The 114856-nt window shown below is 73.4% G+C and carries 98 protein-coding genes, 1 tRNA gene and 4 pseudogenes (1 of these 103 cut by a window edge); 60 read left to right on the top strand and 43 right to left on the bottom strand.

Going from position 1 to position 114856, the window contains the following annotated elements; all coding sequences use genetic code 11:
* The 5 genes from ACIRFL_RS00515 to fdh all read left to right on the top strand — a co-directional run.
* On the top strand, nt 1–167 hold the end of the coding sequence (locus ACIRFL_RS00515; protein ID WP_404022728.1) for a catalase. The gene continues 2044 nt to the left of window position 1, outside the view; only the last 167 of its 2211 coding nucleotides appear in the window; its start codon lies off the left edge, out of view; its stop codon occupies nt 165–167.
* A 109-nt stretch (nt 168–276) separates the two neighbouring features.
* Nucleotides 277–1323 (top strand): 4Fe-4S dicluster domain-containing protein, encoded by a 1047-nt coding sequence (locus tag ACIRFL_RS00510; protein WP_404022726.1) that lies wholly within the window; start codon nt 277–279, stop codon nt 1321–1323.
* Entirely contained in the window at nt 1320–2339 is a 1020-nt protein-coding gene (gene nrfD / locus ACIRFL_RS00505) for an NrfD/PsrC family molybdoenzyme membrane anchor subunit (RefSeq protein WP_404022725.1), read from the top strand. The genes ACIRFL_RS00510 and nrfD overlap by 4 nt, the downstream gene beginning before the upstream one ends.
* Nucleotides 2340–2352: 13 nt before the next feature.
* Nucleotides 2353–2526 carry a hypothetical protein gene (locus ACIRFL_RS00500; RefSeq protein ID WP_404022724.1) on the top strand — a complete coding sequence of 58 codons (174 nt, stop codon included), beginning with the start codon at nt 2353–2355 and terminating at the stop codon, nt 2524–2526.
* 3 nt (nt 2527–2529) lie between these two features.
* Nucleotides 2530–5790, top strand: coding sequence for a formate dehydrogenase (gene fdh, locus ACIRFL_RS00495; RefSeq protein ID WP_404022723.1), 3261 nt, complete (start codon nt 2530–2532; stop codon nt 5788–5790).
* Between the two features lie 22 nt (nt 5791–5812).
* Here the strand turns inward: fdh and selD are convergent, their stop codons facing one another.
* Nucleotides 5813–6838, bottom strand: a complete 1026-nt coding sequence (gene selD, locus ACIRFL_RS00490; RefSeq protein WP_404022721.1) for a selenide, water dikinase SelD — start codon at nt 6836–6838, stop codon at nt 5813–5815.
* Nucleotides 6839–6873: 35 nt separating this feature from the next.
* Between selD and ACIRFL_RS00485 the strand changes: the two genes are divergently transcribed.
* Nucleotides 6874–6967: transfer RNA gene (locus ACIRFL_RS00485), tRNA-Sec, on the top strand.
* A gap of 34 nt (nt 6968–7001) precedes the next feature.
* On the opposite strand, the pseudogene ACIRFL_RS00480 reads toward ACIRFL_RS00485, so the two are convergent.
* The 3 genes and pseudogenes from ACIRFL_RS00480 to ACIRFL_RS00470 all read right to left on the bottom strand — a co-directional run.
* Nucleotides 7002–8750 (bottom strand): annotated as a pseudogene (locus ACIRFL_RS00480) (SelB C-terminal domain-containing protein); the annotation flags it as partial.
* 5 nt (nt 8751–8755) lie between these two features.
* On the bottom strand, nt 8756–10189 hold the full coding sequence (gene selA / locus ACIRFL_RS00475) for an L-seryl-tRNA(Sec) selenium transferase (protein WP_404022719.1): 1434 nt from the start codon (nt 10187–10189) through the stop codon (nt 8756–8758).
* 89 nt (nt 10190–10278) lie between these two features.
* Nucleotides 10279–10782, bottom strand: a complete 504-nt coding sequence (locus ACIRFL_RS00470; RefSeq protein WP_404022717.1) for a DUF5709 domain-containing protein — start codon at nt 10780–10782, stop codon at nt 10279–10281.
* 185 nt (nt 10783–10967) lie between these two features.
* Here ACIRFL_RS00470 and ACIRFL_RS00465 point away from each other — a divergent pair, with 185 nt between their 5' ends.
* Nucleotides 10968–11639 carry an endonuclease gene (locus ACIRFL_RS00465; protein WP_404022716.1) on the top strand — a complete coding sequence of 224 codons (672 nt, stop codon included), beginning with the start codon at nt 10968–10970 and terminating at the stop codon, nt 11637–11639.
* Between the two features lie 43 nt (nt 11640–11682).
* A complete protein-coding gene (locus tag ACIRFL_RS00460) occupies nt 11683–12009 on the top strand; it encodes a DUF6480 family protein (RefSeq protein WP_404022714.1) in 327 nt (108 codons plus the stop codon).
* 579 nt (nt 12010–12588) lie between these two features.
* Here the strand turns inward: ACIRFL_RS00460 and ACIRFL_RS00455 are convergent.
* Nucleotides 12589–13398: a class I SAM-dependent methyltransferase gene (locus ACIRFL_RS00455; protein ID WP_404022713.1), complete on the bottom strand. Its 810-nt coding sequence runs from the start codon at nt 13396–13398 to the stop codon at nt 12589–12591.
* A gap of 38 nt (nt 13399–13436) precedes the next feature.
* Here ACIRFL_RS00455 and ACIRFL_RS00450 point away from each other — a divergent pair, with 38 nt between their 5' ends.
* The 3 genes and pseudogenes from ACIRFL_RS00450 to ACIRFL_RS00440 all read left to right on the top strand — a co-directional run bounded on the left by ACIRFL_RS00450 (nt 13437) and on the right by ACIRFL_RS00440 (nt 14756).
* Nucleotides 13437–13853, top strand: coding sequence for a hypothetical protein (locus ACIRFL_RS00450; protein WP_404022712.1), 417 nt, complete (start codon nt 13437–13439; stop codon nt 13851–13853).
* An 89-nt stretch (nt 13854–13942) separates the two neighbouring features.
* A pseudogene (locus ACIRFL_RS00445) lies at nt 13943–14369 on the top strand (CBS domain-containing protein).
* Between the two features lie 51 nt (nt 14370–14420).
* Nucleotides 14421–14756: a DUF6343 family protein gene (locus ACIRFL_RS00440; protein WP_404022711.1), complete on the top strand. Its 336-nt coding sequence runs from the start codon at nt 14421–14423 to the stop codon at nt 14754–14756.
* 50 nt (nt 14757–14806) lie between these two features.
* Here ACIRFL_RS00440 and ACIRFL_RS00435 read toward each other — a convergent pair whose 3' ends face one another.
* The 3 genes from ACIRFL_RS00435 to ACIRFL_RS00425 form a co-directional block, all read right to left on the bottom strand.
* On the bottom strand, nt 14807–15103 hold the full coding sequence (locus ACIRFL_RS00435; RefSeq protein ID WP_404022710.1) for a hypothetical protein: 297 nt from the start codon (nt 15101–15103) through the stop codon (nt 14807–14809).
* A gap of 49 nt (nt 15104–15152) precedes the next feature.
* The gene (ligD, locus tag ACIRFL_RS00430; protein WP_404022708.1) at nt 15153–16094 is read right to left on the bottom strand and encodes a non-homologous end-joining DNA ligase; all 942 of its coding nucleotides are present in this window, start codon (nt 16092–16094) and stop codon (nt 15153–15155) included.
* 146 nt (nt 16095–16240) lie between these two features.
* Entirely contained in the window at nt 16241–16804 is a 564-nt protein-coding gene (locus tag ACIRFL_RS00425; protein ID WP_404022707.1) for a Dps family protein, read from the bottom strand.
* A gap of 300 nt (nt 16805–17104) precedes the next feature.
* Between ACIRFL_RS00425 and ACIRFL_RS00420 the strand changes: the two genes are divergently transcribed.
* The 12 genes from ACIRFL_RS00420 to ACIRFL_RS00365 all read left to right on the top strand — a co-directional run bounded on the left by ACIRFL_RS00420 (nt 17105) and on the right by ACIRFL_RS00365 (nt 23503).
* Nucleotides 17105–17350, top strand: coding sequence for a gas vesicle protein (locus tag ACIRFL_RS00420; RefSeq protein ID WP_404022706.1), 246 nt, complete (start codon nt 17105–17107; stop codon nt 17348–17350).
* Between the two features lie 65 nt (nt 17351–17415).
* The gene (gene gvpJ / locus ACIRFL_RS00415; RefSeq protein ID WP_404022705.1) at nt 17416–17856 is read left to right on the top strand and encodes a gas vesicle protein GvpJ; all 441 of its coding nucleotides are present in this window, start codon (nt 17416–17418) and stop codon (nt 17854–17856) included.
* The gene (locus ACIRFL_RS00410) at nt 17853–18578 is read left to right on the top strand and encodes a GvpL/GvpF family gas vesicle protein (RefSeq protein WP_404022704.1); all 726 of its coding nucleotides are present in this window, start codon (nt 17853–17855) and stop codon (nt 18576–18578) included. The genes gvpJ and ACIRFL_RS00410 overlap by 4 nt, the downstream gene beginning before the upstream one ends.
* Nucleotides 18579–18618: 40 nt before the next feature.
* Nucleotides 18619–18882, top strand: a complete 264-nt coding sequence (locus ACIRFL_RS00405) for a gas vesicle protein GvpG (protein WP_404022703.1) — start codon at nt 18619–18621, stop codon at nt 18880–18882.
* Between the two features lie 28 nt (nt 18883–18910).
* Nucleotides 18911–19510 (top strand): ABC transporter substrate-binding protein, encoded by a 600-nt coding sequence (locus ACIRFL_RS00400; RefSeq protein ID WP_404022701.1) that lies wholly within the window; start codon nt 18911–18913, stop codon nt 19508–19510.
* Nucleotides 19503–20630 carry an SRPBCC family protein gene (locus ACIRFL_RS00395; protein WP_404022700.1) on the top strand — a complete coding sequence of 376 codons (1128 nt, stop codon included), beginning with the start codon at nt 19503–19505 and terminating at the stop codon, nt 20628–20630. Before ACIRFL_RS00400 ends, ACIRFL_RS00395 begins: the two co-directional genes overlap by 8 nt.
* Nucleotides 20627–21154 carry a gas vesicle protein gene (locus ACIRFL_RS00390; protein ID WP_404022699.1) on the top strand — a complete coding sequence of 176 codons (528 nt, stop codon included), beginning with the start codon at nt 20627–20629 and terminating at the stop codon, nt 21152–21154. Before ACIRFL_RS00395 ends, ACIRFL_RS00390 begins: the two co-directional genes overlap by 4 nt.
* A 5-nt stretch (nt 21155–21159) precedes the next feature.
* Entirely contained in the window at nt 21160–21972 is an 813-nt protein-coding gene (locus tag ACIRFL_RS00385; RefSeq protein ID WP_404022698.1) for a GvpL/GvpF family gas vesicle protein, read from the top strand.
* Nucleotides 21969–22232: a gas vesicle protein gene (locus tag ACIRFL_RS00380; RefSeq protein WP_404022696.1), complete on the top strand. Its 264-nt coding sequence runs from the start codon at nt 21969–21971 to the stop codon at nt 22230–22232. Before ACIRFL_RS00385 ends, ACIRFL_RS00380 begins: the two co-directional genes overlap by 4 nt.
* Nucleotides 22233–22260: 28 nt before the next feature.
* Nucleotides 22261–22641, top strand: coding sequence for a gas vesicle protein K (locus ACIRFL_RS00375; RefSeq protein ID WP_404022695.1), 381 nt, complete (start codon nt 22261–22263; stop codon nt 22639–22641).
* A gap of 65 nt (nt 22642–22706) precedes the next feature.
* Nucleotides 22707–23051, top strand: a complete 345-nt coding sequence (locus tag ACIRFL_RS00370) for a DUF3147 family protein (protein WP_404022694.1) — start codon at nt 22707–22709, stop codon at nt 23049–23051.
* Nucleotides 23048–23503: a DUF3147 family protein gene (locus ACIRFL_RS00365; RefSeq protein ID WP_404022693.1), complete on the top strand. Its 456-nt coding sequence runs from the start codon at nt 23048–23050 to the stop codon at nt 23501–23503. Before ACIRFL_RS00370 ends, ACIRFL_RS00365 begins: the two co-directional genes overlap by 4 nt.
* 44 nt (nt 23504–23547) lie before the next feature.
* On the opposite strand, the gene ACIRFL_RS00360 is transcribed toward ACIRFL_RS00365, so the two are convergent.
* Nucleotides 23548–24249: a GPR1/FUN34/YaaH family transporter gene (locus ACIRFL_RS00360; protein WP_404022692.1), complete on the bottom strand. Its 702-nt coding sequence runs from the start codon at nt 24247–24249 to the stop codon at nt 23548–23550.
* A gap of 209 nt (nt 24250–24458) precedes the next feature.
* Here ACIRFL_RS00360 and ACIRFL_RS00355 point away from each other — a divergent pair, with 209 nt between their 5' ends.
* Nucleotides 24459–24878, top strand: a complete 420-nt coding sequence (locus tag ACIRFL_RS00355) for a CBS domain-containing protein (RefSeq protein WP_404022690.1) — start codon at nt 24459–24461, stop codon at nt 24876–24878.
* A 243-nt stretch (nt 24879–25121) separates the two neighbouring features.
* Here ACIRFL_RS00355 and ACIRFL_RS00350 read toward each other — a convergent pair whose 3' ends face one another.
* The 5 genes from ACIRFL_RS00350 to ACIRFL_RS00330 all read right to left on the bottom strand — a co-directional run bounded on the left by ACIRFL_RS00350 (nt 25122) and on the right by ACIRFL_RS00330 (nt 28178).
* A complete protein-coding gene (locus tag ACIRFL_RS00350; protein ID WP_404022689.1) occupies nt 25122–25454 on the bottom strand; it encodes a DUF3040 domain-containing protein in 333 nt (110 codons plus the stop codon).
* A gap of 75 nt (nt 25455–25529) precedes the next feature.
* Nucleotides 25530–26453, bottom strand: coding sequence for a Rieske 2Fe-2S domain-containing protein (locus ACIRFL_RS00345; protein WP_404022688.1), 924 nt, complete (start codon nt 26451–26453; stop codon nt 25530–25532).
* 101 nt (nt 26454–26554) lie between these two features.
* Nucleotides 26555–26788, bottom strand: a complete 234-nt coding sequence (locus tag ACIRFL_RS00340; RefSeq protein WP_351746275.1) for a hypothetical protein — start codon at nt 26786–26788, stop codon at nt 26555–26557.
* 430 nt (nt 26789–27218) lie between these two features.
* Nucleotides 27219–27398 (bottom strand): hypothetical protein, encoded by a 180-nt coding sequence (locus ACIRFL_RS00335; RefSeq protein WP_404022686.1) that lies wholly within the window; start codon nt 27396–27398, stop codon nt 27219–27221.
* Between the two features lie 243 nt (nt 27399–27641).
* Nucleotides 27642–28178 (bottom strand): D-glycero-alpha-D-manno-heptose-1,7-bisphosphate 7-phosphatase, encoded by a 537-nt coding sequence (locus ACIRFL_RS00330; RefSeq protein ID WP_404022685.1) that lies wholly within the window; start codon nt 28176–28178, stop codon nt 27642–27644.
* A gap of 327 nt (nt 28179–28505) precedes the next feature.
* Between ACIRFL_RS00330 and ACIRFL_RS00325 the strand changes: the two genes are divergently transcribed.
* Nucleotides 28506–29069, top strand: coding sequence for a hemerythrin domain-containing protein (locus tag ACIRFL_RS00325; RefSeq protein WP_404022683.1), 564 nt, complete (start codon nt 28506–28508; stop codon nt 29067–29069).
* 112 nt (nt 29070–29181) lie between these two features.
* Here ACIRFL_RS00325 and ACIRFL_RS00320 read toward each other — a convergent pair whose 3' ends face one another.
* The 12 genes from ACIRFL_RS00320 to ACIRFL_RS00265 all read right to left on the bottom strand — a co-directional run bounded on the left by ACIRFL_RS00320 (nt 29182) and on the right by ACIRFL_RS00265 (nt 42281).
* Nucleotides 29182–29712 carry a hypothetical protein gene (locus tag ACIRFL_RS00320; protein WP_404022681.1) on the bottom strand — a complete coding sequence of 177 codons (531 nt, stop codon included), beginning with the start codon at nt 29710–29712 and terminating at the stop codon, nt 29182–29184.
* 206 nt (nt 29713–29918) lie between these two features.
* Entirely contained in the window at nt 29919–30833 is a 915-nt protein-coding gene (locus ACIRFL_RS00315; RefSeq protein WP_404022679.1) for a glycosyltransferase family 2 protein, read from the bottom strand.
* Nucleotides 30830–31771 carry a glycosyltransferase family 2 protein gene (locus ACIRFL_RS00310; protein WP_404022678.1) on the bottom strand — a complete coding sequence of 314 codons (942 nt, stop codon included), beginning with the start codon at nt 31769–31771 and terminating at the stop codon, nt 30830–30832. Before ACIRFL_RS00310 ends, ACIRFL_RS00315 begins: the two co-directional genes overlap by 4 nt.
* Complete coding sequence (locus ACIRFL_RS00305) at nt 31749–32786, bottom strand: glycosyltransferase family 9 protein (RefSeq protein WP_404022676.1); 1038 nt, start codon at nt 32784–32786, stop codon at nt 31749–31751. Before ACIRFL_RS00305 ends, ACIRFL_RS00310 begins: the two co-directional genes overlap by 23 nt.
* On the bottom strand, nt 32783–34234 hold the full coding sequence (locus tag ACIRFL_RS00300) for a PfkB family carbohydrate kinase (RefSeq protein WP_404022675.1): 1452 nt from the start codon (nt 34232–34234) through the stop codon (nt 32783–32785). Before ACIRFL_RS00300 ends, ACIRFL_RS00305 begins: the two co-directional genes overlap by 4 nt.
* Entirely contained in the window at nt 34231–34863 is a 633-nt protein-coding gene (locus ACIRFL_RS00295; RefSeq protein ID WP_404022673.1) for an SIS domain-containing protein, read from the bottom strand. Before ACIRFL_RS00295 ends, ACIRFL_RS00300 begins: the two co-directional genes overlap by 4 nt.
* Nucleotides 34860–36098, bottom strand: a complete 1239-nt coding sequence (locus tag ACIRFL_RS00290; protein ID WP_404022671.1) for a glycosyltransferase — start codon at nt 36096–36098, stop codon at nt 34860–34862. The genes ACIRFL_RS00295 and ACIRFL_RS00290 overlap by 4 nt, the downstream gene beginning before the upstream one ends.
* A complete protein-coding gene (locus ACIRFL_RS00285; RefSeq protein WP_404022670.1) occupies nt 36095–37057 on the bottom strand; it encodes a glycosyltransferase in 963 nt (320 codons plus the stop codon). Before ACIRFL_RS00285 ends, ACIRFL_RS00290 begins: the two co-directional genes overlap by 4 nt.
* The gene (locus ACIRFL_RS00280) at nt 37054–38061 is read right to left on the bottom strand and encodes a glycosyltransferase family 9 protein (RefSeq protein WP_404022668.1); all 1008 of its coding nucleotides are present in this window, start codon (nt 38059–38061) and stop codon (nt 37054–37056) included. Before ACIRFL_RS00280 ends, ACIRFL_RS00285 begins: the two co-directional genes overlap by 4 nt.
* 484 nt (nt 38062–38545) lie before the next feature.
* On the bottom strand, nt 38546–39625 hold the full coding sequence (locus ACIRFL_RS00275) for a glycosyltransferase family 2 protein (protein ID WP_404023151.1): 1080 nt from the start codon (nt 39623–39625) through the stop codon (nt 38546–38548).
* Nucleotides 39625–41259, bottom strand: coding sequence for a carbamoyltransferase (locus ACIRFL_RS00270; protein ID WP_404022667.1), 1635 nt, complete (start codon nt 41257–41259; stop codon nt 39625–39627). The genes ACIRFL_RS00275 and ACIRFL_RS00270 overlap by 1 nt, the downstream gene beginning before the upstream one ends.
* Nucleotides 41260–41288: 29 nt before the next feature.
* Entirely contained in the window at nt 41289–42281 is a 993-nt protein-coding gene (locus ACIRFL_RS00265; protein ID WP_404022665.1) for an NAD-dependent epimerase/dehydratase family protein, read from the bottom strand.
* 832 nt (nt 42282–43113) lie between these two features.
* On the opposite strand from ACIRFL_RS00265, the gene ACIRFL_RS00260 reads away from it, so the two are divergent.
* From ACIRFL_RS00260 to ACIRFL_RS00230, 7 genes and pseudogenes are all read left to right on the top strand, one after another.
* Nucleotides 43114–44385, top strand: coding sequence for an MFS transporter (locus ACIRFL_RS00260; protein ID WP_404022664.1), 1272 nt, complete (start codon nt 43114–43116; stop codon nt 44383–44385).
* 224 nt (nt 44386–44609) lie between these two features.
* Nucleotides 44610–45158 carry a type 1 glutamine amidotransferase domain-containing protein gene (locus tag ACIRFL_RS00255; protein WP_404022662.1) on the top strand — a complete coding sequence of 183 codons (549 nt, stop codon included), beginning with the start codon at nt 44610–44612 and terminating at the stop codon, nt 45156–45158.
* Nucleotides 45159–45238: 80 nt separating this feature from the next.
* Nucleotides 45239–46351: a Vms1/Ankzf1 family peptidyl-tRNA hydrolase gene (locus ACIRFL_RS00250; RefSeq protein ID WP_404022661.1), complete on the top strand. Its 1113-nt coding sequence runs from the start codon at nt 45239–45241 to the stop codon at nt 46349–46351.
* 328 nt (nt 46352–46679) lie between these two features.
* Nucleotides 46680–46994: pseudogene (locus ACIRFL_RS00245) on the top strand (ABC transporter substrate-binding protein); the annotation flags it as partial.
* A gap of 41 nt (nt 46995–47035) precedes the next feature.
* Nucleotides 47036–47407, top strand: a pseudogene (locus tag ACIRFL_RS00240) (ATP-binding cassette domain-containing protein); the annotation flags it as partial.
* A 66-nt stretch (nt 47408–47473) separates the two neighbouring features.
* Nucleotides 47474–48082: an ATP-binding cassette domain-containing protein gene (locus tag ACIRFL_RS00235; RefSeq protein ID WP_404023149.1), complete on the top strand. Its 609-nt coding sequence runs from the start codon at nt 47474–47476 to the stop codon at nt 48080–48082.
* Nucleotides 48079–49023, top strand: a complete 945-nt coding sequence (locus ACIRFL_RS00230; protein WP_404022660.1) for an alpha/beta hydrolase — start codon at nt 48079–48081, stop codon at nt 49021–49023. Before ACIRFL_RS00235 ends, ACIRFL_RS00230 begins: the two co-directional genes overlap by 4 nt.
* Before the next feature lie 49 nt (nt 49024–49072).
* Here the strand turns inward: ACIRFL_RS00230 and ACIRFL_RS00225 are convergent, their stop codons facing one another.
* Nucleotides 49073–51187: a helix-turn-helix domain-containing protein gene (locus tag ACIRFL_RS00225; protein WP_404022659.1), complete on the bottom strand. Its 2115-nt coding sequence runs from the start codon at nt 51185–51187 to the stop codon at nt 49073–49075.
* A gap of 562 nt (nt 51188–51749) precedes the next feature.
* Between ACIRFL_RS00225 and ACIRFL_RS00220 the strand changes: the two genes are divergently transcribed.
* The gene (locus ACIRFL_RS00220; RefSeq protein WP_404022658.1) at nt 51750–53222 is read left to right on the top strand and encodes a PHB depolymerase family esterase; all 1473 of its coding nucleotides are present in this window, start codon (nt 51750–51752) and stop codon (nt 53220–53222) included.
* Nucleotides 53223–53351: 129 nt separating this feature from the next.
* On the opposite strand, the gene ACIRFL_RS00215 is transcribed toward ACIRFL_RS00220, so the two are convergent.
* Nucleotides 53352–53972: a TetR/AcrR family transcriptional regulator gene (locus ACIRFL_RS00215; RefSeq protein ID WP_404022657.1), complete on the bottom strand. Its 621-nt coding sequence runs from the start codon at nt 53970–53972 to the stop codon at nt 53352–53354.
* Nucleotides 53973–54091: 119 nt separating this feature from the next.
* On the opposite strand from ACIRFL_RS00215, the gene ACIRFL_RS00210 reads away from it, so the two are divergent.
* From ACIRFL_RS00210 to ACIRFL_RS00190, 5 genes are all read left to right on the top strand, one after another.
* Entirely contained in the window at nt 54092–56434 is a 2343-nt protein-coding gene (locus ACIRFL_RS00210; protein ID WP_404022656.1) for a glycoside hydrolase family 3 N-terminal domain-containing protein, read from the top strand.
* Nucleotides 56435–56612: 178 nt separating this feature from the next.
* Nucleotides 56613–57569 (top strand): ABC transporter ATP-binding protein, encoded by a 957-nt coding sequence (locus ACIRFL_RS00205; RefSeq protein ID WP_404022655.1) that lies wholly within the window; start codon nt 56613–56615, stop codon nt 57567–57569.
* Nucleotides 57566–58951 carry an ABC transporter permease gene (locus ACIRFL_RS00200; protein WP_404022653.1) on the top strand — a complete coding sequence of 462 codons (1386 nt, stop codon included), beginning with the start codon at nt 57566–57568 and terminating at the stop codon, nt 58949–58951. The genes ACIRFL_RS00205 and ACIRFL_RS00200 overlap by 4 nt, the downstream gene beginning before the upstream one ends.
* Nucleotides 58932–61682, top strand: coding sequence for an alkaline phosphatase family protein (locus ACIRFL_RS00195; protein ID WP_404022652.1), 2751 nt, complete (start codon nt 58932–58934; stop codon nt 61680–61682). The genes ACIRFL_RS00200 and ACIRFL_RS00195 overlap by 20 nt, the downstream gene beginning before the upstream one ends.
* A gap of 157 nt (nt 61683–61839) precedes the next feature.
* Nucleotides 61840–62463 carry a hypothetical protein gene (locus tag ACIRFL_RS00190; protein ID WP_404022651.1) on the top strand — a complete coding sequence of 208 codons (624 nt, stop codon included), beginning with the start codon at nt 61840–61842 and terminating at the stop codon, nt 62461–62463.
* 13 nt (nt 62464–62476) lie between these two features.
* Here ACIRFL_RS00190 and ACIRFL_RS00185 read toward each other — a convergent pair whose 3' ends face one another.
* The 4 genes from ACIRFL_RS00185 to ACIRFL_RS00170 form a co-directional block, all read right to left on the bottom strand.
* Nucleotides 62477–63439: a zinc-binding dehydrogenase gene (locus ACIRFL_RS00185; protein WP_404022650.1), complete on the bottom strand. Its 963-nt coding sequence runs from the start codon at nt 63437–63439 to the stop codon at nt 62477–62479.
* A 137-nt stretch (nt 63440–63576) separates the two neighbouring features.
* Nucleotides 63577–64203 carry a glyoxalase gene (locus tag ACIRFL_RS00180; RefSeq protein ID WP_404022649.1) on the bottom strand — a complete coding sequence of 209 codons (627 nt, stop codon included), beginning with the start codon at nt 64201–64203 and terminating at the stop codon, nt 63577–63579.
* A gap of 84 nt (nt 64204–64287) precedes the next feature.
* A complete protein-coding gene (locus tag ACIRFL_RS00175; protein ID WP_404022647.1) occupies nt 64288–64791 on the bottom strand; it encodes a hypothetical protein in 504 nt (167 codons plus the stop codon).
* Nucleotides 64792–64904: 113 nt separating this feature from the next.
* Nucleotides 64905–65774, bottom strand: coding sequence for an alpha/beta fold hydrolase (locus tag ACIRFL_RS00170; RefSeq protein WP_404022646.1), 870 nt, complete (start codon nt 65772–65774; stop codon nt 64905–64907).
* Between the two features lie 149 nt (nt 65775–65923).
* On the opposite strand from ACIRFL_RS00170, the gene ACIRFL_RS00165 reads away from it, so the two are divergent.
* The 5 genes from ACIRFL_RS00165 to ACIRFL_RS00145 all read left to right on the top strand — a co-directional run bounded on the left by ACIRFL_RS00165 (nt 65924) and on the right by ACIRFL_RS00145 (nt 72555).
* Nucleotides 65924–66439, top strand: a complete 516-nt coding sequence (locus tag ACIRFL_RS00165; RefSeq protein ID WP_404022645.1) for a CGNR zinc finger domain-containing protein — start codon at nt 65924–65926, stop codon at nt 66437–66439.
* A 268-nt stretch (nt 66440–66707) separates the two neighbouring features.
* Nucleotides 66708–67808 (top strand): LLM class flavin-dependent oxidoreductase, encoded by a 1101-nt coding sequence (locus ACIRFL_RS00160; protein WP_404022643.1) that lies wholly within the window; start codon nt 66708–66710, stop codon nt 67806–67808.
* Entirely contained in the window at nt 67805–69205 is a 1401-nt protein-coding gene (locus ACIRFL_RS00155; protein ID WP_404022641.1) for an NtaA/DmoA family FMN-dependent monooxygenase, read from the top strand. Before ACIRFL_RS00160 ends, ACIRFL_RS00155 begins: the two co-directional genes overlap by 4 nt.
* An 89-nt stretch (nt 69206–69294) precedes the next feature.
* Nucleotides 69295–70581, top strand: coding sequence for an ATP-binding protein (locus ACIRFL_RS00150; RefSeq protein ID WP_404022639.1), 1287 nt, complete (start codon nt 69295–69297; stop codon nt 70579–70581).
* 798 nt (nt 70582–71379) lie between these two features.
* Nucleotides 71380–72555 carry a cysteine desulfurase family protein gene (locus ACIRFL_RS00145; protein WP_404022638.1) on the top strand — a complete coding sequence of 392 codons (1176 nt, stop codon included), beginning with the start codon at nt 71380–71382 and terminating at the stop codon, nt 72553–72555.
* Nucleotides 72556–72694: 139 nt separating this feature from the next.
* Here ACIRFL_RS00145 and ACIRFL_RS00140 read toward each other — a convergent pair whose 3' ends face one another.
* Nucleotides 72695–73045, bottom strand: coding sequence for a winged helix-turn-helix transcriptional regulator (locus ACIRFL_RS00140; protein WP_404022636.1), 351 nt, complete (start codon nt 73043–73045; stop codon nt 72695–72697).
* 61 nt (nt 73046–73106) lie between these two features.
* On the opposite strand from ACIRFL_RS00140, the gene ACIRFL_RS00135 reads away from it, so the two are divergent.
* Complete coding sequence (locus tag ACIRFL_RS00135; RefSeq protein WP_404022635.1) at nt 73107–73994, top strand: NAD(P)-dependent oxidoreductase; 888 nt, start codon at nt 73107–73109, stop codon at nt 73992–73994.
* Between the two features lie 79 nt (nt 73995–74073).
* Here the strand turns inward: ACIRFL_RS00135 and ACIRFL_RS00130 are convergent, their stop codons facing one another.
* Nucleotides 74074–74706, bottom strand: a complete 633-nt coding sequence (locus tag ACIRFL_RS00130) for a TetR/AcrR family transcriptional regulator (RefSeq protein ID WP_404022633.1) — start codon at nt 74704–74706, stop codon at nt 74074–74076.
* A 128-nt stretch (nt 74707–74834) separates the two neighbouring features.
* On the opposite strand from ACIRFL_RS00130, the gene ACIRFL_RS00125 reads away from it, so the two are divergent.
* The gene (locus ACIRFL_RS00125) at nt 74835–76097 is read left to right on the top strand and encodes an MFS transporter (RefSeq protein ID WP_404022631.1); all 1263 of its coding nucleotides are present in this window, start codon (nt 74835–74837) and stop codon (nt 76095–76097) included.
* Between the two features lie 961 nt (nt 76098–77058).
* Nucleotides 77059–78264 (top strand): cytochrome P450, encoded by a 1206-nt coding sequence (locus ACIRFL_RS00120; protein ID WP_404022629.1) that lies wholly within the window; start codon nt 77059–77061, stop codon nt 78262–78264.
* A gap of 115 nt (nt 78265–78379) precedes the next feature.
* Here the strand turns inward: ACIRFL_RS00120 and ACIRFL_RS00115 are convergent, their stop codons facing one another.
* Together ACIRFL_RS00115 and ACIRFL_RS00110 are read right to left on the bottom strand one after the other, a co-directional pair.
* Nucleotides 78380–81808, bottom strand: coding sequence for a S8 family serine peptidase (locus ACIRFL_RS00115; RefSeq protein ID WP_404022627.1), 3429 nt, complete (start codon nt 81806–81808; stop codon nt 78380–78382).
* 156 nt (nt 81809–81964) lie between these two features.
* On the bottom strand, nt 81965–82756 hold the full coding sequence (locus tag ACIRFL_RS00110) for a DUF3152 domain-containing protein (protein WP_404023148.1): 792 nt from the start codon (nt 82754–82756) through the stop codon (nt 81965–81967).
* Nucleotides 82757–83019: 263 nt separating this feature from the next.
* Between ACIRFL_RS00110 and ACIRFL_RS00105 the strand changes: the two genes are divergently transcribed.
* From ACIRFL_RS00105 to ACIRFL_RS00095, 3 genes are read left to right on the top strand one after another with little or no spacing between them, the layout of a single operon-like run.
* Nucleotides 83020–83712: a response regulator gene (locus ACIRFL_RS00105; RefSeq protein WP_404022625.1), complete on the top strand. Its 693-nt coding sequence runs from the start codon at nt 83020–83022 to the stop codon at nt 83710–83712.
* Nucleotides 83713–83747: 35 nt separating this feature from the next.
* Nucleotides 83748–85184, top strand: a complete 1437-nt coding sequence (locus ACIRFL_RS00100; protein ID WP_404022623.1) for a sensor histidine kinase — start codon at nt 83748–83750, stop codon at nt 85182–85184.
* Nucleotides 85181–85765 (top strand): hypothetical protein, encoded by a 585-nt coding sequence (locus tag ACIRFL_RS00095; RefSeq protein WP_404022622.1) that lies wholly within the window; start codon nt 85181–85183, stop codon nt 85763–85765. Before ACIRFL_RS00100 ends, ACIRFL_RS00095 begins: the two co-directional genes overlap by 4 nt.
* Nucleotides 85766–85835: 70 nt before the next feature.
* Here the strand turns inward: ACIRFL_RS00095 and ACIRFL_RS00090 are convergent, their stop codons facing one another.
* The 3 genes from ACIRFL_RS00090 to ACIRFL_RS00080 form a co-directional block, all read right to left on the bottom strand.
* On the bottom strand, nt 85836–87068 hold the full coding sequence (locus ACIRFL_RS00090) for a glutamate--cysteine ligase (RefSeq protein ID WP_404022620.1): 1233 nt from the start codon (nt 87066–87068) through the stop codon (nt 85836–85838).
* Nucleotides 87069–87184: 116 nt separating this feature from the next.
* Nucleotides 87185–88369 (bottom strand): HupE/UreJ family protein, encoded by a 1185-nt coding sequence (locus ACIRFL_RS00085; RefSeq protein WP_404022619.1) that lies wholly within the window; start codon nt 88367–88369, stop codon nt 87185–87187.
* Nucleotides 88370–88519: 150 nt separating this feature from the next.
* Entirely contained in the window at nt 88520–92503 is a 3984-nt protein-coding gene (locus tag ACIRFL_RS00080; RefSeq protein ID WP_404022618.1) for a metallophosphoesterase, read from the bottom strand.
* A gap of 407 nt (nt 92504–92910) precedes the next feature.
* On the opposite strand from ACIRFL_RS00080, the gene ACIRFL_RS00075 reads away from it, so the two are divergent.
* From ACIRFL_RS00075 to ACIRFL_RS00060, 4 genes are all read left to right on the top strand, one after another.
* Nucleotides 92911–93072 (top strand): hypothetical protein, encoded by a 162-nt coding sequence (locus ACIRFL_RS00075; RefSeq protein WP_404022616.1) that lies wholly within the window; start codon nt 92911–92913, stop codon nt 93070–93072.
* A 272-nt stretch (nt 93073–93344) separates the two neighbouring features.
* A complete protein-coding gene (locus tag ACIRFL_RS00070; protein WP_404022615.1) occupies nt 93345–94493 on the top strand; it encodes a serine hydrolase domain-containing protein in 1149 nt (382 codons plus the stop codon).
* Between the two features lie 241 nt (nt 94494–94734).
* Nucleotides 94735–95931, top strand: a complete 1197-nt coding sequence (locus ACIRFL_RS00065) for a serine hydrolase domain-containing protein (RefSeq protein ID WP_404022613.1) — start codon at nt 94735–94737, stop codon at nt 95929–95931.
* Nucleotides 95932–96021: 90 nt separating this feature from the next.
* A complete protein-coding gene (locus tag ACIRFL_RS00060) occupies nt 96022–99489 on the top strand; it encodes a phosphodiester glycosidase family protein (protein ID WP_404022611.1) in 3468 nt (1155 codons plus the stop codon).
* Nucleotides 99490–99618: 129 nt separating this feature from the next.
* Here the strand turns inward: ACIRFL_RS00060 and ACIRFL_RS00055 are convergent, their stop codons facing one another.
* Complete coding sequence (locus ACIRFL_RS00055) at nt 99619–102063, bottom strand: zinc-dependent metalloprotease (protein WP_404022610.1); 2445 nt, start codon at nt 102061–102063, stop codon at nt 99619–99621.
* Nucleotides 102064–102442: 379 nt separating this feature from the next.
* Complete coding sequence (locus ACIRFL_RS00050; RefSeq protein ID WP_404022608.1) at nt 102443–103234, bottom strand: GntR family transcriptional regulator; 792 nt, start codon at nt 103232–103234, stop codon at nt 102443–102445.
* Between the two features lie 457 nt (nt 103235–103691).
* Between ACIRFL_RS00050 and ACIRFL_RS00045 the strand changes: the two genes are divergently transcribed.
* The 7 genes from ACIRFL_RS00045 (at nt 103692) to ACIRFL_RS00015 (ending at nt 112141) form a co-directional block, all read left to right on the top strand.
* Nucleotides 103692–104837 (top strand): peroxidase-related enzyme, encoded by a 1146-nt coding sequence (locus tag ACIRFL_RS00045; protein ID WP_404022607.1) that lies wholly within the window; start codon nt 103692–103694, stop codon nt 104835–104837.
* A gap of 99 nt (nt 104838–104936) precedes the next feature.
* On the top strand, nt 104937–106025 hold the full coding sequence (locus ACIRFL_RS00040) for an ABC transporter substrate-binding protein (protein WP_404022606.1): 1089 nt from the start codon (nt 104937–104939) through the stop codon (nt 106023–106025).
* Entirely contained in the window at nt 106018–107265 is a 1248-nt protein-coding gene (locus tag ACIRFL_RS00035; RefSeq protein ID WP_404022604.1) for an ABC transporter ATP-binding protein, read from the top strand. Before ACIRFL_RS00040 ends, ACIRFL_RS00035 begins: the two co-directional genes overlap by 8 nt.
* Nucleotides 107262–108239: an ABC transporter permease gene (locus ACIRFL_RS00030; protein ID WP_404022603.1), complete on the top strand. Its 978-nt coding sequence runs from the start codon at nt 107262–107264 to the stop codon at nt 108237–108239. The genes ACIRFL_RS00035 and ACIRFL_RS00030 overlap by 4 nt, the downstream gene beginning before the upstream one ends.
* Complete coding sequence (locus tag ACIRFL_RS00025; protein WP_404022602.1) at nt 108236–109033, top strand: ABC transporter permease; 798 nt, start codon at nt 108236–108238, stop codon at nt 109031–109033. The genes ACIRFL_RS00030 and ACIRFL_RS00025 overlap by 4 nt, the downstream gene beginning before the upstream one ends.
* Before the next feature lie 94 nt (nt 109034–109127).
* On the top strand, nt 109128–110168 hold the full coding sequence (locus ACIRFL_RS00020) for a dipeptidase (RefSeq protein ID WP_404022601.1): 1041 nt from the start codon (nt 109128–109130) through the stop codon (nt 110166–110168).
* A complete protein-coding gene (locus ACIRFL_RS00015) occupies nt 110165–112141 on the top strand; it encodes an FAD/NAD(P)-binding protein (protein WP_404022600.1) in 1977 nt (658 codons plus the stop codon). The genes ACIRFL_RS00020 and ACIRFL_RS00015 overlap by 4 nt, the downstream gene beginning before the upstream one ends.
* Here the strand turns inward: ACIRFL_RS00015 and ACIRFL_RS00010 are convergent.
* Nucleotides 112101–112730 (bottom strand): GNAT family N-acetyltransferase, encoded by a 630-nt coding sequence (locus tag ACIRFL_RS00010; RefSeq protein ID WP_404022599.1) that lies wholly within the window; start codon nt 112728–112730, stop codon nt 112101–112103. The two genes, ACIRFL_RS00015 and ACIRFL_RS00010, sit on opposite strands and share 41 nt — an antisense overlap.
* Before the next feature lie 77 nt (nt 112731–112807).
* Nucleotides 112808–114709: a molecular chaperone HtpG gene (htpG, locus tag ACIRFL_RS00005; protein WP_404022598.1), complete on the bottom strand. Its 1902-nt coding sequence runs from the start codon at nt 114707–114709 to the stop codon at nt 112808–112810.
* Between the last annotated feature and the right edge of the window lie 147 nt (nt 114710–114856).

Below are 114856 nucleotides of genomic sequence, written 5' to 3'. Positions count from 1 at the left end.
AGGCCATCGGTGGCTGGAACGGCGCCCAGCAGGTCTACGACGCCCTCGGCATCGTCCCCGACGCGCCGGGCGTGGTGAGCGGGGACGACGGCACGTCCGTGCTGGGCCTCGTCACCGGACTGCTGGCCCAGCACCGGGTGTGGGACCGCTTCCCGGCGAGGCTGTGACCCGGTTTCGGGCGCGCGCGTCGCGGCCGGCCGTGCCAGGCTCGAAGCAGAGCCGCAGCGACGGCGGGACAGGCCGAAGAACGGGTGCCCTGATCGAGGAGGGCGAGCCATGACCCACAGCGACATCGGCGGGACACATCGGCCGGAGCAGGACGCGGTGCACGGCAACCAGTTGTTCGGTCCCCAGCCGGACGTGGCGGGCGCCTCCGGGTACCCCGACGCCCCGCCGCGCATGGGCTTCTTCACGGACACCTCCGTGTGCATCGGCTGCAAGGCGTGCGAAGTGGCCTGCAAGGAGTGGAACGCCGTACCGGAGGACGGCCTGGAGCTGACGGGCATGTCCTACGACAACACCCAGGGGCTCGGCGCCGACACCTGGCGCCATGTGGCCTTCATCGAGCAGCGGACACCGGTGCGCGCCGGCCCCGGGGACGGGCACGAGGACATGGATGCCGCCGGTGTCTTCGATGTCTTCGACGCCGCCCGCGGCCTCGGCGCCTTCCCCGGCGCGACGGCCTCGGCGGCCGGCACCGCGGCCGAGGACGGCCCGGCCGGGCAGATCTCACCGGTGGCCCCCGACGGCCGCACCGAGTTGCGCTGGCTGATGTCCTCGGACGTGTGCAAGCACTGCACCCATGCCGCCTGCCTGGACGTGTGCCCCACCGGATCGCTGTTCCGTACCGAGTTCGGCACGGTCGTCGTCCAGGAGGACATCTGCAACGGCTGCGGCTACTGCATACCCGCATGCCCCTACGGGGTCATCGACCAGCGCCGGGGCGACGGGCGCGCCTGGAAGTGCACCCTGTGCTACGACCGGCTCGGGACCGGCCTGGAACCGGCCTGCGCCAAGGCCTGCCCGACCGAGTCGATCCAGTTCGGCCCCCTGGACGAGCTGCGCGAACGGGCCGCGGACCGGGTGGCGCAGCTGCACGCGTCCGGGGTCACCGAGGCCCGGTTGTACGGAGAGAGCCCCGACGACGGAGTGGGCGGCGACGGCGCGTTCTTCCTGCTGCTGGACGAGCCGGAGGTCTACGGCCTGCCGCCCGACCCGGTCGTCACCACCCGGGACCTTACGGACATGTGGCGGCACGCGGCCGTCGCCGCCGTCTCGCTCGCCGCGCTCGCCGTCGCCAGTTTCACCAGGAGGCCACGATGACCGGATCCGATGGGCCGCGCCCTGGGAAGCGGGACGCCAAGGCCGGCCTGACGGCCGCCGCCACGGCGCCCACGGGGCGCCGCCGACGCCGCCGCGGACGCGGCGAGCAGGCCATGGTGCCCGAGGCGCGGTTCTCCTCGTACTACGGCAGGCCGGTGGTGAAGAAACCGGTCTGGGCGCCGCTCGACATCGCCGGATACCTGTACCTCGGCGGGCTCTCCGGTGCCTCGTCGCTGCTGGCCGCAGGCGGGCAGGCCACCGGGCGTCCCGCGCTCGCCAGGTCGGCGAAGCTGGCCGCGGCGGGCGCCATCTCGCTGTCCCTGGTCGCGCTGGTCCACGACCTGGGCCGGCCGGAGCGTTTCCTCAACATGCTGCGCGTCTTCAAGCCGACCTCGCCGATGAGCCTCGGGTCCTGGCTGCTGGCCGGATACGTCCCGCTGACGATGGCCGCGGCGGCGACCGACGTCGCGGGCCGCTGCCGGCTCGTCGGCTCCGCCGCCACGGGGGCCGCGGCGCTGCTCGGCCCGGCGGTCACGACGTACACCGCCGTGCTGATCTCGGACACGGCGGTGCCGTCCTGGCACGAGGGCCATCGCGAGATGCCGTTCGTCTTCGCCGGTTCCGGCGCCACCGCGGCGGCCGGGCTCGCACTGGCCGCGGCCCCCGTCGCGCAGACCGGCCCCGCGCGCCGGCTGGCGCTGCTCGGGGCGGCCCTGGAACTGGGCGCGTTCCAGGCGATGAAGCGGCGCATGGGCCTTGCGGCCGAACCCTACGAGCAGGGCGGGCCGCGCGCGCTGATGCGGTCGGCGGAGATCCTCACGGCGGGCGGCGCGGCGCTCGCCGGGTGCGCGGGCCGGCGGCGCAGCCGGCCGCTGGCCGCGGTGGCCGGGGCCGCTCTGCTGACCGGCTCGGCCGCCCTGCGCCTCGGCGTGTTCCACGCCGGGGTGGCCTCCGCCGAGGACCCGAAGTACACGGTCGTGCCCCAGCGCGAGCGCCTTCGGGCCCGCACCGGCTGACGGAGGCCCACGCATGGTCGGGACAGACACGGTCAGGGGAGACAGGGCACGGCACGGGTACCCGCTGATCGAAGATGCCGTCACCGCCGTACCGCGGGACAATCGACGCGGAAACAGCCGGGAGCGGCCGCAGGACGCCGGGGCCGCGCGGGTCACCGACCGCGCGGCAGGCGGGCGGGAGGTCTGACTCATGGGTGTGCGCACCTGGATCGACTCGTGGCCGGTCTACCGCCAGCTCAGGGGCACCGACCCGCTGGGCCGCGGAGCCGCCGCCAAGAGCGAGGGCAGCGCGCGGCTCGCCCCGCGCACCGCGAGCGCGGAGCGGGTGGTGAAGTCGGTGTGCCCGTACTGCGCGGTGGGCTGCGGCCAGAACGTCTACGTCGAGGGCGGGCGGGTCACCCAGATCGAGGGCGACCCCGACTCCCCCGTCTCCCGCGGCCGGCTGTGCCCCAAGGGCTCGGCGAGTCTCCAGCTGACCACCGGTGACGCCCGCGAGCACTATGTGCTGTACCGGCGTCCGCACGGCACCGGGTGGGAACGGCTCGGCCTCGACCGGGCGATGGACATGATCGCCGACCGGGTGATCGAGGCACGGCGGGCCGGCTGGCAGTGGGAGGTCGAGCAGACCCGCACGCGGCGCACCCTCGGCTTCGCGAGCCTGGGCGGCGCCACGCTCGACAACGAAGAGAACTACCTGATCAAGAAGTTGTTCACCGCGCTCGGCGCCATCCAGATCGAGAACCAGGCGCGTGTTTGACACTCCTCCACCGTTCCCAGTCTGGGAACCTCGTTCGGACGCGGCGGCGCGACCACCTTCCAGCAGGATCTGCAGAACTCGGACTGCATCGTCATCCAGGGCTCGAACATGGCCGAGTGCCATCCGGTCGGCTTCCAGTGGGTGATGGAGGCCAAGGCCCGCGGTGCGAAGGTGATCCACGTCGACCCGCGCTTCACCCGCACCAGCGCGCTGGCCGACCTGCATGTGCCGCTGCGCGCGGGCACGGACATCGTCTTCCTCGGTGGGATCATCAACTACGTCCTGCAGAACGACAAGTACTTCCGTGACTATGTGGTGGCGTACACCAACGCGCCCACCGTGCTGCGGGAGGACTTCAGGGACACGGAGGACCTGGACGGCGTCTTCTCCGGCCTGGATCCGGACAACCGCCAATATGACAACAGCAGTTGGCAGTACGAAGGCATGCAGGTGCAGGCGGCGTCCGGCCAGCGCGACCGCTGGTACGACGAGCGCACCAGGGGCGGCAGGTCGCTGACCGAGGCCGCGCGCGGCGAGGTCCACGGCTCCGGCGGTGCGGACATCGGCGTGGGCGAGCCGGAGCGGGACGAGACGCTGAGCCACCCGCGCTGCGTCTTCCAGGTGCTCAAGCGGCACTACGCCCGCTACACACCGCGGATGGTGGAACAGATCTGCGGGGTGCCGCAGGACCTGTTCCGGCAGGTGTGCGACCTGGTCACGGACAACTCGGGCCGGGACCGCACGACGGCCTTCGCCTACGCGGTCGGCTGGACCCAGCACACGGTGGGCGTGCAGTACATCCGCGCGGCCTCCATCCTCCAGCAGCTCCTCGGCAACATCGGCCGGCCCGGCGGCGGCATCCTCGCCCTGCGCGGCCACGCCTCCATCCAGGGGTCGACGGACATCCCCACCCTGTTCGACCTGCTGCCCGGCTACATCCCGATGCCGCACGCGCACCTGAACCAGGATCTGGACGCCTTCGTCGAGGCGGACTCGGCACGCAAGGGCTACTGGGGCGACATGCGCTCCTATCTGGTGAGCCTGCTCAAGGCGTACTGGGGCGAGGCCGCGCGGGCCGAGAACGACTTCTGCTTCGACTACCTGCCGCGCCTGACCGGCTCCCACTCCACCTACGATACGACCATGGCCCAGCTGGAGGGCACCTGCAAGGGCTACTTCCTGTACGGCGAGAACCCGACGGTCGGCAGCGCCAACGCCAAACTGCAGCGCCTGGGCATGGCCAACCTGGACTGGCTGGTGGTCCGGGACTTCTCGCTGATCGAGTCGGCCACCTGGTGGAAGGACGGCCCGGAGATCGAGACGGGTGAGCTGCGCACCGAGGACATCCGCACCGAGGTGTTCTTCCTGCCGGCCGCCGCGCACACCGAGAAGGACGGCAGCTTCACCAACACCCAGCGCATGCTGCAGTGGCACCACCAGGCCGTCGAGCCGCCCGGCGAGGCCCGCAGCGACCTGTGGTTCACGTACCACCTGGGGCGGCTGATCCGGCGCAAGCTCGCCGGCTCCACCGACCCGATGGACCGTCCCGTGGTGGATCTGGCCTGGGACTACCCCACGAAGGGCCCGCTCGCCGAACCGGACGCGGAGGCCGTCCTCGCCGAGATCAACGGCCGCGACGCCGACGGCCACCCGCTCTCCTCCTACCAGCAGCTCAAGGACGACGGCTCCACCCAGTGCGGCTGCTGGATCTACTGCGGGGTGTACGCCGACGGGATCAACCAGGCGGCCCGTCGCAAGCCGGGCGCGGAGCAGAACTGGGTGGCGGGCGAGTGGGCGTGGGCCTGGCCGGCCAACCGCCGCATCCTGTACAACCGGGCCTCGGCCGACCCGGACGGCAGGCCGTGGAGCGAGCGCAAGGCGCTGGTGTGGTGGGACGCGGAGCAGGGCCGGTGGGTGGGCCACGACGTCCCCGACTTCCCGCAGGGCAGGTCCCCGCACTACCAGGCGCCGCCGGACGCGACCGGCGCCGACGCCCTGTCGGGCACCGACCCGTTCATCATGCAGGCCGACGGCAAGGCGTGGCTGTACGCGCCCTCGGGGCTCACCGACGGTCCCCTGCCCGTGCACTACGAGCCGCAGGACTCCCCGTTCCGGAACCTGCTGTACGGCCGGCAGCGCAATCCGGTACGGCAGCTGATGCCGTCGCTGCCGGACAACCGCTACCAGCCGAGCGCCGGCGAACCGGGCACGCAGGTGTTCCCGTACGTCGCCACCACCTACCGGCTCACCGAGCACCACACGGCGGGCGGCATGTCCCGCTGGCTGCCCTATCTGGCGGAGCTGCAACCGGAGTTCTTCTGCGAGGTCTCGCCGCAGCTGGCCGCGGAGCGCGGGCTCGCCCACACCGGCTGGGCGACGATCGTCAGCGCCCGCAATGTCATCGAGGCCCGTGTGCTGGTCACCGACCGGATCCCGCCGCTGACCGTGCAGGGGCGGACCCTGCATCAGATCGGGCTGCCCTACCACTGGGGTCCCAACGGCTACAGCACGGGCGACGCCGCCAACGAACTGCTGCATCTGTCCCTCGACCCCAACACCCACATCCAGGAGGCCAAGGCGATCGCCGTCGACATCCGGCCCGGACGGCGCCCCCGGGGCCCGGCGGCCGTCGAGCTGGTGCGCGCCTACCGGGCTCGGGCCGGCATCGACGACCGGACCGGCACGCAGATGTGAGGGGACCGCGCTCCCCCCGTGGTCACCGGAGCACGAGGGAGTGCGGTCCGCAGGGCACGAGTTCCCCGATCACCGGCGCCCCGGGCACCTCGCCGGCGACCAGGAGCCCGCCGGAGGTCTGGGCGTCGGCCAGCAGGATCCGTGTGTCCTCGTCGGTCGTGCCGAAGTCCGTGACGGGAGTCACCCACTGGAGGTTGCGCCGGGTGCCGCCGCTGACGTACCCCTCCCGTACGGCCTGACGTGCGCCGTCGAGGTAGGGCACGGCGGCCGTGTCGATCACCGCGGTCACCCGCGAGGCCCGGGCCAGCTTGTGCAGATGGCCGAGCAGCCCGAAGCCGGTGATGTCGGTGGCGCAGACCGCCCCGGCCGCCAGGGCCGCGGCCGACGCGTCCCGGTTGAGGGCCGCCATCGTGGCGACGGCCTGCTCGAACCGTTCGCCGGTGGCCTTGTGCCGGTTGTTGAGCACGCCGAGGCCGAGGGGTTTGGTCAGCGACAGCGGCATGCCGGGCCGGCCGGTGTCGTTGCGCAGCAGCCGTGCCGGGTCGGCCAGTCCGGTGACGGCCATGCCGTACTTGGGTTCGGGGTCGTCGACGCTGTGACCGCCGCCGACGTGGCAGCCGGCCTCGGTGGCGACCTGGAGCCCGCCGCGCAGCACCTCGCGGGCCAGCTCGAACGGCAGCACGTCCCGCGGCCAGGCCAGGAGGTTGACGGCGACGACGGGCCGGCCGCCCATCGCGTACACGTCGGACAGGGCGTTGGCCGCGGCGATGCGTCCCCAGTCGTAGGGGTCGTCGACGACCGGCGTGAAGAAGTCCGCGGTGGACACCACGGCCTGTGCGGGGCCGCTCTGCGCGGGCAGCGCGACGACGGCGGCGTCGTCCCCGGTGGCGAGGCCGACCAGGAGGGGCGTGTCCACGGCCGAGGCCGGCAGCGGTGCCGCAAGGGCGCCGAGGACGTCCTCCAGCTCACCGGGCGGGATCTTGCAGGCGCAGCCGCCGCCGTGGGCGTACTGCGTGAGTCGTACGGACGCTTGGCGGGTCGTGGTCATCGCGGTCTCCTGCGCGCGTAGCCTTGGGGGTCGGTGGAGGCGTGTGGGTGCCTGGTGGCCCTCCCGGTCTTCAAAACCGAGGTGCCCGAGGATCTCGGGCAGGCGGGTTCGATTCCCGTCCGCCTCCGCTTGCGGTGCCGGTCCGGCAGCGCCGCCGCCGGTCGTCGATACGCTCCGTGTACCCCTGTGCGTCCAGGTGCTCCAGCAGCGGCACGGCGACCCGCCGGGTGGTGCCGAGGGCCTGCCGGGCCTCGCTCAGCGTGAACGGCTGGGGCAGCCGGGCGAGCACGGCGGCGGCCCGCGCGTCCGCGCCGGGCAGCAGCACGATCCCGTCGGCGACCCGCAGCAGCGCGCCCGCGGCGACCGCGGCGGCCACCGCCTTGCGGGTCAGGCCCAGTTCGGTGAGGCGGTCGGCCTCGGGCGCGCGAAACGGTGCCGCCGTAAGCTCCCGCCCCACGGCGTCGACGGCCGCGCGGACGGCGGGAGGCAGCGTGGGCCCCGGGGTTTCGCAGGGGTAGAGCCTGCCCTGACGGCGGGTGAGCGGCCGGCCGCCGGGCGCGTCGGCCAGGGCGTCCACCAGTGACCGGTCGGGCAGGCCGAGCAGATGCCGGGCCGCCTGTGTGGGCAGGCCCGGTTCCAGGGGGTGCTCTCGCGCGTACCGGTCCACCGCGGCGGTCAGACGTTCACGCAGCGCGGCCCAGTGCGCCGGGTCGGCGAGCCAGTCCCCGGCGACCGGCAAGGCCGGGGCCGGCACGCCCATGGCGAGCAGTTCCGGGCGGCGGATCAGCCCGCGGCGGCGCAGTTCGGCCGGCCCGTCCGGTACGCCGGTCATGGCGGCCAGTTGCTCCGCTCGGGCCCGGCCCGCGCCCCGCCGGGTCAGCGGCGGCGGGCGGACGTCCAGGACGGTCACCGCGCACGGCACGCGGCGGCCTCCCGGTTCGCGCAGCACGGCACGGTCGCCGACGCGCAGCGGCAGGCCACGGTCCAGGGTGAGCCGTGCCGTGTCGGGGCCGAGCGGGCGGACGGCGACCGGGACGGCGGCGGTGCCGATGTGCAGGGTGACCCTCATCGGCAGGTCGTCGACCGGTTCGCCGGTGACCCGCACGTCGGTGAGGCGCGTGAGCAGCCAGCGCTCCGGTGCCAGCAGCACCTGACCGCGGCGCAGCGCTCCGGCCGCCAGGCCGTGCACGTTGACCGCGATGCGGGCCACCCCGCTGACGGCGGAGCGTTCCTCGTTCAGCGTCTGCAGGCCGCGCACGCGGAGCGTGGCGCCCTCGTCGCCGGTCACCAGCCGGTCGCCCACCCTCAGGGTGCCGGCCCCGAGCGTGCCGGTCACCACCGTGCCGTGCCCGCGCACCGTGAAGGCCCGGTCCAGCCACAGCCGTACGTCCGCGTCGGCGGGCGGGACCGGGAGCGCGGCAACCGACCGGGCCAGTACCGCACGCAGTTCGTCGAGTCCGGCGCCGGTGACCGAGCTGACCGCGACGGACGGTACGGCGCCCAGCGAGGTGGCCGCCATCCGCTCCAGCGCGGCGGCGCGGGCCGGGCCGGGGTCGGCCAGGTCGCTGCGGGTCACGGCGAGGACCGCGTGCCGCACGCCGAGCGCGTCGAGGATCGCCAGATGCTCCTCGGACTGGGCCTGCCAGCCCTGGTCTGCGGCCACCACGAACAGCACCGCGGGCACCGGCCCGGCCCCGGCGAGCATGGTCGGCACGAACTTCTCGTGACCGGGCACGTCCACGAAGGCGACCTGCTCCCCGTCCGGGCCGAGCCGCGTCCACACGAACCCGAGGTCGAGGGTCAGCCCTCGGCGCCGCTCCTCCTCGAAGCGGTCGGGTTCCATGCCGGTCAGCGCCCGCACCAGGGCGGACTTGCCGTGGTCGACATGGCCGGCGGTGGCCAGGACGCGCATGCCGGCTACCTTTCCGCGGCCGACCGGACCGCCGCGGCCAGCCGGTCGTCGTCCTCGGGCGGCACCGCGCGCAGATCGAGCAGGCAGCGACCCGCCTCCAGCCGCCCGACGACCGCAGTGGGTCCGGTGCGCAGCACGGCGGCGAACGGCTCCGGCAGGGACAGCGCGGCACTGGGCAGGGTCACCCCGGGCGCGCCGCCGCCGCCGACCGTCGCGGCGCTCTGCACGGACCGTACGTCGATGCCGTGTGCGCCGAGGAGGCGGGCGAGCCGGTCGGCGCGGGCGCACAGCGCGGCCGGGTCGGCCGTCAGCGCCTCCGCGGTCGGGGTCGGCGGTCCGGTGAGGGTGGCCTGCAGGGCGGCCAGCGTCAGTTTGTCCACGCGCAGGGCGCGGGCCAGCGGGTGCCGGGACAGGGTGCGGACCAGGCCCGCCTCGCCGAGGACGAGCCCGCACTGGGGTCCGCCGAGCAGTTTGTCCCCGCTGGCGGTCACCAGCGAGGCCCCGGCCCGCAGTTGCGTCTCGGCGTCCGGTTCGTCGGGCAGCAGCGGGTGGGGGGCCAGCAGCCCGGAGCCGATGTCGACGACCACCGGCACGCCCAGCGCGGCCAGTTCCCGGGCGCCGGCGCCGCTCGTGAAGCCGGTGATGCGGAAGTTCGAGGGGTGCACCTTGAGCACGAAGCCCGTGCCGGGTCCGATCGCCGCGGCGTAGTCGGCGGCGGTCGTGCGGTTGGTGGTGCCGACCTCGTGCAGCCGGGCCCCGGTGGACTCCAGGAGGTCCGGGAGCCGGAAACCGTCCCCGATCTCCACCATCTCGCCGCGGCTGATGACGATCTCCTTCCCGGCGGCGAGCGCGGTGGCGGCCAGCACCAGGGCGGCGGCGCCGTTGTTGACGACGTGCGCCGCCGCGGCGGACGGCACCCGCTCGCGCAGCGCTCCGAGCGCCGTGCGCCCGCGCCGGGCCCGTGCGCCGGTGGCCAGGTCGAGTTCCACGTCGGTGGGGCCCGACGCCTCCGCCACGGCCCGGCGTGCCGCCGCCGACAGGCTCGCCCGGCCGAGGTTGGTGTGCAGCAGGACCCCGGTGGCGTTGATCACCGTGCGCAGTCCGCCCGCCGTCCCCGGCAGCAGCGCGACGGCCGTGTCGGCGGTCCGTTCCGGCGGGACGCGGCCGGTGCGGGCGCGCTCCTGTGCCTCGCGGACCGCGGCCTTGACGACGGACACGCCCAGCCGACGGGCCGCCTCGGTCAGCCGCGGCTCCCGCAGGAGCGCGTCGGTGCGGGGGATCCTGCGCCGTACGTCCGCCTGCGGGCGGCCGGTCCCCCCTTCGGGCGCGGGCGCCGCGGCCCGTGCCGTCCCGGCTTCCTCCGATGCGACCTGCGGCTCCACCCGGTCCTGCCTCTCCGCCCGCCTCCGACCGTCCGAGATGTCCTGCGCGACGTCCATCGTCTCCCAGTGCCCCGGGCCGTGCGCCCGACACGCCGCGGCGGGCCGCATCCGCGTCGGCGCCGGTGCGGCCCGCCCGCCGGCGCGGGTCAGGCGGGCGGCGGCCCGTTCCCGTCCTCGCCGGCTTGCGCGGACTCGTCCACCACGTGCACGGCGGCCTCCTCGGCGGATGCCGCGCCGCCTGCGACACCGGTCTCCTCCGCCACGGTGTCGTCCGTCGCCCCGGACGCTTCTTCGGCCGCCGTCAACCGTCCGGCGCGCCTGTCACCGGCCTCGGTGTCGACGCGCTCGCCGCTGCCGCCCGGAAGGTCCCCGATCCCGTCGCCCGGCGGCGGCGCCACATCGGGTCGCTCGGCCCGCAGGCGCTCGTCCAGGGAGTCCCGCTCGCGCTGCTCCGCGGCCGTGGTACCGCGGCTGTGTGCCGCGAGCGGCTTCTCGGGCGGCGAGTACCCCTCGTCGATCGCGGGGTTGACGCCGCGCTCGTCCAGGCTGTCCTCCGGGTCCAGCACCCCGGCGTCGTCCTGGACCTCGGACCGGTCCGGCTGGTACACCTCGTCGCCCATGTGCTCGTACTCGCCCTGTTCGTTGGACATGCGTGCTCCTCGCGCAGTCGGATCGGGTCCGGCGCGTGACCGCGGCACGCGCCGGGCGGTGCCGCGGTCATCGGCGTGGCCCCGGAAGTCCTCGCGCCCGGGTTTCCGGGTGCCGAACCCGTGAAACCCGTCCAGCACGGGAGCCCGGGGGCCGCGGTCCGACTTCGTCCATGTTGCGAGGCGTCATGAGTTCCACGACGACCAGGAAGAACTCCCGCGACCGCACGGAGAAGGCGGTCGTACGGGCCCTGCTCGACCGGCAGGGATCGACCTACCTCGGCCAGGCGGGCATCCGGTTGCGGAACACGCCCGGTCCGCTCTACCAGGCGCTCGTCCTCGCCGTGCTGCTGAGCGCCCGCATCAAGGCGGACATCGCGGTGGCCGCCGCCCGGGCGCTCTTCGAGGCGGGCATGCGCACCCCGCGCGCGATGGCGAAGGCGTCGTGGCAGCAGCGTGTCGACGCGCTCGGCGAGGGCGGATACCGGCGCTACGACGAGCGCACGGCCACCATGCTGGGCGACGGCGCGGACCTGCTGCTGGAGCGGTACGGCGGTGATCTGCGCGGACTGCGTGAGCGTGACGACCCGAGAGACGCGCTCCAGGAGGTTCCCGGCCTCGGGCCCACGGGTGCCGACATCTTCCTGCGTGCCGTGCAGACGGTGTGGCCCGAGTTCGCGCCCTATGTCGACAAGAAGGCGTTGGACGGCGCCAGGCGGCTGGGGCTGCCCGCGTCGCCCGAACACCTCGCGAGCCTGGTGAGCAGGCGCGAACTGGCTCGCTTCACCGACGGACTGGTCCACGCGGCGCTGGACAAGCCGCTCGCCGACGATGTCCTCGCCGAGGCGAAGGCCGCGTAGCGGCACCGGGCGGTCCGTCCCGAGGAGACGAAGGACCGAGGTCATGAACGCCAAGCACGCGCACCGCGCCGGCACCTCGCACGGCGTCCGCAGGCTCGCGCCGAAGACCGGGGCGGCCCCGGCGGGGCCGGCCGGCCGGAACGACGGGTCGGCGGCCCACCCGGTGGAGGGCATCGCCGTACCGGAAGACACCGCCATGGCGCCCGGTGCGACGCCTCCCGCCGAGTCCGGGGTGTCCGGGCTCGCCGCGCCGGAACGCGAGGCGCTGCGCCGGGGATGGTCGCTCGCGCCGCTCGCCGTCATCGGGATCGTCGTGCTGCTCGTGGCCATCGGCCTGGTGGCCATGGCGGTCGTGCTGGCGACGACCTGACGCGTCGTACGCCGCCGGGAACCCGGAGCCCCGAGTCCCGTGCCCGGCGTCTTGAGCCCGGAGCCCTGAGCCTGGCCCGACGCCTTGGGCCCGGAGCCCTGGGCCCGGAGCCCGCAGAGGTGACGCCGGTGGATGTGAACGCTGTTGCCGATGAGCTGTACGGGCTTCGGCCGGAGGACTTCACCGAGGTCCGTGACCGACGCGCCGCGCAGGCCCGCGCAGCGGGTGACGGGCGACTGGCGCGGACGATCGGCGGAATGCGCCGGCCCAGCCTGTCGGCCTGGGCCGGCAATCTCCTGGTGCGCGAGCGGTCCGACGAGGTCCAGCGGCTGCTCGGGCTCGGCCGTGAACTGCGAGGCGCACCGGGAACTCGACGGCCCGCGGCTGCGCCTGCTGGTCCAGGGGCAACGGACCCTGATCGACGCGCTGTCCCGACGGGCCCGGCAGCTGGCGGCCGCCCCTGACCCTGACAGCTCGGGACATTGGTCCGTGCACAGATGAGAGCGGCCGGAACTTCATCTGGGCGCCCCGCCGGCTCGGACTCCTGTCTGACCGCTGCCTGACAGCAGCCGACCTGGGTCAGCGACGCGCACGCGCGAGCAAGGCCGCATGCGGCAACCTCAGTAGACCGTCCTCGCCAGCAAACTCGGCGCTGAATAGATCGAAGTGACGCTTGATCTCGGCCCGGATCCCAGGCGTCTGGCTCTGCACCAACTGCCCGCCGAAGGCCACTCCACTCGCAGGTCCGCTCCACCACTCGTCGGCGCTCGCGCGGTGATCCCAGCGCAAGGTCTGGCACACCGCCTCGCGCAGCCCTGCCGCATCCATCAGCCCCGTCAGGCCGCTCTCGTCGCGGGGAAAATCATCGTCGGGGGCCAGCCCTGCGGGCAGGTGTGGTGGACGCACCGCACCCGCGGCTTGGATCGCGCGACCGATCAGAGTCTGTCCTGCGGCCGGCGGCACCGCCCATATCGTCAACGCGATCCAACCGTTGGGCCTCACGACACGGCGCAGTTCGGCCAAGGCAATCTTGGGCTGACCCACGTGGTTCAGCACGAAATTGGCCACGACGGCGTCGAACTCTCCGTCGGTGAAGGGCAGCCGAGGAAGAGCGGCCACGCGCACGTCAGCCGCGGGTGCGGCCTGCTTGGCCAACTCGACCATGGTCGGCTCCGCATCCACGGCCGTCACCGTCGCGCCCCGGGCACATGCGGCAGCAGCGACCGTTCCCGGCCCAGTCCCTACATCCAGTATCCGCGAGCCTGGCCCTACCTCGGCGGCATCGAGCAACTGCGGCACCGGATAGGCGCACAGCTTGGCGAAGCTTCCGGCATAAGCGGCACCCTGACCCGCCCAGATGAGCCGCTCACTCTTGTCGAACCCCGTCATCGGCACCGGAACCCTCCCGGACTTCAGTCAAGATCGGCATGTTGTCACGACCCTACTCACTGTCTGACCAGCGCGGACAGCTCGAGCCTCCCGAGGCGACCGATGTCGTCGACCTCACCGAGGTGCTGCGCCGCAGCGTGGAGCAGGCCACCGGCAGGTCCGCGGGAAGGACCGAAGGCAAGCGGGCGGTCAGCCGGCGGCCGGCCCGCGGCACCCGGGCAGGCGACACACGCCGCGGACAGGGCCGCACCGGACGGACCAGACGGTCGAAGGCCGAGGCGCTGTCCTCGCTGTCCTCGCTGTCCTCGCTGTCCTCGCTGTCCTCGCTGTCCTCGCTGTCCTCGCTGTCCAAGGATCAGCTCTACCAGCGGGCCACGAAGGCGCGGGTCCCCGGCCGCTCGAAGATGAACCGGGACCAGCTCATAGCGGCCCTCCGGCGCGGCGCCGCCGCCTGACCCGGCATGCCCCGCACCGGTTTGGTCCCGCCCGTGCTGGCTACGCGGCAGGGGACAGCACACGGCCCAGCCGCAGGACGGGAGTCGACATGACACGGCCAATTCGCGAGGTGATGACCCCCGACCCGGTCACCGTGGAGCCGATGACCTCGCTGGAGCGGGCCGCCGCGGCGATGCGCGAACGCGATGTCGGCGACGTCCTGGTGGCCTACGACTGCGATCTGTTCGGTGTCCTCACCGACCGCGACATCGTGGTCCGGGCCCTTGCGGACGGCCTCGACCCGCACACCGCGACCGTCGGCGACCTGTGCACCCGGCCCGCCCCTGGCCACCGTGACCCCCGAGGACACCACCGGCCACGCGGCCGAGCTGATGCGCGAGCACGCCGTGCGCCGGCTGCCCGTCGTGGAACGCGGCGGCTGCCCGGTCGGCATGGTCACCCTGGGCGACCTGGCCGCCGGCGACGACCCGCGGTCCGCGCTCGCGGACATCAGCAGGGCCCGGCCGAACCGCTGAACAGGCAGCAGGAGCACGAGCCGTGAGCACCGTCCACCGAGGAGGACGACCATGAGCCCCGAACCTCCCGGGCACCCCGAACCGCCGACGCCGCGGTCGCGCTCCGGCACCCTGGGCCGGCACGCTCCGCGCACCGGCGACGAGCCGGTCACCGCGCAGAGCCCCCTGCGGCTGCGGCGGCTGCTGAGCGGGATCTTCCTGCCGGTGTTCGTGGCGGCGGCCGTCCTGTTCGCGCTGTGGGCGCGGGTCTCCGGCCCCGGGAACAGCCCTCACCGGGCCGTGCTGATCACGATCGCCGCCCTCTGCGCGATCATCGCCTTCCTCGCCGTCCTGGACCTCGTGGTGGTGGTCCGCCGGCTGCGCCGCGAGCGGGGCGCCGGTCGCTGACGACGCCGGTGGGGGCCGGTCGGTGGAGCCGCCCGGTTGGGGCGGGTGCGTCAGCCGGTCATCGGGCCGGGCGTGGTGGTGCGTGGCCCGCGGGTCCGGTGCAGACGTGCCGTCCTGCGCCGGTGGTGGGTGGCTCCGCCGGCCACGATGGCCAGGCCCAGGCAGAACAGCAGGGCCAGTGCAAGGCCGGAGCAGAAGATGCCGAGCGGGCCGAGCGTGGCGATGTGCTGGCCGAGTACCGACACCGCGTAGTCCGGACCGCCCGACAGATTGCCGGCGATCGCCAGGGCGGTGAAGGCGCCCGTCGCCACGAGGAGGAGCAGTCCGAGGAACACCATCTGATTCATCTCCTCAAAAAGTCGTTCTGAGGAGGCGAGTACCTGCAATACGGCGGATCTACACAAGGGCGTCCAGACGCCGTTGCGCGGTGCCCAGCGAGCGCCGGCAGCGGCCGAGCCCCTTCCAGGGGTCGCCGTACTTGTCCAGGCGCTCGGGGAGTGTGCGCAGGGTCCAGCGCCGCGGGCCGAGTCCGGGATCGTCGAGTTCGTCCCAGTGCAACGGGGTCGCGACCGGGGCGTGCGGGCGGGCGCGTACGGCGTAGGGGGCGACCGAGGTCTGTGCGTAGGCGTTGCGCTGGGTGTCCAGGTAGAGCCGGCCGCGGCGCTTGTTCTTGCGTGCCTCGGTGGTCAGCCGGTCGGCATGGCGCTCCGCCAGCACATCGGCGACCCGCCTGGCGAAGCGCCGGGCGGTGTCGAAGTCGGTGCGCCCATCGAGCAGGACGACCAGGTGGATGCCCCGCGATCCGGTGGTCATCAGCGCCGGACGCAGCCCTAGTTCGGTGAGCAGGTCCCCCACCGTGCGGGCGCTCCAGCGCACGGCCGCGAAGCCGTCCTCGTCGTCCGCGCCGTCATCGGGGGGGTCGAGATCGAAGACCAGCCGGTCCGGGCAGTCCAGGCGGTCCGCCGTGCTCAGCCAGGGGTGCGGTGTGATGCACGCCTGGTTGGCGAGGTAGGCCAGGGTGGCCGTGTCGTCGCAGACGGCCATGGTGAGGCTGCCGCCCTCCTTGGGCACCCGGACGGTGCGGATCCACTCCGGGAAGTAGCCGGGTACGTCCTTGTGATAGAAGGACTTGCCCCGGTATCCGTCCGGGTAGCGTTCCATCACCAGGGGCCTCTCCCGCAGATGCGTGAGCATCGGGCGGGCCACGGTCCGGTAGTAGTCGATCAGCTCGGCCTTGGTGATCCCGTCGTCCGGGAAGAGTTCCTTGTCGAGATGGGTCACCGGTACCCGCCGATCGCCCACCCGGATCTCGTCCTTCGCCGCTGCCCTGGCACTCATCGGCTTCTCCTCGCCTTCTGCCCGTGCCGCCGTCTTTCGGCCCTCCACCCGGGGGACGGTCGCGACCGCCGAGTGCCCGCCGGGCGCGCCGGCATGCGGGCCTGCTCACCCGACGTGACCGCCGACCGGCCGTGGTGCGCGCCGGCTCAGCTCACCTCGGCCCCCTTCTCGGCGGCCTCGGCCTCCGTCCTCGCCCGGCCGGTGGCCAGCGTGCCGCCCGCGCTCTCCAGGTGGGCCCGCACGAACCACTGGAACTGTTCCAGATCCCGCAGCTGCTCGATCAGCAGGTCCTCCGTGGCGACGTCGACCCGGCCGGCCTCCTTGATCGCGGCACGCACAGCTTCGATCACTCCGGTGTACACGAGGTCGAGCGCGCCGAGATGGGCGATGGCGTCGGCCCGGCCGATGGAGTAGTCGTCCCAGGTGCGCTCCGCGACCAGGGCCCCCGGCGTGCCCTGGGCGACGCCGCCGAGCGCGGCGATCCGCTCGGCCACGTCGTCGGCCATCTCCCGCACCCGGTCCACCTGCGGGTCGAGCATTTCGTGGACCGCGATGAAGTGGGGTCCGACGACGTTCCAGTGCACGTGCTTGAGCGTCAGATGCAGATCGTTGAGCGTGTGCAGCCGGAGCCGGAGCAGACCGATCAGCCGGCCGGCCGCCTCGCGTCCGATGCCGGGGACCGTGTACTTCGGGGTCGGTTCCTGCGTCATGGTTCACCTCGGTTCTCTTCGGCGGCGTGGTGGTACGCACCGACTCTGGTGCCCCGGTTCCGCCGTGTCAGACCCGCGGATCCTGGGCCAGGACCGATGCCGGCAGGACCGCGTGGCGGCCGCGCGGCGGGCCGGGTGCCTCGCTCCCGGCCCTCGTCAGGACTGGCACGGCCCGGCAAGAAGGTCGATGATTGACACAGAGATAGAAGGTGACTGATCACGAACGACCGTGAGCGGAAACAGGCGCCCGCCCCGTCGTCCGGGGAATCCGCCCCGGACCGGGTGTCGGCTCCCGACGCCATGAAAGGCGCGACCGAGCAACTGGCACAGCTGCTGGGGCGGGCCCCGGTGTCGGTTTCGGCGCTGAGGCCGACCGATGCGGGCTGGGAGGCCCAGGTCGAGGTCGTGGAGCTGGAGCGCGTGCCGGACACGAGCAGCGTGATGGCCAGCTATCAGGTCGTTCTCGACCCCGCGGGCAGGCTGATGGCGTACGAGCGCACCCGCCGCTACACCCGCGCACAGGTCGACAGAGAAGGCCGTCGCTAGGGATGTCTTGAGACGACAGGACATCCCCTGGGCGCGGTATCCCCTTCGTGTGAAGGGAACAGACTGTGACTGTTGTGCCGCAGGGCAACGCCGGCGCGGCTGCCGGGCCGTCCGGAGGTTCGGGAAACCTGTACGACGTGCTGGAACTGGTCCTCGACCGGGGCCTGGTCATCGACGCGTTCGCCCGGGTGTCCCTCGTGGGCATCGAAATCGTCAAGGTCGACGCACGGGTGGTCGTGGCCAGCGTCGACACGTATCTGCGCTTCGCCGAGGCCGCCAACCGGCTGGATCTGGAGGCGGGCCGCAAGGCCCCCGCCCAGCTGACCGACGTCGTCGAGAGCGCTTCCGAGGGCGGCGCCCGCGGCAAGAGCAAGGGGGCGCTGACCGGTGCCGTCGAGGCGTTCACCGAGTCGTTCCAGAAGGGCCGCTCGGACGAGGGCGAGGAGCGGCACGAGCATGCCGAGCGCGGCTCGGGCCGCCGTTCTTCCAGGGAGCGGGAGGAGTGAGCGAGCCGATGTCCGTGTATGTGTACGGGATTACCAAGGACTCGCATCCGCTGGACCTGAACAGCCTCAAGGGCGTGGGCGAATCACCCGGTGAGCTGCACGTGGTGAGCGGCGGGTCGTTGCGCGCGGTCGTCAGTGAGACCCCCGGGGAACTGGCGGTCTCCCGCCGGGACCTGGCGGCGCACTACGAAGTCCTCGACCGTCTGTGGGAGGACGGCACGGTCCTGCCGCTGAGCTTCGGGTTCGTCGCCCAGGACGAGGACGCCGTACGCACCGTGCTGGAAGAGGGTGCCGAGCGGTACGCGCAGCGTCTCGACGAGTTCGCCGGTCGGGCGGAGTTCAACGTCAAGGGCGTCCAGGACGAGGATTCGCTGCTGCGTGACATCCTCGCTACGTCCGAGCAGGCCCGTGCGCTGAACGAGGCGACCCGCGAGGGCGGCGGGACCTACGAGGACCGGGTGGCGCTCGGGGAGTTGGTGGCCCAGGAGGTGCAGCGGCGGCAGGACGCGCTCGCCGCCGAGGTGCTTGAAGCGCTGCGGCCGCTCGCGTCGTCCGAAAGGCTCGCGGAGCCGTCCCAGCAGTACTTCGTGAGCGTGTCCTACCTGGTGGACCACGAGCGGTCCGAGGAGTTCACGCGCATTGCCGGGGAGTTGGCCGAACGGTACGGAGAGGGCGTCGAACTGCGGGTACGCGGGCCGCTGCCGCCGTACAGCTTCGCCTGACCCCGCTGTCCTGGTCCGTTCTGATCCTTGAGGAGTCGGTATGGGACTGGTCACCGAGATCCTGGTGCTGCCCGCCGCGCCCGTGCGGGGCATCTGGTGGGTGCTGGACAAGGTCGTCCGTGCCGCCGAGGACGAGTACTACGACCCCGCTCCGGTGCAGGAGGAACTGGTGAAGTTGGAGCAGGCGCGCACCGAGGGCCGTATCGACGAGGAGGACTTCGCGCGGCGCGAGGGGGAACTGATGCGCCGCCTGGAGGAGATCAGGGCCTTCCAGCTGCGCAGCGGCGGGCAGGGCGGTCTGTGAGGCGTGGGCAAGGAAAGAAGACACCATCATGAACAACGCCAAGATCGGAGCGGCTGTCCTCGGCGGGTATGTGCTGGGCCGCACCAAGAAGGCCAAACTCGCCCTGAGCCTCGGGGCGCTGATGGCCGGGTCACGGATCAAGCCGGGGCAGGTCGTGAAGGCCGTCCAGGACTCCCCCTTCCTCGGCCATCTCACCCAGCAGGTGCGCACCGAGCTGACGGGCGCGGGAAAGGCGGCGGCCACGTCGGTGCTGACCGCGAAGGCCGACAGCCTGGCCGACACCATCCACCAGCGCACCACGGCTCTGCACGAACGAGCGCATCCGCACGCCGAGGACGCCGGGACGGACGAGACGGACACGGAGGACACGGCGGACACGGAGGACGAGGACGAGCCACGCGCCGGACGTGAGGAGGACGATGAGCGCGAGGCCGGGCGCGGGCGGAGCGAGCGCCGCGGGGGCGAGTCGGACCGGAGCGAGGGGCGCGCGAAGAAGGCGCAGCACCGCGGGCCGGACGAGGACGAGGGCGAGTCGCGCGGCAGGAGGCCGGCGGGCAGGTCGGCGGACGCCGAGGGGCGTTCCAGGAGCGGCTCCGCGGCACGAGCGAGGAGGCCGGACGATGGCTGAGGGCAGGTCGGCGGAACGCGGCTCGGGCGGCGGTACCGGGACCCTCGACAAGGTTCGTGCACAGGCGTCGCAGAATCCTGGCGCGAACCGGCTGAAGGATGAGCTGGAGCACTACCTGGAGGCGCGGCTCGAATTGATGTTGGAGGGCGTGGGCCACCGGCTCGGCGAGGGGGCGCGCAAGCTGACCGAGACACACCTCGGCCCCCGCGCGCTCACCGGCGTCGCGGCCAAGGGCGGCCGGCAGCTCCTCAAGCACGCGTTGCCGGGCGAGGCACTGACCTCGACGGCGTCCCATGCCAAGGACGCGTTGCTGGACAAGGCCAAGGACCTCACGGGGAAGCGGCACGAGAAGGCCCCGCAAGCCACGGGAACGGGCAGGGGCTTGACGATCATCGAGGACATCGACATCGGCGTGCCCGTGCGTGAGGCGTACAACCAATGGACGCAGTTCACGGAGTTCGAACGGTTCGCCAAGGGTGTCGTCAGCGTCGAGCAGAAGGACGAGGTCACCACCCAGTGGGAGGTGAAGGTCGCCAAGGCGGGCCGTCGCTGGCGCGGCGTCATCACGGAGCAGATACCCGACGAGCGGATCGCCTGGACGTCCGAGGGGGACAAGGCGACCACCAAGGGCGTCGTCACCTTCCATCCGCTCGGGGACAACCTCACCAAGGTGCTCCTCGTCCTGGAGTACTTCCCGAAGGGCGTGGTGGAGAGGACCGGCGGTCTGGTCCGGGCCCAGGGCCGGCGCGCACGGCTGGATCTGAAGCTCTTCCGCACGTTCGTGATGATGCGCGGCAAGGCAACCGGCGGCTGGCGCGGGGAGATCCGCGAGGGCGAGGTGGTGAGCGGTCCGGAGGACACCGAGAAGGCCGAGCAGGAACACGAGGCGGAAGAGGAAGGCCCGGACGAGGACGAGGAACGGGACGAGGACGAGGAAGAGGAAGAGGAAGAGGAAGAGGAAGAGGAACGGGACGAGGACGAGGACAGGGACGAGAACGAGTACGACGGTGAGAAGGAGAGCCCGGAGGAGGAGAGCCCGGAGGAGGACGAGGACGAGGACGCGCACGCAGGCAAGGGCCACAAGGGCAACGAGGACGAGGACGAGGACGAGGCGCCGTGACCGAGCCCGCCCCCAGGTCGTCGCGAGCCCTGTCCCCGTACGGACAGGGGCAGTCCGCGAACCTCGCCGACATTCTTGAACGCGTCCTCGACAAGGGGATCGTCATCGTCGGCGACATCAAGATCAACCTCCTCGACATCGAGCTGCTGACCATCAAGCTCCGGCTTCTGGTGGCGTCCGTCGACAAGGCCAAGGAGATCGGCATCGACTGGTGGGAGCACGACCCCGCCCTGTCGTCCCGCGCCGATCACCGACGCGACCTGCGGGAGCAGAACGAGCGGTTGCGCGCCGAAGTGGAGTCGCTGCGCAGAGAGCTCGGCGAGGTCGCTCCGGAGCTGACCGAGGGCGGATCCGGCGGCCGTCGCCGCTCGCGTGACACCGAGCAGGGGCGCCGCGAGCGGCGTGCCGAGCCGCGCCGCGAACGCCGTGGATCCGACAACGACGGTGCCGACGAGTACGACGAGTACGACGAGTACGACGAGTACGACCACGACGAGGACGAGGACGACGAGGACCGGAGCTGACAGCGGTGGACGAGGGGCTGTGCTACGCCTACGCGGTGGTGAGATCCGCCGAGTCGGAGCGGATCGCGCTCGCGGATGTCCGCGGTGTCGCGGACGCCCCGGTGGGCCTGGTCGCTTCGGGCCAGGTGGCCGCCGTGGTGAGCGAGGTGCCCCGGGACGAGTTCTCGGAGGCGGCGCTGAAGGACGCTCTGGAGGACATGCGCTGGCTGGAGGCGACGGCCCGCGCCCACCACCGGGTCATCGAGGCCCTGGCCGCGCGGACCACGGTGCTGCCGCTGCGGCTGGCCACCGTGTATCTCGACGAGGACCGGGTGCGGGACATCCTGCACGAGCGTCAGGCGGCGTTCGCCGCGCTGCTGGACCGGCTGGCCGGCCATGTGGAATGGGGCGTGAAGGTGTACGTCGAGGCGGCGCCCGCCTCCGCGCCGGCCCCGGAGGCGGCCGGCGGCCCGGCCGACGAGGCGAACCCGGGACGCGCGTATCTGCGCAGCCGCAGGCACCAGCGACAGGAGCGGCAGGACGCGTGGCGGCTCGCCGAGGAGGCCGTCCGGCGCACCGAGGAACAGGCCCGCGGTCTGGCGGCCGAACGCGCCCGGCACCGGCCGCAGGAGGGCAGCCTTGCCCAGGTGCCCGGGGAGAACGTCGCCAATGACGCCTATCTGGTCCCCCGGCGGCTGGCCGAGGAGTTCCGCGACCGGATGCTGCACGCCGCGGACGGCCTGCACGGGGTACGCGTGGACGTCACCGGACCCTGGGCGCCGTACTCCTTCACCGTCCCGCTCTCCCCCGACGAGCAGGAGGAGGCCGGGCGGCGGTGAGCGGGTACGACGCGTACGACGACCGCAGGGGCCGGCAGCAGCAGGTCGCCCTGATCGACCTGCTGGACCGGCTGCTGAGCGGCGGTGTGGTGCTCAGCGGAGATCTCGTGCTGTCCATCTCCGACATCGACCTCGTGCGGATCTCACTGCGCGCGGTGGTGATCGCCGTCCGTGAACAGTTGGACGAGCAGTGGGCGACGTTCCTTCCGGCGGGGCCCGTGCTCACCGAGCGTGGCGGCGGCGGTGACGAGCCCGGCTGACCGCCCGCCCGCCGGGTCCGCCGGCCGCATGCGGGAGGCCGACCGCATGCGGGAGGTGGCCGAGGCCGCCGACCGGGCGTTCTCGCTGCTGCCGGCCCGCCCGGACGATCTCTCCCCGTCCGGGCGGGGATCGGGCGCCGCGCGTCGACTGCGCGCCGACCCGGACACGGTGGAGCGGGACCTCGTCAAGCTCGTCCTGACCATCGTCGAGCTGCTGCGCCAGCTGATGGAGCGCCAGGCGCTGCACCGGGTCGACGAGGGCGACCTGACCGAGGAGCAGGAGGAACGACTCGGCCTGACCCTGATGCTGCTGCACGACCGCATGGCCGAACTGTGCGACCGCTACGGCCTCACCTTGGCCGACCTCAACCTCGACCTGGGACCGCTCGGCACCCTGCTGCCGCCGTGACGGCCGACGCCCCGCGTCCGGCGTGGGTCGTTGCCTGGAGGTCGCTTCCTGCTGAGGCTGTGGGGATGCAGAACCTGCTGGAGTTCGTCCTGAAGGCCCTCATCGGCGGCCTGTTCGTGGTGGGTTTCGCGCTGGCGGCGGAAACCGTCCAGCCCAAGCGGCTGGCCGGGATCTTCGCCGCGGCCCCGTCGGTGGCGCTGGGCGGGCTGATCCTGACGGTGGTGTTCAAGGGCGACGCGGACGCGGCGACCGCGGCACGGGGGATGGCCGCCGGAGCGGCGGCCTTCACCGCCTACTGTCTCGTCGCCGTCCCGGCCCTCGCCCGGTTCGGGGCCCTGCGGGGGTCGGCGGCGGCACTCGTCGTGTGGTTCGCGGCAGCGGCCGGCCTCGCCTACGCGGTGGCGCCGTGAGCGGGGCTGGGGGCCCCCGGAGCGAAAGCGGCGACGAGGACACCGACCGGGTGCGGGTCGAGTGGCGGGCGGCCCTGCGCACCCCGCGCAAGGACGTGCTGGTCCGCTTCGGCTTCGGCGCGGGCGTGTCACTGATCGCGGCCATCGTGTCCGCGCTGTTCGGACCGTACGTCGGCGGCGTGTTCCTCGCCTTCCCCGCCATCCTGCTGGCCAGCGTGACCCTCGTCGCCGAGGAGGAGGGCCTGCGCCGCGCCCGCGACGATACGCGCGGGGCCGCGCTGGGCACCCTGGGGCTTCTGGCGTTCGCGGTCGTCGTCACGGTTCTCGTGCGCCGGCACTCGGCGTGGCCGGCGCTCGTGGCCGCGACGGCCGCCTGGGCCGTGGTGTCACTGGCCGCCTACGCGATCGCCCGGGCCGCGGGCCGGGGAGGCGACGAACGATCCGGCGGATAGGCGCGCGGGCGCGGCGCATCGCGCGGGTCGAGTGGGTGCGCTGTTCACAGTTGCTTGCGGATCCCCGGTTCCCTGGGCAGCCGGGTGTGCTGGCCGGGCAGGCCCTCCTCGATGGCCCGGCGCGCGTCGCCACGGCGCAGCACGGGCAGCACCGTGTGCTGGCGCAGATCCTCGACGAGAAAGGCCGTACCGGCGTACAGCGCGAGGGCGACCAGCAGCAACGCGGCGGCGCCGCCCGCCCGTTGCAGGGCCTCGGGGGCGCCGAGCTGGTAGGCCGCGGCGAGGACGGCGCGCAGCACCGAGACGGTCAGCACGGCGCCGAGCAGTGCCTTGCCGAGGAAGGCGACCACCATCAGCGGCAGCAGCATCAGGGCGAACGCGCACAGGTACATGCCCACGGCGGTGCTCGTCCGCTCGGAGGGAGAAACGGCGTACAGCGCGCCGAGAGAGGCCCAGGACGTGGCGAACAGCCCGAGTGTGCTGGCCGCTCCGGTGTCACGGGTCAGATAGGCCATGATCGCGGCGAGGAGTTCGAGGGGGAACACGAAGACGGCCAGCAGGATGCCGGCCGTGCGGATCTGGTCACCGGTGATCAGGTCGAGTCCCAGGCCGCCGAGGAGCGCCATGCCGATGCCGAAGGAGAAGAATCCGAGCGGAAGCGGGTTGCCGTAGGGCCGGACGACGACCGTGGCCGCCTCGGCGCCCTGCGGGACCTGCGGGGGGCTGCTGCCCCTGTCCTCACTCATGGGCTCCGGTGGATTCGTCGACGGTGCTCGATCGCCGCGCCACCGGTGGCGGAAGCGGCCTCAGCCCGAGTATCCAGGCCCGAAGGGACGGAAACGGGCGGCCCCGACCGTTTCCGGGTGGACGGTGCCGGACCGTGGGTACCCGGTCGCACAGAGCGGTGGACAGCACCGCGATAAATGGAACGCGACGAGTGGAAAGGGTACGGCACATGACTGAGCATGTACGCGACATCATGACCGGCACCCCGGTGACCGTGGAACCGCAGGCCTCGGTCACCGCGGTCGCCCGGCTGATGCGCGACCAGGACATCGGCACCGTGCTGGTGACTCACGGCGAGGAACTGCACGGTGTGGTGAGCGACCGCGACCTGGTGGTGCGGGCGATCGCGGAGGGCATGGACCCGGACCGGACGACCGCGGCCATGGTGGGCAGCGGCGAGCTGGTGACCGTCGGCCCGGACGAAGACCTCGGGCATGCGGTCGAGTTGATGCGCGAGCACTCCGTGCGGCGGCTCCCCGTCGTCGAGAACGGGCATCCGATCGGCATCGTCGCCCTCGGTGACATGGCGATCGAGCGTGACCCGGGGTCGGCGCTCGGCGACATCAGCGCCGCCAGGCCCAACAAGTAGCCGGTCTCAGAAGGGAGATGGAGCGGGGAAGCCGGCGGGCGGGGCCCGTCGCGCCGCCGATGCGACGGGCCCCGCCCGCGGTTGACGCCCACGGACGTGTTTTCGCCGTACGGCCCGGGGAACTCGGAGAACGCGGCTGAGCGGCCGTGGGTTGCAGGAAGGACCCGGGTACCGGACTCCCCCCGCCCGGCGCCCGGGTCCACCTGCGCACGGCTGCCGCCCCTGGCCGCCCAAGGCCGGTCCTCAGTCCGGCCACCCACCGCCACGGCGTGCGGGCACACCGTCGCGGGTGGCGCGGCACAGCAGCCGGAAGGCCTGCACCAGCGTGAGCGGCCACACCACGGCGAAGCACCACAGCACCGCACGGTCCGAGGTGCGCGCGCCGATGACCGCCAGGAACACCGAGGCCAGGGTCATCAGTGCGACGGCGAGCCGCAGCCAGATGGCCGAGGGCCCTCCGCTCATCCGGCGGGCGAAACGGCGGTCGTGCCGCAGCTCCGCCTCGATCCGCGCCAGGGCGGACCGCTCATGGGGCGACAGCGGGGCGTCCCGCGAAGGTTCCGGGTACTCGCCCATGATGACGGCGCCTCCTCGGCTCGCCTCGCTCCCCGGCCACACGAGCCCCCGCGAGGTGGCCGGTGACGCCCTGGATCACCGCGGGGCGAGGCGGACTTCGACGGCTCTTCCGGCGACGACCCGGCAGTCGAACCGGGGCTGGGGTGCGGTCGCCGGGCCGTGGACACTCGTTCCGTCCGCGAGCCTGAACCGGCTTCCGTGCCACGGGCATTCGATGCAGCCCTCCAGGACCTTGCCCTCGTGCAGCGGACCGTCCATGTGGCTGCACCGGTCGGCCAGTGCGTGCAGCACCCCGGGTGCGTCCTGGACGACGACCAGGGCCACCTCGTCGGCCGTCCGCCGTACGGGCTCGCCCACGGGAAAGTCGTCCAGCGTGCCGACGCGGTGCCAGCCCGGCTCGACCAGCACGGGCACCGCTTCCGCGTGGTTGACGCCGGCGGCCTGCCGGTAGGCGAGGTGGCCGCCGAGCAGTCCCCCGGCCGTGGCGACCGTCAGCCCTCCGTAGCCCAGCACCCGGCCGAGCACGGGACGCCCCTTGGTACGCGCCGCCAGGGAGGCGGCGTACGCGAGGACCGCGGCCGCGTTGGCGGTGGCGTGCACCAGGCCCACCCGGGCCTGTCGCGGGCGTTGCTCCGCCCATTCCACCCAGCCGGCCAGCGCGGCCGGTCCCGCGGCGGCCAGACCGACCGCCACCAGGCGGCGCGCGGCCCGGCTCTCCCCGGGGAAGAGGTCGAGGACCGCGGCGGAACTCCATGAGCCGATGGGCAGTTGCACCAGCACGGGGTGGAGGGGATGGCCGAGCCACAGGCCCCGCAGCATGTCCCTGCCCCGGCCCAGAGGAAGCGCGCGTACGCTCTTGCGCAGCGCCCCGCTGATGCCGTCGAGTCGTTCCTCGCCCTCCAGGGCGTCCATCACCGACGCGAGCGCACCGCTCAGGTCTGTGGGTGTGCGTTTCTGTGTCGTCTGTGTCGTCTGCGTAGTCCGTCTCGTGAGCCTCATGCCGGCCGGCCTTCCCCTTCGCTTCACCACGATCACCGTTGCCGGACCCGATGCGGAGCACCGGGTATCGGCGCCGGGCCGCGCCGGGCGGCCCGGGCGGTTCAGGACGTCAGCCGGTCACGCAGCAGCTCCATGCCCAGCTCCGCGCCCTTGCGGCTGTCGGCCTGGGCCTTGCGGAAGAGTTCCGCGAGTGCGCTGTCCTTCTCGCGCTCGGCATCGCCTATGTAGGTCTCCAGCCGCAAGGCGTTGTTGAGGCATGCCTCCACATACCAGATCAGGTTGTAGTCCTTGTCGAGGGTGCCGGTGATGTCACCGGTCTCGGTGCTGCTGGTCATCTCGCCTCCTTGGGACCCTTCGGGACCCGGGCGGGTCTCCGTGGCCGTCCTCCGAGTGCCCCCGGGCCGGCCCGCCATGCCGCAGTTCCCTCCGTCCGGCGGACATCCGCTCGCGCGCATCTCTCGTTGATGCACGCGTGAGCGCACAAGGGCCCCGGGGAACAGCGAGCGTGCGGTATGCCGCCTGGACGGAACACCTGCGCCGGGCGCTGGCCCGAGGCGAGCCGACGTTCGTCGCGCGCCTCGGTGTCGTCCCGGACGAGCCCCTGGCGGAGGCACATGCCTCCGTCGTCGAGCCGGCCGGTTCCGCGCGCCCTCGCGGCGGGAACGGACCGGTGCCGCGGCGGGAGACGGGGTGGCTGCCCCCATGAGGCAGGCCGGCACGCCCACGGAAACACCACCCCGGCACGGGACATACGGTGCGCCGGCGTCAGTCCTCACCTCGGACGACGTTCCCTTCGTCGCCGCGGAGCCCGTCCGCGGCCCTGCCGTCGGCCGTCGCCCGCACACAGGTGCGTATGCCCTGCCCGCGCAGCCGCCGCGCCCTCGCCCACCCCGTCTCGGGGCTGCGCGGGGTGGTCGTCTCTTTCCTGGGTGTTTCCGCAGTCACGCCGGTCCACTTCCTTCGCTGTCCGAACCCTGTGCGCTCCGGTCCGGGAGATCACCGGGTTTCCGCGGAACGACGAGAGAAACGTGTCCGGTCACATGTGCCGGCGCGGCCCGGACGGATCCCCGACGCCATCCGAGGCGCAGCGCCCCCAAGGGGCCGCGGGCAACCGCGCGCTCGGTCACGGCGCTGCCGCGCCCGGCTGCCGGATGCGCGACCGGCTGTGCCGGCCCGGCCTGCGGCGTCTCACGTGTGGGTACGCCCGTTCTCGCCGAGCAACCAGCACACCGCGGTCAGCAGGTCGGGCGCGCTGCGGGGGGCCGCGGCGATCTCCTTCGGCAGCGTCGCCGCCGTCGGCACCAGCACGCCTCGCGCGCCCGCCGCCCGCGCGGCCTCCAGGTCGGCGGCGATGTCACCGATCACCACACAGTCCGCGGGCGCCACGCCCAGCCGCCGGGCCGCCTCGGTCACGAGCCCGGGACGCGGCTTGCGGCAGGCGCAGCCGTCGCTGGGCGCGTGCGGGCAGTACACCCAGGTGTCGAGTCCGCCGAGCAGGGCGTCGGCCCGCGCGTTCACCCGGCGGACCGACGCGTGGGTGAGCAGCCCCCGGCCGATGCCCGACTGGTTGCTGACCACGCCGGTGGCCAGGCCCGCCGCGCGCAGCAGGTCCAGGGCGGGCCGGGCACCGGGCAGCGGTCGCACCCGGTCCGGGTCGCCGTTGTACGGGACGTCCTCGACGAGGGTGCCGTCACGGTCGAAGAGCACCGCGGCCGGCCGGTTCACGGCGCGTCCCTGTGGTCGGGCGATTCGGGCACGGTGCCTCCTGTGCTGTGTTCCACCTGTCCTGTGTTCCACGCCGCGCGGTCACGGATGCCCGGCCCGCTGCTCCGGTGGCACACCGCGCCTTCCCCGCCGCCCTTGTGGCCCTCGTCCGTGCCGTGGGCGTCGGTCTGCGTGCGCAGCAGCGAGTTCCCCGAAAGCAGACGTCCGACTCCGCCGGACCCGCGGAGCCAGAACGACGGGTCTGCCGCGGGTGCGTGAGAACGCCGATGCCGGGGACTCGGGTGCTGCAGCGGACGGACCGCTGGGCTGTGTCAGGAGGTGGACGACATGGGACACGGTGGAAACGTGATCGACGAGCTCACCACCGATCACCGGGAGGTCGAGGAGATCTTCGGGAAGATCGAGGCGCTGGCGCCCGGTGACAAGAACCGGAAGGCGTACGCCGACCAGGCCACCATGGAGCTGGTGCGGCACTCGGTGGCCGAGGAGGCGTATCTCTACCCGGCTGTGCGTGAGCACGTCGCGGGAGGTGACGCGCTGGCCGACAAGGAGATCGAGGACCATGCGAAGGCCGAACAGATCATGAAGGATCTGGAAGGCGCGGACGCGCAGGACACGGAGTTCGACCGGCTCGTGGGCGCCCTCATGAGCGAGATCCGCGCGCACATCACCGACGAGGAGCAGAACCTCTTCCCGAAGCTGCGCGCCGCCTGCCCCACCGACGCCCTGAACGATCTGGGCGACAAGGTGCGGCAGACGAAGAAGATCGCGCCGACCCGCCCGCACCCCTCCGCACCGGACAAGCCTCCGGCCAACAAGCTGCTGGCGCCGGGCGCCGGTCTGGTCGACCGGCTCCGCGACGTGCTGACGGGCCGGGGCAAGACCGGCTGACCGGCCGCGCGGCCGACGACGGGGCCGGCGGCCTGCCCTGCGCCCCTGCCGGCTCGCAAGACCGCCCGAGGGCCCGCCCCGGTCCGCAGGGCCCGCCCGTGGACCGGGGCGCTCAGTTCATGGCCGCGCGCCCGCACTCGTCGAGCCGGGCGAGCAGCTGGGCGCGGTGCAGTTCCGCGACGGGGGCGAGCAGGTCGGGGTGTCTCAGCAGCGCCCCTGCACGCCGGTCGCCCTCGTCGGGGGTGCGCAGCCGCCGGAAGTCGACCCGTGCGGCGGCGGTGTGCTCTCCCCCGGCGAGCGCGTCCACCGCGCGGCCGGCCAGGCCGGGGTCGGCGAGGAAGCCGGCCGCCCAGCTGGCGACCACCTCGTCCACCCAGGTGCGCCAGGCCGTCTCGGCCGTCTCGGGGTCGTGCGCCGGGTCCGCGCCGGTGATCCAGTCGAGCCGTGACGAACCCCCGGGCCCGGCCATCGCGACCAGCCCGGCGTCGAGCGCGGTCGGATACCGCAGCCATGCCGCCACGGTCACCGCCTGCCGCGCCTGTGCCTCGCACAGGGCGGAGGCGATCACGCCGCCGTCCGGTGGAAAGGCGGTCGTCAGCCAGCGAGCCGTCGCCGCGATGAGCGGGGAGAGATCTGCGAGCACTGCTTGCCGTCCCAGGGCCGAGGGGAACAACGGGGAACGAGGCGGAACAACGGGAAACAGGAGAGAACAGGGGGGACCAAGGGGGTACAGCGGGGAAGCGGACAGGGCTGGATGAAACGGTAATCCGGGAAACGGCCGTACGGGGACGGCCGCCGCCTGCTTCCTGCGTGGCCTTGGCCACACACCCCCGCCGGCAGCCCGGCGGCTCACCCCACGTACTTGCGGGCGGTCGAGTCGTGCCGGGCCCGCTCCAGGGCGGCCAGCCGTTCCTCCAGGGCCGGCGGGACCGGGGCTCGCGACCTGAGGACCCAGGGCAGCCCGCCCGCCGCGCGGGCGAAGGCGCGCAGCGAGGCCATGTCGTGGGGCACGGTCAGCATCAGCTCGGCCGTGCGGCGCAGCGCGGGCAGCAGCGGGCGGCGCAGCCAGGTGAACCACAGGGTGTTGCGCAGGCCGGTGATGCGCCGTTCGGTGCCGTCCCGCAGCGCCGACGCCTGGTGGTGGACGGTCAGCTCGTCGGCGTAGCTGAGCCACCAGCCGTCCCGCTGCAGATCGGTGGCGAGCAGTTCCTCCTCGCCGCCCAGCCACAGTCCGGGGTGGAAGCCGCCGGCGGACCGGAAGGCGTCGGTGCGCAGCACGGTGGCGGCGGCGAGGAAGGAGCCCAGGGCCGGCCCCGGCAGCCAGTCGGGCCCCGACAGCGGCGAGCCGCGCAGCTCCGGTACGACGGGGTCCTCGGTGCCGGCGGGCTCGACGACGATACGGGCGGTGACGGCCGCGAGCCGGGGCCGCGGGTCGAGCAGGTCGGCCGCCCGTCGCAGGCTGCCCGGCTCCCACCAGGTGTCGTCGTCGCAGAAGGCGACGTAGGGCGTGCGGACGTGGCGCACCGCGAGGTTGCGTCCCACGGCGCCCAGATTGCGGCCGGGGCACAGCAGCCGGACGTCGGGGAAGGCGCGCCGGACCGCTTCGGCCGTGCCGTCGGTGGAGGCGTTGTCGGTGACGATCAGCGCGGGCCGCTCGGGCAGCCGCCGCATCAGCTCCAGCGTGCGCAGCAGTTCGGCGCGCCGGTTGTGGGTGATCACCACGACGCTGGTACTGCCGTCGGGCGTGGCGGTGTCCGTGCTCATGGCCGCCCTCCCCCGCGGGTCCGCGGGGTCGCGGTGCCGTCCAGCAGCCGGGCCGCCCGTTCCACCTCCGGTGGCAGCCGGCGGCGCCGGCCGAGCGCGGCCGGCAGCCGCACGAGCAGGTCCCCGAGGGCCCGCCGGGCGCCGGGACGGCCGGTGATCGCGTCGCCGGCGAGGCGCGCGCTGCCCCGCAGGGCCACCGGGAGGGGGCGGCGCAGCCACAGGGTGAGGACTTGGTTGCGGCGCACCAGGTGGCCCCGGCCGGCGCGGCCCGACGGGGCGGGGTGGTGCCGGGCCGTCAGGGACGGCTCGTAGGTGACGCCCCAGCCGCCGGCCGCGAGGTCGTAGGCGAGCAGGGTCTCCTCCGCGCCGAAGAAGAGCAGCGGGTGGTAGCCGCCCGCGGTGAGGAAGGCGGCACGGCGCGCGATGCAGGCGCAGCCGAGGAAGCCGAGGACCGGCCGCCCGGGCAGGTCGGGCCGGTCGGGCAGCGGGGAGGCGGCGAGGAGGGCGTTGAGCGGGTCCTCCGTGGCCCGGGGGCCGACGAGGGTGCGGGCCGCCAGCAGACCGAGGCGTGGGTGGGCGTCGAGCAGGTCGGCGGCTCGGCGCAGGGTGCCCGGCGTCCACCAGGAGTCGTCGTCGCTGAAGGCGACGTAGGGAGTCGTGGCGTGCCGTACGGCGAGGTTGCGGCCCAGGGAACCGGTGTTCCCGCCGGGGTTGAGCACGCGGGTGGCCGCCGGGTGCCGGCGCAGTGCCCGCAGCGTCGCCTCGTCGGAGCCGTTGTCGACGACGATCACTTCGGGGCGCTCGGGGAGCGCGCCGAGGAAGTCGAGGGTGCGCAGCACGCTGGCGCACCGGTCGCGGGTGATCACCGCGACCGTGACACGGCCGTCGGGGACATCGGCCGCGGTGGAGTGCTGTTCAGGGACGGGCCGGGGGAACACGGGCCTCATCTCCGTTCCGGGGTCGCATGGCCGGTGCCGGCCGCCTGGCCGGGCCGGGGCGCAGCAGGGTGCGAGCCGCCTCGGTGACCTCGTCCGCCGCGATCAGCAGCAGCTGCGGGTCGGGCGTGGAGCCGTGCGGATCGCCGGGTGGTCCTGCTTTCCACAGGGCGCGGTGGCGCGGGCCGGGCGGCGGCCCCCACAGGCGCGGCGGGACCGGTCCGAACAGCGTCACGGACGGCCCGCCGTGCGCCACGGCGAGGTGGGCGAGGCCGGTGTCGCCGCTGATGACCAGCGCGGCACGGGCGACGAGTGCCGACAGTTCGCCGAACGGCAGCCCGCCGCGCAGCACGTCCCGGCCGGGTAGCTGCGCGCGTCCGGCGACGTCCAGCACCAGGGCGTCCTCCGTGGGGCCGCCGGTGACGACGACGCGGTGGCCGAGGGCCCGCAGGCGCCGGGCCACCTCGGCGAACCGCGGGGCCGGCCAGCGGCGTGCGGCGGACTGCGCGCCGGGGTGGACCACGACCGCGCCGGGCGCCGCGGAGGCCGCCTGTGGGGGTGGCAGCCGCAGGTCGTCGCGGTCGGCGTGGATGCCGTACGCCCCGAGGAAGCGGCACCAGCGTTCCCGCTCGTGTTCGTCCCACCGCCACACCGGCGGCCGGCCGGTGACCGGGTCCTCGTGTGCGTGGGCCAGCAGCCGGCGCGGTGCGAGGGCGGCCAGTGCGTCGCGGCTCTCGGTCCCGTTGCCGTGCAGGTCGATCGCCACGTCCGGGGGTGGTCCCGGCCAGTGGTCCAGCCGCGGCACGGCCCGCTCGAGTGCCTCGGCCGGCAGGATCTCGTCGACGGCGCCGGTGGCCAGTGCGGCCTCGGTGAGGGCCGCGGGCAGCGCGAGGACGATCCGGTGCCGTGGAAAGGCCCGGCGCACGCCACGCAGTGCGGGCACGCCGGTGAGCAGGTCGCCCAGTCCCAGGGCGCGCAGCACCAGCACCCGCGGCGCGTCGTCCGGTGCGGCGGTCACCGTCGCGTCCGTCCCGGCGCCGCGGCCCCGGCGAGGCCCGCTGGGCGCGGGAAGAGTGCGGCCCGCCGCGCGATGCCGGTGGTGGAGCGTCCGTCGAGGTAGGGGAAGAGCACGACCTGGCCGCCCCAGCTCGCCACCAGGGACGCCTCCGGCATCGGGGTGCGGGCGTAGTCGCCGCCCTTGGCCCAGATGTGCGGGCGCAGCTCGCCGAGCAGCCGCTCCGGTGTGTCCTCCTCGAACACGGCGACCGCGTCGACGCATTCGAGGGCGCGCAGCACCCGGACGCGGTCGGCCACCGGAACGAGCGGCCGGCCGCCGCCCTTGCGCCGGCGCACCGACGTGTCGGAGTTCACGCACACGATCAGGCAGTCCCCGGCGCGCCGGGCGGCCTGCAGCAGGGCGACGTGACCCGCGTGCAGCAGGTCGAAGCAGCCGCCCGCGGCGACCACCGTCCCGCCCGCCGCCCGTACCCGGTCGGCCGTGCGCACGGCGTCGTCGTCCGGCTCATGTCCGGCGGCGAGGGGCGCCTCCTCGTCGGGGAGGGTTCCGGTGCCGAGCGAGCGGACGCCGCCCTCCATGACGTAGCGGGTGGCGGCGTGCACGGCCGCGCGCACGGCGTTCTCGGTCAGTTCGCCGTCGGCCAGCAGCCCGGCGACCGTCGCCGCGAACCGGTCACCGGCGCCGCAGGTGTCGCCCTCGGAGGTGACCGGCGAGGGCACCATCAGCGGTGTCCCGCCGTGCGACAGCAGCGCGCCGCGCCCGCCCAGCGTCACGGTCACCGCGGCGGCCCGCCAGGCCGCGACGAGCGCCGCGGCGTCGTGCGCGCCGGTGCTCAGTTCGCTGCCCGCGGCGGGTTCGCGGGCGCCGTCGAGGCGGGCGGCGAAGGCACGGGCCTCGTTCGCTGACGGGGTGACGACGCGGGCGCCGGGCACCGGCGGTGCGCCCCGCGGATGCGGGTCCCAGACGAGGGGCACCCGGGCGGCCGCCCAGGTCAGCGCGGAGCGCAGCGTGTCGGCGGTGCCGCGGCCGTAGTCGGCGACGAGGACGGCGCCGGCCGCGTTCAGCTCGTCACGTGCCTCGTCGGTGGCGTGCAGGGCGCGGCCGTCCCCGTCGTCCAGGCGCAGCAGCGGCCTGCCCTGCGCGAGCACCCGGGTCTTGCTGGAGAGTTCACCGCCGAGCGGCAGCCGGACCAGCCGGACCCGGCCGGCCAGCAGCCGGCGCAGGGTGTCGCTGGCCGGGTCGTCGCCCAGCGCGGTGACGAGGGTGACGGGCCGGCCGTCGAGAGCGGCGAGGCAGGCGGCGAGCGCCGCGCCGCCCGGGCGGCTGGTGCGCCGGACGTCGCTGACGACGGGCACGGGCGCGTCGGGCGCGAGGCGGTCGGCGCGGCCGGTGAGGTCGTGGTCGAGCAGGGCGTCCCCGACGACGAGCAGCGGGCTTGGCGTGGTCATCCGCCGGTCCTCCCCGCGCCGGCCGGCCGCCTGCCGGTGCGGCGCCGTTGCGTGTCGGTGTGCCGGCGCACCGCCGGGTCGAAGGACTCGCAGAGCATGTGGACGGCCACGAGGTGCAGTTCCTGGACCGTGGCGGCGCTCGTCGCGGACACGCTCAGCGCCTCGTCGGCGGCGGCCTGCAGGGGGTTGGGTGCCGGGCCGGTCAGCGCCCAGACCGTCATGCCGAGGCGGTGCGCCTCGGTCGCGGCGACGAGCAGGTTGGCGCTGGCTCCGCTGGTGGACAGCAGCATCAGCACGTCGCCGGGCCGGCCGTGCGCGGCGACCTGCCGGGCGAAGATCTCCTGCACTCCGTAGTCGTTGGCGATCGCCGTGGTGGCGGAGGTGTCCGTGTGCAGGGCGAGCGCGGAGTACGCGGGGCGGTCGTCGCGGTAGCGGCCGACGAGTTCGGCGGTCAGATGCTGGGCCTGGGCCGCGCTGCCGCCGTTGCCCGCGGCCAGCAGCCGTGCGCCGTCGCCCAGCCGGCCGGCGAGGGCGGTGCCCCACCGCTTGAGCAGGTCGGCGTTGGCACGGAACTTATCGAGGGCGTTCAGCAGGTCGTCGCAGTGCGTGACGTCGGTGACGGGTTTCATCGGACGACTCCCGAGAGCGAGGGGACACTCGACACGGCGCTGTAGACGTGGGTCACCGCGTCGGCGACCCGGTCCCAGGTGTAGTGGTCGAGCACCCGCCGCCGTCCGCGGGCGCCGTACTCGGCCAGCAGGTCCCGGTCGTCGAGCAGGCCGCGGACCGTCGTGCCGATGGCGTGGTAGGCGCTCCCGGGCGGCACCAGGACACCGGTGCGGCCGTCCACGACCGTGTCGAGCTGTCCGCCGACCGCGGTGGCGACCACGGGGGTGCCGCAGGCCATGGCCTCGACCGGGACGATGCCGAACGGTTCGTAGCGGGGCAGCGACAGCACGAGGTCCGCGCTGGAGATCAGCCCCGGCATGTGCCCGCGGCTCACCCCGCCGAGCAGCGCCACGCGATCGCTGACCTGGTGTTCGACAGCGAGGGCCCACAGGCGCTCCGCCTCCGGTTCGGCGCTCAGCAGGGCGCGCTGGGGTCCGCCTGCGATCAGCAACTGGGCGTCGGGGACGGCCGCCAGGGCGCGGACGGCGCGGTCGAAGCCCTTGCGGGGGACGAGGCGGCCGATGGCGAGCAGCCGCCGGGGGGCGGTGCCGTGTTCGCGCGCGCCGGGTACCGGTGCGAAGAGCCCGGGGTCGACACCGCAGGGGACGACGGTGACGTGCCGCCGGGACAGGCCCATCGCGTCGAGTTCGGCCACCTCGTCCGCGCAGGTGGCGATGATCGCGGCGCACTCGCGGCCCACGGCCTTCTCGATCGCGATGCGCTCGGGCGGGCTGGTGTCGGCGGCGCCCTGGTGACGTTTCTTCACGGTGCCGAGGGCGTGGTAGGTCTGGATCACCGGCAGTCCGAGGGGGCGTGCGCCGGCCAGTGCGGCCATGCCCGACATCCAGAAGTGCGCATGCACCACGTCGGGCGGGTCGGCTGCCCATTCGCAGGCCAGCCACTGGCTGAACTGCCCCATGTGGGGCAGCAGTTCGTCCTTGGGTATGGGGGCGGGCGGGCCGGCGGGCACATGCACGACCCGTACGCCCTCCGATGTGGTGACCCGCTCCGGGAGCCCGGGAGTGTCGCGGCGTGTGTACACCACGACCTCGTGGCCCCGCCGGGTCAGCTGCGCCGCGAGCTGGGCCACGTACACGTTCTGGCCGCCCGCGTCCGGTCCGCCGAGCTCGGCCAGCGGACTGGCGTGCTCGGAGACCATGGCGACGCGCCCGGCCGTGGAGTAGCTGTGGCTCATCGTGTGACCTCCTTGATCAGGCGTTCCCAGTCGTCCCGGAAACGTCGTTCCCCGTAGCGGGCCCGCACCGCGGCCCGGGCGGCCTCCCCCGCCGTCCGGGCGTCCTCGGCGTCGGCGAGGAAGCCACGGACGGCGTCCCGCAGGACGTCGAAGCGGTTCGAGACGACGCCTGCTCCGTCGGGTACCGCCTCGCGGACCTCGGTCGTGGCCAGCGCCACCACCGGCATCCCGAGGAACATCGCCTCCAGCAGGGACAGCCCCAGGGAGGTCCAGCGGACCGGGTGGAGGTAGAGGCGGCAGCGGGCCATCGCCGCGTGCAGTTCGGCCTGGGGCAGATCCCGGGCCCGGCACCGTTCGGGTGGCAGTCCCAGGCGGTCTGCGAGGGTGTCGGTGCGCATGCCGAAGACGTCCAGCGGCGCCCAGTCGGCGAACCGGGGCAGCAGGTCCGTTCCGGTGGTACGGCCGCGCCGCAGCGGCTCGTTGACGACGACGGCGGCGCGCCGCTCCTGCCCGGTCCACCGATGGCCCGGGTCGATGATGCCGTGCTCGATCACCGTGGTGGGCGCCCGGCCGTTGTCCCACATGAGGTGGTTGAAGTGGGTGACGTGCACGAGCGTGATGTCGTGGCGGTCGGCCAGCGGGTGCCTGGTGTCGACGGGTGTCTCGTGCGGGCTGTTGTGCTCGACGTACACGGCGGGCACGTCGATGCCGGGGCGGCGGCCGGTCCAGCGCCGGGCCAGGTCCGTCTCGTGCGGCCGTTGCAGCACCATGAGGTCGATGTCGGCCTGCCGCAGCCGGTCGGGGGTCAGTTCGCGGACGTTCGCCGGCCACTGCCAGGTGCGGGCCCGCCCGAGTCCGTCGGGGCCGCGGTCCGCGGTCACCGGGACGAGGAAGGTGTGGGGGCCCTGCACGAACGAGGTGAGCCATGAGCCGTGCACATGCCAGACAAGGATGTTCATGCACCCTCCTGGAGGAGTTTGTGCACCGCGCGCACCACGTCCTGGCCCGTGATCTCGTCCAGGCACGGATGGCCGGGTACGGGGCAGCTGCGGGCGCGGCTGTCCGCGCAGGGCGCCGTCTGGTCGCCGAGGAGGATGCTCGGCACCCCGTAGGGTGCCCAGCGGTCGGCGGGGACGACGGGCGCGAACAGGGACACGACCGGTGTCCCCACGGCTGCGGCGAGGTGGGCCGGGCCGGTGTTGCCGCTGACCACGACGTCGGCCAGGCACAGCACGCCGGCCAGGGTGCGGTGGTCGGTCCGGCCGCCGAGGTCGACGGCGGTGCGGCCGCTCACCCGACGGGTGAGTTCCCGCTCGCCGGGGCCGCCGGTGACGACGACGCGGTGTCCCGCGTCGGTGAGCAGGTCGACGGCCTCGGCGCAGCGTTCGGGGTGCCAGGTGCGTGCGGGTGCGCTCGCGCCGGGGTGGACGACGAGGTAGGGGCCGTTGCCGGTCAGGGCCGCGGTGTCGGGCGGTGGCAGGACGCGCAGCCGCCCGTCGTCGCCCGGGTGCGGCAGGAATCCCATGGCGGCTGCGGTGTCGAGCGCGGCCTGTGTCTCGTGCCGGCCGGGCAGCCGCCGGTGCCGTACGTCGAGGAGCCGCCCGGGGTGGTCGACGCTCTCGGCGCCGATCCGCCGGGCGCCCGCCAGTCGCAGCAGCAGCGCGGTGGGCAGGGGGCTCTGGTGGAACGAGGTGAGGATGAGCGCGGTGTCGAAGGCGGCGTCCGTGAGGCACCGGATCAGGCCGTCGACATCCGCCTCGTGGACGGCGGGCGGATCGAAGCCCTCCCACGGCGCGGCCCACACGATCACGTCGTCCACGCCGGGCAGCAGACGGGCGGCGGGTTCCCCGCCCGGGCCGCACAGCATCGTCACGTGCGAACTGTGCGCGGCGACGGCCCGGACCGCGGGCCCGGCGAGCAGCACGTCACCGAAGCTGTCGAGACGAACGACGAGTGCCTTCACGACACGTCACCTCGCGGACCACCGCGGCGGATCGGCACGACCGCGCACAGGCGGGCACCACCGCGGACGCCGACAGCCCGGCCGGGCGCGGGCGAGTGGGCACCACCGCGGACGCCGACAGCCCGGCCGGACACACACAAGTGGACACCACCGCAGACGCCGACAGCCCGGCGGGACACACACAAGTGGGCGCTGCCGCGGATACCTGCGGCCTGGCCGGGCGCGGGCGAGTGGGCGGTGCCGCGGATACCTGCGGCCCGGCCGGGCCGGGCGGTCTCAGGGGCCGGACGGCACCGGGGGGCTCGGCAGGTGCGGCCTTGCTCGTGACGGCGGCGGGCGGCGGCGGTGTCCAGTGCCTCGACGGCCGGAGCGCCGTGCATGCCACCGGATGTGTCCTGGACGCGGGTCGCGGCCCGGGCCAGGACGGTTGCCGTGGCGGTGTGCGTGTGCGGGACGCTGGGCCTTCGGCGGGCGGCACGGTGTGTCATGGCGTGCCTCCGTACGGCGTGGCCCGTCGTGCGGCCGGTGCCGGTGCCGGCTCGGGCGGCGGCAGCGCGGGCCGCAGGGGCACGGCTGTCCGGTGCCGTGCCAGGCCGGTGAGCCAGTGGCCCACCGCCAGCGGCGGGATGACGACGCTGGTGGCGAGCATGGTGGCGATCTCCGGTGCGGTGCGCGGTCCGGGCAGGATGCGGGCGAGGGCGAACTCGCCGGTGCCCAGCGCCCACAGGGCGGCGCAGGCCCCGGCGGCGCGCGGCCGGCCGGCCAGGGCGAGCGCGGGCGCCGCGAGTGCCATGGCCGCAACGAGCGCGTGCCGGGGCAGCCGGCCGCGCGGCGCCCGGGCGCGGTGCCACCAGTCGCGGCCGTGCAGAGCGCTCATCAGCGCGTCGTCCGCGTTGCCGCGCTGGGCCCGTACCGACACCCACCGGTCGGCGTCCCGCACCGGGTGGCGGGTGGTGCGCCGTCCGCGGCGCAGGGACCAGCCCGCGTCCGAGACCCGCAGGGCCAGGTCGGCGTCCTCCCGGAACGCGCGGCGGAACCGTTCGTCGAAGCCGTGGACCTCGGCCAGTGCCGCCGTGCGGTAGGCCATGTCGGCGGTGGCCCAGGCCGCGTGTTCCAGACCCGCGGTGCCCCGTTCGAAGTCGGTGGGCCTGCGATCCGGGTCGAGCGGGACCCGCAGGCGTCCCTGCACCCCGCCGGTGGTGGCGTCGGCCGCGGTGAGGTCTTCGGCGAGCCGGCGGGGCCAGTCGGGCAGCACCTGGACGTCGTCGTCCAGGAAGACGGTCCAGGGCGCGCGCACGGTGCGCCACCCGGCGTTGCGGGCGGCGGCCGGCCCTCGTCCGCCCGTGCGCAGCGTGCGGGTCCGGTCCCGCAGGACGCCCGCCGCGGCCAGGGGCAGCGGCGTGGCGGGGTCCGCGCGGTCGTCGACGACGACCACCTCCTCGGGTGGACGGCCGTCGGCCGCGGCGAGCGCACGCAGGCACGCGGCGAGGCAGTCGCGCCCGATCGTGGGGACGACGACGGCGTAGGCGGGGGCGCCGTGCTCCCGCTCGCCGGGGCCGCACATCATGCGAACACCTTCTTCCGGCGTACGGCGAACGGGCCGAGCGCCAACAGGTCGACGGGGGCGGAGCCGAAGCACTCGAGGGCGTCGCGCGGGTCGTCCACCATGGGCCGCCCGGCGGTGTTGAGGCTGGTGTTGACGACGACGGGCAGCCCAGTACGGCGTTCGAAGCCGTCGATCATCCGGGCCACCAGCGGCTCGGTGGCGCGGTCCACGGTCTGGATCCGGGCGGTGCCGTCGACGTGCACGACCGCGGGGATGCGCTCGCGCCATGCGGCGGCCACGTCGTGCACGAACAGCATGTACGGGCTGGGCAGGGGGCCGTCGAACAGTTCCGCGGCCCGTTCGGCCGACACCATCGGGGCGACGGGCCGGAACTCCTCGCGTCCCTTGACCGCGTTGAGCCGTTCCAGGTTGTCGGCGCGGCCGGGATGGGCCAGCAGCGAGCGATGTCCGAGGGCCCGGGGGCCGTATTCGCTGCGGCCCTGGAACCAGGCCACGATGCCGTCCCGGGCGAGTTCTTCGGCGACGGTCTCCGCGATGTCCTCGGGCTCCTCGTAGGGCACGGCCGCACGCTCCAGCCAGGCGCGCAGTTCGGCGTCGTGCCAGCCGCGCCCGAGGGCGGCGGACGGCATGGCCTCCACGGCTTCCTTCTGGTGGGCGACGTGCAGCGCGGCGCCGAGGGCGGTTCCCGCGTCCCCGGCGGCGGGCTGCACCCAGATGTGCCCGAACGGGCCGTCCCGGTACAGCCGGGTGTTGGCCACGCAGTTCAGTGCCACGCCGCCCGCCAGGGTCAGCGCGTCCTCGCCGGTGTGCTCGCGCAGCCACCGTGCAAGGCCCAGCAGGACCTCTTCCAGACACGCCTGGGCGCTGGCCGCCGCGTCGGCGTGGTCCTGTGTCCAGGCGCCGCCCGCGGGGCGGGGCGGCACGAGGGAAGCCCAGGGCACGGGGCGGGCCCGGAAGCCCCCGTCGGCGTCCGGGTGGACGTAGCGGCGCAGCCGGTCGAGGAAGCGCGGTTCGCCGTGGGAGGCGAGGGCCATCACCTTGAACTCGTCGCTGCTGCGCAGGAATCCGAGGTGCTGGGTGAGGTCTTCGTAGAACAGGCCGAGCGAGTCGGGCAGCGACTGCGAACGCAGCACGCTCAGTTCACGGTTGACGTAGCGGCCGGCGAGGTGGGAGCCGCATTCGCCGCGGCCGTCCAGCACCAGGACGGCGCAGTCCGGGTACGGGGACGCCTGGCCTGCGGAGGCGGCGTGGGCGACGTGGTGGGCGACGAAGCGCACCTTGTCCGGATCGAGTCCGGGCAGCGCCTCGGCGAGGAACTCGGGTGCCCGGCGGGCGTAGTCCTGCCGCAGGTGGTCAAAGGGGTCGTCCAGTCCCATCAGGCCGGCCGGACGGGCGAGTTCGGGGTCGTAGGAGTAGGCGACCGCGTCGAGGTCGGACGGGGTCAGGCCGGCGTGGTCCAGGCACCAGCGGGCGGACAGTTCGGGCAGTTCCCAGGCGGAGAACGGGATCGGCCGCTTGCCGTGTTTGCGCCGGCTGAAGCGTTCCTCCTCCGCCGCCGCCACGATCCGGCCGTCGACCACGAGTGCGGCGGCGGGGTCGTGGAAGAGGGCGTTGATTCCCAGAACACGCATGGTGCCTCCGTCGGGGCATGGGGGGCGTCTCACACCCGCGGGGCCGGCTCGGGCACCGGCCGGGCCGCGAAGTGGGCGATGGTCTGCTTGATGCCCTCCTCCCAGGGCACGCGGGGTGTCCAGCCCAGCAGTTCGCGGGCCAGCGCGGTGTCCGGGCGGCGCCGCCGCGGGTCGTCGGCGGGTCGGTCGACGAACTCGATACGGGAGGAGGAACCCGTCAGTTCCACGATGCGCGAGGCGATCTCCCGCACGGTCACCTCGTCGGTGCCGCCGAGGTTGACGGGGCGTACCGACCGGCTGGCGGCCACCAGCAGGATGCCGTCCACGATGTCGTCGACGTAGCACAGGGAACGGGTCTGGCTGCCGTCACCGGCCACGGTCAGCGATGCGCCGGCGAGGGCCTGGCAGACGAACGTGGGCACCACGCGGCCGTCGTGTGCCCGCATGCGCGGCCCGTAGGTGTTGAACAGGCGCACGATGCCCGCGTCGGCGTCCTTGGTGCGCACATGCGCGGTGACCAGCGCCTCGGCGAAGCGTTTCGACTCGTCGTAGACACTGCGCGGACCGACCGGGTTGACGTTGCCCCAGTAGTCCTCGCGCTGGGGATGCTCCAGGGGGTCGCCGTAGACCTCGGACGTCGAGGCGAGCAGGAACCGCGCGCCGTCGCGCTCGGCGACGGCCAGCATGGCGCGGGTGCCCAGACTGCCGGCGTCGAGGGTTTCGAGGGGCAGCCGCAGATAGTCGGCGGGCGAGGCGGGGCAGGCGAAGTGCAGGACCAGGTCGTACGGTCCGGCCAGGCGCCCGGTGGCGTCGGGCGCGCAGACGTCGCACTCCACGAACCGGAAGCCCGGGCGGCCTTGGAGGTGGGCGACATTCGCGCGCGCTCCGGACAACAGGTTGTCGGCGCAGTCGACTTCGGTTCCCGCGTTCAGCAACTGCTCGCACAGGTGGCTGCCGATGAACCCGGCGCCGCCGGTCACCAGGGCACGTCGCCACGTGGCACACGTCGTCGTATCAGTCATAAGGGGTCCTTTGTCCGCGTCGCGGTGTCTGAAGGCCACTGCCCTCACCGTCCGGCGTGGCAGAGAAAGGTGCTTGTGCGAAAGTGAAGGTTCGGCTGCCGGGCGCTCGCGAGCGTCGGCGTGCCCCCGGGTCCGCCGCTGTGCGGACAGCACTGCCACTGGGTTCCCCCGGGTAGTAGTTTTCACACGTTGATTCCTGATGTCCCACTTGGTCGGTGCGCTCGCGCCTTGTGGAGCGCCGGAGCCCGGGCGTCCGGGCGGTCGCCTGGGCCGCACACCCGGGGCAAAGCCGCGTGACGGCGAGAGGGAACCTCACTCCCGGCGCGCGGTTTCCCCACGCCACCCAGCAGTTGCCCGTCGGCCCCCTCGGGGTCGGCAGCCCCGCGTGCACGGTGGGTGACCGCGACCGGGCCCGGGACCCCTCGCACCCCGCTGATACCAGGGCGGACACAGTCGGCTTCAACTGCTGAACGCTACTGACCGGCTGCGCCTGTGAGCAAACACACGCATGCCCCAAGTACGGCGCAGTCGTGCGCAGTTGGGCCGGACCGCAGCGGCGTCCGGGCCGCGGGAACGGCCGGCAGGGGCCCGCTCTGCCACGATGGTGCGAGCCGTGACCGACTCGGTGGACGCTGCCCACGCAGCGCGGCCGGGCTGTTCGGCTGCACCGGTCGGGCCGCTCGGCTCCGGCCGGTCCTGTCGCTGACTCCCCGTCGTCATCGAGTACCGGACCGTGTCTTCTCCTCCTTCCCCGCCCTCCCCCGTGCCCGAAACCGCCGCCCCGCGCACCGGGGCCTCGCATTCGCCCTGGCGGTCGCTGAGACACCGCAGCATGCGCTGGTGGTCCGTCGCCAACCTCGTGTCGAACGTCGGCACCTGGATGCAGCTCACGGTGCAGAACCTGCTCGTGCTGCAGATCACCGGATCGGCCGCCGCGACGGGCCTGTCCATGTCCGTGCAGGCCGCGCCCGCGCTGCTCATGAGCCTGCTCGGCGGCGCCGCGGTCGACCGGTGGCCGCGCCGGCTGACGGTCGCCGTCAGCCAGGCCCTGCTCGGCACGGTGGCGTTCGCGACGGCCGTGCTCGTGGCCCTGGACCGGCTCGACCTGCCGTCCCTGCTCGTGCTCGCCGCCCTGACCGGCATCGTCGCCACCGTCGACGGACCGGCCTGCGCCCTGCTCGGCAACGATCTCGTGCCCGCCGGCGACGTGCCCTCGGCCATCGGTGTGGGCGCCCTGGTGCACAGCGCGGGCCGGCTGCTCGGCACGGCCCTGGCCGGCGTGACCGTCGGTTTTCTCGGCACGGCCGCCGCCTACGCCGCCAACGGGCTGTCGTTCCTGTTCGTGACCGCGGTGGTGCCGCTGCTGCGTCCGGTACACGGCAGTTCGGCGCACGCCGCGGCGAAGGACACGCAAAGCCCGCCGAACGATCTGCCCGACCGGGACATGACCGTGCGCCAGGGGCTCGCCCACTTCGCGCGGCGGCCCCGTCTGGTCGCGCTGGCCTGCGTCACCGGCATCAGCTCGGTCCTCGGCCGCAACTACGGACTCACCCTGGCCGTGCTCGTCACCGGGCCGCTCGCGGGCGGTGCGGGGGCCTTCGGCACCGTGTCCACGGTGCTCGCCGTGGGCGGTGCCCTGGGCGCCGTCCTCGGTGCCCGGACCCGCCGGCCCTCGGTCCGGCTCGTCGGCACGCTGGCCGCGACCGGTGGACTGCTGCAGGTGGCGGCCGGGCTGTCGCCCTCGCTCGCCGTGCTGCTGGTGCTGGTGCTGCCGATGGCCGTCGTGGAGTCCGCCTCCGACACGGCGGGCACGGCCGTGCTGCAGACCGACCCGCCCGCCCATCTGCGGGGCCGGGTGCTCGGCGTCTGGAACAGCATCGGCACGGTGTGGAGCCTCGGCGGCCCGCCCGCGCTCGGCCTGCTCATGGAGGTCTCCGGTGCGCGCGGCGCCCTGATCGTCGGCGGCCTGCTCATCGCCGGAACGATCACCGCCGGCCGCGTGCTGCGGGCGCGCCGGCTGCCGGCTCCGGTGCCGCGGGCGGTGCCAGGAGACACAGGAGATCCAGGCGTACCGGAGCGGGAGGCGTTGCGGGCGGCCGCGTGACGGTGCCACGGGGCGACGACGTCCCCGCGGCGGGGACCTCCGGCCCAGCGGCACACATGGCCCTGCCCGGCGCGGCGCATAGGTGCGGTCCCCGTGGGTACTCCGGGCGGCGTCACACCGGCGTCGGACGACCACGCCGGCTCCGATGCGGGCAGCCGGCGGTGACCGACGCGGGGCACACCGTCGCCGCGGCCGTAGGGCCGACGAAAGGACGATGAACCATCATGCGCATCGCGTTCCTGACCGCACCCGAAGGCGTGGAGCAGGTCGAGCTCACCGAACCCTGGAAGGCCGCGACCGACGCGGGCCACGAGCCCGTACTGGTGTCGACACGGCCGGGCGAGGTGCAGGCGTTCCACCATCTCGACAAGGCGGACACCTTTCCCGTGGACGAGGTCGTGGACCCCGCGTCGGCCGGCTCGTTCGACGCGCTGGTGCTGCCGGGCGGCGTCGCCAACCCCGACCAGCTGCGACTGGACGAGCGGGCCGTGACGTTCGTGCAGGACTTCTGCCGGCAGGGGCGCCCGGTCGCCGCGATCTGTCACGCCCCCTGGACGCTGGTCGAGGCCGATGTCGTGCGGGGGCGGACGCTGACCTCCTGGCCGAGCCTGCGCACCGACATCCGCAACGCGGGCGGCACCTGGGTCGACGAGCGGGTGCAGGTCTGCGACCACGGCCCCGGCAAGCTCGTCACGAGTCGCAAACCGGACGATCTGAAGGCGTTCTGCGAGACGTTCCTGGACGTGTTCGCCGAGCAGACCGCGACCGCGTGACGGGGTGCCGGACGCGGCAGGCGACCGGCCCGGCCACGCGGCACGGCGCATCGGCCGCGGCGAGCACCCGGGAGAAGACCATGGATCTTGCTTTTCTGTATCCGCTGTACGAACGCTCCGGGCCCTGGGCGTCGGTGTACGTCGACCTCTCACGGCACGCGGAGGACACACCGCACGAACGGGAGCTGACCGCCCAGGCGGTCGGCCGCGAGCTGGCCGGGCAGGGAGCGGACGAGCCGACCTGCCGGGCCGTCACCGAGGCCGTGGACGGTCTCGCCCACTCCACCGATCCGCACGGCCGCGCCGTGTTCGCACGGGCCGGCGAGGTGCTGCTTGACCCGCCGCTGGCCCGCCCGCCGGGCGGCACCCTGGCCCGCTGGGCGCCCCTGCCGCACGTGGCGCCGCTGCTGGAACTGGCGGGCGAGGACCCGCTCTGCCTGGTGGCGTACGTCGACCGCAGGGGCGCGGACTTCGAACTGCGCAGCGCGGTGGGCAGCCGTGAGGCGGGCTCGGTCACCGCTCAGCCCTGGCCCCTCCACCGCACGGCGACGGCCGACTGGTCGGAGCGGCACTTCCAGCTCAGGGTGGAGAACACCTGGGAGAGCAACGCCGGGGAGATCGCCGACGCGCTCGCCGCGTGCCAGGACGAGGTACGCGCCGACCTGCTGATTCTCGTCGGGGAGCAGCGGGAGTGCCGTGCCGTGCACGAGCGGTTGCCCCAGCGGCTGACCGACCGCGTGGTGGAGGCGGACCACGGCATCGGCAGCAGGCTCCTGGACGAGGAGGTCGAGCAGGCCCGCGCCGAGCACGTCCGCCGGCGCGCCGAGGCCGAGCTGGGACGGTTCCTGGCCGCTCGGAGCCCGGACGCCGAGGGGCGTGCCGGAGCCGTGGAGGGGGTGCCCGCGCTGGTCGAGGCGGCGCGTGAGCACCGCATCGACGAACTGCTGGTCCGTCCGGACGGCCCCGACACGCACCGCGAGGTGTGGATCGGCGAGGCGCCCGACCAGGTGGCGGTGCGGCGCACGGATCTCAAGACGCTGGGCGAGCCGCGGCCCTGGCCGACCCGCGCCGACGACGCCGTGATCCGCTCGGTGGTCGCCACCGACGCCGCGGCCCTCTCGGTGACCCCGGCCACAGGAACGCACGAGGACACACCCGCGGGCGGCCTCGGGGCGCTGCTGCGCTGGAGGTGACACCACTGGAGATGTTCCCTGCGTCGCCGTGCCGCGCGGCCGTGGAGGAGGACGCGGCCACAGCGTAGGCGGGGCGCCGACGGCGGGGCCAAGGTTGCCGGCGGGCAGCAGGCCCCGCAGGTCCGGGGGCTGCGTGGGGCGAAACCATGTGGGGCGGACCTATGTCCGCCGCCTCAGCTGCGGTGGTCAACACCATGTCGGCGGCCCCTCGGTGGCTCCTACCGTCCCCTGCGTCAGCAACCGCGCCGCCGCCGTCCGCCGCACATGTGCCGCCGCCACCGTCCGCGGCACGGGCCGGCGCGGCATCCATCCTCCGGGAGCCGGTCCGATGCCCACGATGTCCGCACATCGCGCACACCCGCGCCGCACCACCATCCTCGCCGGGGCCGCCCTCGCGGCCGCCGCGCTCCTCGCCTCCGGCTGCGCCGAGGCCGGCACGGCGGGCTCCGGGTCCGCCGACGACGCGAAGGAGGCGGCGGCCGTGAAGGTCGGCCTCGTCTACTCGAAGACCGGTCCGCTGGCCGCCTACGGCAAGCAGTACATCGAGGGCTTCAGGGCCGGTCTCGACCACGCCACCGGCGGCACCGGCAAGGTCGGCGGCCGCACCGTCGAGATCACCGAGCGCGACGACGCCGGTGACGCCTCCAAGGCGGTCGGCGGCGGGCCCCGCGGTACCAGGACAAGGTCGACGACGTGCTGGCCCGCACCGGCCTCGCGCACCGCGCCGACGCGCCCGCCCGGTCCCTGTCGCACGGCGAGAAACGGAAACTGGAACTCGCCGTCCTGCTGGTCGCGGAGCCCCGGCTGATGCTGCTGGACGAGCCGATGGCGGGGGCCAGCGCCGAGGAAGTACCCGCCCTGACCGAACTGATCCGCACCCTGCACCGTGACGAGGGCCGCACCGTGCTCATGGTCAAGCACCACATGGACGTGCTGCTGGGCCTGGCCGACCGGCTCGCCGTGATGCACCACGGCAGCCTGCTCGCGCTGGACAGCCCCGAGGCCGTCACCGCCGACCCCACCGTCCAGCAGGCCTACCTCGGGGAAGCCCTGTGAGTGACCGGACGGCCACGGACCGCCACCGCCGCACCCCCCGCCCCGGGCGGCGCCGCCCTGCTGAGAGTGCGCGGTCTGCGGGTGCTGATCGGCGGCCGGCACATCCTGCACGGCGTCGACCTCGATATGGCGGGAGGGGGCGTCACCGCCCTGCTCGGCCGCAACGGCGCGGGCAAGACGACCACCGTGCGAGGCGTGCTCGGCCTGGTGCCGCGCACCGGCAGCGTGCTGCTGGACGGCGCGGAGACCGTGGGCCTGCCCACGCACACCCTGGTGCGCCGCGGCATCGGCTACGCCCCCGAGGACCGTGGCGTCTTCACCGGGCTGACCGTCGCGGAGAACCTGCCGGCGGCCGTCGCGGACCTGCCCGCCGTGCTGCGGGTGCCGCTCAGCCAGCCGCTGTTCCTGCTGGGCATGCTGTTCGTGGTCGTCGTGGGCGTCCTGCCCGGTGGTCTCGCCGCCCTGCCCGGACGTGTCCGTGCCGCCCGCGCCGCACGCCGCGGTGCCGAGGCCGGCTCCGGTTACGCGGACGGCGGTCACGGGGAAGAATCGGCTGCCGACGGGCCCAAATCCGGGTCCGGTACCGGCGGCCCACGGACCGCTCCCACCGTCCCGCACAGCAGGGCGACGGCCGCCGGTGCCGACGCCGACGTCAAGGAAAGGCAATCGTCGTGACCAGCCCCGACACCTCGCCCGCCGAAACGCCCGCGGGCCCCGAGCCGCTGCCCTTCGAGGAGCTGAGCGTCCCCGTGCCGGGCGGCGACCTGGCCGTGCTGCGCTGGGCCGCCGCCGATCCCGGGGCGCCCACGGTGCTCGCCCTGCACGGCATCACCGCCAACGGGCTGTCCTGGGGGCCGGTCGCCCGCCGTCTCGCGGGCCGCGCCACGCTCGTCGCCCCCGATCTGCGGGGCCGCGCGGGCAGCCGGGACCTGCCGGGGCCGTACGGCATCGCCGCGCACGCCGACGACGCCGCCTGGGCGGCCGAGGCGCTGGGGCTGCGCCGGCCGGTGCTGGCCGGGCACTCGATGGGCGCGTTCACCGCGGCCCTGGCCGCCGTACGCCACCCCGGGCGGTTCGGTCCGCTGCTGCTCGTGGACGGCGGGCTCGGGTTCCCGGCGCCCACCCACCTGTCCCCCGACGAGCTGATGACGGCGGTGATCGGCCCGGCCATGGACCGGCTGTCGATGACGTTCCGCGACCGGGCCGCCTACCGGGCGTTCTGGCGGGTGCACCCGGCGTTCGCGCAGCGGTGGACGCGGGAGGTGGACGCGTACATCCAGCGCGACCTGGTGGGTGAGGAGCCGGCGATGCGCTCCTCGTGCCGTCTGGAGGCGGTCCGCACCGACGGTGTCGGCCTGTTCGAGGAGGACGTGCTGGCCGCGATCCGCCGGCTGCCCTCCCCTGCCACGCTGCTGTGGGCGGAGCGCGGTCTGATGGACGAGCCGCAGGGGCTGTACGACGAGGAACGCCTCGCCCGCGCCGCCCTCGACGGCACCGGTGTCACACCGGTGCGCGCGCCGGGCACCAACCACTACACGGTGCTCACCGGTGACCAGGGCGCGGCGCTCGTCGCCGACCTGCTGCTGAAGGCCGCCGACGGGGCGGCGGGCCGCTGACCCACACGGCGGGCGGCGATCCGGCCGCCGCCCGCCCTCGGCAAGCGGGTCAGCCGCTCAACTCCCGAAGCCTGAGGGCAAGTTGCAGCTCCAGCGCGCGGTCCGGGCGGCTCCAGTCCGCGCCGAGCAGCGCCTCGATGCGGTCCAGGCGCTGCACGACCGTGTTGACGTGCACGTGCAGTGTGTCCTTGGCGCGGGTCAGGCTGCCGCCCGCGCCGAAGTAGGCGGCGAGCGTGGGGACCAGCTCGGTGCCCCGCCGTGCGTCGTACTCCAGGAGCGGCCCGAGCGTGCCGCGCACGAATCCGCCCACGTCCTTGCGGTCGCCCAGCACCACACCGAGGAAACCGAGTTCACCGGCGGACGCGCCGTCGCCGTGGCGGCCCAGCACATGCAGGGCGCGCAGGCAGCGCACCGCCTCGGCATGTGCGTCCGCGATCCGGGGCGGCCCGCAGACCGGACCCGCGGCCGCCACCGTGACCGGGGCGCCCGTGAGGTGGCCGAGTTGTACGGCCGCGGCACGGGCGCACTGACCGGGCGTCAGCCGTTCGTCGGCCACCGTCAGCAGCACGACGGCACCGGCGTGTTCGGCGCCCGCGCAACCGGCCGGGGCCCCGAAGAGGTAGCGCACGGCGGCCGAGCCCAGCCGCTCCCGTGCCGCGGGCTCGGTGTCGGCGACCAGCACCAGATACGGCCGGTCGAGGTCGACACCGAGCCGGCGGCCCCGGTCGGCGAGCAGCGCGGGGTCGCGTCCGGCGTCGGTCAGCAGGTCGGTGACGAGTTCGCCGCGCACCCGGTTCTCGGTCTCCGCGACCGTGCGCTGCAGCAGCATGAGCAGGCCGGTGACGACGCCCGCGCGCTCGAACATCCGCCGGTCGGCGTCCGCCAGCGGGTGGCCCCTGTGCAGCACCATGATGGCCAGCAGTTCGTGCCCGGCCAGCACGGCGTAGATCCACCGCCCGGAGCGGGCCACCGCGCGGCCCGCCGTACGGGACTCCTCGGCGGCCGACACCAGCCAGCCCGCGTCCATCGAGTCGGCGGCGAACGGCCCGCCGTCGTGCCGGACCGCGGCGAGCGGCCGGCCGACGGGATCGTGCACGGTGAGCGCGCCGTCGAGCAGCGAGGCCACGGCGACCGCCACCTCCCGCACATCACCGCCGCGCAGCACCAGGTCGGTGAGCCGGTCGTGCGCCTCCTCGGCCCGCTGCACGGCCGCCGCGTGTGCCCGCACGACCTCGTTGACCTCGGCGAGTTCGGTGAGCGCGGCACGGGTGTCGTCGAGCGCGCGGGCCGTGTCGATGGCGATGGCGGCGTGCGCGGCGAGCGAGGAGAGCAGCGCCACCTCGTCGGGGCTGAACGAGCGGGGGCTGCGGTCGGCGGCGAAGAGCACGCCGATCACCTTCCGGTCCCCGCCGTGCACCGAGCCGAGCAGCAGCGGCACGCCGAGGATCGCGACCAGACCCTCCTCGGACACGCCGGCGTTGATGTCGCGGGTGTGGCGGAAGCGCTCGTCGGTGGAGTAGTCCGGGGTCGCGTACGGGCGGGCGGTCTGCGCCACGAGGCCGCCCAGTCCCTCGCCGAGTTCCAGCCTCAGGTGCTGGAACACCGGGGACACGGAGCCGTCCGTGACCCGCATGTAGGTGTCCCCGGCCTCCTCGTCGGGCAGCGTCAGATACGCCGTGTCGGTGCCCAGCAGCATCCTGGCCCGCCGGACGATGGCCTTCAGCACCTCGTCGACGTCGCGGGAGGCGGCGAGGTCGCCTGCCGTGTCGAACAGGGCGGCGAGTTCGAGTTCCCGGCGGCGATGCGCGCGCAGCGAACTGCGCACCCGCAGCGCCGTGGCCACCGCCCGCTCGGTCTGCGCCAGGTCCGTCCCGTCGACGCCGGCTTCGCGTGCCCGCCCGGTCACCGCGCCCAGCGCCTCGGCGGGCGCGTCGGTGGCGAGGAGTTCCAGCAGGCGCCGCAGGTACGGGGCGGCCGATGCGCCGCGGAAGGTCCCGCTCCCGCCTGCGACGCGGCCCGTGCCGCTCGGAGCCTCGCGGTTGCCGCTCCCCGTACGGTCGGCCTCCCGGCCCAGGGCGCGTGCGGGCGCGTCGGCGCGGGCCCGGGGCACCGGCATCGCGGCGACGGACCGCCCTTCGCCGCCCGCTGCCGTGCTCGCGTCCATGTCCGCCTCCCGTGTCGTTGCCTGCGGCCCTTTCCTCGCGGCGGCCCTTTCCTCGTCGGCGGGGACGGTGCCATGTGCGGGGACACCGTCGTACGCCGGGCAGCCGTCCGGGCGGCGGCCCGTCCCACCGGTGCGCCGCCCTGCGCCGGCCCTGCCCGTCCGGACCACCCGGTGAACTGCCGCTCGTCCGAGGGCGGGTGACGGGGGTTCCGGTGGCCCATGTCGATGCCGTCCCCTCCCGCGAAGGGAGGCCCCTGCGTTCGCCGGCCGCCACCGTAGGAAGCCGAACCGGCCGAACACACTGGGCCGGGCCATACATTCCGCCGTCCAGTCATAGTGTCCGGCCCCATAGGGCCTGCGTCGCGAGGGGTGACGCACGCACGCGCTCTCGGCTCGGCGCGGCCTCGGGCAACGGCCCGTACCCACACATCCCGGGACGCCCGATGGCGCACCGCCACATGTCCGCCCCACCACACCGCGCCTACCGTCCCCCTGACCCCAGAGCCGCGCGAGCGGGTCGACCCCCGCCTCCGTGCGTCTCACGAACTCCGGAGGTACCACCGTGCGCCCCACCCTGTCCGGCCGGCTCGCCCGGCTGTTCGGACGGTTCGCCGTGTCCGGTCTGCTCCTGGCGGCTGCCGGGACCACCGCCCTCGCCCCACCCGCCTCTGCCGCGGGCGGGTTGACCCAGGTGACCGGGTTCGGTTCCAACCCCGGCAATCTGTCGATGTACGCGTACGTCCCCGCGGGCCTGCCGGCCGGCGCTCCGCTCGTGGTCGCGTTGCACGGCTGCACCCAGACGGCCGACGACTACTACGCCAACTCCGGCTGGACCAAGCTCGCCGACACCTACGGCTTCGCGCTGGTGTTCCCGCAGACCGGCTCTGCGAACAACGCCCTCTCCTGCTTCACCTGGTTCGACCCGGCCGACTCCACCCGCGGCAAGGGCGAGGCCGCCTCCATCGCCCAGATGGTCACCAAGGCCGAGTCGCTGTACGGCTCGGACGCCGACCGCGTGTACGTGACCGGTCTGTCGGCGGGCGGCGGCATGGCCGCGGACCTGCTCGCCGCGTACCCGGACGTGTTCGCGGGCGGCTCGATCGCCTCCGGCCTGCCCGCGCAGTGCGCGACCAGCCAGATCGGCGCGTCCGGCTGCCAGTACGGAAGCCTGGGACTCACCCCGGCCCAGTGGGGCGACAAGGTCCGCGCCCAGTTCCCGGGCTACGCCGGGCCGTGGCCGCGCGTCGCGATCTGGCAGGGCACCTCGGACTACACCGTCCACCCGGTCAACGCGACGGAGCTGCGCGACCAGTGGACCGATGTCCACGGCATCTCACAGACCCCGTCCAGCACCGCGAGCCTGCCCGCGGGCACCACGCTGACCAGCTATGACGACGCGTCGGGACGGCCCGTCGTACAGCTCTACCAGATCAGCGGCATGGGCCACGGTCTCGCCGTCGACCCGGGCTCCGGCGCCGAGCAGTGCGGCAGCACCGCCGCGTACTTCCTCGACACCGTCTGCTCCAGCTACTACACGGCGACGTTCTGGGGGCTCGACCGGGACGGCGGCACCGGTCCGGGCGACGGCGGTGAGCAGCTGCCCGCGCCGACGGGTCTCACGGCCGGCCCGGCCACCGACACCACGGTCTCCCTGAGCTGGTCCCCGGTCCAGGGTGCCGCGTCCTACCGCGTGCACCGGGGCGGCGCCCAGGTCGGCACGCCCACCGGCACCGCCTTCACCGACACCGGCCTGGCACCGGCCACGACGTACACGTACACGGTTGCCGCGGTCGCCGCCGACGGCACGGTCGGCACGGTCTCCTCGGCCGTCACCGCCACCACCACCGGCTCCGCCCCGACCTGTACGACGGCCACCAACTACGCCCACGTGACGGCGGGCCGGGCCCACACCGGCGGCGGCTACACATACGCCAACGGCTCCAACGAGAACATGGGGCTGTACAACGTGTTCGTCACCCACACCCTGAAGCAGACGTCGCCCGGTCACTACGTGCTCGCCGACTCCGGCTGCTGATCCCGGCCGCCGCTTCCGGCCCGCGACCGCACCATGGCGGGATTTTCAACCGGGTGGTAGAAAAGATGGACGGTTCCCGGACCAGAGGGGGGTAAGGGCATGGGGCAGCGGCGCGCCGGCCCGGCCGCCCTAGTCCACCGGGGTGGTCAGCACCTGCTGGAGGAAGAACCTCAGCGGGCTCACCAGGTCCACCTCGTCGGGACTGGTCAGCCACTGGACCTGGAGCCCGTCCATGAGCGCGATGAAGCTGACGGCCGCCGTACGCGGCTCGACCCCCTCGCGCAGATGCCCGCCCTCGGCCATGGCGCGGAAGGCGGAGTGCATGTAGTCACGCGCGTCCCGGTAGTGCCGGGTGAAGTAGTGGTGCGCCGGATGCTCGGGCGTGACCGCCTCGGCCGCCAGGCGGACGTACAGCTCGACGATGCCGGGATGGCGCGCGTTGTGGGCCGCGAGCGCGAGGAGGTGGCGCACGCCCCCGATGCCGACCGGCTCCCGGGGGAAGCCGCGGGCGTCGTCCTCCTCGTCGCGCCGCTCCAGCACGGCGGCAAGCAGCGCCTCCCGGTTGGGGAAGTAGTAGATCAGCGTCGCATGGCTGATGCCGACCCGCTTCGCGATCTCCCGCAGCGACGCACCGTGGTACCCGGCGTCGGCGTAAACGGACGCTGCCGCGGTGACGATCTCCTCACGACGCTGTCGGCCTTTGGCGTAGGCGGGCGTGGCGCCCGCCGTGCGGGTCTCGGCAGGGGTCATCCACCCATCATGCCCCAGCCCCGGCACTGATCAGCCGCCCCTTTCCCGCCGCCGGGTCCCTGACCACATCCCCCTCGTCAGTCTCGTCCGCCTTCTTCGCCTCACGAACAGGAACAAGCATGGCCGACCTCCCCTACCGCGATCCCGCACTGCCCGTCGCCGCACGGGTCGACGACCTGGTGGCACGCATGACGCTGCCGGAGAAGGTCGGGCAGATGCTCCAGCTCAACGCGAAGGACGGGGTCACCCGTCTGATAGAGGACCTGCACGTCGGGTCGATCCTGCACGCGTCGCCTGACCGCATCGTGCAGGCCATGGACCTCGCCGAGGGCACCCGCCTGGGCATCCCGTTGCTGATCGGCGAGGACTGCATCCACGGGCACTCCTTCTGGCCCGGCGCCACCATCTACCCCACCCAACTGGGCATGGCCGCGTCCTGGGACCCGGAACTGGTGGAGCGCGTCGCCCGCGCGAGCGCCGTCGAGATCTCCACCACCGGCGTCCACTGGACCTTCTCCCCCGTGCTGTGCATCGCCCGTGATCTGCGCTGGGGACGGGTGGGCGAGACCTTCGGCGAGGACCCGTACCTGCTGGGCGAGTTCGGCTCCGCCATGGTGCGCGGGTACCAGGGCGACGGCCTGGACGATCCCACGGCGGTGCTCGCCTGCGCCAAACACTTCGCCGGCTACTCCGAGACCCAGGGCGGCCGCGACGCGAGCGAGGCCGACCTCAGCCGCCGCAAGCTGCGCTCCTGGTTCCTGCCGCCCTTCGAACGCGTCGCACGCGAGGGCTGCCGCACCTTCATGATCGGATACCAGTCGATCGACGGCGTGCCCATCACCGTGAACCAGTGGCTGCTGCGCGAGGTCCTGCGCGACGAGTGGAACTACACGGGCACCCTCGTCACCGACTGGGACAACGTCGGCCGCATGGTGTGGGAGCAGCATGTGTGTGCCGACCACACCGAAGCCGCGGCGCGGGCTGTGCGCTCCGGAAACGACATCATCATGACCACACCGCAGTTCTTCGACGGCGCGCAGGACGCGGTAGCCCGCGGGGAGTTGACGGAGGCCGAGATCGACGCCGCCGTACGTCGCATCCTGACGCTGAAGTTCGAGCTCGGGCTGTTCGAGAACCCGCGCCGGCCCGACCCCGCCCGACAGGCCGTGGCCATCGCTTCCCCCGAACACGCCGCGCTGAACCTTCAGATGGCACGCCGCAGCCTCGTCCTCCTCTCCAACGACGGCACGCTGCCCCTGGTGGACGAGGCGACGGCCGACGCCTCGGGACGGGCCGTGGCGCCCGCCGGGACGGCCCCGCGGCGCATCGCCGTGATCGGGCCCAACGCCGACGCCGCCGACGCACAACTCGGCGACTGGGCCGGTTCCTCCGGGCAGGCCGACTGGCTGCCGGACGGCCATCCGCGGCATCTGACGCAGACCGTTCTGGATGGTCTGAAGGCGGTGGTGCCCGCCGGCTGGTCGGTCACCCATGCCCGTGGCTGCCACATCGCCGAGTTCGTGCCCGACCCGGACGGGCCGCTGCTGCCCGACGGGCAGCCCGCTCCGGACGTCGTCGTGCCCGCCCGGCCCGATGCGGTCCTGCTGCGTGAGGCCGTCGCCGCCGCCGAGGATGCCGACCTCGTCGTGGCCGTCGTCGGCGACACCATCGGACTGATCGGTGAGACCCGTTCCACCGCCACCCTGGATCTGGTCGGCGGCCAGATCGAACTCCTCGACTCCCTCGCGGCCACCGGGACGCCCATGGTCGTCGTGGTGATCAGCTCCAAGCCGCAGGTCCTGCCGCCGTCGGCCGTCGACGCGGCGGCGCTGGTCCAGGCGTTCAACCCGGGCATGCGCGGCGGGCGCGCCATCGCGGAACTCCTGCTCGGTCTGATCGAGCCCAGCGGCCGCCTCCCGCTCACCGTTCCGCGGCACGTCGGTCAACAGCCCGTGTACTACAACCAGATCCGCGGCCAGCACGGGGACCGCTATGCCGATCTGACCCAGGACCCTCTGTTCGCGTTCGGCGAAGGACTGACGTACACCGACATCGCCTACACGGACCTGCGGATCCACACCCCGCAGGTCGGACCGGGCGACGACGTGCGCGCGACGGTCACCCTCGCCAACACCGGCCGCCGGCCCGCCCGCGAGACCGTCCAGGTCTACGTCCGCGATCTGGTCACCTCGGTGACGTGGGCCGACAAGGAGCTCAAGGCGCACCGGCAGGTCGATCTGCGGCCCGGTCAGAGGGTCGAGGTGGACATCGTGCTGCCCGCCGCCGACTGCACCCTCGTCACGGCGGACGGACGACGCGTCGTGGAACCCGGCGCGTTCGACCTGCTGGTCGGCTCCTCGTCCCGCGACCGCGATCTGCTGGTGGGGCGATTCAGGATCGATGAGGACGAGTGCCGCGACCTCGGGGATTCGCCCGCCCATTCAGGCAACAAAGGTTTCTGAATACACTGGCAAAGTTCAGAAAAAGAAGCGGAATTGAGATGACAAAGTCCCCGAGCATGCCGTCCTGACCTGCGGCTTTGCCGCAGTCGACGTCCGTTTGAAAAACGTTCAACTGGCTGTCCATGCAAGGGCTGTGCGTGGTCCTTAAGGTTCCTGAGGTTTCAAAAGAAGGGGCCTCATGGACACAGCCTTGGCAATCCGGGCTCGGGGAATCGCGAAGTATTTCGGCGATGTCGTGGCACTCGACGGCGTCGACCTGGATGTGACGCAGGGTCAGATCCATGGCCTGGTAGGACCGAACGGCGCCGGCAAGACGACGCTGCTCGGCCTCCTACTGGGCCTGTCCGTCGCCGACCGCGGCACCCTGGAGATCCTGGGTGCGCCGGTCGGCCGTGCGCTGGCCGTCCCCGAGGGCGTCGCCGGTTTCGTCGACGGCCCCGGCCTCTACCCCTCGCTCACCGCCCGGCAGAACCTCGCCGCGCTCGCGGCACTTGGCGGGCAGGACGCGCGCGGTGCCGGCATCGACGACGCGCTGGAGCAGGTCGGGCTCACCGATGTCGCCGACGACCGGGCCCGCGGCTTCTCCCTCGGCATGCGGCAGCGGCTCGGGCTCGCCGCCGCCCTGCTCACCAGGCCCCGGCTGCTGGTGCTCGACGAACCCTCCAACGGCCTCGACCCGGCCGGCAAGAGGCATGTGCACGGCGTGCTGAGCCGGCTCGCGGCCGACGGCACCGGCGTCGTCCTGTCCAGCCACCGCATGGACGACCTGGAAGCCCTGTGCTCCGAGGTCACCATCCTCGCCACCGGACGCGTGGTCTTCTCGGGCCCGCCCGCCAAGCTGACCGCGGAAAACCGTGAACTCGACTACCGGTTGCGCACCTCGGACCCAGAGGCCGCCCGCCGGATTGCCGCCGGCACCGCCGGGATCCGGGCCGTGGACGACACCGGACCCGTACGGCAGGACACCGAGGTGATCGTGGTGCGCGCGCTGGGGCCCGCGCTCGACGAACTCGTGGTGCGGATCGTGCAGTCGGGCATCGCGCTGCGCGAACTCGCCCCCGTCGTCTCGCCGCTCGAGGCCGCGTTCCTCGCCCTCACCGAACAGCAGACCGCACCACAGGAGGGCGGCCGATGACCGCGACCCTCACCGACGGCCCGGTCGCCGTCGCCCGCCGCGTTCCCGTGCTCCGCGGCTACCGCTTCGAACTGGTCAAGCTCGTCACCCAGTGGCGGATCCGGCTGCTGGTGCTCGCCTGCTGGATCGTGCCTGCGCTCTTCGTGACGGCGGTGAGCCGGCAGAGCACGCTGCCCACCGACACCCTGTTCGGCCGCTGGATGCACGCCACGGGATGGGCCGGACCGCTGGTGATGCTCGGTTTCGCGGGCACCTGGGTGCTCCCGCTGCTGACCTCGGTGGTGGCCGGTGATGTGTTCGCCGCCGAGGACCGGCTGGGCACCTGGCGTCATCTGCTCATGGCGGTGCGCTCCCCTCGGCGGATCTTCGTGGCGAAGGCGCTGGCCAGCCTCACCGTCATCCTGCTGCTCGTGGCCGGTCTCGCCTGCTCCAGCGTGGCCGGCGGGCTGGTGGCCGTGGGCAACCGGCCGCTGGTCGGTTTGGACGGCCACCTGCTGACGCCGGGGGACGCCGCCGGCAAGGTGCTGCTCGCCTGGGTGTGCGCCCTCGCCCCGACCCTGGCGCTCGCCGCGATCGGGCTGCTCGGGTCGGTGGTGCTCGGGCGGTCCCCGATGGGGCTGCTGCTGCCCGCGCTCGTCGCGCTCACCATGCAGCTCGCCCAGATGCTGCCGCTGCCCGTCGCCGTGCGCCTCGCCCTGCCCGGCTACGCCTTCGTCTCCTGGAACGGCCTGTTCGCCGATCCGGCGCAGCTGACTCCGCTCCTCGTCGGCGTCGCGGTCAGCCTGGTGTGGGCCGTGGCCGCCACCACGCTGGCCTTCGCGCTCTTCGTACGGCGCGACTTCACCAACCAGAGCCACGACGGCTCGGGGCGCCGTGCGCTCACCCTCGCGGTCCTGCCCCTCATCGTGCTGCCGGCCGCGACGGTCGCGGTCCTCGCCCCGGTGACCGGGGTCACGGGCTCGGGGATCGAGCAGGCCAAGGTGCAGCGTTCGGTCGCCACAGCGTTCGCCCACCTGTATCGCCTGCAGACCGAGGAGCTGAACCGTCCCGACGTCACCGAGGCGCAGCTGAAGGCCACGGCAGCGTGCTCCAAGGGCAACGTCCAGGACTCCTCCGCCCAGGGGTCGGGCAACGACTGGCGCTGCGTCGTCTCCTGGCACCTCCCTGACGTCGAGGCCACCGGCACGGCCGTCTACCAACTCGACGTCACTCCGGACGGGCGGTTCGTCGCCGACGGCGACGGACCGAAGGAAGTGAATGGCTACTTCCTGGTGCGCACCCCGCAGGGAGACGCGCCGAACCCGCTGTGGCAGTTCGACGGCAACGTCGAACTGCCGGCCAACACCCCGAAGGGACAGATCAATGCAGGTATCACGCCGTAGGCGTGTCGAGAAGGACCGCCTCGGCCTTCTCGGTGGAAACATCGGCCGCCGCACGCCTTTGGTGACGGCCGGCATCACCGCCATGGGACTGCTCGCCGCCGGTACCGCTTTCGCCCAGACGCGTCAGTTCGGCACCGACCAGGTCGGCCAGACCACACCGCAGGGCCAGGTCATCTCCAGCAACCAGTACATCGACCCGTACGGCGAGCACTCGGTCATCGACAACGGCAAGATCATGTCGTCCGTGGTCAGCCCGGACGGCAGCCACCTGGCGGCCTCAGTCACCGACGGGGACTCGGCGCTGGTCATCGTGGACCTGAAGACCCGTCAGGTGGTGCAGCGCATCGGCAACTCCTCGGCCGTGGACCTGAAGATCAGTGGCAAGGACGTCGGCCAGGAGGGCCCGGCGTACTCGCCCGACGGCAAGCAGCTGTGGCTGGGCCGGACCGACGGCTACACCAGGTTCACCGTGAACTCCGACGGCACCCTCGGCGACCCGGTGAACGTCCCGATCCCGGCGGACGGTCCGAGACACGCGCTGGCGAGCGCCGCCGTCTTCTCGGCCGACGGCTCCACCGTGTACGCGGCGGTCAACGGCCAGAACCGGGTGGTCGCCATCGACACGGCGACCGGTGCCGTCAAGCAGAGCTGGGCCACCGGAAACGCCCCGCGCGCCATGGTCCGGGTCGGCTCCCGGCTGTACGTCAGCAACGAGGGCGGGCGGACGGCCAAGCCGGGCGACACCACCATCAACTCGTACAACACCCAGGTGCCGGCGGACCCGAAGACCGGTGCCACCACCACCGGCACGGTCAGCGTCATCGACCTGGCGAACCCGGCGGCCGGCGTCCTGAGCATCACCGTCGGTCTGCACCCGACCGCGCTGTACGCCACGAAGGGCGCGGTGTTCGTCACCAACACCGCCACCAACGACGTGTCGGTCATCAGCACCGCCAACAACAAGGTCGTACAGACCATCTCCACCCAGCCGTGGCCTCAGGCGTCGGTCGGCTACGAGCCCAACGCGGTGACGCTCACCGACGACGGCCATCTGCTGGTGACGCTCGGCCGCGCCAACGCGGTCGCCGTCTACAAGTACACGAGCCCGCAGGAGCCGGTCGGTTACGTCGGTCTGCTCCCGACGGACTACTTCCCGGCGGAGATCACCACCGTCGGCAAGCAGATCGTCGTCTCCAACACCCGCGGTGTCGACGCCCGCCGCCCCACCGCGAACGCCGGGCACGGCACCCACGACACGACGTCGAGCCTGCAGTACTTCACGCTGCCGAGCGACAAGGTCATCCGGTCCCAGACGGCCAAGGTGTTCCGGCAGAACGGCTGGACCCGCGACTCGGTCAAGCTGGCCCGGGGCAAGAAGGCGAAGGCCGTCCCGGTCCCGAACCGGATCGGCGACCCCTCGACGATCAAGCATGTGTTCCTGATCGTCAAGGAGAACCGGACCTACGAGCAGGTCTTCGGTGACATGCCGCAGGGCGACGGCGACCCGGCGCTGGCCCAGTTCGGCGAGAACGTGACGCCGAACCAGCACGCCCTGGCAGAGCAGTTCGGGCTGTACGACAACACGTACGACATCGGCACGAACTCCGCCGAGGGCCACAACTGGCTGATGCAGGCCGACAATCCGGAGTACACCGAGTCCTCGGCCGGTGAGTACCTGCGCAGCTACGACACCGAGGACGACGCCCTCGGTCACCAGCGGACCGGCTTCATCTGGTCCGGTGCGCAGGACGCCGGCAAGTCCGTGCGGAACTTCGGCGAGTTCCACCAGTTCCTGACCAAGCCGTCGGGCGCGAGCTGGCAGAACCTGTACTGCGACGCCAAGAACATGGCGGCGACCGGCGACGACACCGCCTACAAGCTGACCTCGTCCTCGCCGATCCCGTCGCTCAACAGCGTCTCGGTGCCCGGGTTCCCGAAGTTCGACACCAGCGTCCCGGACGTCTACCGGGCCGAGATCTGGAAGAAGGACTTCGCGCAGCACGGTCCGGCGAACCTGAACATGTTCTGGCTCTCCAGCGACCACACCGGTGGCCCGGTGAACTCGGCCTCCCAGGTCGCGGACAACGACCTGGCGACCGGCCGGATAGTCGACGCGATCTCGCACAGCAAGTACTGGAAGGACTCGGCGATCTTCGTCGTCGAGGACGACTCCCAGGCCGGCCAGGACCACGTCGACGGCCACCGTGCGCCGGTCCAGATCATCAGCCCCTGGGCCCGGCACGGCAAGGTGGACAGCCACTACTACTCCCAGATCAACATGGTGCGGACCATCGAGCAGATCCTCGGGATCAAGCCGATGAACCAGAAGGACAGCGCCGCCACCCCGATGAGCGCGGCGTTCACCACGAAGCCGGACTACACGCCGTTCACCGCCCTGCCCAACCGGACCTCGCTGACCAACGGCCTGGCCACGCCGCCCTCCTGCGGCGCGGACGTCCCGGCGCCGGAGAACCCCGCCGCGGCGGCCGTGCCGTCGGGGAAGGTCCCCGCGGACAAGAAGTCCCTCGCGGCGACGTGGGAGGAGTGGAAGTCGCACCAGCGGCTCACCGGGTCCCGCGCCGTTCCCGACTTCGCCAACCCCGCGCAGATGAACCACTTCACGTGGTACCAGACGTACGGGTACACGAAGCCGTACCCCGGCGAGCACAGGATCTACGCGCCTGACGACGTGCCCGGCGCCTTCGTCCCGTCGTCGGAGTCCGACGGCTGACCCGGGCTCACCGTCCCCTGAGGGCCCCTGGCCGGCGTCATCGCCGGCCAGGGGCCTTCCCGCCGTGCGGGCGGTGTGTCCGCTCGCGACCCGCCCGGAACCTTCGTAAGGTCCGAGTGACCCCGGAGGTCCGAGTCACACCACGGGCAGGAACCGCATGGACCACTCGACGCACATGTCACCGCTGCCGTCCGCGGTGGCGATGGGGATCGCCGGGTTTCTGCTCGCCGCCGTGGTTCCGGGCCTCGTCCTGCTCCTGCGGCGGGCGCCGCTGTGGGAGCGGGTGAGCCTGCCGGCGGGTGCCGCCTTCCCGCTGCTGGTGCTGACGCACGCGTGGGCGGTGCTCGCCGGCCCGGTGGCCGGACTGCGGCCACCGGGCGGCGCCTTCGTGACGGAGCCGGTGCTGGTGGCGGCGGCCGTGGTGTTCTGGGTCCCGGCCGTCGGCCGCACCCGGCACCGGCTGGGCGACCCGGGCCGGTGCCTGTACCTCTTCCTCGCCGCACCACTGCTCGACCTGCCCGCCCTGGGCGTCATCGCCGCCGGACATTCACTGGAGGGACTGGCCATGATCACGGGCATGCTCCCCCTAGCGCTCGCCGCGGCCACCGTCACCTGGTCATGGGCAACCAAGGAGGACCACCCACCCCACCGCACCCTCCTCCAGGGTCGCGAGGAACCGCGCACCCAGCAACAACACCCGGTACCTACAAGGCCACCCTCCGCCGCGACCCACCCAGGGGCGCGAGGAACCGCGCACCGAGCTACAACCCACCCGCACTAACCCTCCGCGGCGACTACGGCGCAAGCACGATCCGGCCGAACACCTCACCGGAGTCCATCGCGCGGTGCGCCAGCACAACCCGCTCCAACGGCAGCACATCGTGAACCACCGCACGCACCTCACCACGCCCCGCGGCGGCGAACTGCTCGGCGCGCACGGCACGTCGGCCGGATTCGGACACGGTCGCGGCGCTGAAGGTGGCGAACGTCAGCGACTTCTGAAACGCCGCCATCATCCGGCTGCCGAAGTCCGCCGGCGGCTGACCTCCGACCGCGCCGACCACCACCAGGCGTCCGTTGGGGTTGAGTCTGCCGAAGAAGGCGGGCATGTCCGGCCCCGCGACGACATCGATGATGACGTCGAAACCCGCGGGAGCATCCCCCGCTCCCCCACCGGAGCGGTCCAGCACATGCGTCGCGCCGAGCCCGCGCAGCCGCCGCCCTCGCTCGGGCGACGAGGTCGTGACCGCCACCGCGCCGGCACCCCCGCGGGCCGCGAGCTGGACCGTCATGATCCCGATGCTGCCGGCGGCACCGCGCACCAGCACGGACTCGCCCGGCGTGAAGCGGGCATGGGCGAGGCCGAAGTGGGCCACCACCCCGGAGCTCCCGAGCGTCACCGCGTCCACCGCGGACAGGCCCGCCGGGAGCGCAAGGACCTCCCCGAGGGGGGCGACGGCCTGTTCGACGTAGCCACCGCCCGTGCCGGTGAACGCCCACACCCGCCGGCCGACCCAGGACGCGTCGACGCCGTCGCCGACCGCGGTCACGGTGCCCGCCACCTCGCTGCCCGGGATGTGCCCCTCCTTGAAGCCGTAGCCGGCGAGAGCGCCGCTGCGGATCAGGGTGTCGGCGCCGCTGACACCGATCGCCTCGGCGGCGACGAGCAGTTGTCCGGGGCCGGGCTCCGGTACGGGAAGATCGATGACCGCCAGACCTTCGGGACCGCCGAACGCCTGGATGGCGACTGCCTTCAATGCCCTCTCCTCAGCTGTTGCGCGGCGTTCTCGCACCGCCGGATCACACGCCGTCGGACACTAACCGGCGCCGGCGTCCGCACGGCCGAAGTGAGAGCGAGGACCATCGGTCTGTCTCACCCCCCGGCACGGGGGTTTCAGGACGTCGCCGCCAGGGACGCGGCCTCCCAGGCGAACCCGTCCGGGTCGGTGAAGGGCCCGCGGGCGCCGCCGATCACGAGCCGGTGCGAGCCGCTGCCCTCGGCGGGGACGCCGGCGTCCTTGGCCAGGGCCCTGCGCCGGTACAGCGCCAGTTGGACGGGGCTCGACGTGGCGGCGAACTCGACGTACATGGGGCCGAAGCTCTTGCTCACGGTCAGGCCCTGCTCGCTGTAGAACCGCTTGCTCGCGGCCACGTCCGCGACGCCCAGCAGCAGGACGATCCGGTCGATCTGCCGGTCGTCGGGGCCGGTGTCCTTCTTGGCCGAGGTCGCCACCTTCCAGATCGTCCCGTCCGGGGCCTGTACGACACCGCCGTAGCCCCAGAGGGACTTCGCGACCGGCTTGAGCGGTTGCGCGCCGGCGGCGAGGGCGGCGTCGACGAAGCCGCGGACGGTCGCGGGCCGGGACACCGTGAGCGACAGCGTGAAGCCGCGGAAGCCGGTCGTCGGCGCCTCGGAGGCTCGCAGCCGCACCTGTGTGTCCAGCCCGAAGGCGGTGGTGTAGAAGCGGCGGGCGGCCGTGGGGTCGGCCACCTCAAGGGTGACGGATTCGATGGAGGTCATGCACGCCAAGCTAGCCGCGCCTGCCCACCCCCGGCTTCTCCATTCCTGACCGTTCCCACCACACCCCGGGCCCGGACACGGAGGTCAGCCCGTCTGCGGTGGTTCCTCGTGGGCGGGGGGCACATGGCCGATGGTCACGGCCCAGGTGACAGCCGACGGCGCGGTCACCGACACCGTGCCGGGCTTGTAGGCGTTCTTCAGGGCGAACTCGTTGTAGGCGACGGCCGGTTCCGTGGTGCCGCACTCCTGCGGGAACGACACGTGCAGCACCGGTACGGAGACGGAGACACTGCCGCGGCCCCGGCAGCTCACCGCGACGACGAGAGCGCGGCCCCTGGGGCCGCCGGAGTAGGCGAGGCTCGCGTTCCCGTGGGTCGCGCGGCGCTCGGCGGCGAGGGTCTCGCCGAGGCCGGCAGCCAGTTCCGGCGGTTCCACGGCGCCGGCCCGCCGGGCGGCGGCCGTGCTCGGTGCGCTGGTGGGGCCGGATGCCGTGGGCGGGGCGGGGGGGCTCTGCGCGGGCGTGCAGGCTACCGCCGCCGACAGCACCAGGGCCCAGGCAGCGGCACGGGGACGGAAGATGATGGCCACGGTGCCCATCCAACACGGTATGGGCGCAGAGGACGGCCCGAATCCACCCACCGCGACCGACTGCCCGGCTGCCGCCGGTCGGTGGAGGCGCCGCTGCCGTGCCGCGGGATGGGTCAGGGCAGGGTCCGAGTGAGGAAGGCGCGGATGTGGTCGGCGATGGGGTCCAGGTGGGTCTCCAGGGCGAAGTGGCCGGTGTCGATCAGGTGGATCTCGGCGTCGGGCAGGTCCCGGCGGAACGCCTCCGCGCCCGCGGGGCCGAAGATCTCGTCGTTCGCGCCCCACACCGCCAGCAGCGGCACCCGGGATTCGCGGAAGTACCGGTGGACCTTCGGATACAGGTCCACATTGGTGGCGTAGTCGCGAAAGAGCCTGAGCTGGATCTCGTCGTTTCCGGGCCGGTCGAGCAGCGCCAGGTCATGGACCCAGTTGTCGGGGCTGACCAGGCTGGGGTCGGCGACGCCGTTGACGTACTGCCAGCGGATGCTCTCGGGCGTCAGGGCGCCGCGCACGGCCGCCTCGGTCTGCGGTCCCGGTGCCTCGGCGTAGGCGAAGAGGCCGTCCCAGAAGGGTTTGACGAAGCCCTCTTCGTAGGCGTTGCCGTTCTGCGTGATGATCGCGGTGATGCGGTCCGGATCCCGGAGCGCGAGCCGCCAGCCGATGGGGGCGCCGTAGTCCTGCACGTACATCGCGAACCGGTCGACGCCCAGGTGCTGAAGCAGCCCGGAGGTGACGTCGGTGAGGGCGTCGAAGGTGTACGGGAAGTCGCGCGGGGCCGGCATCGCGGACTGGCCGAACCCGATGTGGTCCGGGGCGATCACGTGGTACCGGTCGGCCAGGGCCGGGATCAGCCGGCGGAACATGTGTGAGCTGGTCGGGAAGCCGTGGAGGAGGACGACCGCGGGTGTCTTCGGGTCGCCGGCCTCCCGGTAGAAGACCTCAAGGCCGTCGACCGTGGCGGTGCGGTGGTGCACGGCGGGAGCCATATCCCTGCCCCTTCTGTTGGCTTTGTCGGTCACATGGCCAGTCGAACACAGCGGGTCTAACCTGTCAAACAGAGTTCAATGGTTAGGCTGGTCGGGTGAGGGGGCTCATGTACCCTGGCGGACGATCAGGTCGGGTCAGGAGGCGCGAGGTGACCGATCGGGAGCGGCAGGACGCGCTGCTGGAGCTCCTCAACACCACGCCGGTGGAGGGCGGGGCCGTCCAGGACCGGCTCGCGGACCCGGAGGTGGCCAGGCTCTGGCAGCGGGCACACGGCGGCCTCGGCACCGCCGAGGAGCGACGGCACCTCGTACGGGCCCGTGACGCCCTGCAGGACGTGGTCCGCGGCGGCGACCCGGCCTCGTCGCTGACCCCGCTCCTCAAGGACGTCATCGCACACCCGCGCCTTGACCCCGGCGGAGTCTCCTGGGAACTCGACGTCCCCGCGGACCGCCGGATGGCGGTGGACGCGGTCATGACCTGGAGCGCGCTCCAGGAGACGATGCCCGGGCGCCTGCGGCCGTGCGCCAATGCGGACTGCCGGCGGTTCCTCGTCGACCGCAGCAAGACCAACAGGGCCCGCTGGTGTTCCATGGCCGTCTGCGGCAACCGGATGAAGGCCAGGCGTCACTACCAGCGCACACGCGACGCCGCGCCCGCGGACTGATCGTGCCCTTGACACGCGCACGGGCCGACGACTTACGTTGAACGCGCACGTTCCGGACGGGTGGAGGACTCCGATGCGCGTACCAGGTGTGGCACCGCGGGGTGCCGGCACGGGTACCCGTCTGATCACCCGGCGGCATGTCGACTACTGCCGCACCTCCTCCGCGGTCTGTCCTTCCGCACACGTCTGACCCCTGCCGGCCCGCACCGCCGGCCGTCTCGTCGTGGCCCCGCGCCCGTCTGCTCCCGTGTTCCCGGAAGGATCACCCATGCCCGGTCCCGCCCTGCGCCTCGCCGTCGAACTCGACGGCGACGGCGCCCATCCCGCGGCCTGGCGCCGCGCCGCCCACTCCCCGGACCAGCTCCTCACCCCGCGCCGGGTGGCACGCCTCGCCGCCGTCGCCGAGAACGCCGGTTTCACCCTGATCACCCTGGACGACGGCGTGCTGCCGCCCGGTGCGACGCCCGATCCGGTGGGCCGTATCGGCGCGGTGGAGCGTGCGGCCTTCGTCGCCGCGTCCACGAGCACCATCGGCATCGCGCCCGTCGTACCGGTCACCTACGCCGAACCCTTCCACGTCTCCGGCCAGTTGGCGTCCCTGGACCACATCTCCGCGGGCCGGGCCGGGTGGGTGGTGACGCAGGAGGACCGGCCCGAGGCGGCCCGCGCCTGGGGGCGTCCCCTGATCGGTGACGCAGCCGCGCGGGCCCGGGAGTCCCGTGACGGTGTGGACGTGGCCCGCGCGCTGTGGGACTCCTGGGAGGACGACGCGGTCATCCGCTCCGTGGCCACCAGCCGCTACCTCGACCGTGACCGGCTCCACTACATCGACTTCACCGGACAGACGTACGCGGTCAAGGGCCCGGCGATCGTGCCGCGTCCGCCGCAGGGCCAGCTCGTCGTCCTGGGCAGCCCGGACGCGGTGCCCGCGGACCGGCTCGACATCGCCCTGGTCACGGGCCGCGACCGTGCGGCGGTGGCCGCCGCCGCGGCAGACGCCGGCACCCCGCTCGTCTTCGCCGAGGTCGAGGTCGCCCTGGACACGCCGGACGCCACCGGCGCCGAGCGGGTCGCCGACCTGGAGCGCCACGCACCCTGGACGGACCGCGGCCGGCTGCGCCACACCGGACCGGCATCCCAACTGGTGACCACCCTGGAAGAGTTGAGCTCAGTCGTCGACGGCGTACGGCTGCATCCGCTGGTGCTGGACGAGGACCTGCCCGTCCTTGCCCGCCTCGTGCTCCCCGCCCTCGCCGAACGACGCCGCGTCACCCGCCCGCTGCCCGGCACGTCCCTGCGGACGACCCTGGGTCTGCGGCGCCCCGCCAACCGCTTCGCCGTCGCGGCCACCCAGGAGGATGCCCGATGACCCGCACCGACCCCCTCGACGTGCCCCGGCCGCACGCGCAGCTGCACCTCGGCGTGTTCTTCCAGGGCGTCAACCACTGGACCATCTGGTCCGCCCCCGAAAGCGGCTCGCAGATCGACCCCGCCTCCTTCCAGCGGGTCGCCCGGAAAGCCGAACAGGGCCTGTTCGACGCGTTCTTCCTCGGTGAGGGGCTGCGGCTGCGCGAGGTCGACGGCCGGATCCACGATCTCGACGTGGCGGGGCGGCCGGACGCCATCACCCAACTCGCCGCGCTGGCCGCGGTCACCAGCCGGATCGGCCTGGTCTCCACCTCCAACTCGACGTTCAACGAACCCGCCGACCTCGCCCGGCGCCTGTCCGGCCTCGATCTGCTCTCCGAGGGCCGCGCCGGCTGGAACGTGGTGACCACCGACAACGCCTGGACCGGCGCGAACTTCCGCCGGGGCGGCTACCTCGACCACGCCGACCGCTATCGGCGCGCCGAGGAGTTCCTGACCGTGGCCCGCGCCCTCTGGGACGGCTGGGACGACCGTGCCGTCGCCGGCTCCGCGGGCGCCCCCGCCTGGTCGGCGCCCTCGGCCGTACGCCGAGTACGCCACCGCGGACCGCAGTTCGACGTCGACCTCGCCCCGACCCTGCCGCGCAGCGCCCAGGGCCATCCGGTCATCTTCCAGGCCGGGGACTCCGGTGAGGGACGCGACTTCGCCGCCCGCAACGCCGACGTCATCTTCTCCGCGCACGGCTCGGACTTCGACGACGCGCTCGGCTTCGCCGAGGACATCCGGCGCCGGCTGCGGGCCGTGGGGCGGCCCGACGACGACCTGCGCATCCTGCCCGGCACGGAGATCATCCTCGGCGCCACCGAGGAGGAGGCGCTGGAGAAGAAGCACTGGATCCGGCTGCAACAGGTCACCCCCGCGACCGCGTTGGGGATCGCGGGACTGCTGTGGGGCATCGACCTGTCCGACCGTGACGCCGACGGACCGCTGCCGAAGGAGGATCCGGTCGTCACCGAGAACGACGGCTCCTTCGGGGCACGGCGCATCGCCGACCCGCGCGCCGTGGTGGCCGAGTGGCGCGCCAAGGCACAGGCGCACGGCTGGTCGCTGCGCGAGACGGTCATCGCGCTCGGCCCGCAGCGCGGCCACGTGGGCACCCCGGCCGCCCTCGCCGACAAGTTCGCACACTTCGTGCGGCACGGCGCGCTCGACGGTTTCAACATCACTCCGTACCTGATCCCGGACGGCCTCGACGACATCGTCGACCAGCTCGTCCCCGCGTTGCAGGAGCGCGGTGTGTACCGCACCGAGTACACCGGTACGACGCTGCGCTCCCACCTCGGGCTGCGCGAACCCCTCACCCACCGGTCGGCGGCCCGCGGGCAGGAGGCGGGCTGACCGCTTCGGGGACGCCCCGGCCGGCCAAGGGCTCAAGGTGCTCGCCGAAGCTCCCGCGGGGGACAATGAGGTCCCCCGCACCCTGTGAGGTGGTGGCGATGCCCGCATGGCATCTGCGCGACTATCACGACGACGATCTCGACCAGGCCGTCCAGATCTGGGACCAGAGCCGCCGCGCCGACGAGGACCGGGTGTTCCCGATCTCCGAGGTGATGGCGGCGGCCAAGACCAGTCAGACGGCGGTGGTCGCGGCGGTCGGCGACGAACTGGTGGGCATGGCCGTGGCCGAGGCGTGCGGGAAGCGTGCGTGGATCCTGCTGGTGGCGCTCGCCGCCCAGTGGCGCAAGCGGGGCATCGGCAGCGCTCTCCTCGCCGAGCTGGAGAGGCGGCTCAGGGCCCTGGGCATCCGCCACGTCAGCGCCCTGCTGCCCGCCGGGACGCCCGGGACGAAAGCGCTGGAGAACTCCGGCTACCGGTCCCGCGACGACCTGATCTACTACGAGAAGGTCGAACCGCCCGGGGCCGCAAACGCCGATGTCCTCGCGGCCCTGGGCGGCCGCATGCTGCCCGGCGGGCTCTGGGACGCCATGGCCGGCATGGAACGCGAGAAACTGGTCGTCGAACGCCGTGTCGTGCTCCCGCTGACGGAGCCGGCGCTGGCCGACCGCTACGGCGTCGTCCCGCCCAAGGCGGTCATCCTGTTCGGGCCGCCCGGCACCGGGAAGACCAGCTTCGCCAAAGCGGTGGCCTCGCGGCTCGGCTGGCCGTTCGTGGAGCTCTTCCCGTCCCGGCTCGCGGCCGACACCAGCGAGGGACTGGCCGCGGCGCTGCGCGAGGTCTTCGCGGAGCTGGCGGAACTGGACTCGGTGCTGCTCTTCATCGACGAGGTCGAGGAGATCGCCGGCGCCCGGTCCGGCAAGGCGGTGGATCCCGGGCACGGGGTGACCAACGAGTTGCTGAAGCTGATCCCCGTCTTCCGCGAGCACGACGAGCGGCTGCTGGTCTGTGCCACCAACTCCGTACGCTCTCTCGACGCCGCCTTCCTGCGGCCTGGCCGGTTCGACTACGTCATCCCCATCGGGCCGCCCGACACCACCGCCCGCACGGCGATCTGGAACCGCTATCTGGGCGCCGCGGGCGACACGGTGGACGTGGCACAACTGGTCGGGGCCAGCGAGCTGTTCACCCCGGCCGACATCGAGTTCGCCGCGCGCAAGGGCGCACAGGCCGCGTTCGAACGCGAGGTCACCGACCCCCAGGGCCGGCCGGCCGGCACCGAGGACTACATGACGGCCATCGGCGACACCCGGCCGACGCTCACCGCGAAGGCGGTCGGGGAGTTCACCGAGGACATCCAGCGCTACAGCCGCCTGTGAGACAGGCCGCGCCCGCGAGGCCGACGCGTCGGCCGCCCCGGAGCGGGGCCGCCCCGCGGGGCCGGCGGGCGGAGGGCGTCCAGTTGCCCGGGTGGCCCTGCCGCCGGGCCGGTCCGCGGAGAAGAACACCCCGAGGTTCCCGCGTCGGTGAGCGGCGGCGCGTCATGCCGGGCCCTGTCGGGATACCGCGGGTGGGCGGTGGCCCGCGAACGACGCCACCATGTCCAGCACCTGCCGGGTCCCCGGCCGTCTCGTCTCCTTCCAGGACTGCGGGCGCCCGTCGAGGGTGCTCCGCTTGAGCCGCTGGAAGTCCTCGTCCGGTCCCCCTCGGGACTGCCGTCCGGCAGCCGGGCCGGCCTGTGCGGCGCGCCGGACATCGCGGGCCGGCCGCCCCCGCCGGGGCGGTCCGCGGCGCTGCTCGGGGATCTCGTCCGGGCTTTTGCGCCGCGGCCGGACCGCGCATCGCGCGGCGCGTCCAGGAGCTGTACCCGGCGGGCCGGAAGTCTGAGGCGGGGGCCGGGCCCGACGAGCCGTCGCCCGCCGTGTCCCAGGTGGGCACCGAGAGCGAGGTCCGCTGACGGTCCCGGCGGCACCGGGCCACGCGGCCCGGCCGGCGGCGGTCGAGCGGCTGCGCCATGGTGGGCCCCGAGCCGCCGCGTGACCCGCGTGTCGCAAGCGGCGTTCGGCCGGAGCGCCCTGTTTCATCTACGGCGTTCCCCCAACCGACGGACGATGGATGCATGGAGGACGGATGACGCAGACCGCCAGAGCCGGCCTGCCCCTCGGCGCGGAGCGGACATGACCGGCGACGCCCTGCCGCCGCACCCCGCACTGGCCGGTGGGCCGGTCTACCTGGACTACAACGCCACCACGCCCGTAGACCCGCGGGTCGCCGAGGCGATGGCGCCGTACCTGAGCGGCTTCTTCGGCAACCCCTCCAGCGGCCATCCCTACGGCGCCGAGCCCCGCCGGGCGCTGGCCGAGGCGCGTGACCGGGTGGCCGCCCTGATCGGGGCCCGGCCCCCCGAGATCGTCTTCACCTGCTCGGGCTCCGAAGCGAACCTGCTCGCCCTGCGCGGCGCGGTGCTGGCCGCCGGCCGCGCCCGGCCCCATGTGATCACCCAGGCGACCGAGCATCCGGCCGTGCTGGAGACGGTCCGGGCCCTGGAGCGGCTGCACGGCGCACGGGTGACGGTGCTGCCGGTCGACGGTGCCGGGCTGGTCGATCCGGGCGCGCTGGCCGCCGCCCTCACCGGGGAGACGGTGCTGGTGTCGGTGATGGCCGCCAACAACGAGACCGGTGCCCTCCAGCCCGTCGCCGAACTGGCCGCGATCGCCCGCGCGCACGGCGCGCTGTTCCACTGTGACGCCGCCCAGGCCGCCGGGAAGCTCCCCCTGGACGTGCGGCTGCTGGGTGTCGATCTGCTGACCGTGGTCGGACACAAGATGTACGCGCCCAAGGCCACGGCCGCCCTGTACGTACGCGACGGGGTGCGCCTGGAGCCGGTGGTCTACGGCGGCGGCCAGGAACACGGGCTGCGCGCCGGCACCGAGAACGTGGCCCTGGCGGTCGCGCTCGGCGCCGCGGCACGGCTCGCCGCCGATGAGCTGGCCGCCGGCCGGGCCGCGCGGATCTCGGCGCTGCGCGACGACCTCCAGCGGCGGCTGGCCGCGGGGCTGCCCGGCCGCGTCCGTCTGAACGGCCCGGCCGTGGACCGGCTGCCCAACACGCTCAACGTCAGCGTCGACGGCGCCCTCGGGTTCGAACTCCTCACCGCCTGCCCCGAGATCGCGGCGTCCACCGGTTCGGCCTGCCACAGTGGCCGGCATGAGCCGTCGCCCGTCCTGACGGCCATGGGTCTGCCCGCCGAGCGAGCGCTGGGGGCGCTGCGGCTCTCGCTGGGCCGCTGGAGCGACGACAGGGACGTCGAGAGCGCGGCGGCCGCGCTGATCCGGGCGGCCACCGCGCGATGACGCGCCGACCGGCGCAGACCGGTGTGCTCGGTACCCACTTTTTTGTGGGTACTTGGCAGCGGCCGACGGCGACGCGAACCTGGTTGCGGGTGGTCGAGGGGCCACCGGAGCCGGCCGGGGACGGAGGTGTGACGTTGTGTCAGGAGAGCGCTTGAGGCGGCGAGAGCATCTCCAGACGACGATGGCCCCAGTCGGCGAGGGGGCCGAGGGCTTCGGAGAGTTCGCGGCCGAACGCGGTCAGCGAGTACACGGTCTTCAACGGCAGTACATCGTGCACTTCCCGGTGCACCAGTTTGTCCGTCTCCATCTCGCGCAGCGCCTCGGTCAGCACCTTCTCGCTGATCCCCGGCAGCCGGCGGCGCAGTTCACCGGGACGGGCAGGGCCTGACTCCAGCAGCCAGAGCAGGGCTGTCTTCCACTTGCCGTCGATGACGGCGATCGCCGCGGTCACCCCGCAGACGTTCGTGTCCTGGGCACGGCTACGCGTCATGTCCCCTCCAGCCCTCACCTTTGGTCACGTACGGGTTTTGTTCACCTATGGGAGTCGAATCATGTCCATGCACCCGGAGCAGTCTGCCGTCACCGTACTCGGCCTGGGACCGATGGGCCGGGCCCTGGCCGGGGCGTTCCTGGACGCGGGAGTGCGAACGACGGTCTGGAACAGGACGCCCGGCCGCGACCGGGACCTGGTCGCGCGCGGGGCGGTCGGCGCGCGCACGGCCGAGGAGGCGGTCACGGCCGGCGGGCTGATCGTCGTCTGCGTGGTGAACTACGACGCGGCGGACGGCATCCTGCGGCCCGGCCCGGTGACCGACGCGCTCAAGGGCCGGACCCTGGTGAACCTGACCGCGGACACCCCGGTCCGGGCCCGGGACACGGCTCGCTGGGCGGCCGGGCACGGTATCCGGTACCTGGACGGTGCGATCATGACCCCGACCACCACCATCGGAACGCCCGCCGCGGTGTTCATCCACGCGGGCCCGGCGGATCTGTACGAGGAGCACCGGCCCGTGCTGGCCGCGCTGGGCGGCACCCACACCCATCTCGGCGAGGAGATCGGCCGGGCCGCGGCGTACGACATCGCGCTCCTCGACATCTTCTGGACCGCCGTCGCGGGCTACACCCACGCCCTCGCGCTGGCGCGGGCCGAGGGCGTCACCGCAGGCGAACTCGCGCCCTTCGCCAAGGGCATCGGCGCGATCCTGCCGCCGCTGTTCGAACAGGCCGCGCAGGACGTGGACAACGGCACGTTCTCCGGTGAGGGCAACCCGATCACCTCGGCGGTGTCCTCCATGGCCCACATCATCGAGGCGTCCGAGGCGCACGGCATCGACGCGGGGGTGATGCGCGCGGCCGAGGGTGTCGCCCGCCGCGCCATCGGGCGAGGCCACGGCGCGGACGGGTTCGCCCGGCTCGCGGAGGTCCTGGCCCGGCACTGAGGGCGTCGCGTCCCGGTGGCCGTTCCGGGTACGGCGCGCCGACGGCCCGGGGCGCGCACCGGTACGGCGAGGGCGGCCTTCAGGTCGGGCCCGGGAAGCGGCCCGCCGCCTTCGCCGGCCCGCTTCCCGGTCCGTCCGCAGCGGGAGGCGACGGACGGCGCCCGCGAGCGACGACCGCGCTGACGGCCGCGGCGATGTCCGCGCGGGCGGTCGGGGTGGGGTCGAAGGAGTTGTGGATCGAGAAGCCCTCGACGAGCGCGTCGAGGGTACGCGCCGTCGTGGGATCGAAGTGCCGGGCGAGCGCGGTCCTGCTGGCGTACATCCACGACCGCATGACCGGGCGCAGCGCCGGATTGCGTGCGGCGAACGCGTACAGCTCGTAGCAGAGCAGGAGTTCGCGGGGGCTGCCCAGGGTGTCGCCGCAGATGATCTCGACGACGGCGGCGCCGGCCTCGTCCGGTGTCCGCGCAGCCTCCAGCAGGGCGCGGTAGCGCTCGGACATGGACTCGGCGAGCCGGGTGAACGCCTCGGTGAGCAGGTGCTGCATGTCGTCGAAGTAGTAGGTGAGCGAGCCGAGCGGAACACCGGCGGCCTGGGCGATCTTGCGGTAGGTGACGTTGATGGCGCCGTGTTCGGCGATCACGTCGAGCGCCGCGTCGATGATGCGGTCGCGCCGTGCGGGGTCGTTCGGCCCGCGTGATGTCCCTGCCATACCGATGTCTCCCGTTGCCCTCTACACGACACCCGGCCCAGTATGTACATTTGTACACGTCGTCTGGCGCGCCCGTCACGCACCCCGGAACCGCGCCTCCTGTCCGAACACCGCGGAGACTGTGCCCGATGGACCTCGCCACCCGCCGACGACGTCGGTCACTGTTCGTGTTCTTCTTCATCCCCGGCATCGCCATGTCGTCCTGGGTGACCCGGACGCCCGACGTCCGGGACCGGCTCGGCGCCTCCACGGCCGAGATGGGGCTCGTGCTGTTCGGCCTCTCGGTCGGCTCCATGATCGGCATCCTCTGCTCCGGGCGGCTGGTCGCCCGTTACGGTTCCAGGCCCGTCATCGGCCTGGGCACCTGCCTGGTGATCGCCAGCACGGCGGTCATCGCGGCGGGCAGTTTCCTGTCCTCGGCCGGCGTCGTCACCGCGGGGCTCTTCACGTTCGGCGCGGGCATGGGGTCGGGCGAGGTCGCGGTGAACATCGACGGCGCGGACGTCGAACGGATCACCGGGAGCACGGTGCTGCCGACGCTGCACGGTTTCTTCAGCCTCGGCACGGTCATCGGCGCGGTCGCGGGCATGGCCGCCACGGCGGCCCGGTTTCCCACCCACTGGCATCTGGCGGTGGTCACGCTGGTGTCCGCGGTGGCGTTCGGGTACGCGTTCCGTGCCGTGCCCGCGGGCACCGGACGCAGCGCGGCGCCGTCGGCGCGTTCCGCGGGCCGCTCCTCCAGCGGGCTGTGGCGGGAGTCCAAGCTGCTGCTGATCGGCGTCATCGTCCTTTCCATGGCCCTCGCCGAGGGCGCGGCCAACGACTGGCTGCCGCTGCTGATGGTCGACGGACACGGGCTCGCCCCGGCGCTGGGTTCGCTCGTCTACGCCGGATTCGCCGCGGCGATGGCCCTCGGGCGTTTCGGCGGGGCCGTCTTCGTCGACCGCTTCGGGCGGGGCGCCGTGGTCCGGGCCAGCGCCCTGTCCGCGTCCCTGGGGCTCGTCCTGGTGATCTTCTCCGACAGCGCGGTGCTCGCCGGAACGGCCGTCCTGCTGTGGGGACTCGGCGCCTCGCTCGGGTTCCCGCTGACGCTGTCCGCGGCGGGTGACTCCGGCCCGGACCAGACGGCGCGGGTGAGCCTCGTGGCGACCGTCGGATACGTCGCGTTCCTCGTCGGGCCGCCCGGCCTCGGGTTCCTCGGCGACCACCTGGGCCTGCGCACCGCCATGATCGCCGTGCTGGCCTGCACCATCGTGGCCGTCGTCATCGCCCCCGCCGTCAACACCCCCCGCCCGGCCGGACCCGCCGGCTCGCCCCTGCCCGCGCCGTCCGACACCGACTCCCCCGCCGAATCCGAACGCATGGGCCCGCAGGGCCGACCGGGCGGCTGAGCGGCATCTCGTGCCCGGCGGCGGGTGAGGCCGCTTCCCGGGCACAGGCGGTCCAGCGGGGTGTGGTCTACGGCCTGGAGGTGGACGCCACCCTCACCGGGTCGACGCGGAGCGCGCGGACCGTCGCTGTCCAACTCATGGGATCGACGCCCGAGCCGCCCGCCGATCGTGGAGGCCGGGGCACTCCTTCCAGGTGGTCGTACGCCGGGAGGCGGCACCGCGGGGTGCGGGCGGGCGGCGCGGACGCGCTGCCGATGCCGGTGCCCCCGTTGTGACCTGGCCGTGCGCGCGACGCGGGCGGTCGGGCGGGGTGCGCGCCGGCCGGGGGTGACGCTCCGGCCGGGCCGTGGCGTCGCCCGCCGCGGCCCGGTCCCCCGGTTGCGGGGACGGCAGTCGGCGCCCAGGCCGGGGCTCCCGCGTCGCCCAGGTCGGGCGACGTCATCCGGGCATGCCCCCGTGCGCCGCCGGGACCGGCCGCGGGGGTGTGGTTGCGCCGATCGGCCGTACCGGACGGTCGCGCCGTCGGCCGATGACGGCGATTAGCCCATCGAGCCGAACGCGTCGGTGCCGAACAGCGGTCCCGCCGTCCGCCGTGCTTCCATCGCGCCAGGAGGCATTTGTCATGGCTGACGAGCGACAGCAGGATTCCCGGTCCCGACCACCCGCGTCCCGCCCCGGCCCGCCGGCCCGGCGCGCCGGCCGCGGCCACCAAGGTGTCCGTCCAGCCGGCCGGCCGCACAGCCGTCACGCCGAGCGGCGGTGACCGCCGACGAGGTGCGGGCCGGCTCCGTGACCCGCGGCGCGGCGGGGTCCCGCGCCGAAGGGGGCCGCCGCCCGGCCCGGGGCCGCATCAACGCTCCGTCCGCTCCTGGGCCTTCGGCGACGCCGTCGGGCCCGCCCAGGGCCTTTGCCAGCCGTGGACACCCCCACGTCGTACCACTGCCCCAAGGAGAGCCATCCGATGACCGGGAACGATGAGACCATCACCTGCCCGTTCGACTTCAGTGACGCCCTGGACTTCGATCCCGTGCTCGCCGACCTGATGAGCCGCGACAGACCCGTGAAGATCCGGCTGCCCCACGGCGACGCCGACGCCTGGCTGATCACCGGCTTCGACTCCGTCAAGCAGGTCACCACGGACCACCGGTTCAGCCGGGCGGGCATCATCGGCCGCGACTACCCCCGGATGACGCCGGAGCCCATCGTCTCGCCCGAGTCGATCAATGTGATGGACCCGCCGCAGAGCAGCCGGGTGCGGCACCTGGCCTCGCAGGCCTTCACCCAGCAGCACGTCGACGCGATGCGGCCCAGGATCGTCCGGCTCACGGACCTCCTGCTGGACGACATGGAGCGGGAGGGGCCGCCGGCCGACCTGGTGCAGCACCTGTCCGATCCGCTGCCCCAGCAGACCGTCCTCGACCTGCTGGGCATCGAACGCGACGACTGGCCCCGCATCCAGAAGTCCCTGCACCAACTCCTCGTCGTGGGCGAGGGCAACAAGGAAGCCGCCGCCAACGCCAAGACGGAGTTGACGGCCTGCTTCGCCCAACTCGTCGAGCAGCGCCGGAAGTCGCCGGGCGCCGACATCATCAGCGCGATGGCCGCCGCACGGGAGGGCCAGGAACAGCTCGACGACAGGGAACTGGCGGTCATGACCCTGGTGCTGGCGCTCAGCGGCCAGGACACGGCGACCTGCCAGATCAGCGACATCATGTTCCTGCTGCTCACCCGGCCCGAGCTGATGGAACACGTCAGGAACCACCCCGGGAAACTCACCGATGTGCTGCACGAGTTGCTTCGCTACATCCCGTTCCGCAAGGGCGTCGGCATTCCCCGGGTGGCCCTCGAGGACGTGGAACTGGACGGTGTGCTGATCCGCGCGGGCGACTTCGTCCATGTGTCGTACCTGACGGCCAACCGCGAGCCGAAGCGCTACCCGGACCCGCACGCCATCGACGTGGACCGGCCCAACGCGCCCCATATGGCGTTCGGTTGGGGCGGCCACCGGTGCATCGCGATGCCGCTCGCCATGGCGGAGCTCGAAGTGGCCGTCGGGCGGCTCCTGGAGCGCTTCCCCGAACTGCGGCTCGCGGTGGCGCCGCATGAGGTGAAGTGGGACACGGCGACGATCCGCCGCTTCCCCCTGGAACTGCCGGTGGCCTGGTAGGAGCCCCCTCGGGGGAGACACCTCCGCCCCGTCCGTGCCGCCGGCACCGGCGCCCGCCGAGGGCCCCGCCCGGAGTGACGGGCGGCCTGGCGGGGCCGGGGCGGCGGGTGGCCGGTTACGAGGTGGTGAGATAGGCGCGTTCGATGGTCTGGGTCAGTGTGTTGCCGTCACGGTCGGTCAGATGGGCGCGCAGCGAGACGGAGCCCGCCTTCGCTGGGTGCCTGAGCGACAGGTGCCCGGTGCCGGCGGCCGTGGCGGGCCGCCAGGTGGCCCCCTCGTCGTAGGAGACCTCGAAGGCGAGCTTCGCGGGCCGCTGTCCGGCGGCCGCACCCTCGATGCTGAACGGCACGTCGAACCGCTCGCCCGCCTTCGCCGTGCTGGACAGGGTCAGCCGCGGGGAGAAGCGGATCACCGACAGGGGCAGCGCGGTCCACCCGTCGGCGGGGGTCCGGGCGGACCGGAACGTCCACTGCGCCCTGATGCGGGTGCTGACCGGGTACACCGCGGGGTCGCGGGAGGCGTCCAGGGTCAGCTCGTAGCCGCTGTCCCGGGCGGGCACGGTGTACTCGGTGACGCCGTCGGTCGGCGGGATGCCGTACTCGTCGGCGATCTCCTCGCCGTCGGCCCGCAGGGAGCTGTGCGCTGAGGTATAGCCGCTCTCCCCCCAGTGTCCGGTGCCGTCGCCGAACAGGGGCAGATAGGCCCTGACGACGTTCCCGTTGCGCACGGCACCGGGATACCCCAGGGCCGGGCCGGCATCGGCGGAGTCGGTCAGGGCCGGGCCGAAGACGCCGACGTTGAACCGCTCGGTGTAGCGGCGTCCGGCCTCCCAGGTGCGGGGCAGCCGCATCAGGAAGGACTCGAAGCGCTTGTCGTCGCCCTCGCCCGCGGTCTGCCACATCCGGACGGACCACGGGACGCCGTTGTCGAGGATGTAGTCGGTGCCGTGCAGCGGCAGGCTGTCGCGCAGGTCCTGGTAGCCGTTGACGAAGCCTCCGTCGCGCAGGTGCGGGGACACCATGACCTGGACGTTGCGGCCCTCGATCGGGGCGCCCGCCTGGAGGTCGACCTCGGCGAGCCGGTCCCGGCGGACGTCGGCGGAGAAGCCGCCCAGCCATCCGGTGCGCTCCCAGGACGCGTGGTAGGTGACGGGCCGGCCCGCCCGGTCCCGTCGGCTCCAGGCGCCGGAGTACTGGGCGAACGCCTCGTTCGCGGGCAGTTCGGGGCCGAGTTGCCCGAAGCCGGTGCCCTGGAAGGCCGGCAGCACGTACTGCAGCCGGGCCGCGGGCAGCCCCTCGGCCCGGTCGAAGCCGACCGCGACCGTCGCGTCGGTGTTCTCGGCCGCCTGGTCGGGCACGGTGATCCGGACCGGCCGTGCCTGGCGTGCGTCGACGGTGACGGTGGTGTCCGCGTCAAGCCGCAGTCGCGGCCGCACCAGTACGGCATGGGTGGGTGACGAGGTGGAGGGGTGGATGACGCCGCTGAGGCTGTACTCGCCCTTGGGCAGCCGCACCGAGACCTCGCCGTCCCGCTCGTCGGCGTAGTCGGCGTAGAACTCCCGGTCGTAGCCCATGACCTGGGTGACGGCGTCGCCGGTCGGCCTGCCGTCCTCGTCGACGTGCTTCAGCGTCAGGGTGTACGACTCGACCTCGCGCTCCACTCCGACGGCGGTGCGCACCCGCGCCGTGCCGTCGGCCGAGGCGGCGGCGACGGAGCCGCCGAACGTGCCGTCGGCGCTGCCGGCCCGGGTGTCCGCCGTGACGTCGGCGCTCGCCTCGCCGCCGGCGGGGACGGTGAGCCGGCGCGGGGCGACGGTGAACATCCCCTCGGCGGCGGGCCTGCCGTCCACCGAGTAGGCGTCGACGGACAGGTCCAGGGTGACCGCTTCGGTGCCGAGGTTGCGGTACGTGAGCCGCTTGGTCACGGGCTGGTCGTCGTCGTGCGGCCACTGCTGGGTGCCGAAGCCGAGCGGGCCCTGCTCGGTGACGACCTTCTGGTCGAGCGCCCGGACCAGGTCGGTGCGTCCGGTGCCCTGCTGGAAGGAACTGTACGAGCCGGGCGCGGCGGAGCCGGTGAGTACCGCCTTCAGGCGCTCGCCGCTGAAGTCGGGGTGCTGCTGGGCGAGGATCGCGGCGGCGCCCGCGACGTGCGGGGTGGCCATGGAGGTGCCGTCGAGGGTGGCGTATCCGGGGGTGCCGGAGGGGAACGAGTCCTCGAAGGCGCTGCCGGCGGCCGCGGCGGCGGTGATGGCGGCGCCGGGCGCGGTCAGGTCGGGTTTGACGCCGCTGTCGCCGAGGCGCGGACCACGGCTGGAGAAGTCGGCGAGCCGGTCGGACTTGTCGACGGCGCCGACGGTGAGCGCGGCGTCCGCGCTGCCTGGCGAGCCGACCGTCCGCTCCCCCGACTCACCGGAGTTGCCGGCCGCGACGACGAACAGGGTGCCCGTCTCGGCGGACAGCCGGTCGACGGTCTCCTCCATCGGGTCGGTGCCGGGTGTGTCATCGCCGCCGAGGCTGAGGTTGACGATGTCGGCGTGCTCGGCCACCGCCCACTCCATGCCGGCGATGATGTCGGAGTCCATGCCGAAGCCGTTGTCGTCCAGGACCTTGCCGTTGAGGATCGTCGCGCCCGGTGCGACCCCCTTGTACCGGCCGCCGGACTTGGCTCCGGTGCCGGCCACGATGGAGGCCACATGGGTGCCGTGGCCGACCTTGTCGCCGGGGTCCGCGGTGCCGGAGAAGACCCGCTGCGCGGTCACCTTGTCCGCCAGGTCGGGGTGGGTGGTGTCCACTCCGGTGTCCAGTACGGCGATCCTGACGCCGGTGCCGTCGTAGCCTGCGGCCCAGGCGGTGGGTGCGCCGATCTGCGGGACGCTCTTGTCGAGGGTGGCCCTGCGCCTGCCGTCCAGCCACACCTTCGCCACCGCCGTGGTGTCGGTGAACTCCGTGGGCGCCGGCGCGCCGCGGCCGGTGGCCCGGGTGCGGGCGGTGCCGGTGACGGCGTTCCAGAACGCGGTGGCACGCTTCTTCGCCGGGCGCATCGCCCTGCCGTTGACGGCGGTCAGGTGTCGGCCCAGCCGTGCCCCGGCCCCGGTGAAGGGGGCCGTCGAGGGGGCCTTGCGGCCCCGGAACGTGACGATCAGCGGCAGGTCGCCGCGGCCCGCGTCGTCGTAGCCGTCCGCCGCCAGCTGCGTCACGTCGAACAGCCGCTGGTCCAGCTTGCCCTCGGCCAGCAGTAGTTCCGCGTCGCCTGGCACGACACGGGTGTGCCCGGCGGTCTCCCGCACAGAGAACGGCATGGTTTCCCGGCCCGGTGCCCGCTCCACACCGGTGACCCGGCCGGCGCCGTCCATCAGGACCCGGTCGCCGGTGATCAGGGTGACCGTCTTCACCACGGTGGACGTATCGGAGGCGCCCGCGGTGCGGGCCGGGTCGCCGGGCGGTGCGGCCTCGGCCGCGGTGCCCGGAAGCCCGCTGAGCACCAGTGCCGCGGAGGCGAGGGCGGCCGCCGCGGCCGCACGTCTGGATCGTGGACGTAATCTCAACTGAACTCCTCAGGAAGGGACTGGGGTGGGAAGGTGCGTCTGCCGGCCCGCGGCGGTGGCGTCCTCGGCCGCGGCCTTCGCCGGGCGGTCCGCGCCCGGGCCGTGGGGCGGCTCGGGTCCGGGCGCTCGCGGTGGGCCGGTGGGACGTCGGCGTGGTCACGGGACGGACGGGCCGGTGATGAGGTGGCCCTCGGTGTCGTACGGCCAGACGTTGGGGACGCAGCCGTGCATGCCCTTGATCTGCTGCATCATCGCGGGGGCCGGTTTCCCCTTGCCCGGGCAGGTGACGTGGCCGTGGCCGAGGAAGTGCCCCACCTCGTGGTTGATGATCAGGGCCCGGTAGGCGGTGACGTCGTGCGCGTAGACGGGGGTCGCCTGCTCCCAGCGTTTGAGGTTGACCATGACGTTGCGGTCGACGCTGCAGTTGACCTCGCCGCCGGTGTCCAGGCCGTACTGTCCGCAGATGTCGTCGACGGTTCCCGGTGTGGCGATCCGGACCACGAAGTCGGTGGGGCCGTCGGCGACCCGTCGGAACGCCGAGTGTCCGTCGGCCGTCCAGCCGCGCGGATCGCTGAGGATGCGCTCCACCTGCGCGGCGGCGCCGGCGGCGGACACGTCGATGCCGTTCTCCACCTCGACCCGGTAGCGCAGCACCTTTCCCGTGCCGGCCTCGCCGCTCTCGCCGGGCGCGGTGACGAACGTGCCCGGCCCCTTGAGGGGGATGTCCGCGCCGGAGCCGCGGGTGGGCGCGGGGTCCTCGGCGCGGGCGCTCGCCGAGGCCGTGGCGCTCGGTGCCGGTGCGGACGGTCCCGGGGAACGGGGCGCCGGTGGGGTGTGCCCGGCGGACGCGTCCGCCGCCGTCGGGTGGTGCGGGTCGGACGGCGGCCAGGCCACCACCGCACAGCCGGCGGCCGCGAGGGCGGCCAGCGCGGCAAGCCCGCCGGCCAGCTGCCGTTTCGGGTGCCTCTTCGCACGCCTGCTCCCGCGCCGCTTGTCGCTCCGCGCGGCGGTGGGCGCCGGGCCGCTCCGGCGACGACGGGAGCCGGGCGAGTTTCCTTGGTACGCAGTCACGATGGTTCACGGTGTGACCGCAATGTGATCGATCTTGGCCCGATACATAACGGATCGATAACGCTCGCCCGTGGGCGCGCTTATATGATCAACCGGTAACAGTTTTCCGGCCGGGCGCACGGCATACCGATACTGGGCCCATGCCACGTGTACTGCTGATCGAAGACGACCGCGCCGTCCGCGAGGGCGTCACCCTGGCCCTGCGCCGGCAGAGCCATGACGTCGTCGCCGCCGGCACCGGCGAGGAGGGGATGGACCGGCTGCGGTCCTTCCGGCCGGACATCGTCGTCCTCGATCTGATGCTGCCCGGCATGCCGGGCCTTGAGGTGTGCCGGGGCATACGGGCCGTCGACCAGACGCTGCCGATCATCATGGCGACCGCGCGGGGCGACGAGGTGGACATCGTGGTCGGCCTGGAGGCGGGCGCCGACGACTACGTGGTCAAGCCCGTGCAGGCGCGGGTGCTCGACGCACGCATCCGCGCCGTACTGCGCCGGGCCGGCGGGCCGTCCGCCGACCCCGCCCTGCCGAAGATCGACACCTATGGGGACCTGGCCGTCGACCGGGCCGGGCTCACCGTCACCCTGAACGGCGTGCCGATACCGCTCGCCCCCTCCGAGCGGCGCCTTCTGCTCACCCTGTCCGCCTCACCCGGCCAGGTGTTCAGCCGGCAGCAGTTGCTGGAGGCGGTCTGGGAGCACGACTACCACGGCGACGCCCGCCTGGTGGACGCCTGTGTCAAACGGCTGCGCACCAAGCTGGACGAGCCGCCGCGCGCACCCCGCTACATCCACACCGTGCGCGGTTTCGGCTACCGCTTCGCCGCCCGGTGAGGGCGCCCCGACTACGCGGTCTTCGGCCACGCCTGGTGGTCGGCTTCGGGCTCGTCGCCACCGTCGCCGCGACCACGACGGGCGCCCTGACCTTCCGGGAGGCGCGCACCGGAGTGCTCCAGCAGAGCCAGGACGCCGTGATCAGACAGCTGCGGACCCAGGTGAGCGAGCGCGCCCCCGAACTCGGCTTCCCGCCCGACCAGCCGGCGTTGCAGCGGTTCGCGTCCGACGTGGCGGCCACCGAGGGGCAGGGCCACTGGCGTGTGCTGGTCACCTTCCGGGAACTGAGCGCGGCCTCCATAACCGGCGACCGCTTCGAGGAGCTGACGCCGGCCGTGCGCGAGGCCGTCGGGTCCAGCCGGGCCACCGTCTTCCAGCGGGTGCGCAGGGACGGGCGCACCTCACTGGTCGTCGGCATGTCCGTCGCCTTCGACGCCCCGGACGGGCGGCAGACGTTGTCCGGGGTGCGGGTGTTCCTCGTCGTTGCGCAGACCACCGAGCAGGCGTACGTCGACGCCCTGGTGACCGCCGTCGAGCGCGCCCTGGTGCCGGCGCTCGTCCTCGCCGTGGCGCTCGCCCTGCTGGCCGCCCGTGGTGTGCTGCTGCCGGTGCGGGCGCTGCGCCAGGCCACCCGCAGCATCGCCCAGGGCCGCCTCGACACCCGGCTCGCGGTCAACGGCTCCGACGAACTCGCCGATCTGTCGCACACGTTCAACGAGACGGCCGCCGCGCTGGAGGCGTCGGTGGCGGAGCTGCGGGAGATGGAGGCCAGGGCCCGCCGCTTCGCCGCGGACGTCTCGCACGAACTGCGCACTCCGCTGGCCGCCATGTCGGCGGTCACCGACGTGCTGGACGAGGACGCCGCCCGCCTCGATCCGGACACGGCCACCGCGGTGCGGCTGATCAGTGAGGAGACCGTGAAACTGGCCCGCCTGGTCGACGACTTGATGGAGATGTCCCGGTTCGACGCGGGCGCTGCGGTGCTGCACCTGGACGAGATCGATCTCGCCGAGTCCGTGCGGCGTACGCTCGCCGCCCGCGGCTGGTCCGAGACGGTGCAGACGGACCTGCCGCCGCCCGACACGCTGCGCGGACGCGTCGACCCGCGCCGCCTCGACGTGGTCGTAGCCAATCTGGTCGGCAACGCCCTGCGGCACGGCGCCCGTCCGGTGCTGGTGCGCCTCCACGCGCGCGACACCGCCGGGGCCGAACGCCTCGCGGTCATCGAGGTGCGGGACAGCGGACCCGGCATCCCCGACGACGTACTGCCGCATGTCTTCGAGCGGTTCTACAAGTCGGACAGCGCGAGGACCCGCTCCGAGGGCAGCGGGCTCGGGCTGTCGATCACCGCCGAGAACGTCCGTATGCACGCCGGCACCGTCCGCGCGGCGAACCATCCGGCGGGCGGCGCCCTGTTCACCGTGGAAATCCCGCTGCGGCGGGACAACGTGCCCGAGGAGAACCGGACATGAGGGCCACCCGCCGGCTCATGCCGCTGCTCGCGCCGGCACTCCTCGCGCTCTCCGCCTGCGGGATTCCCGCGACCGGGGTGGTGCAGGCCGGCGGTCCGGCGAGCGGCATCGTACCGGTGACACCGGTGTACTTCGTCCGCGACGGGGCGCTCGTCGCGGTGCCGCGCACGACCGGCAGCCCCGGGGACGTCCAGGCGGCCCTGGATCTGCTCTTCGGCGGGCCGACGCCCGCCGAGGTGCTCGAGAGCCTGACCACCCAAGTGCCCGGGACACCGACCGCCATGCCCCCGGCGCCGGGCGGGATCTTCGACGTACCCGCGGACACCCCGACGGTGCCGGCGGCCACCCCGAGCGTGCCGGCGGACACCGCGACCGTGTCGGTGAAGGGCGACACGCTCACGGTCCGGCTCCCCGGCGGCATCGATGGGCTGTCCCGCCTCGCGACGCGGCAGTTGGTCTGTACGGTGGCCGCGGCGCACCGCATCGGCAGACCGTCCGCCGGTACGGTGACGGTGACCGTGACCGTGTCCGTCGGCGGATGGCGGTCGAGGGCCACGGACGGGAACTGCCCCGGCGGGTGAGCGCGGGTCCGCGCGGCACGCCCGCTCGGTCAGGCCGTCTCCTGCGGGGCGGACGCGGGTGGCCCGTCGGTCAGGTCGCCTCCTTGGGGTCGGACACGGGCGGCGCGCAGCGGGAGAGCGTCCCGCGGGCCGCTTCGGGGGCATGGGCCGGATCGGCGAGGGTCAGGTGCTCGACGAGCCCGTCCAGGCGGCCGGTGCCGCGGTGCAGTGCCCGCTGACGGTCGGCGGCGCCGCCCTCCTCGGCGAGCCGGTCCAGCCAGGCGTTCACCAACGCCTGTTCGCCGCGGTCCGGCAGATGGGGCCCGAGCAGGCGGCGCGCCGTCTCGATCTGCCGCACGACCGGGGTGGCCGCGGGGGCCGAGCCCCCGATCAGGTCCAGCAGTTCTCCGGTGGCCCCTTCGCGCGCCGCCTGCCAGCAGGCGGCGACGAGCACGTCCTGCTCCACCCGCGGCGGGAGAACGCCCGCCCGGACCGCGGCGCGGGCGCGGACGACCGCGGCCCGCACCACCAGCGCGTAGGCCACCGTCTCGGCCACGGTCGGCAGTACGTCGGCGACGCGGACCTCGACGGTCGGTACGTGCCGCGACGGGCGGGCGTACCAGTAGACCATCGCCGGGTCCTGGGCCGCGCCGCTGGCCACGAGGGTCCGGACGACCTCCTCGTAGTGCTCGGCGGAACGCAGCACGGGGGGCGGTCCCGCCGTGGGCCAGCGGCGCCAGAGCATGGTGCGCCAGCTCGCGTATCCGGTGTCGGCGCCGTTCCAGTAGGGCGAGTTGGCGGTCAGCGCGAGCAGCAGCGGCAGCCAGGGGCGCAGATGGTTGACGACCGCGACGGCGGTGCCCACATCCGGCACACCTACATGAACATGACAGGAACACACGCCCTGGTCGCGCACGAGCGGCCCGAACCGCTCCCGGATGCGCAGATACCGCGGGTGCCGGCGCAGCGGCGGTACCTCCGGAGGATCGTCCTCGGTCCCCGGTCCGCTCCGCCCGAGCGGCGAGGTTCCCGAGGCGAGCAGCAGACACTCCGCTTCCCCCGCGGCCCGCGCGGCGGCCCCGCGCAGCCGCACGAGTTCCCCGCGCAGCTGGGCGCCGGTGCCGCACACGTCGCTGACCGTCTCCACCATCGCCTCGGAGATCTCCGGCACCAGCTGTCCGGGCCGCAACCGCCGCCGGCCGGCCTCCAGCACCTGACTGCCCCGCCCCACCGGCCGGTACGCCTTGCGGTCGAGGAGCAGGAACTCCTCCTCGACGCCCAGCGTGACCGTCTCGCGTAAGTCCCCTGGTCCCGAGCTGTCCACCCGGCCTCCCCATCGTCATCGTCGGCACCCGGCACGGTCGGCACCATGCGGTGTGCCGTGGTGACTCAGTGCTACCCGCGGCGGGGACCGCTCACGACTGTTCGGGACGGCGGGCGTCAGGCGCTGATCGCCACCCGGTCCCAGCACCAGTAGAGGCTGACGAGCACGATGGGTGCGGTCAGGGCCGGCAGCGCCCAGCGGTGGACCGGTGACCGGCGCAGCAGGAGCAGCAACGGGAAGACCACGAGGATGATGCCCAACTGCACCGCCTCAATGCCGACGTTGAAGCTGAGGAGCGACAACAGCAGTTCCCAGGACCGGCTTTCGTCGATGCCCAGCGACCCCGCGAAGCCCAGGCCGTGCACGAGACCGAAGACGAAGACGGTGGGCAGTCGCCAGCGTGCGTTGTCCGTGCGGTCACGCAGCCAGAAGCCGGCGATCGCGACGACGGCGATGGACGCGGCGATCACCGGCTCCACCACAGCGGCGGGCACCTCCACGACGCCGCACGCGGCCAGCAGGAACGTGATGCTGTGCGCGGCGGTGAACGCGGTCGCCGTGAGCGCGATGTCCCGCAGACTGCGCGCCCCGATGAGCAGCGAGAGCAGGAAGAGGATGTGGTCGAGGCCGAACAGCAGGTGTTCGGTGCCCAGCAGGAAGAACTCCCGGACCTGGTGGGACTCCTGGCCCCGGGCCGCGGCGGCGGTGACGGAGGGCTCGGTGACGGTGAGGATCTGCGAGCCACGGCCGCCGTCGATGTCGTAGTGCACGATCGTCCGCGTGCTGTGCACGAAGCTCTCGGCGTCGGGGAACAGCGCGCTGGACACGGTGACCGGACCGGTGGCGCCGGCCGGGCAGGTGAAGGCGAGGGTGAGCACGGCGTAGGGGCGTGCGCCGCGGACGCGGATGTCCGCGTCGCCCACGGTGCGCGGTGTGCAGGCCGCGTCGTCCCGGGTGATCGCGAAGCGCCCGGTGACGTACTCGGACACCGCCCGGGCGTTCAGCCCGAGCTGGCGCAACTGCTCGGCCCGGCCCTTCGCGTCGTAGGCATCGGCGTACAGCCAGGCCGACTTCATCAGCAGGTCGTATTCGAGGTCGAGGGTGGCCTCGGGACGGGCCGCGCTGCCGCCGACCTCGGCGTAGGCGGTGGAGGTGGCGTCGTGCGCGGCGGCGGGTGCCGCCTGGAGCAGACCGGCGCCGAGCAGCGCGGCGAGGACGGCCAGGACGGTCAAGAGGGAGCGCAGGGCGCCGCGCGGCCCGGGCCGGGGCGCGCGGGTACGGGCAGGGGGTGTCGGATGCATGGCGGGCTCGGTTCTCGTGGCGGAGGATCACGGCGGTGAACCGTCGCCGCGATCCGGGGCGGGGGGACGGGAGCGTGGGTCCGCCGCCCCGGACCGCGCGGGTCCGGGACGGCGGACGACCACCGCCGGGCGCCGCCGGCGGTCAGCCGGTCAGCGCCGGCCCCCGGGCGGGGCGAACCACTCGTAGTAGGGCGTGTCCGCGTTCCACGTGCCGGGCCGGCCGTGTGCGTCCTTCGTCACGAAGACGCTCGGCTCGGAGGCGGTGACACCGCCGCCGGCGGAGCGGGCCGTGACGAACCACGCGTGCGTGGAGCCGGGCTTGAGGTTCCGCCACGTCACCGAGGCGACCTGACCTGAGGTGACCTTCGTACGTCCGATGACGCTGACGGGGTCGTACAGCGCGAGAGAGTCGGTCTCGAAGGTCGTCCTGCGGGAGTTGAGGTCGATCGGCAGCACCATGTTGTCCTCGGTGCCGTCGTAGCGGTGGTCGGTGTCGTACTCGGTGGCGCCGAACTCGTCGAGCAGCGGCGAGTAGGTGTCGACGGTCAGCTCGGAGCGTGCCACGTCGAACTGGAGCAGCCGGAAGAAGCTCGCCCCGAACTGCAACTGGTCCTCGGGCTTGTAGCCGCCGATCTCGGTGAGCCCGAGCCGGTCGGCGGACACCGTGTAGAACTGGTAGTCCGCGAGCAGTTCGACCACGCCGTGGCCGATCTCGCCGACCTTCGGCTTCACGTTGGTGCCCACGCCGTGCTCATGACCGGCGAGGATCAGGAACACGTTCGGGTTGTCCTGGACCACCGTCTTGAACAGCATCGAACCGTCGGGCGCGGAGAACGGGGCCCCGCGGCCGTCGGCGTGGGTGCTGGGCGCGAGGTAGTCGTGCGAGAGCAGGATGCCGTTGCGGTCGGGGAAGCGCTTGAAGACCGAGTCGGCCCATTCGGCCTCCTCGCGGGTCACACCGTAGGACAGGCCGACCACCACGAAGTCCTGGCCGCCGGCCGAGAACAGGTCGTAGTGGTTCTGGTTGTCGCCGGCCCGCCAGGGTCCGCCGTAACTGGCGTGCTCCCAGCCCTGTGACAGCGCCTGGTAACGGTCGGGGCCGTAGTACTTGTTGTAGAGGGCGTCCGGACCGTTCTCGGTTCCCGACTGGTTGTCGTGGTTGCCCGCGATCACACCGTTCGGGATGCCCGCGTCGTCCAGGATCTTCTGCTGCCTGGAGGACACCTCCAGCTCGCCGACGACCTGCTTCCGCGTGGCCTCGTCGGCGGGCTTGCGGATGTTGTTCTCGATGATGTCGCCGGTGTGGGCGACATAGGCGATCTTCCGCTTGTCCTTGTTGTCGACGATCCAGCGGGCGACGTCCCCGTACGCCTTCTCCCAGACCGCGCGCTCCTCGGGCGTCTCCTGTTCCACCGCGCCCTCGGACAGATACTGCGTGTCGGTGTAGTGGACGATCGAGAAGTCGTACGAGCCGGGGTCGGCGAACGAGTCCGGGTCACCGGCGTCGATGTCGTCGGCGAACGGGTCCTCGCCCGTCACCATGACGTGCACCTGCTGGCGGTCGACGTGCACACGGTCCAGTACGGCGGTGAGCTGCGTGTTGCCCTCGGCGGCGCCGCGGGCGCTGCTGACGACGTCCCACTGGCCGGTGTCGTTGTTCCACGCCCGCAGCGAGGCCAGGCGCTCGGGGTCGATGACGCCCTCCCAGCGCAGCACCGGCTGGTCGACGTGGCCCTTGACCTGGACATCGAACCGCTGGAAGGTGACGTCGGAGGAGGACGGCGCGGCGAGTGTCCTGCCGTCGGCAGGCGCGAGATGCCCTGCCTTGACCTTCTTCTCTCCCTTGACCCTCAGCGTGGTCGGGACGGCGGTGGCCGTGCCCTGGTACACCTGGTTCGGGGTAAGGATCTCGGCCTCGGAGAACGTGGCGGTCACCTCGCCGCCGTCGGGCTCGGCCACCTTCGCGGACAGCGTGACGTTCCGGCCGGCGTCGGTGGTGCCGGAGGCCGGGGTCAGCTGTGCGGGGGTGTCCGGGATGCCGGCGGAGGTGAACTTCACCTCGCGGGTGCCGGTGTTGCCCAAAGAGTCGGTGGCGGTCACGGACAGGGTGTGCGCTCCCGCGGACAGGCCCGGCCCGATCGCGGCACCGGCCTTGACCGCCTTGCCGTCGAGCTTGATGTCCGGGCCGTTCACCACGCCGGAGAAGTCCTTCATCTGCACGCCGAGCACGACCGACGCGGTGATCCGCTGACCGGCCTTCGGGGTGCTGCTCGCGACCTCGGGCGCCGAGTTGTCGGTGACCAGGACGCGGGTGGCCGTCCTGCCGGACTTCGAGGTGGCGGCCAGCGTGTGCCGCCCGTCCTCGATCCTCGCGGTGTCGAGGTCGGCGCGGACGCCCTTGGCCGGGCCGTCCACGAAGAACTCCAGGTCGATCTCGGTCAGCGGGTTGACGTTGTCGCCGCAGTTGCCGTCGCCGAAGCTGTAGGAGCCCTTGACCATGCGGCCCTCGGCGGTGCCGCCGAGCGGGGTGAGCGTGATGCCGGACAGCGCGAAGTCGTCCCGGTTGTCGCCGCACGAGGTGGCGTAGGTGCCGGTGACGACGTCGATGGTGTTCCAGCCGGGCACCAGCCACTCGTTGGGGAAGGTCAGGTCGACGTGCCGGCCGACGTAGTCGGCGTCCAGCACGAGCTTCTGCCCGTTGATCAGGAGGTAGTTCTGGTAGCGGGCCTCGATCGAGTTGCTGCCCACGGTGAAGCCGAGGGTGGCGTCGCCGGAACCGAGCGTGTCGGTGACGGCGACGGCCGGGGCGTCGATCGTGTAGTGGAGTTCGGCCTCGTGCAGTCGGTCGGTGGCGCTGCCGCAGGCGCCATCGCCCATCGCGTAGGACGCGGCGATGTCCTTGCCGGTGACGGTGGCGCCGTCCAGGGCGAGGCGCAGAGCGGAGATGTCGAAGTCGTCGCGGTTGTTGCCGCAGCTCTCCTTGTACGGGCCGGTGACGACCTTGATGGTGTTGTCACCGGGCACCAGGTACCGCGCGGGAATCGCGATGTCCACCCGCTGGCTGACCCAGGTGCCGCCCAGGTCGATCCGCTTGCCGTTGACGAGCAGGTGGTTGTCGTACTTGTCGTCGAGCGAGTTGGCGCCGACGTCGAAGGAGAACGTGGCCGCACCGTTGCCCAACTGGGGCGTGGAGACGGGCTTGTGGCCGTCCACGGTCAGCGAGGACAGCTGACCGTCGGCGCCCGCGGGGAAGGTGGCGAACACCGGCTGTCCGCCCTTGACCAGCGTGCCGTCCTTGGGCAGCAGCCGGGGGGCGCCCGCCGGGGCGTTGTTGACGGTCACCTTGTTGGTCACCGTCTTGCGCGAAGCGGTGGTCGCGGTGAGGGTGTGTTCGCCGTTGGCGAGCCGGGTGGTGTCCAGGTCGGCCTGCAGGCCGGTGGTGCCCTGCGGGTCGCCCAGGACGAAGAAGCTGAGCGTCGCCTCCTTCAGCAGCGCGCTGTTGGAGCCGCAGTTGCCGTCGCCGAAGGAGTACGTGTACTCGTTCTCCTCGCCGTCCGCGACCTCGCCGAGCAGGGTCAGCTGGATGTCCGACAGCACGAAGTCGTCATGGTTGGTGCCGCACGAGGTCTCGACGGTGCCGGCGAAGATCTGGATCTTGTTCTCGCCCTTGACGAGATGGTCGTTCGGGATCTCGATGGTGCCGCGCTCGTTGACGAGGTCGCCGATGCCCGCGCGGTACTCGCCGTTGACCAGCACGTAGTTGTGGTAGCGAGCCTCCGTCGAGTTCGAGCCGACGTCGAAGCTCAGCCGGGACACCCCTACCGTCTTCTCGGCGTCGATCGCCTTGCCGTCGACGGCGAGCCGCGTCACGGAGTCACCGGCCAGGGTCGGCGTGGCCGCGGCCTTCTGGGTGCCCTCCAGGTATGCGCCCTCGCCTGGGCTGAGGGTGGGCAGGGTGGTCGCGCCCTGGCTCGGCGCGTCCTTCTTGTCCGTGGCACGCCGGTCCGCGTCGGTGTCGGCGTACGCCACCGTCAGGTTTCCGCCCACCAGGACGAGCGCGGTCAGAACGGCGCCCGCGAGCCGGCGCCCGCCGGTTCCACCGCCCTGCCATCTTCGCCGCTGTGTTGGCCGCATCAGCAGCCGTCCTTCCTGATCGCTTGGAAAGTGAGGGGCACACCGCGCACCAAATCGGGCATGCCCATGGCGAATCCTGGGCACCTCAGGTGAACGCCGGTGGTTGGCCTGAGGACAATCAGCGGAATGATCTTCCGGACGCCGGCCCCCGGACCACCCGACACGCTAGGAACACGGCGACGTCCACCGGCCGCCCATCGACTTCGGCCGACGGCGACCACCGGACCGCACGGGTCCCGCGCGCACGGGGCAGCGCCAACGCCCCGAAGCGGCACGGGGCGGCCACGGCCGTGGCGACCGGGGGTCGTAGCGGTGGAGTCGTAGCGGCCGGGGTCGTGGGGGGCCGGGGTCGCCGCCCCGGCCCGGGTCGTCCACGGGGGAATCTCCCAGCGGCGGGAGGGCGGTCGGTGTTCCAAGGCCCGCGGCGCGTCGGCCCCCGGCGTCTGGAACGCGCCCGCCAGGACCTCGCCGACCGGGGCCGGAACACCACCCCCGTGCACGCCATCGCCGCCCGCTGGGGATTCCCCCACCACCCCACGCCACCCGACCGGACCGCCGAGGGGCCCTGATCAACATGGTTCGCACGTCGCGCCACGGAGGCGGTCTCTCACCGCGGGGCCGGGCCACTGACTGCTGTCGGCACCGGCTTTCAAGGGACACCGTGAGGGGGCCGATGAAAGCGGATCCCTAGGGGCCGGCCCCGACAAAGTGGCGTTGCGCGCGGGGATTTCGTCGGGGGTGTGCCGGGGTCGAAAGCCCTCCCCGCCGACGATTCGGCGGGCGGTCCGGCACCGGAGGATGGCGCCACGACCTGGACGCCGATCCTCCTGAGGAGCCCCGTATGCAACCGCTCGGCCGCCGCACCGTCCTCGCCGCCCTTCTCGCGCCGACCGTCGCGGCGGGCGGGCCGGCGGCCCGCGCCTTCGCCGCGCCCGTCCCCGCGCCGACGGCGGCCGGGCCCGACGCCGCGGCTCTGCGCGCCGCGCTCGCCGGTCTGCCCGGTACCGACGCGACCGCGGCGCTGGTCCGGGTCGGCGGCTTCGACGGCCGCTGGCGGGGCAGCGCGGGCGTGCACGATCTGGTGCATCGACGGGCGGCGGACCCCGACGCTGTCTTCCGGGCGGGCTCGACGACGAAGGTGGTGACGGCGGCGACCGTGCTGCGGCTGGCGGCCGAGGGCAGGGTCGATCCGCACGCGCCGATCCAGCGTTATCTGCCGCATCTGCTCACCCCGGAGTTCGAGCCGATCTCCGTACGTCAGATGCTGAACCACACCAGCGGTATCCAGCCGGGCGACGGCTGGGGCGACGGCTTCGAGGACCAGTACGCGCACCGCTTCGACACGCTGACCCCGGCCCGGGTGGTGGCGTCGGCGGTGGCGAAGGGCCCGGGGTTCCGCCCGGGCCGGCGGCAGGAGTATCTGAACATCAACTACACGATCCTGGGCATGCTGATCGAAAAGGTGACGGAGCGTTCGTACGCGCACGAGGCCACCCGCCTGGTGCTGCGCCCCGCCGGGATGCGCCACACATACTTCCCGGGCACCGACCCACGCATCCACGGCCCGCACAACCGCGGCTACCAGCTGGTGAAGCGACCCGACGGGACCACGCGCTACGTGGACGTCACGGACTGGAACCAGTCGGACCGCTGGGCGGCAGGCGACATGATCTCCACCACCGCCGACCTGGAGCGGCTGATCACGGCGCTCTTCCGGGGGCGGATCGTACCGGAGCCGCAGCTGCGGGAGATGTTCACACTCCCGCCGGGGATCGACGGCGCCACCTACAGCGCCGGGCTCCAGCGGTTCACGTACGACGACACCGTCTACTGGCTCAAGTCAGGCGCGCGCTACGGGTACAGCACGGCGGTGGCGGCCACCCGGGACCTGGGCCGCACACTGGTCTACTCGGTCAACTCCACCGACGCCAAGGGCACGTCGATGAACCCGGTCGCCGAGCGCATCGCGATGGCCGCGCTGCGACGGTAGGCGCGCGTGCCGAGCCACGGCGAGGTGTCCGCTCATGCTCCGTTTCGCGGCGCGGCCGTTGCGGGGCGTGCCGGAGCCCTGAGGGATGTCAGGGTTCGCGGGCAGGGGAGCGCTCAGGGGGCGATACCGCTGGGGAAGGACGCACCGTGACCGTGCCTCGGCCGAGGATGCCGGTGGCCGGGAGCATTCCCGGCCGGCCGCTCCACGGGCAGACCGTGGTGAAGGAAAGGACGGCGCATTCATGCCCATTCAGCGTGTCCACGGACGGCTGCGGAGCCTTGCCGCGGCCGTGGCCGTGACACTGGCCTGCTCGGCGGGCCCCGCCGCGGCACTGCCCGCGCAGCGGACGCCGGCTCCGGCCGCCACCGGATCACTCCAGCGGCACCTCGGCATGCTCGTCTCCGACGGCGCGACGGCCGCCCTCGGACAGGTACGCGAGCATGGCGTCGCCGTCTGGAGGGGCAGCGCGGGTACTTCGAGCCTCGTCCGCCCGCTGCCGGTGCGGCCGGACGGCTCCTTCCGGATCGGCAGCGTGACGAAGAGCTTCGTCGCCACCGTCGTCCTGCAACTCGCGGAAGAGGGACGGCTCCGGCTCGACGACCCGATCGGCCGCTACCTGCCCGGCGTGGTCCGCGACGCCGACGCCGTCTCGGTGCGGCAGATCCTCAATCACACCTCGGGCGTCTACGACTACACCGAAGACCCGCGCGTCCTGGAGGACCCCGCCGACCCCGCCGCCCTGGAGCGCTGGCTGTCGACGGGCCGCTGGCGGACCTGGTCCCCCACCGCACTCGTCGCCATCGCCGACGACCCGGGCCACGCGCCCTACTTCCCTCCCGGGACCGGATGGCGCTACTCCAACACCGACTACTTCCTGGCGGGCCTGCTCATCCAGAAGGTGACCGGCCGCACCTACGCCGAGGAAGTGGCCCGTCGCATCCTGCGGCCCCTCCGCCTCACCCACACCCAGGTGCCGGGCGCCTCCGTCCGGCTGCCCGGTCCGCACGCCCGCGCCTACCTCCTGCGGCCCCGGCACAAACCCATGGACATCACCGAGCAGAACATGTCCGTCGCCGGGCCGGCCGGAGAAATGATCTCCACGGCCGACGACCTGACCCGCTTCAACGCCGCCCTCCTCGGCGGCAGGCTCCTCGGGCCCGCCCAGCAGCGGGAGTTGACCACCGCGGTCGACCTCGGTCCGGACGGCGGCTACGGCCTGGGCCTGGAACGCGCCCGCCTGTCCTGCACCACCGTCTGGGGACACGGCGGCGGCACATACGGCTCCACCACCCTCAGCTTCGGCACCCCGGACGGGCGGCGCCAACTCGCCGTCTCCTTCAACCCGTCCGGCATCTTCCCCACCCCCTCCCAGAACACGACGGCCCACGCCCTCCTCGAAACCGCCTTCTGCGGCGGACCGGATGCGCGGTCGCGGTGACACGGGGCCGCCCGGTGCGGAACGCAGCAACGCCGGGCAGCCATGTGCCGTTCAGGGGGGTGTTGCCGCGGCTGAATAGCTTCATCGGCCATGAACTCACGTGACCACGACACCACCGGCCTCACCCGTCGCGGACTCATCGTCGGTGCGGTCGCCGCCGCGCTCGTCGCACCCGGTGGAGTCGCCACCGCGAATCCCGGCCGGCCGGGCGGATCCAGACCCGCCGCCGGCGGCGCCGCTGCCGGCGGCTCGGGCCGGGGCCGCCTCGGCTTTCCCGTCCCGCGGTACCGGACGGCGGTACCCGGAGAGTCCGTCGAGGTGGACCGGGTGGACCGCCCCGTGGCGCCCGGGATCGTCCTCACCACCTTCAGCACCTTCGGCCGCAGCGGCTGGACCCGGGTGCATGTGCTCAACGCCGATCTGGGCGAGAGGTCGGTCGGCGTCGACCTCGTCGCCGGCAAGGTGAGCGAGACACGGACGGTCTCCGCCGCCGCCGACGCGCAGCGCGCGGTCGCCGCCGTCAACGGCGACTTCTTCGACATCACCGAGACCAACGCGGCCATCGGACCCGAGGTCCGCGGCGGCCGGTTGCGCAAGGGAACGAACCAGCACTCCACCGTCGTGACGGTCGGCGCCGACCGGGTGGCCCGGCTCGCCGACTTCCTCATCGCGGGCACGGTCACGGTGGCCGGAACCGAACGGCCGCTGGCCGCGCTCAACTCCGCCGGCGTGCCCGCCGACGGCATCGCCGTGTTCACCCCGCAGTGGGGCCCCGGAAACCGCACGCTCATCCAGGGCGCGGGCCCGTGCACCGAACTCGTCGTCAGGGACGGCCGGATCACCGCCGTGAGCGCCGCGCTGACCGACACGGCCGTACCGGAGGACGGGCTGATCGTCCTCGGCCGCGGCGCCGCTGCCGCCGCCCTGGCCACCGCCCGCGAGGGCGACGCCGTCACCGTGACGTTCGAGCCGAAGACCGACAGCCCCTCCGCCCCGTACATGGCGCTCGGCAGCAACGCGGTGCTCGTGCGCGGCGGTACGGCGATCACCTTCCCGTCCAACGACAACAACAACGCGCTCAAGCCGCGCACCGTCATCGGCTGGCTGGACGGCGGACGCCGGCTGCTGCTCGTCGCGATCGACGGCTCGGCCGCGTTCTCCGCGGGGCTCGGCTTCAACGACACCGCCGAGCTGATGGTGCGTCTCGGCGCCACCGAGGCGTTCATGCTCGACGGGGGCGGCTCCACCGAGATGGTCGCGCGGCACGCGGGCGACACCGCCGTGAGCGTCGTCAACACCCCCTCGGACGGCAACGGACGGCCGGTGCCCAACGCCGTCGGCCTGTTCGGCCCGAAGGGGTCCGGCGTCCTGCGGGGACTCGACGTGCGGCCCGGCGCCCACCGGGTGGTTCCCGGACTGACCCTGAACATCGAGGCCGCCGGCCACGACGAGACCTGGTCGCCCGTGGCGATCGACGGGCACCTTGTCACCTGGACCGCGCACCCGGGCTCGCTGGGCCGGGCGAGCGACGGCGTCTTCCGCGCGGGCAAGCCGGGAGCGGGCACGCTGCGCGCCCGCTCCGGCCGCGCCCGGGGCGAGAGCGACCTGCGCGTCGTCGGCGCACTGCACCGGCTGGCCTTCGCGCAGCGCGCGGTCACGATCGAGCCCGGCGCTACGGCGGCCGTCGGCCTCGTCGGATACGACGCCGACGGGTTCGACGCCCCGGTGTCGGCCCATGACGTGACGCTCGACTACGACACCTCCGTGATCGGCGCGGCCCCGCGCCCGGACGGCGGCCTCGGCATCACCGCGGGCGCGGACGCCGCTTCCAGGGCCACGGTCGTCACGGCCACGGTGGCCGGGGTGACGGCGAGGCTCGCGGTGACCGTGGGCCTGAGCGAGGTCGCGCTGGCCGCGTTCGAACCGGGCGAGACCTGGACCGCGGCCTTTGCCCAGGGCACCGCGTCGGTGGAGAGTGTCGCGGCACCCGACCGGCCGGGCGCCCCCGCCGACAACCACGCCGTACGCCTCATCTACGACTTCACCGGCAGACCCAGCACCTCCGCGGCCTATGCGATCGCGTCCGCCCCGATCACCCTGCCCGCCGGGACGAAGCGGCTGGCGCTGTGGGTCGACGGGGACGGGCGGGGTCACTGGCTGCGCGCCATGCTGCGCTCGCAGGGCACCACGAACGTGCCGTTCACGTTCAGCACCACCGTGGACTGGACGGGCTGGCGGCAGGTCGTCGGCGATCTGCCGGCCGGCTTCTCGGACCCCGTCACCCTGCTGCGCGTCTACATCGCCGAGACGTCGCAGAGCAACAAGAACGCCGGGCAGTTGACGTTCGACGCGCTGACCGCCCAGGTCGGGCAGCAGCCGGACGTCACCGAGGCACCGTCGCCGGACCCCTGTGTCGTCGAGCAGGACGGCCTGCCGCACGGCCGGTGGACGTTCGCGGTCCTGTCCGATCTGCATGTCAGCGCGGCGGCGGGGCCCGACTCCTTCTCGGCCCGGCAGGCGGCGCTCGCGCTGGACCAGGCGGTCGCGAGCAAGCCCGACTTCATCCTCATCAACGGTGACTTCGTGGACAACAACGGCGCCGCGGACTTCGACCTCGCCGGCCGGCTGCTGAAGGACCATGTGCCGGACGGGCTGCCGGTCCACTGGACGCCCGGCAACCACGAGGCCGGACTGTCGGCCACCGGGGGCCTCGACGCCTTCCTGACCGCGACCGGCCGGCCGAACAAGCAGGTCTTCGACCACAAGGGGGCCCGGTTCATCCTGCTGGACTCCCACACCGGCGACATGCGCACCTCCGACTGGGAGCAGGTCCCGCTGCTGAAGGCCGAGTTGGCCAGGGCCGCCGAGGACCGGTCGGTCACCGGCGTGGTGGTCTCCTTCCACCACCCGCTGCACGACCCGTCCGGGGCCGAGTCCTCGCAGTTGTCGGACCAGTTGCAGGCCGGTCTCCTCAAGCGCTGGCTCGCGGACTTCCGGGAGACCTCCGGGAAGCCGATCGCCCTGTTCACCGGTCACGCCCACACGGCGTCGGTCACCCGCGCCGACGGCGTCCTGGAAGTCACCACTCCGGCCGTGGGCAAGACGCCGTACAGCTCGCCCGATCAGGGTGGCTTCTTCGGCTGGATGAACGTCGGCGTCGATCCGCGCCCCGCCCGGATCAGGGCCGGACGGCCGAGCCCGGAGACCCGGGACTGGCTCCAGGCCGAGAGCCGGCCGCTCATCGACGAGATCGCGCTGTCCGCGCCCGGGCAGATTCAGGTGGGCTCCCGCGCGGCGGTCTCCGCGACGGCCGGTACCAGCGAGTTCGGCCTCACCTTCCCGCTGCGCTTCCCGGCCAGCGTCACCTGGGGCGGCGGTTTCGGGCTCGTCGTCGCCCGGTCCGCCTCAGAGGTCCGCACGGCCACGCGCGGCCCGAGGACACGCGCCGTGCTCGATCTGACGTCCGGCACGCTCCTCGCCGTACGTCCCGGGACGGTCACCGTCACGGTGACGTCGGGCGGCCTGACCGACTCGGCGACCGTCGACATCGTCCCGTGACGGAACGGGTCCCCCGGTGACGGGGGCCATCACCCGGCTCGTGGCCGGGCCGGCGGCCGGCCGCGAGTGCCGCGGCACACACTCTGCCGGAGTCCGCGGTCCGCTGGCGGCGGTGGGCCGGGCCGGCGGTCACAGGGGGGCTCCGGGCGGTACTCGGGGCAGCGGATCGAGCCGGGCGGCGGCGGGGTCGGCGAGGAACCCGGTCAGGGTGCGGGCGGTCTCGCGACGGCGGGCCGCGCGGACGGGGTCCCGGTCGGCGGCGCCGGGTTCGTCGGCCAGCCGGTGGGCCAGGCTCCGCAGGGACGCCTTGAGTTCTTCACGGACCGGCGGGTGCGGTCCGCCGTCGCACACGGCCGCCATGACATGACGGACCACGACCCAGCCGGCCGTCTCCCGGACCAGCGCCTCCCGTTCCGGGCCGGCCTCCGGGCCGTCGCCGGACGCGGGGCGCGCAGCGCGGTCCGGGCCGGTGTCCGGGTGCCAGGACGCGGCGAACAGGGCCGAGAGCACATCGCTGACGCCGGGCTGCCGGGGATCGGCGGCGTGCTGCCAGGCCAGCCGGTTCAGGCGGGCCGGCTCCAGCAGCGCCTCGGCGACCAGGGCCGCCGCGGACTCCACGGCGGCCTGCGGGTCGAAGACGCGGCCCGCCCGGGTGTCGACGTACTCGGGCGACCGCTCGTAACGGATCCCGGGCGGCGTCAGTACGGCGAGCACGGCCGGATCCGGCACCAACTGGGCGGGGTCCAGCAGCGCGGCGGTCGCCCGCAGCGCCCGCCACTGGTCCTCGGCCGGGACCGGGGGCGTTCCGGTGACGGCGCCCGGTACGGCGTCGCCCGCGTGCGCGTAGGCGTAGCGGACACCGCCGACGAGCCGCGCCACCGCGGCCAGGTGGTGCCGGTGGTAGAGGTGCAACAGGGCGGCCCGGTGCTCCAGTTCGCCGGTCTGCCGGCCGGGCGGCACCGCCCCGCGGGAGAAACCGGCCTGGGCCGCGCGGCGCACCGCGAGGGCCTGGTCGAGCGCTTCGAACGGATCGGGCAGGTGCGGCACCCAGACGGCGGCGTCGGCATGTGCGGCGCCCGGGCCGCGGGCGTCCTCGTCCGCGAGGTAGGCGAGCCCGCGCTCCGCCGCCTCCCGGCGCAGCCGGGCGAGCCCGGCCGCCTCCGCGGCGGCGGTGAGGTCGCCCGACTCGTCCGCGAACCGGCCGTAGGCGTGGGCGACCAGGAAGTGGTCCCAGGGCCCGAGCCCCGAAGGGTAGGCGTGCGAGAGGTCGGGGGTGCCGTCGGCGCCGACGGTGACATGCGGGTGCGGGTAGTCCATCACCGAGGGGCGCGGGTGGCCGGTGCTCGCGAAGTTGTGCATGAAGCCGAGCGCGTGGCCGATCTCGTGCGCGGCCAGCAGCCGCATCCGGGCGAGGACCGTCTCGCGTACGGCGGCCAGCCGGGCGGCCTCGTCCGGGTGGCCGTAGGGCGCGAGCAGCGCCTCGGCGAGCGCGGTGACCTGTTCCACGCGCTGCGATCCGAGGCGTACCCGGCCGTGCAGGATCTCGCCGGTGCGCGGGTCGGTCAGGGCCTGGCCGTGGGACCAGCCGCGGCCGTCGCGGTGCACCCACCAGACGGTGTTGAGGGCCGGGTCGTCCAGGTCGGTGTCCTCGGCGGCCACCTCGACCCGGTACGCGTCCCGGAACCCGGCGGACTCGAACGCCTCCCGCCACCAGTTGCCGCCCTCCACGACGGCCGACCGCCACGGCTCGGGGACGGCGGGGTCCACGAGGAACACCAGGGGCGTGCGCACCGGGCCGGACACGGCCCCGGGGTCGGCCGGTTCCAGGCGGAAGCGGGGCTGGACCATGCCACGGACGCCGTCCGCCGCGCGGTCACCGTGGTCGTCGTGGCCGATGCCGTAGCCGCCGGAGGCCGGATGGTAGGGGCGGGCCGTCAGCGGCGGGTCGGGCAGCGGTACGAGATGGACCTGCTGCACCAGGGAGAGCGCCGCCGGCGCGGGGGTGACCCGGCGCAGCGCGGCGCCGGTGCCGGGGCCGCGCAGAGTGAGCAGCGCGGGCAGCCGGACCCCGCGGGCGCCCGCCGCCGCGGGGAGCGGGTAGGACGCGTCCGGGTCCACGGCGTAGTCGCCCTGGCCGCGTTCGCGCAGCAGGTCGGCTATGCCGTGCAGGTCGGTCAGGGCGAGGCCGGCGGGGTCCACGAGGGCGCCGTCGGCGTCCTCGCGCAGGGCGGGGGCGCTCCAGATCACGGACCGGGCGAAGGAGTCGGCGCCCGCGCGTACGGCGGCCGGGCCGCCGGTGGCGAGCCGGTGCTTGTCCCGCAGGACGAGGACGGCCCGGCCGGACAGCCGGCGGAACTCGGCGATCCGGCCCTTGCCCACCTTGCCCCGGTCCAGGGTCAGTTCGCTGGAGCCGGCGCCGGCGGTGAGGGAGGCGGTGAGCAGGAAGGGGGTGTCGAAGCGGCGGATGAGGAGCAGCGGTGGTTCCGCTTCCCGGTCGGGCCGTTCACTGCCTGCGACCAGGGCGAAGAGGGGGTGGGCGGGGTGGCTGCGGGGGTCGGCGGGTGACGGGGACACGGGGGGTGACTCTACGGCGGGTTGTGGGCGGGGGTGGCGGTCGGGTGCGTTGGCGCTGCGCGCGGCGGGCGGCGGGCGGGTGCGTTGTGGCGGGGTCGTCGGTCAAGTGCGGGTGCGTTGGGGGCGCGGCGGTCGGGTGCGTTGGGGCTGAGCTGCGGCGGGCGGGTGCGGGTGCGTTGGGGCTTGTCGCGCAGTTCCCCGCGCCCCTAAGGGGCGCGCTGTTCTGGGGGTTTCCTGCTCGGTCCGAGTCTGTTGCGGAGGCGCTGATGCTTGGTCGTCGACTGCGGGTGCGTTGGGGTTGCTCGCGCCCACGCGGCGGAGCCGCATATTGACACAGCCCCGCGCCCCTATAGGGCGCGCTGCACTGGCCCCTTGCCTTTTAGTGGTGTGGTTCTGCTGGGATTTCGTAGGCCAGGCGGAAGCGGTCGCCTGGGATTACCAGGTCGGCTGTTTCCAGGGGGCGTTCGCCGGCGTAGTAGGTGCGTTCGATGGCGGCCACGGCCGCGCCGCGGCCCAGGTCCAGGGCGGCGGCCTCCCGCGCTGTGGCGAGGCGGGCGGTGACGGTCTCGGTCGAGCGGGTGACCCGGATGCCGATGTACGACATGCGGGCCACGACGCTGCCCCCGGCCAGGGGCCCCGCCCCCGGCAGCGAGACGGGCGTGCCACCGGTGATCTCCAGCGGCTCCCAGCTGACGCAGATCATCGCCGGCAGCCCGTCGTTGCTGAGCTGGTACTCGCTGCGGATCACGGGCTCGCCCGGCGGGACGCCCAGCCGACGGGCGATGTCCGGGCTCGCGCCCTCGGTGCGGGACGAGGGCACGCCGCGTTCCGAGCCCGCGCCCGGGTCGTCGTCCGCGCCGGCCGCGGCCGGTCCGGTGCGGCGCAGGGCCGGGTGGACGGCGAGCCGGCCCTGGAGCCGTTCGTGGGTCCAGGAGCGGGCCATGGTGGAGGCGGAGACCCGCTCCCGCACGAACACCCCGCGGCCTGTCCGGCCGCGCGCCAGCCCCTCGCTCACCAGCAGACGGACCGCGGCGGCGGCCACGTTGACGCCGACGTCGTACTCCTTGGCCAGCGCCGCCCGGGAGGGCAGAAGGGCACCGGGCGGGAACTCGCCGGCCTCGATCCGGCGCCGCAGGCCGTCGGCGATCCGGCGGTAGGACGCAACCCGCACCACAGCGTCTCACTTTCTGGACGATCGTTTCACGATATGAGAAACTTCGGGCCGACCGAAGATTTTTCGCCAGCCGTCCGCGTCCCGACCGTACCGCGAGCCCCGAACCTGTTGCATCAGGTGGGTGCGGATGTGCCGTGCGGGGCGGGTCGGGGTCACAAGAGGTGTCACCTGATGCAACAGGTGGCCGGTCGCACCCGGCGGCCGACGGGCCCGCGAGGGCCTTCGCCGCCCGTATTCCCGCTTGTCAGGGCTTTGCGCACGGCTCATGGACGGGGCTAACTTGCAGCTCTCCGGGCTCGTCCCACGATGTGTCCGGATGGCGGGCCACCCAGGGCCCGTCACTGGAAGGGACCCGACGAAGGGCCCGCCGGACGGCGCACACCGGTCGCCGCCGGGCGGTGTCGCCCGGAGCGGACCTGGTACGCGACGCGATCGAGCGGGGAGAGGAGTGACCTTGAGCGACGACGAACACTACCGTCCGGCCGTCGGCACCCACGCCGACGCGGCCGGTGCCGCGCTCCTGCGCCCCGCCCGCCCGGGCCGGCTCGGCCCCGCGCTGCGGGCGGAGGCCGCCGCCCTGGCCGCGGAGCTGGCCGGACAGCCCGCGCGGGCCGCGGCCTACCGCTCCTACGCGCCGCGCACCCCGGACGCGGCGCCCGAGCCGGACTTGGCGCTTGCCGCCGCCGTACGGGCGTACACCCGGGCCGTGACCCTCGCGCCGTCCCGCGCGGGACGAGCGCAGATCGCGGAGCTGGAGCGGGTGGGCCTTGCCGCTGCGGACATCGTCGCGCTGGCCCAGATCGTGGCCTTCGTCTCCTACGAGGCCCGGGTCGCCTCGGGCCTGGCCCTGCTCGACGGCGCCCCGGCCGCCGACACCGCGCTGGCCGCCCGCGCGCTCGCCCGCATCGGCCCCGCCGAGCCGGACGCACGCCCCGCCGAGCCGGACGCAGCCGCCGCCGAGCGCCGCTTCACGCTCGACCCGCTCACCTGGGTCCCGTGGATCGAACCGGTCCCCGCCGACGCCCTCGACGCGGATCAGCGCGCGGTGCTCGACGCACACGCCACGCTGTCCGCCGACTCTCCGTACTACCGCACCCTGCTGCACGATCCGGCCGCGCTCGACCACCGCACCCACGTGTACAACGCGCTCATGTACGGCCGGGGCGGGCTGCCCCGGGCGGAGCGGGAGCTGATCACCCTGCTGGTGTCGCGGATCAACGGCTGTGTGTACTGCGCGTCGGTGCACGGCCGCAAGTTCGCCCAGCTCGGCCGGGACACCGAGGCGGCGCGGCGGGTGCTCGACGAGGGCACCGCGGCGCTCGCCGGCGATCCGCGCCGGGCCGCTCTCGGCCGCTTCACAAAACGTCAGACGGCGACCCCGCCGGCCGCGACCGCCGACGACGTGGCCGCGCTGCGCGCCGCGGGCATCGACGGCACCGCCCTGCTGGACGTGGTGCACTGCGTGGCGCTGTTCGGCTGGGCGAACCGGCTGATGCAGGTCCTGGGCGCGCCCGCCGTGCCGGGGTCCTGTACGCAGACGTCCGGTCCCGTCGCCGCACCTGCGGCGACGCCCGCGGCGGGCTCCCCGTCGCACGGCTGACCGGACGTCGTCCCCGCCTGCCCCGCCCGGCGGCCCCGCCGCCCGGGTCCCAGTGAACCAGTGCCCACGCGCCCCGCGTCCCCGTGAACCGGAGTTGTCATGACCCGAGTCCCCCGCCCCCTCGTCACCGCCGCCGGCGTCGCCGCGGCCGCCCTGCTGGTGACGTCCTGCGCCACCTCCGCCGGCCCCGCCTCCGGCGGCTCCGGCGCGGGAGGCGGCAAGCAGACCATCACCTTCATGGGCTTCTTCGGCACCTTCCAGGACTCGTTCACCAAGACGGTGATCGAGCCGTTCGAGAAGGCCAACCCGGACATCAGCGTCAAGTACGTGCCGATCCAGAACTCCGCCGAGGTGCTGGCCAAGCTGCGGGCGAGCAAGAAGAACCCCGCCGCTGACGTGGCCCTGATGGACAGTTCGGTCGCGCCGACCGCCAACGAGGAGGGGCTGTTCGCGAAGCTGGACAGCGCGCGGGTCCCGCACCTGTCCGAACTGGTCGACGAGGCCCGCAGCAAGGACGGCTACGGGCCCGGCCTCACCCTGGACAGCCTGTCCATCCTGTACAACTCCAAGGCCGTGGACAAGGCGCCCACCAGCTGGAACGACCTGTGGGACCCGGCCTACCGGGGCAAGCTGGCCATGCCGATCGCGGACACCCGCGGGGTGGCGCTGATCGTCGCCCTGGAGAAGATCCTCGGCGCGGACTACAAGAAGGACATCGACCCGGCGATCGGCCGGCTCAAGAAGCTGTCGCCGTCCGTCGAGACCTGGCAGCCCGCGCCCGACGTCTACACCGCCGTCCAGTCGGGCGAGGCCGATGTCGCGGTCGGCTGGAACGCCCGCGGCCAGTTCTACAAGGACTCCTCCGGCGGTGTGGTCCAGCCGGTGCTGCCCAAGGAGGGCACGGTCAAGCAGATCAACACGATCAACCTGGTCGCGAACTCCGCGCACGCCGAGGCCGCGCAGAAGTTCATCGACTACGCGATCGGCGCCAAGGCCCAGAAGGCGTTCGACGACGACGCGTACTACGCGCCGGTCAACCGCAACGCGAAGCTCAAGGCCGAGGTGGCGGACCGGACCACGGCCTCCGCCGAGCAGCAGAAGCGGCAGATCCCGGTCGACTGGAGCTGGATGACGAGCCGTTACACCGCCTGGGTCGACCGCATCAAGCGGGAGGTCATCGGTGGCTGAGCCGACGGCGCCGGCCGCCCCGACCCCGGCGGCCGGCGGGTCCTTCGCGGGGCATCTGACCCTGGAGGGCCTGACCAAGACCTACCCGGGGCAGCACGGCGCGGCCGTGCGCGGGATCGACCTGTCCGTGCCGCGGGGCAGCATGCTGGCCGTGCTCGGCCCCTCGGGCTGCGGCAAGTCCACCACGCTGCGCATGATCGCGGGCCTGGTCGCGCCCACCGCGGGCCGGGTCCTGGTGGACGGCCGTGACATCACCGGCATCCCGGTGCACCGCCGCGACATGGGCATGGTGTTCCAGTCGTACGCCCTCTTCCCGCACCTGGACGTGGCCCGCAACGTCGCCTTCGGCCTTGAGATGCGCAAGGTGTCACGCTCCGAGCGGGCCCGCCGGGTGGCCGAGGCGCTCGACCTGGTGCGGCTCGGTCATCTCGCCGGCCGTCGCATCGCCCAGTTGTCCGGCGGCCAGCAGCAGCGGGTGGCGCTGGCCCGCGCCCTGGTGGTACGGCCCACCCTGCTGCTGCTCGACGAGCCGCTGTCCAACCTGGACGCGCAGTTGCGCGGGGAGATGCGCGACGAGATCCGGCGCATCCAGCAGGAGACGGGCATCACCGCGGTGTTCGTCACCCACGACCAGCACGAGGCGCTGTCCATGGCCGACCGGGTCGCCGTCCTCGCGCAGGGCCGCCTGGAGCAGATCGGCACCCCGGAGGACGTCTACGAACGCCCGGCCGGGCGGTTCGTGGCGCGGTTCGTGGGCCGCGCCAATCTGATCGAGGGCACCGTCGCGGGTGCCGACGGGCAGCGCACCGTGGTGGAGCTGCCGGGGGTGGGCCGGGTGCCCGCGCTCGGCCGGCCGCGCCCGGCCGGTGCGCGGGCGGCCGTCCTGCTGCGGCCGCACCGGATCGCGCTGGCCCCGGCCCCCGCGGACGGCCCCGCCGGCGGCGTCCCGGACGGCTCGCCCGCGGCGCCGGTGCGGGGCACGGTGCTCGGCGCCGGGTACAGCGGTGAGAGCATCGCCTACCGGGTCCGCGTCGGCGCGGCAGGACCGGTGCTGGACGTGGAGCGGCCGGCCGGTGCCGAGGCCGCGCACGCGCCGGGCAGCGAGGTGCTGCTGACCTGGGACGCCTCGGCCGCCCGGCTGGTCGACGCGGCCGGAGACGACGAGAGCGGTGCCGATGCGCCCGTGGGCGCGGCGGACGCCGCCCCGGCCGCCGCCGCACCGCGCGGGGTGACGCCGTGAGCGCACCGTCCGGGACGCCGGCGGCCCAGGGCGCCGTCCCCGGCCCGAAGGGCGCACCGCATACGGCGCCGTCGGGCGGCGCGCCGGGGCACGCGCGGGCGCCGCGCCCCGGCCGAGCCGCGCTGATGCTGCTGGCCCCGGGCGCCCTCGCCCTGCTGTTCACCTACGCCATGCCGCTGGTGTGGGTCGTCCGCATGGCGCTGAACGAACCACTGGACGGCGGCGCCATCCGGCAGACCCTCACCTTCGGTACGTTCACGCAGGTGCTCGGTGACGGCCACTACTGGAAGGTCATCGGCCAGACCCTCCAACTCGGCGTGCTGGTCACGGTGTTCACACTGCTGCTGGCCTACCCGCTGGCCCTGTTCCTGGCCCGGACCACGAGCCGGTGGCGGAGTCTGCTGATGGCGCTCGCCGTGGCGCCGCTGCTGATCTCCTCGGTGGCCCGCACCTTCGGCTGGATGGCGATCCTCGGCAACCAGGGCCTGGTCAACAAGACGTTGCAGGCGCTCGCCCTCACCGACGGCCCGCTGCCGCTGGCGAACAACATGACCGGTGTGGTCATCGCGTCCGTGGAGATCTACATGCCGTTCGCGATCCTCGCCATGATCAGCGGCTTCGGCCGGCTGGAACCCGAACTGGAGCGGGCCGCCGCCTCGCTCGGCGCGAACCGGTTCCAGGTGCTGCGCCGGGTGGTGCTGCCGCTGACCCTGCCCGGGGTGCTGACCGCGGCGCTCCTGGTGTTCGTGCTCAGCCTCAGCGGATATGTCACCCCGCGGCTGATCGGCGGCGGCCGGGTCTTCGTGCTGGCCACCGAGATCTACGACGAGGCGATCACCGCGCTGAACTGGCCGGTGGCCGCGGTCCTCTCGGTCCTGCTGCTGGTGCTGTTCGGCATCGTCATCGTCCTGTACCAGCGTGCGCAGCGCGCCCTGGAACGCCGGTTCACCGGTGAGAAGGGAGGCTCGCGGTGAAGTCACACCCGGCCGGGCGCATCCTGCGGGCCGCGCTGCTGACCGTCCTGTACCTGTTTCTGCTCGCCCCGATCATCGTGGTGCTCGTCGAGTCCTTCGACGACTCCACCTATCTGCGCTTCCCGCCCGAGGGCTTCACCCTCGACGCCTACCGGCAGGTCTTCGCCAACGCGGACTTCCGTTCCGGCATCCGGGTCAGCGCCGTCACCGCCGCCGTCACCACCCTGCTCGCCCTGGTCACCGGGGTGCCGGCCGCGCTGGCCCTGACCCGGCTGCGGTTCCGCGGCCGGGGCGCGGTGGAGTCGGCCTTCCTGTCGCCGCTGCTGGTGCCGCACATCGTGCTGGGCCTCGCGCTGCTGGTGCTGTTCGCGCCGATCCCGCTGACCGACACCTACTGGGGGCTGATCCTGGCCCACCTGGGGGTGACCGTCCCCTATGTGGTGCGGACCGTGTCGGCGGCGCTCGCCGGGGCCGATCCGCGCGCCGAGGAGGCGGCCCGCACCCTCGGCGCCGGCCGGTTCACGGTGCTGCGGCGGGTGACGCTGCCGGCCGCGCTGCCCGGGCTGGTCTCCGGCGCCATCATCGCCTTCCTGCTGTCCTTCGACGAGACGGTGATCTCGCTGTTCGTCTCCGGGCAGAACACCAGGCCGCTGCCGGTGGCGGTGCTGCAGTACGTGGAGTACCGCAGCGATCCGTCGATCGCCGCGCTGTCCGTCTGCCTGGTGCTGCTGTCGGTCGCGGCCGTGGTGGTCGTCGAGCGCAGCCTCGGGCTGCGGCGCAGTCTGCGCTCGTGACCGGCGCCTTTCCGCCTCCCCCACCGGTGGTGGCGCCGACGCCCCCGGCCGGTGCCGCCCAACCCCTCGCCCGCTTCCCGTCCTTGGAGGTCATGTGTCCATCGCATCCGCCCCGTCCTTCGACCCCGCGGCGCTGCACCGCGAGAGCATCGTCTTCAACGCGCTCGACTGCACCCCGCTGTCGTGGGCGGACGAGACGTACCTCGGCAAGCTGGCCGCCTCCGGGGTGACCGCGTTCAACCACGCCACGATCGTCTCCCAGGGCTACGACGCCGCCGTCGCCTCGATCGTCGGCTGGCAGCGCCGGCTGAAGGAGACCGGCGGGCGCCTCTTCCAGGGCCGCACGCTCGCCGACGTGCGCCGGGCCAAGCGGGACGGCTCGGTCGCCTGGTTCGTGGGCTTCGAGGACAGCAGGCCGATAGCGGACGAGCTGTGGCGGCTCGAGGCGCTGCACCAGCTCGGGCTGCGTTTCCTCGGACTGACGTACCAGAACCGCAACTTCGCGGGGGACGGCAGCGGGGAGACGGCCAACGGCGGGCTCAGCCGGTTCGGACGGTCGCTGGTGCGCGAGTGCAACCGGCTCGGCATCGCGCTGGACCTGTCCCACACCGGTGAGCGGTCCACCCTGGAGACCATCGAACTCTCCGAGAAGCCGGTGCTGGTCACCCATGCGGGGCTGACCCGCTTCGTGGCCAGCCCCCGCAACAAGAGCGACCGGGTGGTGCGGGAACTCGCCGCGCGGGGCGGGGCGTTCGGCCTCGCCGCGAAGTCCGGGTTCCTCAGCCCGGACGGCCTGAAGGGCCCGACGGGACCGGAGGTGTTCGCCGACAACATCGATCACCTGGTCGACCTGGTGGGCATCGACCATGTGATCGTCGGCACCGACGTCGGCGACGAACGCAAGTACTCCAAGGAGGGCATGGCCCGGGTGCGCCGGCTCTACCCGGAGATCCCGATCGTCGACGACAGCCTGAACCTCGATCTGATCCACCCGGTCGGCATGGGCACCCCGGCCGACCTGCCCGTCATCACGGACGTGCTGGCCCGGCGCGGCTACGGCGAGGACGACCTGCGCAAGGTGCTCGGCGGCAACCTGATGCGGGTGCTGGGCGAGATCTGGGGCGAGGCGGCGTGACCTCCCCGCTCCCCGGGCCGGGCCGGTCGCCGGATGCCGGGCGCCCGGCGGTCGCCGTGGTCGGCGCGGGACCGCGCGGCACGGCCGTGCTGGAACGGCTGCTGGCCCGCCTGCGCACCGGTGCGGACGACGGCGGCGACGGCGCGGGACACGGCCTTGACGGCGCCGGTCCGTTCGGCGTCGACGTCCATGTGATCGAGCCGCACGTCCCGGGGGCCGGCCGGGTCTGGGCGCCCGGCCAGCCGGACTCGCTGCTGATGAACACACTCGCCGGGCACGCCACCGCGTTCCCCGACCCGAGTGTGCGCATGGCGGGCCCGCCGACGCAGGGCCCCTCCCTGCTGGAGTGGTCCGTGCGGCACGCCCCGGGCCTGGCCCCGCACACCTATCCGGCGCGCGCCTTGATGGGCCGTTACCTGGCCTGGGCGTACCGGCGGATCGTCGCCGATCCGCCGCCCGGGGTGCGGGTGATCCACCACCGGGACCGGGCGGTGGCGCTGGCCGCGGAGCCGGGCGGACGGCTGCGGCTCACGCTGGCCGCGGGCGGCGGCCTCGCCGCAGACGCGGTGGTGCTCGCCACCGGGCACACGGAGGTGCTGCCCGGATCCGAGGAGACGGCGCTCGCCGCCCACGCGGCGGCCCACGGCCTGGTCTACGTGCCGCCCGGTCAGGCGCACGAGAGCGACCTGGACGAGGTGCCCGCCGGGGAACCGGTGCTGGTGCGCGGGCTCGCCCTGAACTTCTTCGACCAGATCACCCTGCTCACGACGGGCCGCGGCGGACGGTTCGCACCGCTGGAGCACGGCCTGCTGCGCTATCTGCCGTCCGGCCGGGAACCCCGGGTGTACGCGGGTTCCGGGCGCGGCGTGCCCTATCTGGCGCGTGGCCACGCGCCCGGTACGATGCCGGCCGGTCACCGCAGGCGGGTCCTCGACGACGAGGCGGTGCGGCGGCTGCTCGCCCGCGGGCCCGGCTCGGTCTCCTTCACGGACGACGTGTGGCCGCTGATCGCCAAGGAGGCGGGTCACGCCTGGTACGAGGTGCTGCTGCGGCGCTTCCCCGGCAGTTGCGCGCTGCCGCCGCGGGAGTTCCTGGACCGGTATCTCGCGGCCCCCTACCGGTCGGCGGCCGAGGCGAACCTGCTGGCCGGGGCCTTCGCCGATCCCGGCGCCCGGTTCGACCTGCGCGACCTGGACCGGCCGCTGTCCGCGCGGCGGTTCGCGTCCCGGGAGGAGTTCGACACCTGGATGCGCGGGCACCTGCGCGCCGACCTGGCCGAGGCCCTGGATCCGGACTCAGCCCCGCTGAAGGCGGCCGCGTCCGCCGTGGCCGCGGTCAAGGGCCCGCTGCGGCGGCTGGTGGCGGCCGGCGCGCTGCGGGGTGACACCCGCGCCGCCCTGTCCTGGTTCCGGGCGTTCGGCGCGCATCTGTCGAGCGGGCCGCCGCCGTCCCGGATCGCCGAACTGCTGGCGCTGAGCGAGGCGGGAGTGGTGTCCTTCCTCGGTGCCCGGCCCGAAATCCGTACGGACTCAGGGGTGTTCACGGCGGTCTCGGCGACCGTGCCCGGCGCACCGGTCGAGGCCCGTGCGCTGATCGACGCCTGGCTGCCGGGCGTCGACGCGTCCCGTACGGCCGCCCCGCTGCTGCGCTCGCTGCTCGACTCGGGGCTGGCCCGGCTGCATCGCACGGACGCCGGCCGCGGCGGGCCCAGCGGCGCCCTCGACGTGGAACCGGCGGGGCTGCGGGTGCGGGACGCCGACGGGGTCGCCTCCGACCGGCTGTTCGCGTACGGCATTCCGCTGGAGGGCGTCGAGTGGAACAACGCGATCGGCGCCCGCGCCCGGTCCAACGCCGCGCTGTTCCGGCAGGCCGACGTCATCGCCGGCCGGGTCCTGACGGCGGCCCGCACCGCCCGGCCGGGCCCAACGGCGCCTACGGCGGCGGTACTTCGCTCGTCCGGCCCAGATAGGTGACCGGGCCCGGATCGGGCACATGGATCTCGTGGAAGCCCAGCCGGTCGTAGAAGGCCCGGGCCGCGGTGTTGGCCGTGACCATGCACAGATGGACGGCCGGGACGCCCCGGTGCCCCAGGGCCCGCAGGAAGGCCGTCATCAGCGCGCGGCCGTGGCCGCGGCCCTGCCAGGCCGGCAGCAGGTCGATGTGCAGATGGGCCGGATAGGCGGCGACCTGGGGGACGATCATCCGCTCCGGGTGGTGCAGCAGCCGGACGATCTCCTCGTCCGGAGCGCTGGAGGGTCCGACGGGCTCGGGGTGGCGGTCGGCGATCCTGGGCAGCCACCGGGCACGGAACTCCTCGACGAAACGGGGTGTGTCGGCGGTGCCGAGGATGTAGCCGACCGCGTGTCCCGCGCCGTCGTCGAGCACGAAGGCCGACTCCGGTTCCAGATGGAGGTAGGGAGCGGCGAAGGTCGCGGGGAAGATCGCCGGGTCCGTGTAGTGCCGGCGGCTGTCCTGGCCCAGGTGTGCGGTGCGGACGCAGATGTCCTCGACGGCATCGCGGTCGGCCGGGCGGTAGGGGCGTACGACGGGAGACGAGGCCACCCCGGCATCATGGTCACCCGGGAGCGCTCCCACAAGGGGCGGTCGCGGAACGCGCGTTCCGCGACCGCCCCCGCCTGCTACAGCGTGCGCTCCAGCGCGTCGGCGACCAGCTTCACGAAGCGGCCCGGCTCCTTGGGCCGGCCGCCCTCGGCGAGCACCGCGAGCCCGTGCAGGAGTTCCGCGCTCTGAACCAGAGCCGAGCGGTCCTCGCGCGCCTTGAACGCCTGGTTGAGGCCCCGCACCAGTAGATGGTCGGGGTTGAGTTCGAGGATCCGCTTGGCCGTGGGCACCTCCTGCCCCATCGCGCGGTACATGTTCTCCAGCGCCGGCGTGAGGTCGTCGGCGTCGGAGACGACACAGGCCGGGGAGACGGTGAGCCGCGACGACAGACGAACGTCCTTGACGTCCTCGCCCAGTTGCTCCTTCATCCAGCCGAGCAGACCCGCGTACTCCTCGCTCTGCTTCTCCTTCTCCTCCTCGTTCTTCTCCTCGCCGTCGCCGCCCAGGTCGATCTCGCCCTTGGCGACGGAACGCAGCCGCTTGCCCTGGAACTCGCCGACGGCGTCGACCCACACCTCGTCGACGGGGTCGGTGAGCAGCAGGACCTCGATGCCCTTGGCGCGGAACGCCTCCATGTGGGGGGAGTTCTCGATGCTCTGCCGGGACTCGCCGGTGATGAAGTAGATGTCGCCCTGACCGTCCTTCATCCGCTCCACGTACTCCTGGAGCGTGGTGGGCCGGTCGTCGCCGTGGGTGCTGGCGAAGGACGCGACGGCGCAGATGGCCTCGCGGTTCTCGGTGTCGGTGATCAGCCCCTCCTTGAGGACCGCCCCGAACTCCCGCCAGAAGGTGGCGTACCGCTCCGCGTCGTTCGCCTTCAGGTCCTTGACCGAGGACAGGACCTTCTTCGTCAGCCGCCGCTGGATCAGCCGGATGTGCCGGTCCTGCTGAAGGATCTCCCGGGAGACGTTCAGGGAGAGGTCCTGGGCGTCGACCACGCCCTTGACGAACCGCAGATAGGGCGGCAGCAGCGCCTCGCAGTCGTCCATGATCAGGACGCGCTTGACATAGAGCTGCAGGCCGCGCCGGTGGCCCTGGGTGAACAGGTCGTGCGGGGCGTGCTCCGGCAGGAACAGCAGCGCCTGGTACTCGAAGGTGCCCTCGGCCTGGAGCCGGACGGTCTCCAGCGGGGCGCGCCAGTCGTGGCTGATGTGCTTGTACAGCTCGTGGTACTCGTCGTCCGAGACCTCGTCGCGCGAGCGCGCCCACAGGGCCTTCATCGAGTTGAGCGTCTCGGGCTCGGGCGTGGCGTCGTCGCCCTCGCCCTTGTCCGGGACCATCCGGATGGGCCAGGTGATGAAGTCGGAGTAGCGCTTCACGATCTCCCTGATCTTCCAGGGAGCGGTGTAGTCGTGCAGCTGGTTCTCGGGGTCGGCCGGCTTGAGGTGCAGCGTGACGGCGGTGCCCTGCGGGGCCTGGTCCACGGTCTCCAGGGTGTACGTGCCCTCACCGCGGGAACTCCAGCGGGTGCCCTGGGTCTCGCCCGCCCTGCGGGTCACCAGGGTCATCTCGTCGGCCGCCATGAAGCCGGAGTAGAAACCGACGCCGAACTGGCCGATGAGCCCTTCGGCGCCGCCCGCCTCCTTGGCCTCGCGCAGTTCCCGCAGGAACTCGGCGGTCCCCGAGTTGGCGATGGTGCCGATGAGCCGCCCGACCTCGTCGTACGACATCCCGATGCCGTTGTCCCGCACGGTGAGCGTACGGGCCTCCTTGTCGACCTCGATCTCGATGTGCAGGTCGGAGGTGTCGGCGTCGGGCGCGTCGTCGCGCAGGGCCGCGAGCCGCAGCTTGTCCAGCGCGTCGGAGGCGTTGGAGACGAGTTCGCGAAGGAAGACGTCCTTGTGCGAGTAGACCGAGTGGATCATCAGCTGGAGCAGCTGACGGGCCTCTACCTGGTACTCAAACGTTTCGGTCGGCATGGTCGGTGTTTACCTCACAGGTCCCACTGTCGCCGGATCTGGTGAGGTTCACTTTGACGTGCTCCCTGGCCTAAAGTCCAGGGATTCCGGCCTGGGTCGTCTGACCCTTCCGGGGGCTTCCTGCTTCACCGCGCTGTGCGGGCACGT

The sequence above is a fragment of the Streptomyces sp. NPDC102462 genome, assembly GCF_044765425.1.
In the GTDB taxonomy this organism is placed as follows: domain Bacteria; phylum Actinomycetota; class Actinomycetes; order Streptomycetales; family Streptomycetaceae; genus Streptomyces.
Note: the sequence above shows the minus strand (reverse complement) of the source record. Positions and strands in the feature narration are given on the sequence as shown.

Coding starts and splice junctions, on each gene's coding strand:
- ACIRFL_RS00510 (WP_404022726.1), top strand. CDS start 277: ATGACCCACAGCGACATCGGCGGGACACATCGGCCGGAGCAGGACGCG.
- nrfD (WP_404022725.1), top strand. CDS start 1,320: ATGACCGGATCCGATGGGCCGCGCCCTGGGAAGCGGGACGCCAAGGCC.
- ACIRFL_RS00500 (WP_404022724.1), top strand. CDS start 2,353: ATGGTCGGGACAGACACGGTCAGGGGAGACAGGGCACGGCACGGGTAC.
- selD (WP_404022721.1), bottom strand. CDS start 6,838: ATGACCACGACCCGCCAAGCGTCCGTACGACTCACGCAGTACGCCCAC.
- selA (WP_404022719.1), bottom strand. CDS start 10,189: ATGGACGTCGCGCAGGACATCTCGGACGGTCGGAGGCGGGCGGAGAGG.
- ACIRFL_RS00470 (WP_404022717.1), bottom strand. CDS start 10,782: ATGTCCAACGAACAGGGCGAGTACGAGCACATGGGCGACGAGGTGTAC.
- ACIRFL_RS00465 (WP_404022716.1), top strand. CDS start 10,968: ATGAGTTCCACGACGACCAGGAAGAACTCCCGCGACCGCACGGAGAAG.
- ACIRFL_RS00460 (WP_404022714.1), top strand. CDS start 11,683: ATGAACGCCAAGCACGCGCACCGCGCCGGCACCTCGCACGGCGTCCGC.
- ACIRFL_RS00455 (WP_404022713.1), bottom strand. CDS start 13,398: ATGACGGGGTTCGACAAGAGTGAGCGGCTCATCTGGGCGGGTCAGGGT.
- ACIRFL_RS00450 (WP_404022712.1), top strand. CDS start 13,437: ATGTTGTCACGACCCTACTCACTGTCTGACCAGCGCGGACAGCTCGAG.
- ACIRFL_RS00440 (WP_404022711.1), top strand. CDS start 14,421: ATGAGCCCCGAACCTCCCGGGCACCCCGAACCGCCGACGCCGCGGTCG.
- ACIRFL_RS00435 (WP_404022710.1), bottom strand. CDS start 15,103: ATGAATCAGATGGTGTTCCTCGGACTGCTCCTCCTCGTGGCGACGGGC.
- ligD (WP_404022708.1), bottom strand. CDS start 16,094: ATGAGTGCCAGGGCAGCGGCGAAGGACGAGATCCGGGTGGGCGATCGG.
- ACIRFL_RS00425 (WP_404022707.1), bottom strand. CDS start 16,804: ATGACGCAGGAACCGACCCCGAAGTACACGGTCCCCGGCATCGGACGC.
- ACIRFL_RS00420 (WP_404022706.1), top strand. CDS start 17,105: ATGAAAGGCGCGACCGAGCAACTGGCACAGCTGCTGGGGCGGGCCCCG.
- ACIRFL_RS00405 (WP_404022703.1), top strand. CDS start 18,619: ATGGGACTGGTCACCGAGATCCTGGTGCTGCCCGCCGCGCCCGTGCGG.
- ACIRFL_RS00400 (WP_404022701.1), top strand. CDS start 18,911: ATGAACAACGCCAAGATCGGAGCGGCTGTCCTCGGCGGGTATGTGCTG.
- ACIRFL_RS00395 (WP_404022700.1), top strand. CDS start 19,503: ATGGCTGAGGGCAGGTCGGCGGAACGCGGCTCGGGCGGCGGTACCGGG.
- ACIRFL_RS00375 (WP_404022695.1), top strand. CDS start 22,261: ATGCGGGAGGCCGACCGCATGCGGGAGGTGGCCGAGGCCGCCGACCGG.
- ACIRFL_RS00370 (WP_404022694.1), top strand. CDS start 22,707: ATGCAGAACCTGCTGGAGTTCGTCCTGAAGGCCCTCATCGGCGGCCTG.
- ACIRFL_RS00360 (WP_404022692.1), bottom strand. CDS start 24,249: ATGAGTGAGGACAGGGGCAGCAGCCCCCCGCAGGTCCCGCAGGGCGCC.
- ACIRFL_RS00355 (WP_404022690.1), top strand. CDS start 24,459: ATGACTGAGCATGTACGCGACATCATGACCGGCACCCCGGTGACCGTG.
- ACIRFL_RS00350 (WP_404022689.1), bottom strand. CDS start 25,454: ATGGGCGAGTACCCGGAACCTTCGCGGGACGCCCCGCTGTCGCCCCAT.
- ACIRFL_RS00345 (WP_404022688.1), bottom strand. CDS start 26,453: ATGAGGCTCACGAGACGGACTACGCAGACGACACAGACGACACAGAAA.
- ACIRFL_RS00340 (WP_351746275.1), bottom strand. CDS start 26,788: ATGACCAGCAGCACCGAGACCGGTGACATCACCGGCACCCTCGACAAG.
- ACIRFL_RS00325 (WP_404022683.1), top strand. CDS start 28,506: ATGGGACACGGTGGAAACGTGATCGACGAGCTCACCACCGATCACCGG.
- ACIRFL_RS00315 (WP_404022679.1), bottom strand. CDS start 30,833: ATGAGCACGGACACCGCCACGCCCGACGGCAGTACCAGCGTCGTGGTG.
- ACIRFL_RS00300 (WP_404022675.1), bottom strand. CDS start 34,234: ATGACCACGCCAAGCCCGCTGCTCGTCGTCGGGGACGCCCTGCTCGAC.
- ACIRFL_RS00295 (WP_404022673.1), bottom strand. CDS start 34,863: ATGAAACCCGTCACCGACGTCACGCACTGCGACGACCTGCTGAACGCC.
- ACIRFL_RS00290 (WP_404022671.1), bottom strand. CDS start 36,098: ATGAGCCACAGCTACTCCACGGCCGGGCGCGTCGCCATGGTCTCCGAG.
- ACIRFL_RS00285 (WP_404022670.1), bottom strand. CDS start 37,057: ATGAACATCCTTGTCTGGCATGTGCACGGCTCATGGCTCACCTCGTTC.
- ACIRFL_RS00275 (WP_404023151.1), bottom strand. CDS start 39,625: ATGTGCGGCCCCGGCGAGCGGGAGCACGGCGCCCCCGCCTACGCCGTC.
- ACIRFL_RS00270 (WP_404022667.1), bottom strand. CDS start 41,259: ATGCGTGTTCTGGGAATCAACGCCCTCTTCCACGACCCCGCCGCCGCA.
- ACIRFL_RS00265 (WP_404022665.1), bottom strand. CDS start 42,281: ATGACTGATACGACGACGTGTGCCACGTGGCGACGTGCCCTGGTGACC.
- ACIRFL_RS00260 (WP_404022664.1), top strand. CDS start 43,114: ATGCGCTGGTGGTCCGTCGCCAACCTCGTGTCGAACGTCGGCACCTGG.
- ACIRFL_RS00255 (WP_404022662.1), top strand. CDS start 44,610: ATGCGCATCGCGTTCCTGACCGCACCCGAAGGCGTGGAGCAGGTCGAG.
- ACIRFL_RS00250 (WP_404022661.1), top strand. CDS start 45,239: ATGGATCTTGCTTTTCTGTATCCGCTGTACGAACGCTCCGGGCCCTGG.
- ACIRFL_RS00225 (WP_404022659.1), bottom strand. CDS start 51,187: ATGGACGCGAGCACGGCAGCGGGCGGCGAAGGGCGGTCCGTCGCCGCG.
- ACIRFL_RS00215 (WP_404022657.1), bottom strand. CDS start 53,972: ATGACCCCTGCCGAGACCCGCACGGCGGGCGCCACGCCCGCCTACGCC.
- ACIRFL_RS00210 (WP_404022656.1), top strand. CDS start 54,092: ATGGCCGACCTCCCCTACCGCGATCCCGCACTGCCCGTCGCCGCACGG.
- ACIRFL_RS00205 (WP_404022655.1), top strand. CDS start 56,613: ATGGACACAGCCTTGGCAATCCGGGCTCGGGGAATCGCGAAGTATTTC.
- ACIRFL_RS00200 (WP_404022653.1), top strand. CDS start 57,566: ATGACCGCGACCCTCACCGACGGCCCGGTCGCCGTCGCCCGCCGCGTT.
- ACIRFL_RS00195 (WP_404022652.1), top strand. CDS start 58,932: ATGCAGGTATCACGCCGTAGGCGTGTCGAGAAGGACCGCCTCGGCCTT.
- ACIRFL_RS00190 (WP_404022651.1), top strand. CDS start 61,840: ATGGACCACTCGACGCACATGTCACCGCTGCCGTCCGCGGTGGCGATG.
- ACIRFL_RS00180 (WP_404022649.1), bottom strand. CDS start 64,203: ATGACCTCCATCGAATCCGTCACCCTTGAGGTGGCCGACCCCACGGCC.
- ACIRFL_RS00170 (WP_404022646.1), bottom strand. CDS start 65,774: ATGGCTCCCGCCGTGCACCACCGCACCGCCACGGTCGACGGCCTTGAG.
- ACIRFL_RS00160 (WP_404022643.1), top strand. CDS start 66,708: ATGCCCGGTCCCGCCCTGCGCCTCGCCGTCGAACTCGACGGCGACGGC.
- ACIRFL_RS00155 (WP_404022641.1), top strand. CDS start 67,805: ATGACCCGCACCGACCCCCTCGACGTGCCCCGGCCGCACGCGCAGCTG.
- ACIRFL_RS00145 (WP_404022638.1), top strand. CDS start 71,380: ATGACCGGCGACGCCCTGCCGCCGCACCCCGCACTGGCCGGTGGGCCG.
- ACIRFL_RS00140 (WP_404022636.1), bottom strand. CDS start 73,045: ATGACGCGTAGCCGTGCCCAGGACACGAACGTCTGCGGGGTGACCGCG.
- ACIRFL_RS00135 (WP_404022635.1), top strand. CDS start 73,107: ATGTCCATGCACCCGGAGCAGTCTGCCGTCACCGTACTCGGCCTGGGA.
- ACIRFL_RS00130 (WP_404022633.1), bottom strand. CDS start 74,706: ATGGCAGGGACATCACGCGGGCCGAACGACCCCGCACGGCGCGACCGC.
- ACIRFL_RS00125 (WP_404022631.1), top strand. CDS start 74,835: ATGGACCTCGCCACCCGCCGACGACGTCGGTCACTGTTCGTGTTCTTC.
- ACIRFL_RS00120 (WP_404022629.1), top strand. CDS start 77,059: ATGACCGGGAACGATGAGACCATCACCTGCCCGTTCGACTTCAGTGAC.
- ACIRFL_RS00105 (WP_404022625.1), top strand. CDS start 83,020: ATGCCACGTGTACTGCTGATCGAAGACGACCGCGCCGTCCGCGAGGGC.
- ACIRFL_RS00095 (WP_404022622.1), top strand. CDS start 85,181: ATGAGGGCCACCCGCCGGCTCATGCCGCTGCTCGCGCCGGCACTCCTC.
- ACIRFL_RS00085 (WP_404022619.1), bottom strand. CDS start 88,369: ATGCATCCGACACCCCCTGCCCGTACCCGCGCGCCCCGGCCCGGGCCG.
- ACIRFL_RS00080 (WP_404022618.1), bottom strand. CDS start 92,503: ATGCGGCCAACACAGCGGCGAAGATGGCAGGGCGGTGGAACCGGCGGG.
- ACIRFL_RS00070 (WP_404022615.1), top strand. CDS start 93,345: ATGCAACCGCTCGGCCGCCGCACCGTCCTCGCCGCCCTTCTCGCGCCG.
- ACIRFL_RS00065 (WP_404022613.1), top strand. CDS start 94,735: ATGCCCATTCAGCGTGTCCACGGACGGCTGCGGAGCCTTGCCGCGGCC.
- ACIRFL_RS00060 (WP_404022611.1), top strand. CDS start 96,022: ATGAACTCACGTGACCACGACACCACCGGCCTCACCCGTCGCGGACTC.
- ACIRFL_RS00040 (WP_404022606.1), top strand. CDS start 104,937: ATGACCCGAGTCCCCCGCCCCCTCGTCACCGCCGCCGGCGTCGCCGCG.
- htpG (WP_404022598.1), bottom strand. CDS start 114,709: ATGCCGACCGAAACGTTTGAGTACCAGGTAGAGGCCCGTCAGCTGCTC.